Origin of the sequence: Bacillus sp. LM 4-2, from assembly GCF_000978495.1 — a bacterium.
In the GTDB taxonomy this organism is placed as follows: Bacteria; Bacillota; Bacilli; order Bacillales; family Bacillaceae; genus Bacillus; species Bacillus subtilis.
In genome coordinates this window covers 1-115,343 of the sequence record NZ_CP011101.1, presented here as the reverse complement: position 1 = coordinate 115,343, position 115,343 = coordinate 1, and the positions used below count along the sequence as shown (strand labels likewise).

At 44.4% G+C, this 115,343-nt stretch carries 96 protein-coding genes, 16 tRNA genes, 12 rRNA genes, 1 other RNA gene and 2 other annotated features (1 of these 127 running past the window's edge); of the genes, 6 read left to right on the top strand and 119 right to left on the bottom strand.

Translation table 11 applies throughout. The features are described 5' to 3' along the window. From rlmB to metG, 76 genes are all read right to left on the bottom strand, one after another. Positions 1-550, bottom strand: partial view of a 23S rRNA (guanosine(2251)-2'-O)-methyltransferase RlmB gene (gene rlmB, locus bslm_RS00625; RefSeq protein WP_046380729.1) — the 5' portion only. It extends 200 nt beyond the left edge of the window; the window shows 550 of its 750 coding nt (coding positions 1-550); it begins with the start codon at positions 548-550; its stop codon lies beyond the left edge, outside the window. Further along, positions 534-965 (bottom strand): mini-ribonuclease 3, encoded by a 432-nt coding sequence (locus bslm_RS00620; RefSeq protein WP_004399685.1) that lies wholly within the window; start codon positions 963-965, stop codon positions 534-536. The genes rlmB and bslm_RS00620 overlap by 17 nt, the downstream gene beginning before the upstream one ends. 3 nt (positions 966-968) lie before the next feature. After that, positions 969-2,369, bottom strand: coding sequence for a cysteine--tRNA ligase (gene cysS / locus bslm_RS00615; protein ID WP_004399682.1), 1,401 nt, complete (start codon positions 2,367-2,369; stop codon positions 969-971). After that, positions 2,366-3,019, bottom strand: coding sequence for a serine O-acetyltransferase (gene cysE / locus bslm_RS00610; protein WP_003225749.1), 654 nt, complete (start codon positions 3,017-3,019; stop codon positions 2,366-2,368). The genes cysS and cysE overlap by 4 nt, the downstream gene beginning before the upstream one ends. A gap of 68 nt (positions 3,020-3,087) precedes the next feature. Then, positions 3,088-3,318 (bottom strand) — a binding site (T-box leader). A 2-nt stretch (positions 3,319-3,320) separates the two neighbouring features. Continuing rightward, positions 3,321-4,772: a glutamate--tRNA ligase gene (gltX, locus tag bslm_RS00600; RefSeq protein ID WP_014478617.1), complete on the bottom strand. Its 1,452-nt coding sequence runs from the start codon at positions 4,770-4,772 to the stop codon at positions 3,321-3,323. A 90-nt stretch (positions 4,773-4,862) separates the two neighbouring features. Next, on the bottom strand, positions 4,863-5,339 hold the full coding sequence (gene ispF / locus bslm_RS00595; protein WP_014475594.1) for a 2-C-methyl-D-erythritol 2,4-cyclodiphosphate synthase: 477 nt from the start codon (positions 5,337-5,339) through the stop codon (positions 4,863-4,865). Continuing rightward, positions 5,332-6,030, bottom strand: a complete 699-nt coding sequence (ispD, locus tag bslm_RS00590; RefSeq protein ID WP_003235019.1) for a 2-C-methyl-D-erythritol 4-phosphate cytidylyltransferase — start codon at positions 6,028-6,030, stop codon at positions 5,332-5,334. The genes ispF and ispD overlap by 8 nt, the downstream gene beginning before the upstream one ends. 14 nt (positions 6,031-6,044) lie before the next feature. Next, positions 6,045-7,145 (bottom strand): PIN/TRAM domain-containing protein, encoded by a 1,101-nt coding sequence (locus bslm_RS00585; RefSeq protein WP_003235014.1) that lies wholly within the window; start codon positions 7,143-7,145, stop codon positions 6,045-6,047. A 116-nt stretch (positions 7,146-7,261) separates the two neighbouring features. After that, positions 7,262-8,344, bottom strand: a complete 1,083-nt coding sequence (gene disA, locus bslm_RS00580) for a DNA integrity scanning diadenylate cyclase DisA (RefSeq protein WP_003225736.1) — start codon at positions 8,342-8,344, stop codon at positions 7,262-7,264. 3 nt (positions 8,345-8,347) lie between these two features. Next, positions 8,348-9,724 carry a DNA repair protein RadA gene (gene radA, locus bslm_RS00575; RefSeq protein ID WP_004399687.1) on the bottom strand — a complete coding sequence of 459 codons (1,377 nt, stop codon included), beginning with the start codon at positions 9,722-9,724 and terminating at the stop codon, positions 8,348-8,350. A 91-nt stretch (positions 9,725-9,815) separates the two neighbouring features. Continuing rightward, on the bottom strand, positions 9,816-12,248 hold the full coding sequence (gene clpC, locus bslm_RS00570; protein ID WP_046380728.1) for an ATP-dependent protease ATP-binding subunit ClpC: 2,433 nt from the start codon (positions 12,246-12,248) through the stop codon (positions 9,816-9,818). Next, positions 12,245-13,336 (bottom strand): protein-arginine kinase McsB, encoded by a 1,092-nt coding sequence (locus bslm_RS00565; RefSeq protein WP_003235007.1) that lies wholly within the window; start codon positions 13,334-13,336, stop codon positions 12,245-12,247. The genes clpC and bslm_RS00565 overlap by 4 nt, the downstream gene beginning before the upstream one ends. Next, positions 13,336-13,893, bottom strand: coding sequence for a protein-arginine kinase activator protein McsA (gene mcsA, locus bslm_RS00560; protein WP_015252993.1), 558 nt, complete (start codon positions 13,891-13,893; stop codon positions 13,336-13,338). Before mcsA ends, bslm_RS00565 begins: the two co-directional genes overlap by 1 nt. A 13-nt stretch (positions 13,894-13,906) precedes the next feature. Further along, complete coding sequence (ctsR, locus tag bslm_RS00555; protein WP_003225724.1) at positions 13,907-14,371, bottom strand: transcriptional regulator CtsR; 465 nt, start codon at positions 14,369-14,371, stop codon at positions 13,907-13,909. A gap of 240 nt (positions 14,372-14,611) precedes the next feature. After that, positions 14,612-14,727 (bottom strand): 5S ribosomal RNA (gene rrf, locus bslm_RS00550). A gap of 55 nt (positions 14,728-14,782) precedes the next feature. Further along, positions 14,783-17,710: ribosomal RNA gene (locus bslm_RS00545) — 23S ribosomal RNA — on the bottom strand. Between the two features lie 170 nt (positions 17,711-17,880). Next, positions 17,881-19,430, bottom strand: a 16S ribosomal RNA gene (locus tag bslm_RS00540). 172 nt (positions 19,431-19,602) lie between these two features. Further along, positions 19,603-19,678 (bottom strand) — tRNA-Ala (locus bslm_RS00535). A gap of 8 nt (positions 19,679-19,686) precedes the next feature. Continuing rightward, positions 19,687-19,763, bottom strand: a tRNA-Pro gene (locus bslm_RS00530). Between the two features lie 27 nt (positions 19,764-19,790). Continuing rightward, positions 19,791-19,867: transfer RNA gene (locus bslm_RS00525), tRNA-Arg, on the bottom strand. A gap of 9 nt (positions 19,868-19,876) precedes the next feature. Beyond that, positions 19,877-19,962, bottom strand: a tRNA-Leu gene (locus tag bslm_RS00520). Positions 19,963-19,976: 14 nt separating this feature from the next. Next, positions 19,977-20,051 (bottom strand) — tRNA-Gly (locus bslm_RS00515). 40 nt (positions 20,052-20,091) lie between these two features. Then, positions 20,092-20,174: transfer RNA gene (locus bslm_RS00510), tRNA-Leu, on the bottom strand. A 6-nt stretch (positions 20,175-20,180) separates the two neighbouring features. Next, positions 20,181-20,256, bottom strand: a tRNA-Lys gene (locus bslm_RS00505). Positions 20,257-20,292: 36 nt separating this feature from the next. Further along, positions 20,293-20,368, bottom strand: a tRNA-Thr gene (locus bslm_RS00500). A 4-nt stretch (positions 20,369-20,372) separates the two neighbouring features. Next, positions 20,373-20,448 (bottom strand) — tRNA-Val (locus bslm_RS00495). A 22-nt stretch (positions 20,449-20,470) separates the two neighbouring features. After that, positions 20,471-20,586, bottom strand: a 5S ribosomal RNA gene (rrf, locus tag bslm_RS00490). Positions 20,587-20,641: 55 nt separating this feature from the next. Further along, a 23S ribosomal RNA gene (locus bslm_RS00485) occupies positions 20,642-23,569 on the bottom strand. 170 nt (positions 23,570-23,739) lie between these two features. Then, positions 23,740-25,289 (bottom strand): 16S ribosomal RNA (locus tag bslm_RS00480). The 16S, 23S and 5S rRNA genes sit together here with 9 tRNA genes alongside, the layout of an rRNA operon. 311 nt (positions 25,290-25,600) lie before the next feature. Then, the gene (gene lysS, locus bslm_RS00475) at positions 25,601-27,100 is read right to left on the bottom strand and encodes a lysine--tRNA ligase (RefSeq protein WP_003226674.1); all 1,500 of its coding nucleotides are present in this window, start codon (positions 27,098-27,100) and stop codon (positions 25,601-25,603) included. Between the two features lie 91 nt (positions 27,101-27,191). Further along, positions 27,192-28,193, bottom strand: a complete 1,002-nt coding sequence (dusB, locus tag bslm_RS00470; RefSeq protein ID WP_014475588.1) for a tRNA dihydrouridine synthase DusB — start codon at positions 28,191-28,193, stop codon at positions 27,192-27,194. A 23-nt stretch (positions 28,194-28,216) separates the two neighbouring features. After that, positions 28,217-28,426: a helix-turn-helix domain-containing protein gene (locus bslm_RS00465; protein ID WP_003226678.1), complete on the bottom strand. Its 210-nt coding sequence runs from the start codon at positions 28,424-28,426 to the stop codon at positions 28,217-28,219. Next, entirely contained in the window at positions 28,378-28,881 is a 504-nt protein-coding gene (gene folK, locus bslm_RS00460) for a 2-amino-4-hydroxy-6-hydroxymethyldihydropteridine diphosphokinase (RefSeq protein ID WP_003226679.1), read from the bottom strand. Before folK ends, bslm_RS00465 begins: the two co-directional genes overlap by 49 nt. Beyond that, positions 28,878-29,240: a dihydroneopterin aldolase gene (folB, locus tag bslm_RS00455; protein ID WP_014478613.1), complete on the bottom strand. Its 363-nt coding sequence runs from the start codon at positions 29,238-29,240 to the stop codon at positions 28,878-28,880. Before folB ends, folK begins: the two co-directional genes overlap by 4 nt. After that, on the bottom strand, positions 29,233-30,090 hold the full coding sequence (gene folP / locus bslm_RS00450; protein ID WP_003242672.1) for a dihydropteroate synthase: 858 nt from the start codon (positions 30,088-30,090) through the stop codon (positions 29,233-29,235). The genes folB and folP overlap by 8 nt, the downstream gene beginning before the upstream one ends. Further along, on the bottom strand, positions 30,072-30,953 hold the full coding sequence (pabC, locus tag bslm_RS00445) for an aminodeoxychorismate lyase (protein WP_003244544.1): 882 nt from the start codon (positions 30,951-30,953) through the stop codon (positions 30,072-30,074). The genes folP and pabC overlap by 19 nt, the downstream gene beginning before the upstream one ends. Continuing rightward, positions 30,953-31,537: an aminodeoxychorismate/anthranilate synthase component II gene (pabA, locus tag bslm_RS00440; RefSeq protein ID WP_014475585.1), complete on the bottom strand. Its 585-nt coding sequence runs from the start codon at positions 31,535-31,537 to the stop codon at positions 30,953-30,955. Before pabA ends, pabC begins: the two co-directional genes overlap by 1 nt. Before the next feature lie 13 nt (positions 31,538-31,550). Next, complete coding sequence (locus tag bslm_RS00435; RefSeq protein WP_041334206.1) at positions 31,551-32,963, bottom strand: anthranilate synthase component I family protein; 1,413 nt, start codon at positions 32,961-32,963, stop codon at positions 31,551-31,553. A 166-nt stretch (positions 32,964-33,129) separates the two neighbouring features. Then, positions 33,130-34,056, bottom strand: coding sequence for a cysteine synthase A (cysK, locus tag bslm_RS00430; RefSeq protein ID WP_003226691.1), 927 nt, complete (start codon positions 34,054-34,056; stop codon positions 33,130-33,132). Positions 34,057-34,131: 75 nt separating this feature from the next. Then, positions 34,132-35,025, bottom strand: coding sequence for a peptidyl-prolyl cis-trans isomerase (locus bslm_RS00425; RefSeq protein ID WP_003226693.1), 894 nt, complete (start codon positions 35,023-35,025; stop codon positions 34,132-34,134). A gap of 46 nt (positions 35,026-35,071) precedes the next feature. Next, positions 35,072-35,947 (bottom strand): redox-regulated molecular chaperone HslO, encoded by an 876-nt coding sequence (gene hslO / locus bslm_RS00420; protein ID WP_003226695.1) that lies wholly within the window; start codon positions 35,945-35,947, stop codon positions 35,072-35,074. 11 nt (positions 35,948-35,958) lie between these two features. After that, positions 35,959-36,735 carry a type III pantothenate kinase gene (locus bslm_RS00415; RefSeq protein ID WP_010886388.1) on the bottom strand — a complete coding sequence of 259 codons (777 nt, stop codon included), beginning with the start codon at positions 36,733-36,735 and terminating at the stop codon, positions 35,959-35,961. Between the two features lie 194 nt (positions 36,736-36,929). Continuing rightward, on the bottom strand, positions 36,930-38,843 hold the full coding sequence (ftsH, locus tag bslm_RS00410; protein WP_003243881.1) for an ATP-dependent zinc metalloprotease FtsH: 1,914 nt from the start codon (positions 38,841-38,843) through the stop codon (positions 36,930-36,932). A 97-nt stretch (positions 38,844-38,940) separates the two neighbouring features. After that, complete coding sequence (gene hpt / locus bslm_RS00405) at positions 38,941-39,483, bottom strand: hypoxanthine phosphoribosyltransferase (RefSeq protein ID WP_003226700.1); 543 nt, start codon at positions 39,481-39,483, stop codon at positions 38,941-38,943. After that, complete coding sequence (gene tilS / locus bslm_RS00400; protein ID WP_046380727.1) at positions 39,480-40,898, bottom strand: tRNA lysidine(34) synthetase TilS; 1,419 nt, start codon at positions 40,896-40,898, stop codon at positions 39,480-39,482. Before tilS ends, hpt begins: the two co-directional genes overlap by 4 nt. Before the next feature lie 103 nt (positions 40,899-41,001). Continuing rightward, entirely contained in the window at positions 41,002-42,018 is a 1,017-nt protein-coding gene (prkT, locus tag bslm_RS00395) for a serine/threonine protein kinase PrkT (protein WP_043858452.1), read from the bottom strand. Continuing rightward, positions 41,984-42,721, bottom strand: coding sequence for a vWA domain-containing protein (locus tag bslm_RS00390; RefSeq protein WP_003243782.1), 738 nt, complete (start codon positions 42,719-42,721; stop codon positions 41,984-41,986). Before bslm_RS00390 ends, prkT begins: the two co-directional genes overlap by 35 nt. Before the next feature lie 84 nt (positions 42,722-42,805). After that, positions 42,806-45,289, bottom strand: coding sequence for a stage II sporulation protein E (gene spoIIE / locus bslm_RS00385; protein ID WP_046380726.1), 2,484 nt, complete (start codon positions 45,287-45,289; stop codon positions 42,806-42,808). A gap of 199 nt (positions 45,290-45,488) precedes the next feature. Further along, positions 45,489-45,560 (bottom strand) — tRNA-Glu (locus bslm_RS00380). Positions 45,561-45,569: 9 nt separating this feature from the next. Then, a tRNA-Met gene (locus tag bslm_RS00375) sits at positions 45,570-45,646 on the bottom strand. 168 nt (positions 45,647-45,814) lie between these two features. Then, positions 45,815-46,201: a S1 domain-containing RNA-binding protein gene (locus bslm_RS00370; RefSeq protein WP_003218379.1), complete on the bottom strand. Its 387-nt coding sequence runs from the start codon at positions 46,199-46,201 to the stop codon at positions 45,815-45,817. A gap of 80 nt (positions 46,202-46,281) precedes the next feature. Then, positions 46,282-46,659 carry a cell division protein DivIC gene (gene divIC / locus bslm_RS00365; RefSeq protein ID WP_003243211.1) on the bottom strand — a complete coding sequence of 126 codons (378 nt, stop codon included), beginning with the start codon at positions 46,657-46,659 and terminating at the stop codon, positions 46,282-46,284. A 17-nt stretch (positions 46,660-46,676) separates the two neighbouring features. Beyond that, positions 46,677-47,312, bottom strand: a complete 636-nt coding sequence (gene yabQ, locus bslm_RS00360; RefSeq protein ID WP_014478604.1) for a spore cortex biosynthesis protein YabQ — start codon at positions 47,310-47,312, stop codon at positions 46,677-46,679. Continuing rightward, positions 47,309-47,611, bottom strand: a complete 303-nt coding sequence (gene yabP, locus bslm_RS00355; RefSeq protein ID WP_003226714.1) for a sporulation protein YabP — start codon at positions 47,609-47,611, stop codon at positions 47,309-47,311. Before yabP ends, yabQ begins: the two co-directional genes overlap by 4 nt. A gap of 78 nt (positions 47,612-47,689) precedes the next feature. Beyond that, entirely contained in the window at positions 47,690-47,950 is a 261-nt protein-coding gene (locus bslm_RS00350; RefSeq protein ID WP_003226716.1) for an RNA-binding S4 domain-containing protein, read from the bottom strand. A gap of 2 nt (positions 47,951-47,952) precedes the next feature. Continuing rightward, positions 47,953-49,422, bottom strand: a complete 1,470-nt coding sequence (gene mazG, locus bslm_RS00345) for a bifunctional methyltransferase/pyrophosphohydrolase YabN (RefSeq protein ID WP_017696371.1) — start codon at positions 49,420-49,422, stop codon at positions 47,953-47,955. Beyond that, positions 49,412-51,010: a putative polysaccharide biosynthesis protein gene (locus tag bslm_RS00340; RefSeq protein ID WP_046380725.1), complete on the bottom strand. Its 1,599-nt coding sequence runs from the start codon at positions 51,008-51,010 to the stop codon at positions 49,412-49,414. The genes mazG and bslm_RS00340 overlap by 11 nt, the downstream gene beginning before the upstream one ends. Before the next feature lie 181 nt (positions 51,011-51,191). Further along, a complete protein-coding gene (spoVT, locus tag bslm_RS00335; protein WP_003218365.1) occupies positions 51,192-51,728 on the bottom strand; it encodes a stage V sporulation protein T in 537 nt (178 codons plus the stop codon). A gap of 135 nt (positions 51,729-51,863) precedes the next feature. Beyond that, positions 51,864-55,397 carry a transcription-repair coupling factor gene (gene mfd, locus bslm_RS00330; protein WP_046380724.1) on the bottom strand — a complete coding sequence of 1,178 codons (3,534 nt, stop codon included), beginning with the start codon at positions 55,395-55,397 and terminating at the stop codon, positions 51,864-51,866. Positions 55,398-55,466: 69 nt separating this feature from the next. Then, positions 55,467-55,697: an anti-sigma-F factor Fin gene (gene fin / locus bslm_RS00325; RefSeq protein WP_003243417.1), complete on the bottom strand. Its 231-nt coding sequence runs from the start codon at positions 55,695-55,697 to the stop codon at positions 55,467-55,469. Between the two features lie 59 nt (positions 55,698-55,756). Beyond that, positions 55,757-56,323 carry an aminoacyl-tRNA hydrolase gene (gene pth / locus bslm_RS00320; RefSeq protein WP_046380723.1) on the bottom strand — a complete coding sequence of 189 codons (567 nt, stop codon included), beginning with the start codon at positions 56,321-56,323 and terminating at the stop codon, positions 55,757-55,759. A 106-nt stretch (positions 56,324-56,429) separates the two neighbouring features. Then, the gene (locus bslm_RS00315; protein WP_003243443.1) at positions 56,430-57,044 is read right to left on the bottom strand and encodes a 50S ribosomal protein L25/general stress protein Ctc; all 615 of its coding nucleotides are present in this window, start codon (positions 57,042-57,044) and stop codon (positions 56,430-56,432) included. 84 nt (positions 57,045-57,128) lie between these two features. After that, positions 57,129-58,082: a ribose-phosphate diphosphokinase gene (locus bslm_RS00310; RefSeq protein WP_003218353.1), complete on the bottom strand. Its 954-nt coding sequence runs from the start codon at positions 58,080-58,082 to the stop codon at positions 57,129-57,131. 22 nt (positions 58,083-58,104) lie between these two features. After that, positions 58,105-59,475: a bifunctional UDP-N-acetylglucosamine diphosphorylase/glucosamine-1-phosphate N-acetyltransferase GlmU gene (gene glmU / locus bslm_RS00305; RefSeq protein WP_046380722.1), complete on the bottom strand. Its 1,371-nt coding sequence runs from the start codon at positions 59,473-59,475 to the stop codon at positions 58,105-58,107. A gap of 192 nt (positions 59,476-59,667) precedes the next feature. Beyond that, complete coding sequence (spoVG, locus tag bslm_RS00300; protein ID WP_003218346.1) at positions 59,668-59,961, bottom strand: septation regulator SpoVG; 294 nt, start codon at positions 59,959-59,961, stop codon at positions 59,668-59,670. Between the two features lie 194 nt (positions 59,962-60,155). Continuing rightward, positions 60,156-60,533 carry a 2-iminobutanoate/2-iminopropanoate deaminase gene (gene ridA, locus bslm_RS00295; RefSeq protein WP_046380721.1) on the bottom strand — a complete coding sequence of 126 codons (378 nt, stop codon included), beginning with the start codon at positions 60,531-60,533 and terminating at the stop codon, positions 60,156-60,158. Then, on the bottom strand, positions 60,530-61,387 hold the full coding sequence (gene purR / locus bslm_RS00290) for a pur operon repressor (RefSeq protein WP_003218342.1): 858 nt from the start codon (positions 61,385-61,387) through the stop codon (positions 60,530-60,532). Before purR ends, ridA begins: the two co-directional genes overlap by 4 nt. Positions 61,388-61,442: 55 nt before the next feature. Next, positions 61,443-62,312, bottom strand: coding sequence for a 4-(cytidine 5'-diphospho)-2-C-methyl-D-erythritol kinase (ispE, locus tag bslm_RS00285; protein ID WP_003226742.1), 870 nt, complete (start codon positions 62,310-62,312; stop codon positions 61,443-61,445). A gap of 147 nt (positions 62,313-62,459) precedes the next feature. Then, positions 62,460-62,645 carry a small, acid-soluble spore protein, alpha/beta type gene (locus tag bslm_RS00280; protein WP_046380720.1) on the bottom strand — a complete coding sequence of 62 codons (186 nt, stop codon included), beginning with the start codon at positions 62,643-62,645 and terminating at the stop codon, positions 62,460-62,462. A gap of 159 nt (positions 62,646-62,804) precedes the next feature. After that, the gene (gene veg, locus bslm_RS00275) at positions 62,805-63,065 is read right to left on the bottom strand and encodes a biofilm formation stimulator Veg (protein ID WP_003218330.1); all 261 of its coding nucleotides are present in this window, start codon (positions 63,063-63,065) and stop codon (positions 62,805-62,807) included. A 210-nt stretch (positions 63,066-63,275) separates the two neighbouring features. Beyond that, positions 63,276-64,148: a sporulation-specific protease PrtG gene (gene prtG / locus bslm_RS00270; protein WP_014475574.1), complete on the bottom strand. Its 873-nt coding sequence runs from the start codon at positions 64,146-64,148 to the stop codon at positions 63,276-63,278. Between the two features lie 161 nt (positions 64,149-64,309). Beyond that, entirely contained in the window at positions 64,310-65,188 is an 879-nt protein-coding gene (gene rsmA / locus bslm_RS00265) for a 16S rRNA (adenine(1518)-N(6)/adenine(1519)-N(6))-dimethyltransferase RsmA (protein WP_015715101.1), read from the bottom strand. Further along, positions 65,181-65,741: a ribonuclease M5 gene (rnmV, locus tag bslm_RS00260; protein WP_015253010.1), complete on the bottom strand. Its 561-nt coding sequence runs from the start codon at positions 65,739-65,741 to the stop codon at positions 65,181-65,183. Before rnmV ends, rsmA begins: the two co-directional genes overlap by 8 nt. Before the next feature lie 144 nt (positions 65,742-65,885). Next, positions 65,886-67,199: a ubiquitin-like domain-containing protein gene (locus tag bslm_RS00255; protein ID WP_046380719.1), complete on the bottom strand. Its 1,314-nt coding sequence runs from the start codon at positions 67,197-67,199 to the stop codon at positions 65,886-65,888. Positions 67,200-67,354: 155 nt separating this feature from the next. After that, positions 67,355-68,122 carry a TatD family hydrolase gene (locus bslm_RS00250; RefSeq protein ID WP_014475570.1) on the bottom strand — a complete coding sequence of 256 codons (768 nt, stop codon included), beginning with the start codon at positions 68,120-68,122 and terminating at the stop codon, positions 67,355-67,357. Between the two features lie 79 nt (positions 68,123-68,201). Beyond that, positions 68,202-70,196: a methionine--tRNA ligase gene (gene metG, locus bslm_RS00245; RefSeq protein ID WP_046380718.1), complete on the bottom strand. Its 1,995-nt coding sequence runs from the start codon at positions 70,194-70,196 to the stop codon at positions 68,202-68,204. 494 nt (positions 70,197-70,690) lie between these two features. On the opposite strand from metG, the gene abrB reads away from it, so the two are divergent. Beyond that, on the top strand, positions 70,691-70,981 hold the full coding sequence (abrB, locus tag bslm_RS00240) for a transition state genes transcriptional regulator AbrB (protein WP_003226760.1): 291 nt from the start codon (positions 70,691-70,693) through the stop codon (positions 70,979-70,981). A gap of 48 nt (positions 70,982-71,029) precedes the next feature. Here the strand turns inward: abrB and rsmI are convergent, their stop codons facing one another. The 25 genes from rsmI to tadA form a co-directional block, all read right to left on the bottom strand. After that, a complete protein-coding gene (gene rsmI, locus bslm_RS00235; protein WP_046380717.1) occupies positions 71,030-71,908 on the bottom strand; it encodes a 16S rRNA (cytidine(1402)-2'-O)-methyltransferase in 879 nt (292 codons plus the stop codon). After that, a complete protein-coding gene (locus tag bslm_RS00230; RefSeq protein ID WP_046380716.1) occupies positions 71,883-72,182 on the bottom strand; it encodes a GIY-YIG nuclease family protein in 300 nt (99 codons plus the stop codon). Before bslm_RS00230 ends, rsmI begins: the two co-directional genes overlap by 26 nt. After that, complete coding sequence (locus bslm_RS00225) at positions 72,169-72,912, bottom strand: tRNA1(Val) (adenine(37)-N6)-methyltransferase (RefSeq protein WP_003244526.1); 744 nt, start codon at positions 72,910-72,912, stop codon at positions 72,169-72,171. The genes bslm_RS00230 and bslm_RS00225 overlap by 14 nt, the downstream gene beginning before the upstream one ends. Positions 72,913-72,970: 58 nt before the next feature. Beyond that, on the bottom strand, positions 72,971-73,330 hold the full coding sequence (gene yabA / locus bslm_RS00220; RefSeq protein WP_003218308.1) for a replication initiation-control protein YabA: 360 nt from the start codon (positions 73,328-73,330) through the stop codon (positions 72,971-72,973). 14 nt (positions 73,331-73,344) lie between these two features. Continuing rightward, the gene (gene ricT / locus bslm_RS00215; RefSeq protein ID WP_003226767.1) at positions 73,345-74,172 is read right to left on the bottom strand and encodes a competence/sporulation regulator complex protein RicT; all 828 of its coding nucleotides are present in this window, start codon (positions 74,170-74,172) and stop codon (positions 73,345-73,347) included. A gap of 2 nt (positions 74,173-74,174) precedes the next feature. Then, positions 74,175-75,164: a DNA polymerase III subunit delta' gene (gene holB, locus bslm_RS00210; RefSeq protein WP_003226770.1), complete on the bottom strand. Its 990-nt coding sequence runs from the start codon at positions 75,162-75,164 to the stop codon at positions 74,175-74,177. Positions 75,165-75,175: 11 nt separating this feature from the next. Next, positions 75,176-75,616 (bottom strand): YaaR family protein, encoded by a 441-nt coding sequence (locus tag bslm_RS00205; RefSeq protein WP_009966249.1) that lies wholly within the window; start codon positions 75,614-75,616, stop codon positions 75,176-75,178. A gap of 12 nt (positions 75,617-75,628) precedes the next feature. Next, positions 75,629-75,958, bottom strand: coding sequence for a cyclic di-AMP receptor DarA (gene darA, locus bslm_RS00200; RefSeq protein WP_003242755.1), 330 nt, complete (start codon positions 75,956-75,958; stop codon positions 75,629-75,631). A gap of 73 nt (positions 75,959-76,031) precedes the next feature. Then, a complete protein-coding gene (tmk, locus tag bslm_RS00195) occupies positions 76,032-76,670 on the bottom strand; it encodes a dTMP kinase (RefSeq protein ID WP_046380715.1) in 639 nt (212 codons plus the stop codon). Beyond that, a complete protein-coding gene (locus bslm_RS00190) occupies positions 76,667-78,109 on the bottom strand; it encodes an aminotransferase class I/II-fold pyridoxal phosphate-dependent enzyme (protein WP_046380714.1) in 1,443 nt (480 codons plus the stop codon). Before bslm_RS00190 ends, tmk begins: the two co-directional genes overlap by 4 nt. A gap of 81 nt (positions 78,110-78,190) precedes the next feature. Further along, positions 78,191-79,351 (bottom strand): toxic anion resistance protein, encoded by a 1,161-nt coding sequence (locus bslm_RS00185; protein WP_046380713.1) that lies wholly within the window; start codon positions 79,349-79,351, stop codon positions 78,191-78,193. An 18-nt stretch (positions 79,352-79,369) separates the two neighbouring features. Next, entirely contained in the window at positions 79,370-79,984 is a 615-nt protein-coding gene (locus bslm_RS00180; RefSeq protein ID WP_046380712.1) for a 5-bromo-4-chloroindolyl phosphate hydrolysis family protein, read from the bottom strand. Between the two features lie 119 nt (positions 79,985-80,103). After that, positions 80,104-80,298 (bottom strand): anti-sigma-G factor, encoded by a 195-nt coding sequence (csfB, locus tag bslm_RS00175; protein WP_046380711.1) that lies wholly within the window; start codon positions 80,296-80,298, stop codon positions 80,104-80,106. Between the two features lie 178 nt (positions 80,299-80,476). After that, positions 80,477-80,592: ribosomal RNA gene (rrf, locus tag bslm_RS00170) — 5S ribosomal RNA — on the bottom strand. A gap of 55 nt (positions 80,593-80,647) precedes the next feature. Then, positions 80,648-83,575, bottom strand: a 23S ribosomal RNA gene (locus bslm_RS00165). 81 nt (positions 83,576-83,656) lie between these two features. Beyond that, positions 83,657-83,732, bottom strand: a tRNA-Ala gene (locus tag bslm_RS00160). Between the two features lie 11 nt (positions 83,733-83,743). Further along, positions 83,744-83,820: transfer RNA gene (locus bslm_RS00155), tRNA-Ile, on the bottom strand. A 102-nt stretch (positions 83,821-83,922) separates the two neighbouring features. Beyond that, a 16S ribosomal RNA gene (locus tag bslm_RS00150) occupies positions 83,923-85,472 on the bottom strand. A gap of 245 nt (positions 85,473-85,717) precedes the next feature. Further along, a complete protein-coding gene (gene bofA, locus bslm_RS00145) occupies positions 85,718-85,981 on the bottom strand; it encodes a sigma-K factor-processing regulator BofA (RefSeq protein WP_003225421.1) in 264 nt (87 codons plus the stop codon). Positions 85,982-86,047: 66 nt separating this feature from the next. After that, a complete protein-coding gene (locus bslm_RS00140) occupies positions 86,048-86,272 on the bottom strand; it encodes a YaaL family protein (protein WP_003242387.1) in 225 nt (74 codons plus the stop codon). 17 nt (positions 86,273-86,289) lie between these two features. Beyond that, on the bottom strand, positions 86,290-86,886 hold the full coding sequence (gene recR / locus bslm_RS00135) for a recombination protein RecR (protein ID WP_003225425.1): 597 nt from the start codon (positions 86,884-86,886) through the stop codon (positions 86,290-86,292). Between the two features lie 14 nt (positions 86,887-86,900). Further along, entirely contained in the window at positions 86,901-87,224 is a 324-nt protein-coding gene (locus bslm_RS00130) for a YbaB/EbfC family nucleoid-associated protein (protein ID WP_003225427.1), read from the bottom strand. A gap of 23 nt (positions 87,225-87,247) precedes the next feature. Next, positions 87,248-88,939 carry a DNA polymerase III subunit gamma/tau gene (dnaX, locus tag bslm_RS00125; protein ID WP_015253021.1) on the bottom strand — a complete coding sequence of 564 codons (1,692 nt, stop codon included), beginning with the start codon at positions 88,937-88,939 and terminating at the stop codon, positions 87,248-87,250. Positions 88,940-89,068: 129 nt separating this feature from the next. After that, positions 89,069-89,333, bottom strand: an RNA gene (ffs, locus tag bslm_RS20265) — signal recognition particle sRNA large type. Between the two features lie 82 nt (positions 89,334-89,415). Then, positions 89,416-89,901: a tRNA adenosine(34) deaminase TadA gene (gene tadA / locus bslm_RS00120; RefSeq protein WP_003247140.1), complete on the bottom strand. Its 486-nt coding sequence runs from the start codon at positions 89,899-89,901 to the stop codon at positions 89,416-89,418. 85 nt (positions 89,902-89,986) lie between these two features. Between tadA and bslm_RS00115 the strand changes: the two genes are divergently transcribed. From bslm_RS00115 to dck, 4 genes are all read left to right on the top strand, one after another. Continuing rightward, entirely contained in the window at positions 89,987-90,532 is a 546-nt protein-coding gene (locus tag bslm_RS00115) for a cysteine hydrolase family protein (protein ID WP_003247139.1), read from the top strand. Between the two features lie 69 nt (positions 90,533-90,601). After that, complete coding sequence (locus bslm_RS00110; RefSeq protein WP_003247133.1) at positions 90,602-91,885, top strand: glycoside hydrolase family 18 protein; 1,284 nt, start codon at positions 90,602-90,604, stop codon at positions 91,883-91,885. Between the two features lie 98 nt (positions 91,886-91,983). Beyond that, a complete protein-coding gene (dgk, locus tag bslm_RS00105) occupies positions 91,984-92,607 on the top strand; it encodes a deoxyguanosine kinase (RefSeq protein ID WP_003247138.1) in 624 nt (207 codons plus the stop codon). Next, positions 92,604-93,257, top strand: a complete 654-nt coding sequence (gene dck, locus bslm_RS00100) for a deoxyadenosine/deoxycytidine kinase (RefSeq protein ID WP_003226792.1) — start codon at positions 92,604-92,606, stop codon at positions 93,255-93,257. Before dgk ends, dck begins: the two co-directional genes overlap by 4 nt. Positions 93,258-93,368: 111 nt before the next feature. Here the strand turns inward: dck and bslm_RS00095 are convergent. From bslm_RS00095 to guaB, 6 genes are all read right to left on the bottom strand, one after another. Further along, positions 93,369-93,461 (bottom strand) — tRNA-Ser (locus bslm_RS00095). Between the two features lie 134 nt (positions 93,462-93,595). Next, positions 93,596-94,873 carry a serine--tRNA ligase gene (gene serS, locus bslm_RS00090; protein WP_003247131.1) on the bottom strand — a complete coding sequence of 426 codons (1,278 nt, stop codon included), beginning with the start codon at positions 94,871-94,873 and terminating at the stop codon, positions 93,596-93,598. A 56-nt stretch (positions 94,874-94,929) separates the two neighbouring features. Continuing rightward, positions 94,930-95,142 (bottom strand) — a binding site (T-box leader). 52 nt (positions 95,143-95,194) lie between these two features. Further along, complete coding sequence (pdxT, locus tag bslm_RS00085; RefSeq protein ID WP_029726364.1) at positions 95,195-95,785, bottom strand: pyridoxal 5'-phosphate synthase glutaminase subunit PdxT; 591 nt, start codon at positions 95,783-95,785, stop codon at positions 95,195-95,197. A 21-nt stretch (positions 95,786-95,806) separates the two neighbouring features. Then, positions 95,807-96,691, bottom strand: coding sequence for a pyridoxal 5'-phosphate synthase lyase subunit PdxS (pdxS, locus tag bslm_RS00080; RefSeq protein WP_003247145.1), 885 nt, complete (start codon positions 96,689-96,691; stop codon positions 95,807-95,809). A 196-nt stretch (positions 96,692-96,887) separates the two neighbouring features. After that, positions 96,888-98,219 (bottom strand): D-alanyl-D-alanine carboxypeptidase, encoded by a 1,332-nt coding sequence (gene dacA, locus bslm_RS00075; protein ID WP_032676922.1) that lies wholly within the window; start codon positions 98,217-98,219, stop codon positions 96,888-96,890. Between the two features lie 152 nt (positions 98,220-98,371). Continuing rightward, positions 98,372-99,838, bottom strand: coding sequence for an IMP dehydrogenase (gene guaB / locus bslm_RS00070; RefSeq protein ID WP_003226803.1), 1,467 nt, complete (start codon positions 99,836-99,838; stop codon positions 98,372-98,374). A 120-nt stretch (positions 99,839-99,958) separates the two neighbouring features. Here guaB and bslm_RS00065 point away from each other — a divergent pair, with 120 nt between their 5' ends. Continuing rightward, a complete protein-coding gene (locus bslm_RS00065; protein WP_029317163.1) occupies positions 99,959-100,906 on the top strand; it encodes a YaaC family protein in 948 nt (315 codons plus the stop codon). A 39-nt stretch (positions 100,907-100,945) separates the two neighbouring features. Here bslm_RS00065 and rrf (bslm_RS00060) read toward each other — a convergent pair. The 12 genes from rrf (bslm_RS00060) to dnaA form a co-directional block, all read right to left on the bottom strand. Next, positions 100,946-101,061: ribosomal RNA gene (gene rrf / locus bslm_RS00060) — 5S ribosomal RNA — on the bottom strand. Positions 101,062-101,116: 55 nt separating this feature from the next. Continuing rightward, positions 101,117-104,044, bottom strand: a 23S ribosomal RNA gene (locus bslm_RS00055). Positions 104,045-104,125: 81 nt separating this feature from the next. Continuing rightward, a tRNA-Ala gene (locus bslm_RS00050) sits at positions 104,126-104,201 on the bottom strand. A gap of 11 nt (positions 104,202-104,212) precedes the next feature. Then, positions 104,213-104,289, bottom strand: a tRNA-Ile gene (locus bslm_RS00045). A 102-nt stretch (positions 104,290-104,391) separates the two neighbouring features. Further along, positions 104,392-105,941, bottom strand: a 16S ribosomal RNA gene (locus bslm_RS00040). 352 nt (positions 105,942-106,293) lie between these two features. Beyond that, positions 106,294-108,759, bottom strand: coding sequence for a DNA topoisomerase (ATP-hydrolyzing) subunit A (gyrA, locus tag bslm_RS00035; protein WP_014475555.1), 2,466 nt, complete (start codon positions 108,757-108,759; stop codon positions 106,294-106,296). 210 nt (positions 108,760-108,969) lie between these two features. Next, positions 108,970-110,886, bottom strand: a complete 1,917-nt coding sequence (gene gyrB / locus bslm_RS00030; RefSeq protein WP_003226808.1) for a DNA topoisomerase (ATP-hydrolyzing) subunit B — start codon at positions 110,884-110,886, stop codon at positions 108,970-108,972. A 54-nt stretch (positions 110,887-110,940) separates the two neighbouring features. Next, positions 110,941-111,186: an extracellular matrix regulator RemB gene (remB, locus tag bslm_RS00025; RefSeq protein WP_003219266.1), complete on the bottom strand. Its 246-nt coding sequence runs from the start codon at positions 111,184-111,186 to the stop codon at positions 110,941-110,943. A gap of 17 nt (positions 111,187-111,203) precedes the next feature. Further along, complete coding sequence (gene recF / locus bslm_RS00020) at positions 111,204-112,316, bottom strand: DNA replication/repair protein RecF (protein WP_003243515.1); 1,113 nt, start codon at positions 112,314-112,316, stop codon at positions 111,204-111,206. A 15-nt stretch (positions 112,317-112,331) separates the two neighbouring features. Continuing rightward, positions 112,332-112,547: a ribosome maturation protein RlbA gene (rlbA, locus tag bslm_RS00015; RefSeq protein WP_003226810.1), complete on the bottom strand. Its 216-nt coding sequence runs from the start codon at positions 112,545-112,547 to the stop codon at positions 112,332-112,334. 130 nt (positions 112,548-112,677) lie between these two features. Then, entirely contained in the window at positions 112,678-113,814 is a 1,137-nt protein-coding gene (gene dnaN, locus bslm_RS00010) for a DNA polymerase III subunit beta (protein ID WP_003242509.1), read from the bottom strand. A 188-nt stretch (positions 113,815-114,002) separates the two neighbouring features. Then, a complete protein-coding gene (gene dnaA, locus bslm_RS00005; RefSeq protein ID WP_046380710.1) occupies positions 114,003-115,343 on the bottom strand; it encodes a chromosomal replication initiator protein DnaA in 1,341 nt (446 codons plus the stop codon).

Here is a 115,343-nt window from a genome sequence, read left to right as displayed (position 1 = left end):
AATCCTCACGCGCGGACGCATCCGTTCCGACAACCCAGATTCCCCGCTCTTTCATCTCTTCTAACGTCCGTGCCAAATTGGTGACTCTTGCTACAGGAATGTGCTCAATTGCTCCTGTTGAAGCTTTTGCCACTGTTGTTGTCAGCCCGACAGCTCTCCGTTTTGGAATGACGATGCCATGAGCGCCGACCGCATCTGCTGTCCTCATAATGGAACCAAGATTATGAGGGTCTTCAAGCTCGTCCAGAATGAGGAAGAAAGGCTGTTCATTTTTTTCTTCGGCTGCTTTATATAAATCGTCCAGTTCTGCATATTCATACGCTGCAACCTGTGCCACTACGCCCTGATGCTGTCCTGTCACCATTTGATCGAGTTTTTTTCTCGGGACGTATTGAATCGTGATTCCCTGCTTTTTGGCAAGCTCAATCACTTGCTGTGCTTGTCCCTTTACGGTGTTTTCCGCCATCCACAGCTTATACAGCTTCCGATCAGATTTTAACGTCTCGATCACTGCATTTTTCCCTATGACGTAATCATGTTGCTGACTCATTTGTTTTCCTCCCTGACGTCCCGAATTGTATAGCTTCGGCTACGAGCTGACTAAGTCGTTCCTCTTTTTTCTCTAGAAAAAGGTAGCCCAGAAGCGCTTCAAATGCTGTACTGTAGCGGTACGTCTGAACATCTGTATTTTTAGGTGTTGTCCCTGACTTGGCATTTCTGCCTCTTTTCAGCACCGCTTCCTCTTCTTCCGTAAAAAATGATTGATTCTGCAGAAAAAATAGGATCTCAGCCTGTGACTTTGCTGAAACAATCCGGCTTGATTTCTTATGAAGATCATTTGGTTTGGTAAAGCCCTGCTTAAGCAGGTGATGCCTGACATACACTTCAAAAATGGCATCACCTATATAAGCAAGCGCAAGACCGTTAAGCTGCTTAGAATCTTTTATCGTATCAAATTCAAGCATCTGTTATTCTCCCCGTTTCCAGCGAGTGCCTTGAGCCGTATCTTCAAGAATGATATTCATGCTTTTCAGCTGGTCGCGGATCTGGTCTGACAATGCAAAATCGCGATTCCGGCGCGCTTCATTTCGCTTTTCGATTAAGTCTTCAATCTCTTGATCGAGAAGTTCCTGCTCACCCAACGAAAAACCGAGGACAGAAACAATGCGGTCAAACATCTCAATAAACGCCGTAATCACATGATCAGCCGTATGATCTTTCTGAAGATAATAATTGGCGTGTTTCGCTAAGTCAAACAAGACTGAAATGGCATTCGCCGTATTAAAATCATCGTCCATCTCTTCTTCGAATGCTTTGCGGTGTTCTTCAACCTTTTCAAGCCATTGATCGTCATCTTCGGTTAAATTCGTACTGCTGTTCAGACGGTGCTGAAGATTGCTGTACGCTGTTTTTAAACGGCTGAACGCGCTTTTCGTATTCTCCAGAAGCTCTTCTGAATAGTTAATCGGATGGCGATAATGAACAGATAGCATAAAGAATCTCAAAAGCTGCGGATCATGCTGTTTAATGATGTCATGCACAAGCACAAAGTTGCCTAGTGATTTTGACATTTTTTCATTATCAATATTGATATAACCATTATGAAGCCAGTACTTCGCAAACGTTTTGCCTGTCAGCGCCTCAGATTGCGCAATTTCGTTTTCATGGTGAGGGAATGTTAAATCCTGTCCGCCCGCATGGATATCAATCTGGTCACCGAGATACTTTTTCACCATTGCTGAGCATTCAATGTGCCAGCCCGGACGCCCTTTCCCCCAAGGGCTATCCCAAGAGATTTCTCCTTCTTTTGCCGCTTTCCACAGTGCGAAATCAAGAGCATCTTCTTTTTTCTCGCCGACCCGGATGCGTGCACCTGATCTTAGTTCATCGATTGATTGCTGAGAAAGCTTTCCGTACCCTTCAAATGCTCTGGTTTTGAAATATACGTCACCTTCTGATTCATATGCGTAGCCCTTTTTCACGAGCTGATCTACGAATTCGATAATGGCATCCATGTTCTCCATTACTCGCGGATGAAGGTCGGCTTTTCGGCAGCCGAGCGCACCTACGTCTTCAAAGTATGCTTTAATAAAACGCTCTGAAATGGTGGGTACATCCTCACCGAGTTCATTTGCCGCTTTAATTAATTTATCGTCTACGTCTGTGAAGTTAGAGACATACTGCACATCATAGCCTTTATACTCTAAATAGTTTCGAACCGTATCGTAAACGATTGCCGGACGCGCGTTCCCGATATGAATGTAATTGTAAACCGTGGGTCCGCATACATACATTTTCACTTTTCCCTCTTCAAGAGGAACGAATGTTTCCTTCTGTCTAGTCAATGTATTATAAAGTGTGATTGTCATTTTTGATTGATCCTTTCTTTTCTGTCTTCAAGTTCTGCCTTCAGCTCTAAAATCTGCTGTTCCAAAGACTTAAAGCGGTCAGCAACTGGATCGGGCAAATCCTGATGGTTTAAATCGCGTCTTACTTTCTTGCCATTTTGTACAACGACCCGTCCAGGGATACCGACAACTGTTGAAAAATCAGGAACATCATGCAGCACTACTGAACCAGCGCCAATCTTTGAGCCTTCACCGACCGTAATAGAACCGAGCACTTTAGCACCTGTGGCTATCAATGCGTCATCTTTAATCGTTGGGTGCCTTTTTCCCTTTTCTTTTCCCGTTCCCCCGAGGGTAACCCCCTGAAAAACGGTTACGTTATTGCCGATTTCACATGTCTCCCCAATGACAACCCCCATGCCGTGGTCTATGAAAAATCTTCTCCCGATTGTAGCGCCGGGGTGGATTTCTATCCCGGTAAAAAATCGGCTTACTTGAGATATAAGGCGTGCAAGGAAATAAAATTTTCGTTTATATAAAGCATGTGCAATCCGATGCGCCCATATAGCATGTAAACCGGAATAAGTTAAAATCACTTCAAAATAGCTTCTTGCTGCGGGATCTTGATCGAACACAGTATCAATGTCTTCTTTGAGCATTCTAAAAAACACATGCTTCCCCCCGTTTCTCTATCTGATTTCCTCTACCCAATAAAAAAAGCGTCTCTGCATGTAAACATGACAGAGACGCTTTAACCGCGCGGTTCCACTCTGTTTGAAAAGCAGACTTCTGCTCTCCCAACTTCAGCCTGTAACGGCGGCGGCCGCCTTTGAATACTGATTTCAAAAAACGTTCTTCAAAGGTCTTAAGGGCGCACTTCTAAAACCCGGCTCATGGATCTCTCTCAGCCAATGAAGATCCTTTCTGTAATGGCCTAAAGCTTTATACTCTTCCCTGTCAACAATCATTTATTTAGATATTTTTTAAACGCTGAATTGCAGTCTCTTTACCGATCAATTCAATTGATTGCGGCAGTTCCGGACCGTGAGTTTGCCCTGTTACAGCAACACGAATCGGCATAAACAGTTTTTTCCCTTTATGGCCAGTTTCTTTCTGCACTGCTTTGATCGATGCTTTGATGTTATCCGGAGTGAACTCCTCAAGCTCTTCAAGCTTCGCTGCGAATGTACTGAGCACTTCAGGAACCTGTTCTTCTTCCAGAACAGCTTTCGCTTCTTGATTATACTCGATCTCATCCGTAAAGAACAAATCAGTCAGCTCAACAATTTCCGCACCGTAGCTTAATTGCTCATGATACAGGGAAATCAGTTTACGAACCCATTCTTGTTCTTCAGCAGAAAGCTCAGTGCCAACTTTGCCGGCTTTTTGCAAATGCGGAAGCGTCAATTCAACAACCTGATCAAGATCCAGCTTCTTCACATATTGGTTGTTAACCCATTTTAGCTTATGCATATCAAACAAAGCTGGTGATTTAGATAAACGATTTACATCAAAAATTTCAATAAACTGCTCTTTTGTGAAAAGCTCTTCTTCTCCAACCGGTGACCAGCCTAACAGGCCGATAAAGTTGAACAGTGCTTCTGGCAGGTAGCCAAGCTCTTTGTACTGCTCGATGAATTGAATAATGGATTCATCACGTTTACTGAGCTTTTTACGGCTTTCGTTTACGATCAGCGTCATGTGTCCGAACTGAGGAATATCCCATCCGAATGCTTGATAAATCATAATCTGTTTCGGTGTGTTAGAAATATGATCCTCACCGCGCAGCACGTGTGTCATTTTCATTAAGTAGTCATCAATCGCTACCGCGAAGTTGTAAGTCGGCGTTCCGTCCTTTTTCACAATAACAAAGTCGCCGATGCCATCTGATTCAAAAGAAATTTCGCCTTTTACGATATCATTGAAGGCGATGATTTTTCCTTCCGGCACGCGGAAACGAATACTTGGTTTTCTGCCTTCAGCGATAAATTTCTCCTGTTCTTCCTGAGTCAGGTCTCTGTGTTTTCCGGAATAACGAGGCATTTCTCCGCGGGCAATCTGTTCTTCACGCTCTTTTTCAAGCTCTTCTTCCGTACAGTAACATTTATAAGCAAGCCCTTTTTCAAGAAGCTCTTCATAGTACACTTTATAGATATCGTTACGCTCTGACTGACGGTATGGGCCGTACTCTCCTCCGACATCCACACTCTCATCCCAGTCAATACCTAGCCACTTCAGATAATTCAGCTGGCTTTGTTCTCCGCCCTCAATATTGCGCTTTTTATCAGTATCCTCAACTCGAATGATAAACTTACCGCCTTGATTGCGGGCAAATAAATAATTAAAAAGCGCCGTTCTGGCATTTCCAATATGCAAATGTCCGGTTGGACTCGGTGCATAACGGACGCGTACTTCGTTTCCCATTTTCAAATACTTCCTTTCATGTCATGTATGGCCTCAGGCAAAAATGTATGAATCTATTCTACCACCAAATAGACCCGGCATCAAAACAAGTTAGCCTTTTTGTATCAGTACTGTCGCCTGAGCCGCTATTCCTTCCGCCCGGCCTGTAAATCCAAGCTTTTCTGTCGTTGTTGCTTTTACATTTACTTGAGAAACTTCTGCCTCAAGGCCTTCAGCAATTCTTTTTCTCATATCTTCTATGTACGGCAGCATCTTCGGCTTTTGCGCTATGATGGTGCAATCAATGTTCCCAAGGACATACCCCTTCTGTTTCACGATTCCCCAGACATGCTGAAGTAATTTGAAAGAATCTGCGTCCTTGAACTCGGGATCTGTGTCAGGAAAATGCTTGCCGATGTCTCCTTCACCCACAGCTCCCAGGCAGGCGTCAGCGACGGTATGCAGCAAAACGTCTGCATCAGAATGGCCAAGCAGCCCTTTTTCGTACGGGATTTCAATTCCGCCAATAATGAGAGGACGCCCCTCAACTAATTGATGCACATCAAATCCTTGTCCAATTCTAAACATGTTTATTCCCACTTTCTGATTCCATGATAGCTTCAGCTGACGTCAAATCGTCTGGCGTCGTCAGCTTAATATTTGTATAGCTGCCTTCTACAACACGGACCGAACCGCCCTCCATCTGTTCAACGAGGCTGGCGTCATCCGTCCCTAAAAATCCCTTGCGCTCGGCCTCAGCGTGAGCCTTCATCAATAAAGAAAGACGAAAAGCTTGTGGCGTTTGGACAGCCCACAAGCTTGAACGTTCAATCGTCTCACTGACTTGTAAATCTTGAACGCGTTTAATCGTATCTTTTACCGGAACAGCAAGGATGGCCGCTCCTGTCTGTTCCGCCTCTGCGATCAGTTCGTCAATTTGTTCATGTTTTATAAATGGGCGGGCACCGTCATGTACAAGGACAATCTTTTCCTGCTTTACGGCTTTCAGCCCCTTATACACACTGTGCTGACGCTCATCTCCGCCTGCAACAAGCTCAATTGAAGTTTGAAACGGGTAATCGGACAGCAATTGCTGAAAGTGCTCCCGCTCCTGCTCGTTAATCACCAAAATGATTTTATCGCACTGCCGGTGACTGTCAAACACTCTTAACGTGTGTATGATCACCGGGTCTCCCTTCAGCTCAATGAACAGTTTATTTCTCCCTGCCTTCATCCGCTTTCCCTGTCCGGCTGCAGGAATCACCACATCATAACTCATTGTTTTTTCTCCCTTTACAGCGCCTTCTCCAACAGCTTAGGCTTCGCAAAAATCATTCGTCCCGCTGCTGTCTGCAGCACACTTGTGACGAGTACATCAATATGCTTGCCGATATAATTCCGTCCTTCTTCAACGACAATCATCGTACCGTCATCCAAGTAGGCAACTCCCTGATTATGCTCTTTCCCGTCCTTAATGACCTGAACATTCATTTCCTCGCCAGGAAGCACAACAGGCTTGACCGCATTGGCAAGGTCATTAATGTTTAATACTGCTACCTTCTGAAGCTCGCACACTTTATTTAAATTAAAATCATTCGTCACAACGACCCCGGATGTCAGCTTAGCAAGTTTGACGAGCTTGCTGTCAACCTCCTGAATATCTTCAAAGTCGCCTTCGTAAATTTCAACTTCAATGTCTAATTCTTTCTGAATGCGGTTCAGGATATCAAGACCGCGGCGTCCTCTGTTTCGTTTTAAAACATCTGAAGAGTCTGCAATATGCTGCAATTCCTCAAGGACAAACTGCGGAATCACGATAACTCCCTCTAAAAAACCAGTCTGACAAATATCTGCTATTCTCCCATCAATAATAACACTAGTGTCCAAAATTTTCAGCTTCTTGTCTTGAACCTCATGTTCTTCATCAGCTGTTCCTTTTTTCTTTTGCATTCTGGCGGAAATGGAAAACAGGCTGATCAATTCATCCTTTTTCTTAAAGCCCACCTGGAAGCCGAGATAACCGAGGAAGAAAGCCAAAAATACAGGAATTATTGTGCTGAATATGCGGTAAGGTATATTGTCTAAAGGAATAACATTTACGATAAGATAAGCAATTATAAGTCCAAAAACTAAGCCAAGACTTCCAAATAACAAATCTGGAACCGGCGCTTTTAACAATGAATCCTCTATCCACTTCACCCAGTTCACAACGTATTCTGTACCCCATATACTGATGAGAAAAAAGATAATTGCTCCTATTGCCGCAGACGTATATGCGTTTGTTATTAAAGGTATGTCCTGTATATTTAACAGTACAAACAATTCAGGTATCAAAAATATACCAACAACGCCGCCAAAAATAATGAAGAACGCCTGAACTATTCGTTTTAACATACCCCCACCTCCTTTTTTAACATTTTTAATTTCACAAAGTCTTATGCATCCTACGAATATCAGAATAAACAAAAACCAACATTAATATACCCGTATTCATAAGGTTTTAACCGAAATCACAGTTGTCTGTCTAAATAATGCTTCTCTTGCAGGCGTTTTAATCCTTTTTTGATTTTTTGGGCTCGTACTTCACCGATTCCCTCTACTTCATCTAATTCTTCTGCACTCGCCTCAATAATCCTTGGTAGGACTCCAAATGCTTCTACAACATTTTCAACAATCGGCATCGGAAGACGCGGTATCTTATTTAACAGCCTGTATCCTCTCGGCAATACATAATCATCAAGATTAGTAGAAGCAGGGTAACCGAGAAGCTTATACACAATGGAATCATCCAGCAGATCATAACTGGACATATCCTGCAGCTCCTTCAAGAGAACAAACGGATCTTTAATCTTTTCTTTTACATAGTCCTTAATAAATAAAGCGGCCTCTTCTTCCATATCCGTAATCAATTCAATGACTTGCAGTTTGATCAGATGCCCTTCTGTCCCCAGCTCTTTGATATACATATTAATTTCGTTTTTGATTCTCAGTACCATTTCATAACGATGCATGACAGACAAGACATCACTGAAGGTAACAAGTTCCTCAAACTCTAACGCGTTCAGTGCATTAATCGTTTTATCGAGGATTGTCTTATATTTTTCAAGTGTTTGAATGGCTTGGTTCGCCTTGGTTAAAATAAATCCTATGTCTTTTAGTGTATACTTCATGTTTTCCTGATATAACGTTATGACATTTCTTCTTTCAGAAATGGCGATTACAAGACAGCCAGTTTGCTTAGCTACTCTTTCGGCAGTTCTGTGCCGCATTCCTGTTTCTGATGAAGAAATTGTGGCATCCGGCATCAGCTGAGTATTCGCGTAGAGGATCTTTTGACCCGAATCACTTAAAATGATCGCTCCATCCATTTTAGCCAACTCATATAAATGCGCCGGAGAAAAAGCCGTGTTTATGTGAAAGCCGCCGTCCACCACTTCTTTTACTTTATCATTATATCCAACAACAATCAGACCGCCTGTATTTGCTCTCAAGACGTTTTCCATCCCCGCTCTGAGCGGTGTACCCGGAGCAACAAACTGCAATATAGATGACAGGTCTAACTCGTGTTTCGCCCCTTTTTTCTCTTTTTCCATCTATTATCCTCCTAATGAAGTACGAAGCGCTTCTGCAACATTTGCTACTCCGATAACCTCAATCCCTTTTGGTTTTGTCCATCCATCCAGATTTGCCGCGGGTATGATCATGCGTTTAAAACCAAGCTTTGCCGCTTCTTTCACACGCTGTTCAATTCTTGAAACCCGCCGGACTTCTCCGGTTAATCCCACTTCTCCAATAAAACAATCTGCAGGATTTGGAGGTGTGTCTCTAAAGCTTGATGCAATACTAATCACAATCGCAAGATCAATTGCCGGTTCATCAAGCTTAACGCCGCCAGCCACTTTCAAATAAGCATCCTGATTTTGCAGCAGCAGTCCAACTCTTTTTTCTAACACAGCCATTAACAGAGAAACCCTGTTATGGTCTATTCCCGTTGCCATACGCCTTGGGTTGCCAAAGCTTGTTGGCGAGATGAGCGCCTGAATTTCAACGAGAATCGGTCTAGTGCCCTCCATAGAGGCAGTGATACTCGAACCTGCGGAACCAGCAGAGCGTTCTTCTAAGAAAATTTCCGAAGGATTCAAAACCTCAGTGAGCCCCTCTTCCCGCATTTCGAAAATGCCCATTTCGTTTGTAGATCCGAAACGGTTTTTTACAGCCCGCAAAATACGGAAAGTATGGTGGCGTTCTCCTTCAAAATATAAAACAGTGTCAACCATATGCTCCAACAGTCTCGGACCTGCAATAGACCCTTCTTTCGTCACGTGCCCTACGATAAAAATCGGAATACCTTTTGTTTTTGCAATTTTCATCAGCTCAGCGGTACATTCTCTGACCTGTGACACACTGCCTGGAGCAGATGTAATATCGCTTTGGTAAACCGTTTGAATAGAGTCAACAACGACAAACGATGGATTCATCTCTTGTATAGCAGACGAAATATACTCCATATCGGTTTCAGATAAAACATGCAGTGACGGATTATTAATGCCGAGACGGTCTGCTCGCAGCTTCGTTTGCTTTACAGATTCTTCTCCCGAAATATACAGGACACTGTTTGATGAGCCTGATAATTGAGCGGAAACCTGCAGTAATAGCGTTGACTTTCCGATACCAGGATCACCGCCAATTAAAACGAGGGAGCCTTTAACGACACCTCCGCCGAGTACTCTGTTAAACTCGCCAAGCTGGGTTTTGACGCGGGGTTCTTCTGATGTTTCGATTGATGTAATAGGTGAAGGTTTCTGTACAGTTTGAACAGAATGAGAAAAAGCCGCTCTCCGATTGGCCGGTGCTTTTTTAATCATTTCTTCCACCATTGTATTCCAAGCACCGCAGCCCGGACATTTCCCCATCCATTTTGGAGACTCGTAGCCGCAGGATTGGCAGATGAATTTCGATTTTGTTTTTGCCATATATAGTGTAAGACCTCTCCCTTGTTCTATTTCTTGATATGAAAGTGAGGCATACACTTACATGCTGTATGCCTCATTTCCGTCTTCTATATTAATTCGATTTAGCAGTCGTTTTTACGACAAATTCGCCATCTTCTACATCAAGAACAATATGCTGTCCTTTATGAATATTTCCTCTGAGGAGTTCTTCAGATAAACGATCCTCGACATGTTTTTGGATCGCTCTTCTTAACGGACGGGCACCGTATTCCAGGTCAACGCCCTCTTCCGCGACTTTCGCTTTTGCAGCATCTGTCAATTCGATAGAAAGATCTTGTTCTTTCAGGCGTTTCGTTAATTGATCAGACATTAATGACACAATTTCAGTAAGATGTTTTTTCTCAAGTGAATGGAAGACAATGATTTCATCGATACGGTTGATGAACTCAGGTCTGAACGCTCGTTTTAATTCACCCATCACTTTATCTTTCATGTCTTTATGATTTTGAGTTTCATCCTGAACGTTAAAGCCGACATATTTATTGCGTTTCAGCTCACTTGCTCCGACGTTTGATGTCATGATCAGAATGGTATTGCGGAAATCGACTGTGCGTCCTTTAGAATCAGTCAATCGTCCGTCTTCAAGAACTTGCAGAAGGATATTGAAGACATCAGGGTGCGCTTTCTCGATCTCATCAAGAAGCACGACAGAGTAAGGTTTTCTTCTGACTTTCTCTGTCAATTGACCGCCTTCATCATATCCCACATATCCCGGAGGTGAACCAACAAGTCTTGAAGTTGAGTGTTTTTCCATGTATTCAGACATATCAATTCTGATCATGGATTCTTCATCACCAAAAATGGATTCAGCGAGTGCTCGTGCAAGCTCTGTTTTACCTACACCTGTAGGGCCTAAGAAAATGAATGAGCCGATTGGGCGTTTAGGATCTTTCAATCCTGCTCTCGCACGTCTGACGGCTTTTGCAACAGCTACAACTGCTTCATCCTGGCCGATGACGCGGGAATGAAGAATGTTTTCCATATTGAGAAGCTTATCAGTTTCAGTTTGGGCGATTTTAGATACAGGCACACCGGTCCAGCTGGATACAACCATCGCAATATCATCCACAGTAACCTCTGAGTTTTCCTGCCCTTGCTTCTCTTTCCATGATTTCTTCGTATCCTCTACTTGCTCGCGCAGGCGTTGTTCAGTATCACGCAAGGAAGCAGCTTTTTCAAACTCTTGGCTTTGCACTGCCGCATCCTTCTCTTTACGAACCTCATCAAGCTTCTGCTCAAGCTCTTTTAAGTTAGGAGGCGTTGTAAATGAGCGCAGTCTCACCTTTGAACCTGCTTCATCGATCAAGTCAATTGCTTTATCCGGAAGGAAGCGGTCAGAAATATATCTGTCAGAAAGCTTAACCGCAGCTTCAATGGCATCATCAGTGATAGAAACGCGGTGGTGGGCTTCGTATCTGTCACGCAGACCTTGTAAAATTTGAATACTTTCATCTACAGATGGCTGATCAACCTGAATCGGCTGAAAACGGCGTTCCAGTGCTGCATCTTTTTCAATATATTTACGGTACTCATCAAGAGTCGTTGCACCAATACATTGGAGTTCGCCACGAGCAAGTGAAGGTTTTAAAATATTAGATGCATCAATAGCACCTTCTGCTCCGCCTGCCCCGATTAATGTATGGAGCTCATCGATGAATAGAATGATATTTCCTGCCTGGCGAATTTCATCCATGACCTTCTTCAGGCGATCCTCAAATTCTCCGCGGTATTTTGTGCCGGCAACAACTGTTCCCATGTCTAATGTCATCACACGTTTATCACGCAAAATTTCGGGTACTTCATTATTGATAATTTGCTGTGCCAAACCTTCTGCGATAGCCGTTTTACCTACACCTGGTTCCCCAATGAGAACAGGGTTGTTTTTCGTTCTGCGGCTTAACACTTCAATGACACGCTGGATCTCCTTGCTTCTGCCGATTACAGGGTCAAGGCTGTCTTCCTTCGCAATAGCAGTTAAGTCTCTTGCCAAGCTGTCAAGCGTAGGCGTATTCGCATTGCTGTTTGTTCCTGCCGCTGATGATCCTGTTTCATTACTTCCTAGAAGCTGGAGCACCTGCTGTCTTGCTTTATTTAAGCTGACACCGAGATTATTCAGAACTCTCGCAGCAACACCTTCTCCTTCACGAATCAGACCAAGAAGAATATGTTCTGTTCCCACATAAGAATGACCGAGTTTTCTTGCCTCATCCATTGAAAGCTCAATGACTTTTTTAGCTCTAGGAGTATAATGAATCGTTTGAGACATTTCCTGCCCGCGCCCAATCAAACTTTCTACTTCTTTCTGAATTTTATCTGAACCGAGTCCAAGCGCTTGAAGAGCTTTAGCAGCAATGCCCTCTCCTTCTCTTACCAGTCCTAATAAAATATGCTCAGTGCCAATGTTATTATGACCTAACCGAAGTGCTTCTTCCTGTGCTAGCGCCAGTACTTTTTGAGCTCGTTCTGTAAATCTTCCAAACATCATATCGATTCATCCTCCTGTCTTTTCCCATTCATTTCTAAGTGAAGCCGTTCTCTGATGAGAGCCGCTCTTCGAATGTCCCTTTCGTTCGGACGCAAAGCGCCTCCCGAGTATTGCTGTAAAAACCCTGGCTGCGTCAAAATCATAAGTTCGTTAAGTATGTTGCTTGAAAGTCCTTTTATAATGCCTAGGTCTATGCCTAACCGAACATCTGAAAGGCACTTTGCAGTTTCTTTCGATTCTATCATCCGGCAATTAGACAAGACCCCATAAGACCGATATACCCGATCCTCAAGTTCAATTTTAGAAGTTTGATAAATCGCTTCTCGGGCAGATCGTTCTTGTTCAATCAACTGAGCAGCAACACTGTTAAGATCCTCTACAATATCCTGCTCTGACTTACCAAGCGTGATCTGATTTGAAATTTGAAAGATATTCCCTACTGCTTCGCTGCCTTCCCCATAAATTCCTCTAACAACTAAGCCTAATTGATTAATTGCCGGTATAATTCGATTTATTTGCCTAGTTAAAACCAGTGCCGGCAGATGCATCATGACCGAAGCCCTTAAACCTGTACCTACGTTTGTAGGACAGCTGGTTAAGTATCCTCTTTGCTCATTGAATGCATAATCAACTTTTTCTTCAATCCAGTCGTCGACCTGGTTTGCGGCTTTCATTGCTTCTAAAAGCTGAAATCCAGGGAAAAGACACTGAATTCTAATATGGTCCTCTTCATTTAACATGACACTTACTTCCTCATTTTCAGAAAGCAAACAGCCGCCAAAAGGAGACTCTGTCAGATTCGGACTGATTAGATGTTTTTCAACAAGTACACGCTTCTCTAAAGGCTGTGCATCATTCATTCTAATCAAAACAAATTTGCCGATTCCGGGAATTTCTTGCTCTGAAAACTGATCTTCAAATTGCTGTATGATGGATGAGGCTTCTTCATTGGAATACCGCGTAGGGAACCGAATATGCTCAAAGTTCCTTGCTAAACGTATGCGGCTGCTGAGTACAATGTCACTTTCAGGTCCTTTCTGCTTCATCCAACTGCTTAGTGCGTCCTGAATAAAATGCTTTAGCGACATTACTCCTGTTCCTCCTCACTATCTGTACTTTTGAGTGATTGTTCTAATGAACGAATTTGATCTCTTACATGAGCTGCATTTTCAAATTCTTCTTGATGGATTAAGGATTCTAATTCCTTTTTTAGCATATCAATCTGCCGTCTGACATGAAGATTGCCGCCTATTCGTTTCGGTATCTTACCTGCATGCACAGTGTTTCCGCTGTGCACTTTACGTAGGATTGGTGTAATGTTGCTATGAAATGTTTTGTAACATTCAGAACATCCAAAACGGCCAATTTTTCTGAATTGCTGAAAAGTCATTCCGCATTTCGGACAAGCAGATATTTGCTCCGAGTGACTGAACATTTGAGTTCCTGCATTTTGAAATGAAGAATCCATGTTCAGTAGACCCGAAAGTAAATTATGAATAGAGAAACCCTGATTTGCACTTATACCATATGAATCACTATTTTCTTTGGCACATTGTTCACAAATATGAACTTCTATTTTTTCTCCGTTAACAACCTTTGTAAAGTGAAAAGTGGCTGGTCTCTCGTGGCACTCTTGACAAATCAATCTTTTCACCCGCTTATTTTAATTTTAAAGAAGTCAGCATTGCCTTCATCATTCTCGCTCTTAATTCATCACGTTCAGGTAAGTCAATGTGTAAAACTGAGCGGTCCATTACGCTGACCATCATTTTTGCTTCTCTTTCTGAAATTACCTTGTCTTCTAATAGCCTTAAAATAATGTCATCAGAGGCTGCTTGAGACAAATGGGTATTAATTTGAGAAATAATATTATTGATCAGGACAACTTCATTGTTCATTTTAATTTTAATGATTCTGATGTAACCGCCGCCCCCGCGTTTGCTCTCAACAATATATCCTCTTTCGCTTGTAAATCTGGTGTTGATGACATAATTTATTTGGGAAGGAACGCATTGAAATTTATCTGCAATTTCACTTCGTTTAATCTCTAAAATTTCCTTGCCATTTTGATCTAACACTCGTTTTAAATATTGTTCAATGATGTCAGAAATATTATGTCCCACTCAACCCCCTCCTTTACTGACTTTGACTATATTTGACTATAATCTTACTATAAGCCGTTTCTCGAGAATTTTCAACTTTCTCGCTCTATCCTTTATTATTTCCATTTTCTCGGTCCACAAAACCTGATTGCTGATTTAAAATTCGGTATAAAGTTATTATATTATACAGTTAAGTGGAATTTTATGATACCAATAAACCAAAATACAAAAAACCCAGCTCAATGAGCTGGGTTTAAACTTGCTTGGCGGCGTCCTACTCTCACAGGGGGAAACCCCCGACTACCATCGGCGCTGAAGAGCTTAACTTCCGTGTTCGGTATGGGAACGGGTGTGACCTCTTCGCTATCGCCACCAAACAAATTGAGAGTGTTCTCTCAAAACTAGATAACAGGTGTGACATCATTCAAAAATATGGTTAAGTCCTCGATCGATTAGTATCTGTCAGCTCCATGTGTCGCCACACTTCCACCTCAGACCTATCAACCTGATCATCTTTCAGGGATCTTACTTCCTTGCGGAATGGGAAATCTCATCTTGAGGGGGGCTTCATGCTTAGATGCTTTCAGCACTTATCCCGTCCGCACATAGCTACCCAGCGATGCCCTTGGCAGAACAACTGGTACACCAGCGGTGCGTCCATCCCGGTCCTCTCGTACTAAGGACAGCTCCTCTCAAATTTCCTGCGCCCGCGACGGATAGGGACCGAACTGTCTCACGACGTTCTGAACCCAGCTCGCGTACCGCTTTAATGGGCGAACAGCCCAACCCTTGGGACCGACTACAGCCCCAGGATGCGATGAGCCGACATCGAGGTGCCAAACCTCCCCGTCGATGTGGACTCTTGGGGGAGATAAGCCTGTTATCCCCGGGGTAGCTTTTATCCGTTGAGCGATGGCCCTTCCATGCGGAACCACCGGATCACTAAGCCCGACTTTCGTCCCTGCTCGACTTGTAGGTCTCGCAGTCAAGCTCCCTTGTGCCTTTACACTCTGCGAATGATTTCCAACCATTCTGAGGGAACCTTTGGGCGCCTCCGTTACCTTTTAGGAGGCGACCGCCCCAGTCAAACTGCCCACCTGACACTGTCTCCCCGCCCGATAAGGGCGGCGGGTTAGAAGGTCAATACAGCCAGGGTAGTATCCCACCGATGCCTCCACCGAAGCTGGCGCTCCGGTTTCCAAGGCTCCTACCTATCCTGTACAAGCTGTACCAACATTCAATATCAGGATGCAGTAAAGCTCCACGGGGTCTTTCCGTCCTGTCGCGGGTAACCTGCATCTTCACAGGTACTATAATTTCACCGAGTCTCTCGTTGAGACAGTGCCCAGATCGTTGCGCCTTTCGTGCGGGTCGGAACTTACCCGACAAGGAATTTCGCTACCTTAGGACCGTTATAGTTACGGCCGCCGTTTACTGGGGCTTCAATTCGCACCTTCGCTTACGCTAAGCGCTCCTCTTAACCTTCCAGCACCGGGCAGGCGTCAGCCCCTATACTTCGCCTTACGGCTTCGCAGAGACCTGTGTTTTTGCTAAACAGTCGCCTGGGCCTATTCACTGCGGCTCTCTCGGGCTTGCACCCTAACAGAGCACCCCTTCTCCCGAAGTTACGGGGTCATTTTGCCGAGTTCCTTAACGAGAGTTCTCTCGATCACCTTAGGATTCTCTCCTCGCCTACCTGTGTCGGTTTGCGGTACGGGCACCTCTCACCTCGCTAGAGGCTTTTCTTGGCAGTGTGGAATCAGGAACTTCGCTACTATATTTCGCTCGCCATCACAGCTCAGCCTTATGGGAAACGGATTTGCCTATTTCCCAGCCTAACTGCTTGGACGCGGATATCCAATACCGCGCTTACCCTATCCTCCTGCGTCCCCCCATTGCTCAAATGGTGAGGAGGTGGTACAGGAATATCAACCTGTTGTCCATCGCCTACGCCTTTCGGCCTCGGCTTAGGTCCCGACTAACCCTGAGCGGACGAGCCTTCCTCAGGAAACCTTAGGCATTCGGTGGAGGGGATTCTCACCCCTCTTTCGCTACTCATACCGGCATTCTCACTTCTAAGCGCTCCACCAGTCCTTTCGGTCTGGCTTCACAGCCCTTAGAACGCTCTCCTACCACTGTTCGAAGAACAGTCCGCAGCTTCGGTGATACGTTTAGCCCCGGTACATTTTCGGCGCAGAGTCACTCGACCAGTGAGCTATTACGCACTCTTTAAATGGTGGCTGCTTCTAAGCCAACATCCTGGTTGTCTAAGCAACTCCACATCCTTTTCCACTTAACGTATACTTTGGGACCTTAGCTGGCGGTCTGGGCTGTTTCCCTTTCGACTACGGATCTTATCACTCGCAGTCTGACTCCCAAGGATAAGTCATTGGCATTCGGAGTTTGACTGAATTCGGTAACCCGGTAGGGGCCCCTAGTCCAATCAGTGCTCTACCTCCAAGACTCTTACCTTGAGGCTAGCCCTAAAGCTATTTCGGAGAGAACCAGCTATCTCCAGGTTCGATTGGCATTTCACCCCTACCCACACCTCATCCCCGCACTTTTCAACGTGCGTGGGTTCGGGCCTCCATTCAGTGTTACCTGAACTTCACCCTGGACATGGGTAGATCACCTGGTTTCGGGTCTACGACCACGTACTCATGCGCCCTATTCAGACTCGCTTTCGCTGCGGCTCCGCATCTTCTGCTTAACCTTGCACGGGATCGTAACTCGCCGGTTCATTCTACAAAAGGCACGCCATCACCCGTTAACGGGCTCTGACTACTTGTAGGCACACGGTTTCAGGATCTCTTTCACTCCCCTTCCGGGGTGCTTTTCACCTTTCCCTCACGGTACTGGTTCACTATCGGTCACTAGGGAGTATTTAGCCTTGGGAGATGGTCCTCCCGGATTCCGACGGAATTTCACGTGTTCCGCCGTACTCAGGATCCACTCAGGAGAGAACGAAGTTTTGACTACAGGGCTGTTACCTCCTATGGCGGGCCTTTCCAGACCTCTTCATCTACCTCGTTCCTTTGTAACTCCGTACAGAGTGTCCTACAACCCCAAGAGGCAAGCCTCTTGGTTTGGGCTAATCCCGTTTCGCTCGCCGCTACTCAGGGAATCGCATTTGCTTTCTCTTCCTCCGGGTACTTAGATGTTTCAGTTCCCCGGGTCTGCCTTCTCATATCCTATGAATTCAGATATGGATACCACTCCATTACGAGTGGTGGGTTTCCCCATTCGGAAATCTCCGGATCAAAGCTTGCTTACAGCTCCCCGAAGCATATCGGTGTTCGTCCCGTCCTTCATCGGCTCCTAGTGCCAAGGCATCCACCGTGCGCCCTTTCTAACTTAACCGTTAAAAAGAATCACTATGTGATATCTTGTATTACTAATTGAATGTGATGTCTACTGTTATCTAGTTTTCAAAGAACACGTTTCGAAGGAATGATCCTTCAAAACTAAACAAGACAGGGAACGTTCTGTTTATAAGACCCAAGGTCTTATATTCCGTATAATATCCTTAGAAAGGAGGTGATCCAGCCGCACCTTCCGATACGGCTACCTTGTTACGACTTCACCCCAATCATCTGTCCCACCTTCGGCGGCTGGCTCCTAAAAGGTTACCTCACCGACTTCGGGTGTTACAAACTCTCGTGGTGTGACGGGCGGTGTGTACAAGGCCCGGGAACGTATTCACCGCGGCATGCTGATCCGCGATTACTAGCGATTCCAGCTTCACGCAGTCGAGTTGCAGACTGCGATCCGAACTGAGAACAGATTTGTGGGATTGGCTTAACCTCGCGGTTTCGCTGCCCTTTGTTCTGTCCATTGTAGCACGTGTGTAGCCCAGGTCATAAGGGGCATGATGATTTGACGTCATCCCCACCTTCCTCCGGTTTGTCACCGGCAGTCACCTTAGAGTGCCCAACTGAATGCTGGCAACTAAGATCAAGGGTTGCGCTCGTTGCGGGACTTAACCCAACATCTCACGACACGAGCTGACGACAACCATGCACCACCTGTCACTCTGCCCCCGAAGGGGACGTCCTATCTCTAGGATTGTCAGAGGATGTCAAGACCTGGTAAGGTTCTTCGCGTTGCTTCGAATTAAACCACATGCTCCACCGCTTGTGCGGGCCCCCGTCAATTCCTTTGAGTTTCAGTCTTGCGACCGTACTCCCCAGGCGGAGTGCTTAATGCGTTAGCTGCAGCACTAAGGGGCGGAAACCCCCTAACACTTAGCACTCATCGTTTACGGCGTGGACTACCAGGGTATCTAATCCTGTTCGCTCCCCACGCTTTCGCTCCTCAGCGTCAGTTACAGACCAGAGAGTCGCCTTCGCCACTGGTGTTCCTCCACATCTCTACGCATTTCACCGCTACACGTGGAATTCCACTCTCCTCTTCTGCACTCAAGTTCCCCAGTTTCCAATGACCCTCCCCGGTTGAGCCGGGGGCTTTCACATCAGACTTAAGAAACCGCCTGCGAGCCCTTTACGCCCAATAATTCCGGACAACGCTTGCCACCTACGTATTACCGCGGCTGCTGGCACGTAGTTAGCCGTGGCTTTCTGGTTAGGTACCGTCAAGGTACCGCCCTATTCGAACGGTACTTGTTCTTCCCTAACAACAGAGCTTTACGATCCGAAAACCTTCATCACTCACGCGGCGTTGCTCCGTCAGACTTTCGTCCATTGCGGAAGATTCCCTACTGCTGCCTCCCGTAGGAGTCTGGGCCGTGTCTCAGTCCCAGTGTGGCCGATCACCCTCTCAGGTCGGCTACGCATCGTTGCCTTGGTGAGCCGTTACCTCACCAACTAGCTAATGCGCCGCGGGTCCATCTGTAAGTGGTAGCCGAAGCCACCTTTTATGTTTGAACCATGCGGTTCAAACAACCATCCGGTATTAGCCCCGGTTTCCCGGAGTTATCCCAGTCTTACAGGCAGGTTACCCACGTGTTACTCACCCGTCCGCCGCTAACATCAGGGAGCAAGCTCCCATCTGTCCGCTCGACTTGCATGTATTAGGCACGCCGCCAGCGTTCGTCCTGAGCCAGGATCAAACTCTCCGATAAAGTAGTTTGACTGACTACGCACATCGCTGTGCGATTTTTAAAAACTGAATTAACAGGTACGTTTTGTCTTGTTTAGTTTTCAAAGATCATTTTGTTTGTCCGCTTTGTTAAAGCAACTTTATTAGTATACAACGTCACTTCTTCAAAGTCAACAACTTTTTTAAAAAACTTTTGGTGGAGCCTAGCGGGATCGAACCGCTGACCTCCTGCGTGCAAAGCAGGCGCTCTCCCAGCTGAGCTAAGGCCCCATAAAAAATGGTCGGGAAGACAGGATTCGAACCTGCGACCCCATGGTCCCAAACCATGTGCTCTACCAAGCTGAGCTACTTCCCGATTCCCTATCTATTCTATTAAAAGATATGGCGCGCCCGAGAGGAGTCGAACCCCTAACCTTTTGATCCGTAGTCAAACGCTCTATCCAATTGAGCTACGGGCGCAAAACATAATGCCGAGGGCCGGACTTGAACCGGCACGGTAGTCACCTACCGCAGGATTTTAAGTCCTGTGTGTCTGCCAATTCCACCACCCCGGCGTGGATGGTATAGTTGGAGCGGAAGACGGGATTCGAACCCGCGACCCCCACCTTGGCAAGGTGGTGTTCTACCACTGAACTACTTCCGCAGACAGGATGTCCAGTTTTTCTAACTGTTATCCTATATAATGCGGGTGAAGGGACTTGAACCCCCACGTCATAAAGACACTAGATCCTAAGTCTAGCGCGTCTGCCAATTCCGCCACACCCGCGTAAAATGGTGAGCCATGAAGGACTCGAACCTTCGACCCTCTGATTAAAAGTCAGATGCTCTACCAACTGAGCTAATGGCTCTTCTACAAGAGACTTGAGTATTATATCATATAAAAGTGGTGCCGGCAAGAGGACTTGAACCCCCAACCTACTGATTACAAGTCAGTTGCTCTACCAATTGAGCTACACCGGCATAATGGTGGAGGATGACGGGCTCGAACCGCCGACCCTCTGCTTGTAAGGCAGATGCTCTCCCAGCTGAGCTAATCCTCCATAATTGCACTAACGTGCAATTGCTTGGCGGCGTCCTACTCTCACAGGGGGAAACCCCCGACTACCATCGGCGCTGAAGAGCTTAACTTCCGTGTTCGGTATGGGAACGGGTGTGACCTCTTCGCTATCGCCACCAAACAAATTGAGAGTGTTCTCTCAAAACTAGATAACAGGTGTGACATCATTCAAAAATATGGTTAAGTCCTCGATCGATTAGTATCTGTCAGCTCCATGTGTCGCCACACTTCCACCTCAGACCTATCAACCTGATCATCTTTCAGGGATCTTACTTCCTTGCGGAATGGGAAATCTCATCTTGAGGGGGGCTTCATGCTTAGATGCTTTCAGCACTTATCCCGTCCGCACATAGCTACCCAGCGATGCCCTTGGCAGAACAACTGGTACACCAGCGGTGCGTCCATCCCGGTCCTCTCGTACTAAGGACAGCTCCTCTCAAATTTCCTGCGCCCGCGACGGATAGGGACCGAACTGTCTCACGACGTTCTGAACCCAGCTCGCGTACCGCTTTAATGGGCGAACAGCCCAACCCTTGGGACCGACTACAGCCCCAGGATGCGATGAGCCGACATCGAGGTGCCAAACCTCCCCGTCGATGTGGACTCTTGGGGGAGATAAGCCTGTTATCCCCGGGGTAGCTTTTATCCGTTGAGCGATGGCCCTTCCATGCGGAACCACCGGATCACTAAGCCCGACTTTCGTCCCTGCTCGACTTGTAGGTCTCGCAGTCAAGCTCCCTTGTGCCTTTACACTCTGCGAATGATTTCCAACCATTCTGAGGGAACCTTTGGGCGCCTCCGTTACCTTTTAGGAGGCGACCGCCCCAGTCAAACTGCCCACCTGACACTGTCTCCCCGCCCGATAAGGGCGGCGGGTTAGAAGGTCAATACAGCCAGGGTAGTATCCCACCGATGCCTCCACCGAAGCTGGCGCTCCGGTTTCCAAGGCTCCTACCTATCCTGTACAAGCTGTACCAACATTCAATATCAGGATGCAGTAAAGCTCCACGGGGTCTTTCCGTCCTGTCGCGGGTAACCTGCATCTTCACAGGTACTATAATTTCACCGAGTCTCTCGTTGAGACAGTGCCCAGATCGTTGCGCCTTTCGTGCGGGTCGGAACTTACCCGACAAGGAATTTCGCTACCTTAGGACCGTTATAGTTACGGCCGCCGTTTACTGGGGCTTCAATTCGCACCTTCGCTTACGCTAAGCGCTCCTCTTAACCTTCCAGCACCGGGCAGGCGTCAGCCCCTATACTTCGCCTTACGGCTTCGCAGAGACCTGTGTTTTTGCTAAACAGTCGCCTGGGCCTATTCACTGCGGCTCTCTCGGGCTTGCACCCTAACAGAGCACCCCTTCTCCCGAAGTTACGGGGTCATTTTGCCGAGTTCCTTAACGAGAGTTCTCTCGATCACCTTAGGATTCTCTCCTCGCCTACCTGTGTCGGTTTGCGGTACGGGCACCTCTCACCTCGCTAGAGGCTTTTCTTGGCAGTGTGGAATCAGGAACTTCGCTACTATATTTCGCTCGCCATCACAGCTCAGCCTTATGGGAAACGGATTTGCCTATTTCCCAGCCTAACTGCTTGGACGCGGATATCCAATACCGCGCTTACCCTATCCTCCTGCGTCCCCCCATTGCTCAAATGGTGAGGAGGTGGTACAGGAATATCAACCTGTTGTCCATCGCCTACGCCTTTCGGCCTCGGCTTAGGTCCCGACTAACCCTGAGCGGACGAGCCTTCCTCAGGAAACCTTAGGCATTCGGTGGAGGGGATTCTCACCCCTCTTTCGCTACTCATACCGGCATTCTCACTTCTAAGCGCTCCACCAGTCCTTTCGGTCTGGCTTCACAGCCCTTAGAACGCTCTCCTACCACTGTTCGAAGAACAGTCCGCAGCTTCGGTGATACGTTTAGCCCCGGTACATTTTCGGCGCAGAGTCACTCGACCAGTGAGCTATTACGCACTCTTTAAATGGTGGCTGCTTCTAAGCCAACATCCTGGTTGTCTAAGCAACTCCACATCCTTTTCCACTTAACGTATACTTTGGGACCTTAGCTGGCGGTCTGGGCTGTTTCCCTTTCGACTACGGATCTTATCACTCGCAGTCTGACTCCCAAGGATAAGTCATTGGCATTCGGAGTTTGACTGAATTCGGTAACCCGGTAGGGGCCCCTAGTCCAATCAGTGCTCTACCTCCAAGACTCTTACCTTGAGGCTAGCCCTAAAGCTATTTCGGAGAGAACCAGCTATCTCCAGGTTCGATTGGCATTTCACCCCTACCCACACCTCATCCCCGCACTTTTCAACGTGCGTGGGTTCGGGCCTCCATTCAGTGTTACCTGAACTTCACCCTGGACATGGGTAGATCACCTGGTTTCGGGTCTACGACCACGTACTCATGCGCCCTATTCAGACTCGCTTTCGCTGCGGCTCCGCATCTTCTGCTTAACCTTGCACGGGATCGTAACTCGCCGGTTCATTCTACAAAAGGCACGCCATCACCCGTTAACGGGCTCTGACTACTTGTAGGCACACGGTTTCAGGATCTCTTTCACTCCCCTTCCGGGGTGCTTTTCACCTTTCCCTCACGGTACTGGTTCACTATCGGTCACTAGGGAGTATTTAGCCTTGGGAGATGGTCCTCCCGGATTCCGACGGAATTTCACGTGTTCCGCCGTACTCAGGATCCACTCAGGAGAGAACGAAGTTTTGACTACAGGGCTGTTACCTCCTATGGCGGGCCTTTCCAGACCTCTTCATCTACCTCGTTCCTTTGTAACTCCGTACAGAGTGTCCTACAACCCCAAGAGGCAAGCCTCTTGGTTTGGGCTAATCCCGTTTCGCTCGCCGCTACTCAGGGAATCGCATTTGCTTTCTCTTCCTCCGGGTACTTAGATGTTTCAGTTCCCCGGGTCTGCCTTCTCATATCCTATGAATTCAGATATGGATACCACTCCATTACGAGTGGTGGGTTTCCCCATTCGGAAATCTCCGGATCAAAGCTTGCTTACAGCTCCCCGAAGCATATCGGTGTTCGTCCCGTCCTTCATCGGCTCCTAGTGCCAAGGCATCCACCGTGCGCCCTTTCTAACTTAACCGTTAAAAAGAATCACTATGTGATATCTTGTATTACTAATTGAATGTGATGTCTACTGTTATCTAGTTTTCAAAGAACACGTTTCGAAGGAATGATCCTTCAAAACTAAACAAGACAGGGAACGTTCTGTTTATAAGACCCAAGGTCTTATATTCCGTATAATATCCTTAGAAAGGAGGTGATCCAGCCGCACCTTCCGATACGGCTACCTTGTTACGACTTCACCCCAATCATCTGTCCCACCTTCGGCGGCTGGCTCCTAAAAGGTTACCTCACCGACTTCGGGTGTTACAAACTCTCGTGGTGTGACGGGCGGTGTGTACAAGGCCCGGGAACGTATTCACCGCGGCATGCTGATCCGCGATTACTAGCGATTCCAGCTTCACGCAGTCGAGTTGCAGACTGCGATCCGAACTGAGAACAGATTTGTGGGATTGGCTTAACCTCGCGGTTTCGCTGCCCTTTGTTCTGTCCATTGTAGCACGTGTGTAGCCCAGGTCATAAGGGGCATGATGATTTGACGTCATCCCCACCTTCCTCCGGTTTGTCACCGGCAGTCACCTTAGAGTGCCCAACTGAATGCTGGCAACTAAGATCAAGGGTTGCGCTCGTTGCGGGACTTAACCCAACATCTCACGACACGAGCTGACGACAACCATGCACCACCTGTCACTCTGCCCCCGAAGGGGACGTCCTATCTCTAGGATTGTCAGAGGATGTCAAGACCTGGTAAGGTTCTTCGCGTTGCTTCGAATTAAACCACATGCTCCACCGCTTGTGCGGGCCCCCGTCAATTCCTTTGAGTTTCAGTCTTGCGACCGTACTCCCCAGGCGGAGTGCTTAATGCGTTAGCTGCAGCACTAAGGGGCGGAAACCCCCTAACACTTAGCACTCATCGTTTACGGCGTGGACTACCAGGGTATCTAATCCTGTTCGCTCCCCACGCTTTCGCTCCTCAGCGTCAGTTACAGACCAGAGAGTCGCCTTCGCCACTGGTGTTCCTCCACATCTCTACGCATTTCACCGCTACACGTGGAATTCCACTCTCCTCTTCTGCACTCAAGTTCCCCAGTTTCCAATGACCCTCCCCGGTTGAGCCGGGGGCTTTCACATCAGACTTAAGAAACCGCCTGCGAGCCCTTTACGCCCAATAATTCCGGACAACGCTTGCCACCTACGTATTACCGCGGCTGCTGGCACGTAGTTAGCCGTGGCTTTCTGGTTAGGTACCGTCAAGGTACCGCCCTATTCGAACGGTACTTGTTCTTCCCTAACAACAGAGCTTTACGATCCGAAAACCTTCATCACTCACGCGGCGTTGCTCCGTCAGACTTTCGTCCATTGCGGAAGATTCCCTACTGCTGCCTCCCGTAGGAGTCTGGGCCGTGTCTCAGTCCCAGTGTGGCCGATCACCCTCTCAGGTCGGCTACGCATCGTTGCCTTGGTGAGCCGTTACCTCACCAACTAGCTAATGCGCCGCGGGTCCATCTGTAAGTGGTAGCCGAAGCCACCTTTTATGTTTGAACCATGCGGTTCAAACAACCATCCGGTATTAGCCCCGGTTTCCCGGAGTTATCCCAGTCTTACAGGCAGGTTACCCACGTGTTACTCACCCGTCCGCCGCTAACATCAGGGAGCAAGCTCCCATCTGTCCGCTCGACTTGCATGTATTAGGCACGCCGCCAGCGTTCGTCCTGAGCCAGGATCAAACTCTCCGATAAAGTAGTTTGACTGACTACGCACATCGCTGTGCGATTTATAAAAAAATGAATTAACAGGTACGTTTTGTCTTGTTTAGTTTTCAAAGATCATTTTGTTCACTTCGTTCAAGCGACTTTATTATTATAACTCGTTGACTCAGTGAAGTCAATAACTTTTTTTGAAGTTCTTTTTTTCGTTATCGCCTTGTTTAGCGGCAACGAATAATAATATACCACCTAGTAAATAATAGTGCAATAGTTTTTTTGAAGAAATACTAAGGAATTTAAAAAGAGCGGCATCCTTTCCCTATGGAGGATACCGCTCTTCTTTATTAGCGTTGTCTCATTTGCGGGAATAACAGCACATCGCGAATAGAAGGGGCATTCGTCAGCAGCATAACCAGACGGTCGATACCGATGCCTAAACCTCCTGTTGGCGGCATACCGTATTCCAGAGCTTCAACAAAGTCTTCATCCATTAGATGAGCTTCATCATTACCGGCTTCACGCTCTTTTAATTGCGCTTCAAAGCGTTCTCTTTGATCAATAGGATCATTCAGCTCTGTAAACGCGTTGGCATGTTCACGGCCAACGATAAACAGCTCAAAACGGTCTGTAAAACGCGGGTCCTCAGGGTTTTTCTTAGCAAGAGGAGAAATTTCTACAGGATGCCCGTAAATAAACGTTGGCTGAATAAGCGTTTCTTCAATTTTTTGTTCGAAGAATTCGTTGATGATATGGCCTACTGTCATAGAGTCTTTAATTTCTACTCCATGTTCTTTTGCATATTCACGCGCCTGTTCAACAGTAACCTCTTCCCAGAAATCAACGCCGGTCGCTTCTTTGACTGCGTCAACCATATGGATTCTTTTCCACTCCGGTTTAAGGTCGATTTGCTCTTCCCCGTATTGAATCGTAGTTGTGCCAAGCACTTCTTGGGCGATATGAGCGACAAGGTTTTCAGTTAAGCTCATGATATCTTTATAGTCCGCATATGCTTCATATAACTCAATCATTGTAAATTCAGGGTTATGGCGTGTAGAGACACCTTCGTTACGGAAAACACGGCCGATTTCATATACTTTTTCTAAACCGCCGACAATTAGACGTTTTAGGTGCAGTTCGATAGCAATACGCATATAGAGTGGAATGTCTAACGCGTTGTGGTGAGTGATAAACGGACGTGCAGAAGCTCCCCCAGGAATGCTGTGCATTGTAGGTGTTTCTACTTCTAAGTATCCATGATCATCAAGGTATCTTCTCATAGCTTGAATGATCTTGCTTCGTGTAATAAACGTATGTTTGCTGTCTGGGTTTACGATAAGATCCAGGTAGCGCTGACGGTAGCGCTGCTCAACGTCTTTTAAACCATGGTATTTGTCAGGAAGCGGACGAAGCGCTTTTGTCAGCAATTCAAAGGAAGTTGCTTTAACAGACAATTCGCCTACATTTGTTTTGAAGACTTTTCCGGTTACGCCGATAAGATCACCGAGGTCAGAAGACTTGAAGATTTCATATTGGTCGTCACCGACACTGTCTTTTCTTACGTAGATTTGGATTTGGCCTTCTAAATCCTGAAGATGGGCAAAGCCGGCTTTTCCTTTGCCGCGTTTTGTCATCATGCGGCCTGCGATTGTAACTTCAATCGCTTTTTCTTCCAACTCTTCTTTGGTTAGATCTTGATATGCCGAAATAACTTCTTGAGACTGATGAGTTCTTTCAAAACGTGCGCCGAATGGATCGATGCCGTTATCTCTCAGCTGATTCATTTTATCGCGTCTGACTTGCAGCTGATCATTCAATTCTTCATGGTTATGCTCTTCTTGACTCATTGTTATCACTCCATTACAGATATTGTTTCATGAAAAAAGCAGAAAAACTGCCAGCGTAAAACTAGCAGTGAGCAGCAAATAGAGGTGAGTATTATCCTACTTTTGCATTTTGAAGCTCTTTTGCCTCAACTTCAACCGTAAATGCATCTAAAAGCTGTACAAACTCTTCTCTCGTCTCGCAATGATTGATTTCATTACGAACGTTCGCATTGCCTTTCACGCCTTTCAGATACCATGCAGCGTGCTTTCTCATTTCTCTTACCGCTACGTTTTCACCTTTTAAGTCAATCAGGCGGTCAAGATGCAGTTTGCATACGGCCATTTTTTCGCGTACTTGCGGCTCTTCTTTTAATTCACCTGTTTCAAGATACTGAACCGTACGGTAAATCATCCACGGGTTGCCCAATGCAGCGCGTCCGATCATGACCCCGTCTACTCCTGTCTCATCGAGCATACGCTTAGCATCCTGCGGTGTCTTAACATCGCCGTTTCCGATAACCGGAATCGATACTGATTGTTTTACTTCTTTGATGATATCCCAGTTTGCCGTTCCTTCGTACATCTGCACTCTCGTACGGCCGTGAAGCGCAACTGCTTTACCACCCGCACGTTCTACAGCCTGTGCATTTTTCACTGCGAAAATGTGGTCTTCATCCCAGCCCATTCTCATTTTCACTGTAACTGGTTTATTAACAGCATCCACTACTGCAGAAACCATTTCGTAAATCTTATCAGGATCGAGAAGCCATTTGGCTCCCGCATCGCATTTTGTAATCTTCGGCACGGGACATCCCATGTTAATGTCAATGATATCAGCAGTTGTGTTTTGGTCTACAAACTTCGCCGCTTCCACAAGGGTTTCCTTTTTTCCTCCGAAAATTTGAAGGCTGAGTGGTTTCTCACGTTCATCGATATAAAGCATACCCATTGTTCTTGCATTGTTGTAAAGGATCGCTTTGTCACTGACCATTTCAGCGCATACCAATCCGGCTCCGAATTCCTTTACAGTCAATCTGAACGCAGAGTTGCAGACACCAGCCATAGGTGCGAGCACAACCCGGTTTTTCAATTGAATATCTCCGATTTTGAACAATTTTTCTCCTCCTTTCATTTGTTCTATTTTTCTGGCGGCGCCAATTCGTCCGCACTTATATTTAAAACATCTGCTGCATCTTGAATGATGGCAGCTGACGGCAATCGGTTTCCGCGTTCAATTTCGCCGAGAATAGAAACTGATATACCTAATGCTTTTGCAAATCCTTCTTGAGTATAACCTTTCAGCTTTCTGAATGCACGAATTCGTCTACCCCAGATTTCTGCTTCCATACTCTTACACCTTCTTGGTCTGTTTCGGCGCTTGTAGCCTCTTTTTCAACCTGCTGGCAAATTTCCGCAAGCGGCGCAAGGACAAACAAACGCTCATACATTCTCGGATGCGGAACAATTAGTTGCTCTGTTTCAATATTTTCACGATTAAATAACAAAATGTCAAGGTCTGCCGTCCGCGGCCCCCATCTTACTTCCCTTGTTCTGCCTAATTCATTTTCTATCTGCTGCGTCAGTTCAAGGAGTTCAAAAGGGTTCAATGATGTCTTGATTTCAACAGCCATATTCAAAAATTGAGCTTGATCTTCGTATCCGACCGGGTCAGTTTCGTAAATAGACGACACTTTAGTGACTGTCACCGCAGCATGCTGATGCAGTGAAGCCACTGCTTGCCTTAAATACGTTTCTCTATCTCCAATATTAGATCCAAGTGCAATATAAGCTATGTTGTTCATGACTTTTTTCTCGTAATTTCAATTGCTACTGATTTATAGTGTCCGGGAATTGGCGGGTCTGGCTTAATCACTTTCACCGTACATTGCTGAACAGGCTGAAATTTTTCGAGAACAGTGCCAGCAATACGTTCCGCCAGCGTTTCTACCAATTTTACAGGCTCCCCTTCCACGATATCTTTACATACGTGATAGAGCTCAGCATAGTTGATCGTTTGCTCAAGGTCGTCTGTTTGTCCGGCTTTGCTTAAATCCAGCTCAGCGGTTAAATCGACTTTAAACCGCTGGCCAAGTTTGTTTTCTTCTTTGAACACACCGTGATATCCGTAAAACTCCATACCTTCTACATAAACTTTATCCATGGTGCACCCCTCCCTTATTCAGCATCGCGTCCATCATTTTCGCCATTCTGGCAATTTGCTTTACATCATGGACCCTGACAATGTCACAGCCTTTTTGAATGCCGAGACACACAGTCGCGCCTGTGCCCTCAGCCCGCTCCTCAGGCGGAAGATCCAGAACACGTCCGATGAATCTTTTTCGGGAGGTTGCCAGAAGAACCGGATACCCCAGCCCGCTGAAAATCTCTAGTTTGTTCATTACTGCCAAGTTATCGTGATAGGTTTTCGCGAAACCGATACCGGGATCAAGAATAATGTTCTTCTCGTCTACTCCGGCCTCAACAGCAATTTTTACACTCTCCATTAAGTCCGACAGCATATCCGGCAATAAGTCATTGTAGTTTCTTTCAGGGCGGTTATGCATGAGTACAATTGGAACATTATGTTCAGCTGCAACGGAAGCCATCTTCGGATCATGTTTGGCTCCCCAAATATCATTGATAATGGATGCACCGGCTTTCACTGCTTCATCTGCGACAGAAGCCTTGTACGTGTCTACAGAAATAGGAACACCAAGCTCTTTCGTAATCCGCTCAATCACCGGAATGACTCTGGACATCTCCTCATCCTCAGATACGCACTCAGCGCCAGGCCTTGTCGATTCCCCTCCAATATCAATGATATGGGCACCATCATCGATCATCTCTTTCGCGTGCAGCAGCGCCTTGTCCAAGCTGTCATATTTTCCGCCGTCCGAGAAAGAGTCAGGCGTTACGTTTAAAATTCCCATCACCAGCGTCTTCTCTTTATATGATAAAGCGCTGGGCTTAGTGTGGATTACTTGTGTTTGATCTATTGTGTGCTGCGCCATGCTCTTCCTCCCTTTTCATGAATCATGTTCTTTATTTCTTTTTTGTATAACAATTGAAGAGCGGAGGTTGCTTCTCCGCTTTGGCTTCCATAGTTTACTTCTTCTATTTTAGTAAACGGGATGATTTCAAGAACCGAGTTCGTCATCCACGCTTCGTCAGCTGTCAAGAGAGCTTCTAGCTCATATCGGCCCGTTTTGAGCTCCAGGCCGATATCCTTTGCATTTTCTATGATAAAACGTCTCGTGACGCCGTCCAGAATACCAGTATCAAGCGATGGCGTATAGATACAACGACCTTTTCTCCAAAAGACATTAGATATGATACCCTCTGCAACAGCTCCATCCTCCGTTAAGAAAATTCCCTCGACACGCGGATCATTTCCAATTTCCCGTTTCGCATACATATTATTTAGATAATGATGAGATTTTAACCGGAACGATCCCTCAGGAGTGTTTCTCCGTATCGATAAAACCTTCCCTTCTTTTTGCAAAGGAAGGCTTTCTGGTTTCAGCTGATTCACAAAGCATAAAACGGTCGGCTTATCGTACGTCTGGGCGACAAAGCCTTTATCGCTGATCCCCGCTGATATGTTCAGTCTGACGCGGGCATTGCCATCCTTGATGTCATTTAGCTTAAGCAGCTTGTCCAGCATCTCAAGGATCTCATGCTTTGAAACAGTATATTCGATTTGCAGATCCTTAAGCGCGCGTTCAAGCCTTTCTATATGCCAATCAAGCAAAAACGGGCAGCCTTCGTAGAGCCTGAAGGTTTCGAAAACACCGATCCCATATAAAAACCCATGGTCAAAAGGAGAAAGAACTGCATCTTTCTCCTCCATATACCGGCCGTTCACATATATCATCACGCAATAACTTCCTTGCGATATGTTTCAATAAAATTTCTGAGCATTTCTTTCCCAAAGGAGGTCATAATAGACTCTGGGTGAAATTGCACGCCCTCTATCGGGAGGTCATTGTGGCGAATAGCCATGATTTCTCCTTCTTTCGTTTGTGCTGTTACTGTAAAACAGCTTGGCAGCGTCTCAGGTTTTACGATCAGCGAGTGGTATCGCGTCGCAACAAGGGGGTTTTTCAACCCTTCAAAAATGGTTTTGCCGTCATGCTCGATATCCGAGGTTTTCCCGTGCATAAGCCGTTCTGCCCTAACAACATCACCACCGAACACTTGCGCGATGGACTGATGTCCGAGACATACACCGAAAATAGGAATTTTCCCTGCGAAATGTTTAATTGCTTCGAGGCTGATTCCCGCCTCATCAGGGCTACACGGTCCGGGAGATATCATCAGAAAGTCCGGAGACAGTTCTTCAATTTCTTCGATTGTGATGCTGTCATTGCGTTTCACAACCAGCTCTTCCCCAAGCTCGCCCAAATACTGTACCAAGTTGTACGTGAATGAATCGTAGTTATCAATCATTAAAATCATTTCTCCGCTCACCTCATCTAATTTTTGTCTCTTCTTTGCTCAGCTCTAATGCTCTTTGCATCGCAAAAGCTTTTTTGAATGATTCCTTGTATTCGTGCTTCGGAACAGAATCAATCACAACTCCTGCGCCGGACTGCATAAATGCCTGCCCTCCGGTTGCATAAATGGTTCGAATGACGATATTAAACTGCAGATCGTGATTATATCCAAACCATCCTATAGATCCAGTATAAAGCCCTCGGCGTGTCGGCTCAAGTTCTTCTATAATTTCCATCGTTCTTACTTTCGGTGCACCAGTAATGGTTCCTCCGGGAAACACAGCATGAATAATATCTACAGCATCATACCCATCCTGCAGTTCACCTTGGACATTAGACACAATGTGCATCACATGCGAGTATTTTTCAATTGCCATGAATTCATTTACGCGCACAGACCCGTAACGTGATACTCTTCCCAGATCATTTCGCTCAAGATCAACCAGCATGACATGTTCCGCGCGTTCTTTTTCATTGTGTATCAATTCGTTTGCAAGCGCCTCGTCTTCTTCATTTGTTTTCCCTCTGGAACGGGTGCCCGCAATCGGTCTTGTCTCTAATAGCTTGCCCTTTTTGCTGACAAGCAGTTCAGGCGATCCGCAAATGATTTGGAAATCAGGTGTTTCTAAATACGCCATATAAGGAGAAGGATTTACTTCTCTCAAGGTTTTGTAAATTTGATATGGGTGGGCAGACAGTGACTGTGACTGCCTTATTGATAGATTGACTTGAAACACATCTCCGCTGGCAATGTATTGTTTGATTTTCTCTACAGCTTGTGAGAACCCATCCTCGGTAAATGGCGCCGCGAAAGAACCATCTGTTTCAGGGTTCATCTCTCGCGAAGAGACAGCGGGAAGCTCAGTCAGCCACATCTGCTCTAACTCAGATAGCTTCACATCCGCTGTTTCCTGATCAGAACCATTAACATGAGTAATCAGCCATAGAGACTCTTCTTGATGGTCATAAACTGCTATATCATCAAAAACAAGAAAATAAATATCTGGTGTTTCTAGATCATCTAATGAGAGCATTTTAAAATTTTCAATGTACCGTGCGTAATCATAGCTGAGAAACCCGATTGCCCCGCCTTGAAAGTCAGGGAACTCATGATTCGTTTCTGTTTCCAGCGTTTTAAACCAGCTGTGGAAGGCCCGTAATGGATCACCTTCTTTAAACAGCATCTCATCACCATGCTTAATTGTAGTTATTCCGTCTTTTCCTTTCACAGTCGCAATTGGATCAAGACCGGCTATACTATATCTGCCGCCTCTTGCACTTTCGAGAAGTACATGATGTTTTCGGGATTGCGCAAGTTTCTCAAATTGTTGTAAGAATGAGTCTTTTTGAAAAGGTACTTTTTTGCCTGCCGGTCTGCGTTGTGCCATTTGTATCATTCCTCTATTTTCTTTTTTACTTGTTTTTAATTGTAAAGCAATGTTGTTAGTGAAAAAAGTGAATTTCTCTTCCAAAAATAACATTCGTCGCAGACATGGCATATTTGATGCACGAAATATAAAAAAACTCCCGGCGGACCGGGAGTTTTGGCTTTTTTTAATCGAATTGATACAGCGGCGTGCTTAGATAACGTTCGCCGTTACTTGGAATGATGGCCAATACTTTTTTGCCTTTTCCGAGTTTTTTTGCTACTTGAAGAGCAGCATAAATTGCCGCACCTGATGAGATGCCTCCGAGAATTCCTTCTTCACGTGCAGCTCTGCGGGCATATTCGAATGCTTCTTCATTCTTCACAGGGAAGATTTCATCATATACTTCAGTGTTTAAGATGTCCGGCACGAATCCAGCTCCGATTCCCTGAATTTTGTGGGGGCCTGGTTTTCCTCCTGAAAGCACTGGGGAATCTGACGGTTCAACAGCGTAAATCTTGATGGAAGGGTATGCTTCCTTCAGCACTTCACCCGCTCCCGTAATCGTTCCGCCCGTTCCGATTCCGGCTACAAATGCATCAATCTGGTCATCACCGAATTGCTCAACGATTTCTTTACCAGTTGTTTGGCGGTGAATTTCTGGGTTAGAAGGGTTGTTAAACTGCTGCGGCACAAAGTATCCGTGCTTTTCAGCAAGCTCTTCAGCTTTCTTAATGGCACCTTTCATGCCTTCCGCACCAGGAGTCAGCACAAGTTCAGCACCGTATGCGCGAAGAAGGTTGCGGCGCTCCATGCTCATTGTATCAGGCATAACCAAAATGGCTTTTAATCCTTTAGCAGCAGCAACCATTGCAAGCCCGATTCCAGTATTTCCGCTTGTCGGTTCAATGATTGTATCACCGGCTTTTAATTTTCCTTCTTTTTCAGCCGCTTCAATCATGGCTAAACCGATACGGTCTTTTACACTGCTTCCAGGGTTCATGTATTCAAGTTTTAGATATACATCCGCACTGTTTTCATCTGCAAGGCGATTTAATTTAACGATTGGCGTATTCCCAATTAATTCAGTAATGGAGTTTGCTACACGTACCATTCTCGACACCTCAATTTCCGACTATTTGTATTGGTATTATGTATATAATCTATCAATTTCAAAATTTTTTGTCAATCACTTAGTACTTTTTTCCCCATAAAACCAAGATACATCGGCTTCTTTCCAAAGTGTCTTAACTGTCGCTTTATCGCCTAGCTGATCCATTGCGATTTGCCGTCTGATCTGGTCCTTTACTTCATCAAATGAGAACGTTCTTGCCTTTAGTTTTTCTTTCAGCTGGATAATGGCATATCCGTTGCTGACCTTTATTGGTTCCTGAGACCATTCATCCTCTTTGAGTGTTTTCGCCTCTTCAATGTATGCTGATGGAATGTTGTCTGATGCCTCTGTGACAAAACCTAAATCTCCGCCGTATGGTGATGTATATCTGTCAGTGGATCTTTCGGCAGCGACAGCTTCAAAGCTTGATCCGCCTTTCAGTTCTTTCAGGACTTCTCTCGCTTCTTCTTCATCTTTTACAACAATGTGCCGAATTCGATACGAATCATCAAACTGATATAGTTCCTTATTTTTATGATAGAATGATTCCAATTCTTTGTTTGAGATATCGATATCCCTTGTTAACAATTCCTCAAGGAGGATATTATAACGAATTTGGTCTTTCCACTCTTTCTCCGTCGTATGTTCATCTTCGTAAAAGGAATTATTGACCGCTTTAATCAGCAAAAACTCACGATCAACTTCGCTTTTGGATATTTTAAGGTTGTTCTTTTTAGCCAGCTGCTCAACAACTCGGACATTGATCATATCTTCAAGCGTTGACTTACCATACTGATCTTCCATTTCTTTCAGCCATTCTTCTCTTGTCACACTCTTGCCCCCGATAGTCGCAATAGACTCACCGGATGACGATGCGCCGGCTTGGGATTTCGTCAGCGTATATGCAACAGCAATACAGCAAACCAACAGCGCCCCTAAAATAATGGTCCAGATTGTTCTTGATTTCAAACCTGCTTTCAGCCCCTTTTCTCAAATTAAAAACCCGCTAAAGAGCTTAGCGGGTAGTTTGGTCACGAAGCCCTTCCAGCTCTTCTTTTGTAAATAAGTACTTTTCATTACAAAAATGGCATACTGCTTCGGCTTGTCCATCTTCTTCTATCATATCTTGAATTTCTTTTTTGCCTAGTCCTAAAATGGCTGTTTCGAACCGTTCTTTTGAACAAGGGCAATGGAATCTGACAGGCATCGTTTCCAAAATCTCAGGTTTCTCGCCTAGGACTTCTTCTAAAATTTCTTCTGGTGTCAGCCCTTTTTGGATGAGCTTAGAAATCGGCTCTACTTGAGATAGACGCTGTTCAATTTTTGTGATTGTTTCATCATCTGTTCCCGGCATCAGCTGAATAATAAAGCCCCCTGCCGCAAGAATGGTATTGTCAGGATTTACGAGCACACCTACGCCCACTGATGAAGGAACCTGCTCAGATGAAACAAGATAGTAAGTGAAATCATCGCCTAATTCTCCTGAAACGATTTCTACTTGTCCTGTGAAGAACTCGCGCAAACCTAAATCTTTTACGACACTTAACGTTCCGTTTGTTCCAACCGCACGTCTGACATCAAGCTTGCCTTGTTCATTTAAATCAAAATGAACTTGCGGGTTAGAGACATAGGCTCTGACTTCTCCTTTGGCATTGGCATCAGCTACAATAGCTCCGATCGGACCTCCGCCCTCGATTTTCACGGTCAGCTTATCATCGCCCTTCAGCATAGCGCCGAGCATAAGTGAAGCTGTCATTGTACGGCCTAGTGCAGCGGATGCTGTCGGCCACGTACCATGGCGTCTCTGCCCCTCATTTACCATATCAGTCGTTCTCGCTGCATAAGCCCGAACTTTTCCGTCATACGCAAGTGCTTTTACTAAATAATCCATTACTAAACCTCCTATACACTTCCTACGCGGTTTCTTTCATAAATCAATTCCAGCCCTTTTAGGGTTAAGAATGGATCAACGATGTCTATACAATCTGATTCGTTCGCAATGAGCGGCGCCAGGCCTCCTGTCGCAATGACCTTTGGTTCCTGTTTTGCCTGCCATTTCATTCGCTTAACGATTCCTTCCACTTGGCCGACATAGCCAAATAAAATTCCAGATTGCATCGCGCTAACAGTGTTTTTTCCGATAATATTGTCGGGCCGGGTGATTTCGATACGAGGAAGCTTTGCTGCACGCGAGTAAAGCGCCTCTGTCGAAATTGTAATCCCAGGGGCAATCGCCCCGCCCATGTATTGTTTGTTTTCATCAATATAGCAGTACGTTGTGGCGGTTCCGAAATCGACAACAATTAATGGATTGCCGTATAAGTGTATCGCAGCGACAGCATTTACGATTCTGTCTGCCCCCACTTCTTTCGGATTGTCATATTTTATATTTAAACCGGTTTTCATACCTGGACCAACAATTTGAGGCTCGATATGAAAGTATTTTGTGCACATTCTTTCTAACGCAAACATGATTGGCGGCACTACTGACGAAATAATAATGCCATCTATCTGTTCAAACATAAGCCCGGAGTGATCAAATAAGGAGCGCAAAATCATCCCAAACTCATCTTCTGTTTTATGCCTGCTTGTTTCTATACGCCAGTGATATTCTAATTTTCCATCATGATATACACCAAGTACAGTATTGGTGTTCCCCACATCGATAACCAGTAACAACCTCTATCACCACTTTTGAATAGTTTCTCTACTTTACTTTTTACAAACATTCTACAATACCATACACGATCAGCGGCTCATTTGTAAACAAATCGATACCAGAATTGGATGATTGCAAAAGCCGCACCTGAGCCCATAATTTACATAAAAAAACTGCCAGCGTCAGCCGGCAGTTTTTTTAGAAAGAAAGCGAATTACTCTTTCGTATCGTCTTTCTTTTCTTCTGTTTTTGTCAGAATGTTTACTTTCACATCATCGTTCTTTTCATCATCTGAGAAATTACGCTCAGGTAATGTTCCATGATCGATAAGGTGTTTGATTTGTTCAGCGTCAAGCGTTTCAACTTTCAGAAGCGTTTGGGCAATCAATTCAAGCTTGTCACGATTTTCAGTCAGGATTTGTTTCGCACGCTCATAACATTCTTTGATGATGCGCTGAATTTCCTGATCAATTTCGTAAGCGATTTGATCACTGTAGTTCTGTTCGTTGTTGAAATCACGGCCTAAGAATACCTGACCGCCCTGAGACTGTCCAAATTGCAACGGTCCCAGTTTTTCTGACATACCGAATTCTGTAACCATTCGTCTTGCAATATTCGTCGCACGCTGGAAGTCATTGTGCGCCCCTGTGCTGACTTCACCGAAGATAATCTCTTCAGCAACACGTCCGCCCAAGAGGCCGACAATTTTATCAAGCAGCTCCGGCTTTGTTTGGAAATAACGGTCTTCTCTTGGCAGCATAACAGCATAACCGCCAGCCTGGCCCCGAGGAACAATCGTTACTTTATGAACCATATCTGCCTCATCTAAAACGAGACCGATAACGGTGTGTCCGCCTTCGTGATAAGCCACGATATTGCGTTCTTTCTTGGAGATAACGCGGCTCTTCTTAGCGGGTCCGGCAATTACACGGTCCGTCGCTTCGTCAATATCACGCGCATCGATTTTTTTCTTGTTTTGACGAGCCGCTACAAGCGCAGCTTCATTCAAGAGGTTTTCTAAGTCAGCGCCTGAGAAGCCTGGTGTTCTCATGGCAATTGATTTTAGGTTAACCGTTTCATCCAGCGGTTTGTTTCTCGCATGGACTTTCAATACAGCTTCACGGCCAATGACATCTGGACGGTCCACTGTAATTTGACGGTCAAAACGTCCCGGACGAAGTAAGGCTGGGTCCAAGATGTCCGCACGGTTCGTCGCAGCAATGATGATAATTCCTTCATTAGCGCTGAATCCGTCCATTTCAACAAGCAATTGGTTTAGCGTCTGTTCACGTTCATCGTGTCCACCGCCGAGACCAGCGCCACGCTGGCGTCCGACTGCGTCAATTTCATCAATGAAGATCAAACAAGGCGCATTCTTTTTCGCATTTTCAAACAAGTCACGCACACGGGAAGCACCGACCCCTACAAACATTTCAACGAAATCAGATCCGCTGATGCTGAAGAAAGGTACGCCGGCTTCTCCTGCACAAGCCTTGGCAAGCAATGTTTTACCGGTACCCGGAGGTCCGACTAAAAGCACGCCTTTCGGTATTCTGGCGCCGAGCTCGGCAAACTTGCGGGGATCTTTCAGAAACTCAACAACTTCAACAAGTTCTTGCTTTTCTTCGTCAGCCCCTGCAACGTCTTTAAATTTGACGCGTTTCTTTTCCTCTGTATACAGCTTCGCTTTACTCTTGCCAAAGTTCATGACACGGCTGCCGCCGCCTTGAGCCTGATTGAGCAGGAAGAAAAACAGAATAAAGATAATGACAAATGGGATGATGGTCGTCAGGAACGTCACCCATCCGCTTGTTTCTTGCGCGGGCTCAACCTTTACGTCTGTCTTTTTCAAAGCGTTAAATATCTGGTCTGCTCCCTTTCCTTCAGGAACATGAGTCAAAAAGTATTGATCTTTGTCGTAGTTTTTCAGCTGCCCTTTTACCTCATAAACACCTCTGACAGGCTGAACCGATACGCTATCAACTTTCCCGTCATCCAGGTTTTTGATGAACGTACTGTACGACATATTTTCTGTTTTCGGATTTGAGGTCTGGAAGTAGCTCACAACCCCGATTACTACTAATAAAATAAGTAAATAAAAAATGGTATTACGGAAGACCCGATTCATTCCTTACCTCCTCCCACAGTAAGCACAACTATGTTCAATAGTACCATAGAAAATCATTCCAATACAAACAATAACCATCTCGGAAGCAGGCTGCCGATCAGCTTTCATAAACTGCCGGTTTTAACACTCCGATATAAGGCAGATTGCGATAGCGCTCAGCATAATCAAGTCCGTAACCCACTACAAACGCGTCAGGAACTTCAAAACCGACAAAGTCTGCTTTGATGTCCGCTTTTCTTCCGCTCGGTTTATCCAAAAGGGTAACAATCTTAATTGATTTTGCTTTACGGTATCGGAAGAGCTCTACGAGATAACTTAAGGTTAACCCACTGTCGATGATATCTTCAATAATTAAGATGTCCCGGCCCTCTACAGATGTATCCAAATCTTTAATGATTTTTACTTCTCCAGAAGAAACCGTAGAATTTCCGTAGCTTGATACATCCATGAAATCCATTTCCAAATATGTATCAATATGCTTGATAAGATCCGCCATAAAAGGAAGTGCTCCTTTTAACACACCGATTGCCAACGGAAATGTATCTTGATACTCGCTCGTTAATTCTGCACCTAACTCTTTTACTTTCTTTTGTATCTCTTCCTCTGAGATCAGTACTTTCTCGATATCATGTTTCATCATGATTTTGCTTGCCCCCTACACTTTTCATGCTGTCTATATTGTAATACAATGCGGTCGCTGTTTGGAATCACAAGATCTTCAAAAATTGATTTTTTCAAGCCAGGTATCCAGATAATTTCACCGCTTGCGTCCGTCACAATCGGCCAGTTGTCTCTTTCTTGGAGAGGCAATTTCTTATCAATAAATATATCCTTTACCTTTTTTGAGCCGTTCATCCCTTTTAGTTTGATCCGGTCTCCAGCTTTTCTCGTCCGGATTGTTAAGGGAAATCGCACCTTTTTTTCACTTGTGATAAAAACAGCATTCCCATGTTCTTCAGGCGAGTCCGCATAATGCCTTGCCTCTATCAGATATCCATTAGGGAGCACTGCCGTTTCATCAGCAGCTCCGCTAATTTGGTATTCAAAGGGAACATTTTTGCACTGCCATTGTTCAAATGTAAACAAACATGTCTGATATGATTTGACCACCTTCAGCCCTTTCGGAAAGTCCAGTACTCCTGAAGGACTGCCATTTTCCGCCCAATCGAGAAACTGCTGAATGTGATGGGCTGAAAAGGATGATGGAACGTTTTCATAAAGATAGTTTAATATTAGTTGAACTCCTCTTCTTTGTAAAGGCATCGGGAGGGCAAGCAATTGAGAGGAATTGATTTCAACTGATGTATTAGACTGGCTTGTGATTACTTTATTCATTTCATCTTTCGTTAATGACTGTAAGAATTGCTCATCTTCCGTCAGTGCTTCACTCACTTTCTGAAACCTTTTATGCACATCCGGAGATTCCTGCTTCAAAAACGGGAGCACTGTTTTTCTGAATCTGTTTCTTGTGTAGTCATCTTTGGCGTTGCTTTCATCCGTCCGGTAGCTCAAGCCGTTTTCACGGCAATAGTGAAGGATCTCTTCCTTTGTAATGGTTAAGAACGGCCTGATGATCCGCCCCGTCCCAAAACGTCTAACCAGCTGCATTCCCGCAAGTCCCGTTCCAAGCGTACCCTTAGCCAGTTTCATAAGCATTGTTTCAACCTGGTCATCACCATGATGCGCAAGAGCCAGATAGTCCGCTTGGTGCTTCGACATGATTTCCTCAAAAAACTGGTAGCGGCAATCGCGTGCTGCAGCCTGCTTATTGAGTCCTTTTTCCTGTGCATATGCGGTTACATTGATTTGAGCCGTTTCGCACACGAGCTGTTCAGCTTTACAATAAGCTTGGACAAAACGCATGTCCTCCTCGGATTCCGCACCTCTGAACCGATGGTCAACGTGAGCTGCAATAACATTCGCTGAACGGCCGCATAACGTATGCAACGCGTGAAGAAGAGCCATTGAGTCCGGACCGCCGGAAACGCCTACAATGATTGTCGCCCCTTTTAACGTAAGATTGTGTTTGTTTAAAAAATCTTTGACACTTTTCACAATGTCCTCCTCACAATGAGCAGGTATTTTAAAGATATTCATATCCTAACACTTTCAACCCCTCCAAGCAAAGAAGAAGCATAGGCTCTGCAGTTTGCGCCATTCAGATTAAGAAAAAGATAATATAGGCGAAATAAAGCGCTAAAACACTGATCACGATCAGCGTTGTTTCAAATAACCCCCCCGACTTAGCCGGTTTCTGTTTTGGGGTATATCGCGTCTTCGTTATTTTTCCTTGGCGCGGTTTTTGCTGTCTTTGTCGTGTGGCAGGCTGCGGTGATGCTTTTATAGGCTGTTTTCTTTGTGCTGCTTTTTGCCCCGCGTCCAGCATATCCTTTTTCATTTCATCTGCGGATTGATAATCTCCGTTCAAGGCTGAAAAAAGCACTTTTTTATACTTTTGAAGCAGCGGGTTTCCTTCGATGAGAGACCTAAGCTGTTCTTTGGGCTGGCTCGTTTTCTTAAATTCTTTTTTATGCACACTGTTGATCATAATCATGGCAACTGCGAACAGATCATAGGATGGCTCTGCCTTCCTTGTTCCATACCCCCAATAGCCTCTGTCATAAAACTCCGTATACTCTTTTATCGCCCGGCCTTCCTTTGTCGTGCCGCCCACATCAATGCAGCGGATCCTTGCGGGCGGACCAGTTACGATCAGATTATCAGGTTTAAGATCGCCGAATATCCATCCTTGCTGGTGAAGCACCGATAAGCTGGATAACAGCTGAATCATTAATACAGGTATCCACTCTGCTCCTTTATCACTGACATACTTCAAAAGCAGCGGCCCTTTTATGTATTCCATTGCATAAAATGAAACTTTCGTATTGGTACCGGGAATATAAGCATCATCCGTATCAAAAAAAGAAGGCCCCATCGTAACGGACTGGGCCTTTGAGAAAGATTTCAAGACATTCACTTCAGAAGTAATAGACAGGCTGTCATCACTCACCTTTAAGGCAACATGTCCATCTGATGCTTCTGCCAAATACACAATTCCATTGGCCCCTTTACCAAGCTGTTTACGCAATGTATAAGTGTTTCCATTCCACTTGCCTTTGATTGTCGTACCCGGCTTGAGGCTACATGCCAAACTCGTCAAAGCGTCGTTCATCATCTGCCAGCATGCCCCTTCTTGAGCGTATTTTTTCAAACTGCAGTGTCGCTTCACGAATCGCCGGACCTGTCGGCGTGATGCCGCCTGTCGAAAGCTTTGCAAAGAGTGTGGAAAGAGATTGCAGCTTCGGTGTCCAGTTCAGCACAAGCTCGACCTCTTGTTTTTTCCCGGGAAATATACACATCGCAAATTCGTTATTCCCGATTCGGGAATTGAGGCTTACAGACAAATCAATCAGCGCCTCTTTTACTGTTGGAAGCTTTGGCGCCATACTTGCACTTGTATCAACAAGAACCAAAACCTGAAGATGCACCGTTTCTCCAAGCTCGTCTACCACTTCCATGACTTCGCCGCGTTTTTCTGGAGAAAGCTCTTCCATTTCCACATTCTTTCCGAGAATCTGTTTCAGTTCTTGATTGACTACACCTTGTAAGGTTTGCGTCATCGCTTTCTTTGTTACCATTTGAACAGTTTGTGAAAGCTGAGATGCATAAACGACTTGGTGCACGCCTCCTCCGGCAAGTGCAATCCCTTCGACTTCCTTCATTGCCTCAGGGTCAATTTGATTTTCTTCCATTATACCAATGACATTTACCGTAATCCCCTGCTCTTTAGCAAAAGCAGCCATTGCAAGCGGGTCTTCCCCATGGTTTGAGCAGCCATCCGTTATCAGCAAAATTTGATTTAAATGTCCGTTGTTCACATTCATTCCTCCTGGAGAATACGAGGATTCTCAGATTCATATATTCCCATCTTCGCCAGAAGAAATTTGATTTATACGGAAGCGTTATGAAATTTCTTGTTTGTTTTGAAAGATTGCCGGAACAGGAATGGATGCCCACTTCGGTGTATTGTGATCAATCCGGACAACAACAACAGTCATATCGTCCTCAATTTGGCCGGATCTTGTGCGGATGACTTCTTCCATAAGCAAATCGGCAATCTCCTGCGGGTCATTTGTTTTCAACCCTTTCATTTTACGTTTCATCCATAAGTCGTGATTTTCCACATGCTTAGGCCCCTCAAAAATGCCATCACTCATCATAATTAAGAGGTCACCCGCTTTCAGCTGTTCACTCACAACCTCCACATCGAATTCATTAATAATACCGATTGGCAGATTGCTCGCTTGAACTTTCATGACCTGGTCACCCCGTTTGATAAAGCTAGGCGTCGATCCAACCTTCAAAAATTTACAGCTGGCATCTTGAAGATCGATAATAGACAGGTCAAGCGTGGAATATATTTCGTCAGTTGTCCTTAGAGACAGTATGCTGTTGATCGTTTTAATTGCTATTTTTTCATCAATTCCCGATTCAAGGATTTTTTCAAGAAGCTTGATCGTTTCATTGCTTTCAAAGTGCGCTCTTGCGCCATTGCCCATTCCGTCACTGATTGCTGCAGCATATTTTCTGGCTCCAAGCTCCATCATGCTGTAGCTGTCGCCGGAGACAAGGCCGCCGCCCTTCGCAGCGTGAGCAGCTCCCGTGGACACCCTGTATGATTTTGTTGATCCAAAGGCGACATGGCTGTATCCATTCGGATGCGGAGAGTGCTGTTCGGCTTTCACAAGAATTTGTTCCTCCAGAATGTCAGAAAGCATAGGAGCAATGATTTTTTCACTTTCTCCATGTCCGCTGAACGGAATGGTCATTTCAATATCGATATTTCCTTGTTCAAGACTATAGATCTCGACATGCTGAATCTCAATTCCGAAATGCTGAAGCGCTTCTATGATTTGCTCTTCCTGCAGAAAGTGCTGTTCTCGCTCTCTTTTTATTTCCCGAGAAAAGTCGGCCATAACCTCAGAAACGCCTAAAAGCTGTTCAGCAACAAGGCGCCTGCTGTCTTGGACTTTTTTCTTGAGTGTCAAATGGGCATGATGATGTGCGAGCTCATCCTCAATCAGCTCTTCAACCTGCTTGGATTTAGAACAATACTGTTGAAACTCTTTTTTCAGCCTTCGGTTTGATGCATATTCTTTTTCCTCTGTTTCAAGCATAACTTGTTTCATTAAGTCATATGTTTTATCAAAGTTCTGTACCCAGCACCTGTTTTTCTTGTAGCACGTCTGGCAGGAATGCTCCGTGATTTTGCTTAAGAACAGATCAACTTCGCTGTCATCTGTCTGTTCGTCTGATGCTTGATAAAAGGTTGCAAAGCTTTCAGACAGCGCGTGAAATACATTGGAGAATTGGTCTACCTTCTGAGCAGTGACATCACGGATTTTTCTAGCGTATTGCTGTTGCTCTTGAAGATGCTCGACAGTTCCCGGAATATATCTCGCCACTTTCCTCGTAATAGATTGAGGTGTGAGCAAAAACAGGCCGACTGCGATTAATGACTCATAGAGCGTTGTCATCAGACCGGCAGAGCCTTCACCATATAAAGATATAAGAAGTGATCCAACGATCAAACCAATTGCTGCACCCGCTTTTTTCCCTTCCTTCAGCAAACCGCCCAATAAACCGGAAAAAGCAAGCAGACTCATTTGATATAGGTTTCCGATATTCGCCAAGCCAAGAATCAGGCCGGTCACAACCCCAACCGTACAGCCGATGCTTGCTCCGCCAATAAAGGAAAAACTCAACACAACATAACGAGCCAATATATGTTCTGCCTGCATCCCTTGGTAGGACAAGCCGGCCAGCCCCGTTAAAACAGAGGCAATAAGAATCATAAAGCAAATGATTTCCTCTATTTTTAATGATTGTTTCACTTTTTTCACAGTAAAAATCGGAAGGCTCTGAAGGAAAATCAGTGTTAAGATAAACGATAGTCCAGCCTCAACGATAGCCATTACATAATCATAGGTTGTAAATACGCCATTTTGGGCATAAACAAACCCGGCTCTTGCTGCAGCCATCGAGAAGAACACGACAATCGGGAGTGCTTTTACACGATCGTCGGTAATGAAGGCAGCCACTTTAGAAAATACGAAGAATGCCAGCAATGCCGCCAGTATGAGCAATGAGTGCTTTGGAGATATGGTCAGCGCACCTGCAAGCACAGCCAAAACCGCATAAAACGCTTTGTCTCTTCTGATAAGAAGCATCGCTCCAAAGAAAGGAAGTACGAAAGGAAGCACCTCGGATAATATGAAAGCCCGTCCAAGCAAAAATCCGATGACAACATAAATGAATCCTTTATAGAAAAACAGTGAATGCAAATGATGAGTCACCAGCTTCGTGCCCCTGTTAAAAAACGATTGGAGTTTTTCCAAAGCTTGTCCCGCCATTGGCCCGTTCACTCTTCTTTCTGCTTTTTCCATTCCTCTCATCTCCCACCTGTTATATTCGTTGCCTGTCATTATAGCGAAAGCACAGATAGGATTTTGTCAAAAGAAGGTAACAATACCAAAGAAATCTTCGACGGTTTCTGCCTTGATATTCGTTTATCAAAAGAATTTCTGGAATGTTGTCTAAAAATGAAAAAAATCGGCTTCTGCAAGAGAAACCGATTTTTTAGGATGACCCGTACGGGATTCGAACCCGTGTTACCGCCGTGAAAGGGCGGTGTCTTAACCGCTTGACCAACGGGCCAAACAAATATGGTAGCGGCGGAGGGGATCGAACCCCCGACCTCACGGGTATGAACCGTACGCTCTAGCCAGCTGAGCTACACCGCCATATTGTTTTGTGCTTCTAAGCACAAGTTATATAATACAAAGGTTTGTCTCTTTCGTCAACAGAAACTTTAATGTTGTAATTTTCTGACTCTTAAAGAGGATGAGGATAATAAAAAAGCATCCGTCGGGATGAACGGATGCTTCATTTATTTTATAGAAAGCAGCAAGTTATCCTCTTCTTGCTCCGCGCCCTCCACGTTTTGATTCCGTATTGCGTTTTAAAGATGACAAGCGATCTTCGCTGTCTTTTAAAAACTTATTCATTTTCTGTTCAAAAGATTCTTTCGGACGGAAATCATTTCTAGGTCTGGCTTGCGGACGGTCTTTAGCTTTTTTAATAGATAAACCAATTTTCCCGTCTTTTTCAACGTTGATGACTTTCACTTCAACTTGGTCGCCGACTTTTAAGTGGTCGTTAATGTCTTTGACATAATTATCAGCTACCTCACTAATGTGAACGAGACCGGTTGAGCCTCCAGGCAATTCAACAAATGCTCCAAAATTTGTAATACCTGTAATTTTCCCTTGCAACTTGCTGCCAACTTCAATCGACATAAAAAAAGTGCTCCTCCTTAGGCTTATAAAAAGATCGTTTGCTTAATTATACCTAAATAAAAATTTAAGTGTCAACAAGGCTACTTGCTCTTCTTCTCCACATTGAAGATAATTTCTCCGTCTCCAGACATGAATAAGTCCCTTCTGGCAAGCTCTGTGACGTAATCCTCATCCTTCAATTTGGATATTTCTTCTTTTAAATCCGTTTGTTTTGTCTTTAAACTTTTCAGTTCTTTTTCAAGCTGTTCTTTCTTTTCTTCTTTTGCACTAAGGGAAGATGTTTGGGACCATACAGAGCTTGCCAGCACAATTGCCGTCAGGAATACTAGGGCGCCGAATACAGTTAACCGTCTGTACAGCCCTTTGCGTCTTCGTTTCTTCAGCTGATTTTGCCGTTCTACTTGTTCTTTATAGTCGTTTTGTATTTCAGTTATCGTTCGTTCCCTGGAAAAATTCAAACCAGACGGTCCTCCTTTCATTTCTTCAAAAACCGTGTAATGGTCGTTCTTATGGTTATCAATAGTTTCTTCTTCTTTTTGAGAAATCCTGCACCTTTTTCAAAATAACGTCTAAAAGTTAGACGCATTTTCACAGGAAGAAGTTTCAAACATTGTTTCGCGATAAAACGGATCGGAAAACACAGAACCATGACTATTTTATATAGACACAGCAGGAGAAAACCTATCAGGCTGTATGTTTTCTTGAATAAAAATGCCGCCAGCCAGATGATCGCTCCGCATGTCCACACAATAGGACGAAATAACACGTGCTGAATGAGTTTTTTGAAGAATTGATAAACAGAAACAACAAGGTAAATGACGAATTTCAGTATTTTTATATAGATTCGTTTGCAAAGGCTCTGATACGTCGCAACGCCCAGCAGAACCGCTAAAAAGATGTAAATCCTGAATTCTCCCTCATTTACATGAAGCAAGACATAAAAGAAAAGCAGCCCTTGCACAATCCAGAAAAGAATATCATGAATAAATAATAGCCATCTGGCTGTTTTGGCACGAATGACAAAGAGCCGGTATGTATCAAGCGAAGCACCAAGCCAGAGACCCATACCGGACATCGCCAGCATTGTATAGAATTGTGTCGTCAGCGTCATTTAAACAACTTGCTAAAAAACCCTTTAGCTTTATCCCCTTGTTGTTCGTCTAAGTACACTAAATCAAATACCCTGCCTTTAATCGAAACAATCCCTTTTTCCACATCAAGATTTTTCATTTGCAGGTTTTGGCCTCTGACGGAGAGCATTCCCATCACCGTTTCCAGCAGGAATTCTTCGTTATCAAAACTCTCCACATGCTTAACCCCAGAAATATCTAAATGCTTCCGGCCTTTCATTGTCACATCATGCTGTTCCGGAACAGACGAAGAACCTTTTTGATCATAATATGAATTCATCTATTCAGCCCCCATATCCTCGATACTTTTAGCATTATTACTGCATTGTATGAGGTAGGGGATTTTTTTAGAACAAGCCTATTCGCCGAGTTTTTCTTCTTTTAGAATCGTGTACATGTTTGCAGCTTCTTCTTTTTTCGTCGTGTCTTTCAATTCATTAACTTGAACCGTTACAAGCTTTTGGCCGAAGCGGACCGTTAGTTCATCTCCCGGTTTTACGTCAGAGCTAGCTTTAGCTTGGTTTCCGTTAATAGAGATTCGTCCTTGGTCAGCTACTTCCTTCGCTAGTGTACGCCGTTTGATCAGCCGTGATACTTTCAAAAATTTATCTAATCTCATATCTATGATCTCCTCTCAGTTTCTTTTGCTTCATTCCACAGTTTGTCCATGTCCTCAAGGGACATATCAGCCAACTCGACTCCCTCTTCCTTCGCTGTTTCCTCAATGTACGAGAACCGTCTCCGGAATTTGTCATTAGTCATGGTCAGCGCTTCCTCTGGCTCTATTTTGTAGAAGCGGGCTACATTCACCAGCGCGAACAAAATGTCGCCAAACTCAGCTTTAAGATTGTGTTCGTGAGGAGCTTCAGAAACCTCAGAAGAAAATTCCTTCATTTCCTCACTTACCTTTTCCCAAATATCGCTGACGTCTTCCCAGTCAAAACCGACCTTCGCTGCTTTTTTCTGCAATTTAGCTGCTTTCGAAAGAGCTGGAAGGGTTTTCGGTACGCTGTCTAGTAATGATGATTCAGATGTATTTTTTTCGGCCTTTTTTATATCTTCCCAATTGGCTAAAACATCGTTTTCATCCTGAACCTTAACATCTTTAAACACATGGGGATGTCTTCGGACCATTTTTTCACTGATTCCTTTTATGACATCATCAATTGTGAAATAACCTTCATCTTCACCAATTTGCGCGTGAAGCAAGACCTGAAGCAAAACGTCGCCAAGCTCTTCGATCATATGGTCTGTGTCTTCTTCGTCAATAGCTTCGAGAAGCTCATAACATTCTTCAATCATGTACTGCTTTAATGACTGATGCGTCTGCTTTTTATCCCACGGACATCCATTAGGTCCGCGAAGCTCTCTGATGATGCTTCGGAACGTGGAGAATTCGTGATAAAGCAGCTTCTCTTCTTTAATCGGCGGAATATACACACTTGTTAAGTTGTTCAAGGCGACATTGCGGTCCAGCTCAAATAATGGCACTGTCCTGATCTCCTCGCCACGGCTGCCTGCTGCAGTCACAATGACGACCTCATAATCATCAGGCAGCTTCTCCATCAATGTCAGCTTGACTTCAGAAGCCGTCATTTGGTCGTAAACCTGACATATGATCAGATGATGTCTGAGCTCAAGCTCATCCGCGGACAATGTGCCGGCATCCACAAATTGAAAACCTTCAATCGGGTCAATTTGCAAGGCATTGAATGTGGCATCAAGGAAACTTTGTCCCCCCGCGACTTTCACTTGAACGTTTTCCTTTTCCTGCCGCTCCGTCAGCAGCTGAACTGTTTTTTCTGCGACAAACGGATGTCCCGGCACAGCATAAACCACGTCCTCACGCCGCGCCGCTTCAAAGAGGGTATCCGCAATTTCTTCATATACCGCCTCGAACTGATCATGTTTCTCATATATATCATCAAAGAAACGGATGTTCTTCGTTTCTTTTTCAAGCTCCTCAATTAAAGGATGATCCTTGGTTCTGACATACAGCGTATCTGCCTTCGTCAGCAGCTTGTGTATACCAATTGTCAATTGGTCCATGTCTCCGGCACCAAGTCCGACGACTGTAATTTTACCCGCCATTTTGTTCTCTCCTTCTCATGAATTTGCTTAACTTGCTGCCGAATGGCACACTGTTCAGCTCTTCATCTGTAAATATTCCCAATCTCATCATACAATAAATAAACACCGCGCCACCAATGGCAACAGCAGAAAGACTCTCAATCACAGCCGCTCCTCTTCCTGTAGCAGGAAACAAAAAAGTCCAGAAACGGATATACGCAAGCAATCCAGCTGACATCAAAAGAGCAGATCCAATAATCGGAATCAAAACGCCTCTAAGCTTATCGAGCCATTCCTTTTGCCGAAGCTGATACAAGTTAAGGCCGGCGACAGCCGCAAAGGAAGCCGCTGTCGCAAGCGATGCGCCTTCAATCCCATAGCGCGGAACCAAAAGTGTGTTTAACACCCATTTCACCGCAACACCCGCGCCCACCGCTATCGCAGGAAAAACTGTGTACCCCGCTCCCTGTAAGACTGCCGCTGCCGTTACCGCCAAGGATGCAAACAAAATGGAGCAGCTAAATACTTGTAACGCACCTGTCCCTTCTCCATTTTGAAACAGCATGATATTAACCGGCTTAAGAATGCAAATCAACCCAGCCGATGCGCCTGTACCGAGCACAAGGCATAGTTTCAAAGATGACGTGATTTTTTCTTTCATGATCTTCAGCTCTTTGTTTTTTACAGCCATAGAAATATACGGAACGAGTGACGTCGCAATGCTTACGGCAAAAACTGAACCGAGCTGCAACAAGGGTTGTCCCCGATCATAGATCCCCTTTAGGCGTTTTGCTTCTTCGCTTGCCTCACCACCCGAAAGTAATGCATATAAATTCAAAGCATCAACAAGCTGGATAAACAAAAGCAGCAAACTGCTTACACAAATTGTAACCGAATATAAAAGCAGTTTTTTCGTCAATTCTTTTGTTGTGATGACATTTTCTTTTTGCCTATCCGTTTGGTTGTCTCTTTTCGTTTTGAACCAAAAAAACCCCAGTATTATCAATGCAACCAAACTTCCGGCAAGAGAGCCTGAAGCGGCTGCCGCTCCCGCAGTATAAAGCGAGGCTCCCTTTTTCACGAGCCAAAATGATAAACCCAAGAGCACCGCAACACGCAGAAACTGCTCTGTCATCTGTGATAAGGCTGAAGGGAGCATTTCGTGCCGCCCCTGAAAACCGCCTCTAAGCAATGCGACAAATGGGAACAGCAGAAACGCGTACGCGGCCACTTGAATTAACACGGCTAGATGCGAATCCCCCATAAAGAGTGCAATAGGAACAGCACCCAGATATAAACAAAGAAATAATAAAATACCGATTAAAGACAAAAATAACGCTGATATTTTTAATATGGTGTGATGATTTTTTTCACTATAATCATTCATCAGCTTTGAAATAATGACTGGAAATCCTGATGTGGACAGCATGACCGCAATACCAAGAAAGGGGTATACCTGCTGATATATATAAAATCCAACATCGCCGACAATGTTTTGAAACGGGACTCTGTAAACAGCGCTTAAAATTTTTGTGATGACGCCTGCCAGAATTAAAACAAAAGCCCCCTGCCAAATCCAATGCCGTTTAACGCCTATTGAATCGTCCATCCAAAAGCTCCTTCCCAACGTCAGGGGCAATACGGTTCACGTATTACCGCGGCACAAATAAAAACGAGGTTATTATACCACATCCCAACCCTTGGATTCCTTTTTCGGCACGCATGAAAAAGAACAGCGTCCCAAGGAGAGCTGTTCTTTACATACCTATTTTCGAAGAAAGGAATAAGACCTACTGTTCCATTTGACGAGCCAAAAATCCAGCTGCTGTTTCAACGGCTTTATGCTCTACTTCGCCCATTGTCTGGTCTTTTGAAAAGATCACCACAGCACCTATCGGATCACCGTTCGCCACAATTGGGCCGACAGTATAAGAATTCATGTCCTCATCAATTCCATTCACAAGCTGTACTGATTTCGCATCACTCTCAAGCACGGAGCTGCGCTGATCCATTGTTCTTTCCAGCATTTCACTGATTGACTTGTTTAAGTAATCTTTTTTGGAGCTGCCGGACACGGCAATATATACATCACGATCACAAATCAGCACTGAATGGCCGAGGCTGTCGTAAAGCGCGTCTGCATACTCCTTTGCAAAGTCTCCAAGCTCACTGATCGGAGAGTACTTTTTCAAAATCACTTCTCCGTCACGATCTACAAAAATCTCAAGCGGATCGCCTTCCCTGATTCTCAGAGTTCTTCGAATTTCTTTAGGAATCACGACCCGACCTAAGTCATCAATACGACGTACGATACCGGTTGCTTTCATCTCTGGTGCCTCTCTTTCATTTGATGGTATATACATGTGGGAAAGACCTAAAGCAGTTACTTTATGTACCTTCCGCCTCGCTTGAAATTAGTATCCGTCACATCAAATGTAATATACACCAGAGAGTAACAAAATTTACGTTGATGAAATGGTTTGCTTTTTCACATCTTTTAAGCCCTTCAGCATGCCCAGCACGGTGTCGAGCCATTCATCGGCACTACGGCCTTTCGTCTGTATGGAGATTTTGAGTTTTTTCCCTTCCATTCCCAGTCCGATTTGTCTGCCATATTTATTGCCAAGCTCAAACAGCTTCTGTCCGTCAATTTCAGCACTTGCTTCTTCAGAAATCGTCAATCTGACAGCATCTTTATCCTGCTTAATCAGCTCGACACGTTCCTGTCTCGCATAGACTTTCATTTCTGCAACAGTAAACAAGTATTCGACTTCTTTTGGATAGTTTCCAAAGCGGTCGATCATTTCATCTTGAAGCTCATTCTTCTCTTCGATTGTCGCCACAGACCTGAAGCGTTTATACATATCAATTTTCTGTTTGCCGTCTTGAATATAAGTTTCCGGAATATACGCATCAAGCTCGACATCAATTTCTGTTTCAAACTGCTCTGTCTTCGCTGTGTCTCCTTTACGCTCCTCAATGGCCTCCTTCAGCATTTGTGAATAGAGGTCAAATCCGACCGAATCGATGAAGCCATGCTGCTGGGCACCAAGAAGGTTCCCAGCTCCGCGAATCGTTAAGTCACGCATTGCGATTTTAAAACCGGAACCTAACTCTGTGAATTCTTTAATAGCCTGCAGCCTTTTTTCAGCCACTTCTGTCAGCACTTTATCCCGGCGATACGTGAAGTACGCATACGCCACACGGTTAGAACGGCCGACACGCCCCCGCAGCTGGTAAAGCTGAGAAAGTCCCATCTTGTCGGCGTCAAATACGATCAGCGTATTGACGTTCGGGATGTCCACGCCAGTTTCGATAATGGTTGTGCTGACAAGAACGTCTGATTCTCCTTCAAGGAAACTTAGCATAACGGTTTCTAATTCATTTTCTGTCATTTTCCCATGCGCATATGCTACCTTCGCGTCAGGGACTAGCATTGAAATTTCATCCGCTTTCCGCTCAATGTCCTCTACCCGGTTGTACAAGAAATAGACTTGGCCCCCGCGTGCAAGCTCACGTTCAATTGCCTCTCTGACAAGAGCTCCGTTGTATTCCACAACATACGTCTGTACAGGGAACCGATTTTCCGGCGGAGTCTCGATGACTGAAAGGTCCCTTACGCCAAGCATAGACATATGCAGCGTACGCGGAATCGGCGTTGCTGTTAACGTTAATACATCAACATTGGCTTTTATTTGCTTGATCTTTTCTTTATGGGTTACACCGAAACGCTGCTCTTCATCAATGATGAGGAGCCCTAAATCTTTATACACGACATCCTTTGATAGCAGCCGATGCGTCCCGATGACGATATCAACCGTTCCGTTTTTCAGCCCTTTGATTGTTTCGTTTGCTTCTTTTCTCGTTCTGAACCTGCTGAGAAGGCCGATATTAATCGGATAGTCCTGGAAGCGCTCTTTTATGGTTTCATAGTGCTGCTGTGCCAAAATTGTTGTCGGAACGAGCAGAGCTACCTGCTTTCCGTCACCGATCGCCTTAAACGCGGCACGTATGGCAACCTCTGTTTTACCGTAGCCCACATCTCCGCACAGCAAGCGGTCCATCGGACGTTCTCTTTCCATGTCTTTTTTGATTTCGTGAATCGAACGGAGCTGATCATCAGTCTCTTGATAAGGGAAAGCCGATTCGAATTCACGCTGCATCTCATGGTCAGGAGAAAACGCATAGCCCTTGCTCGCTTCTCTTTCGGCATACAGCTTAATTAAGTCGTCAGCAATATCCTGAACGGATGTCTCTACTTTTTTCTTGACCCGCTTCCATTCACTTCCGCCTAATTTATACAGCTTTGGCTCTTTTCCTTCGGAGCCGACATATTTTTGGACCTGATCAATTTGTTCTACAGGAACGTAAAGCTTGTCACTGCCCTGATAATGTATATTTAAATAGTCTTTATGAATGCCGTTGATTTCAAGAGTTTCAATCCCCAGGTATTTTCCGATCCCGTGATTAATATGAACGACATAATCTCCAATTTGAAGCTCAGAATAGCTTTTGATGCGCTCTGCATTGGTAAGCTTCTGTTTTCGCGGCTTCTTCTTTACACGGTTTTTGAACAGTTCTTCTTCCGTGATAACGGCAAGCTTCATTAACGGCAGCTCAAATCCCGATTGGAGCTCGCCTTCCATGATATAGACCTGTCCCTGAACAAGCGCTTTTTTGCTGTCTGTCATGGCAGCCTCGATATCATAATCAGCCAAAACAGATGACAATTTCTGTGTACGTTCCTTGTTTGCTCCTAAGAACACAACAGTGAAATTTGATTTTTTAAAACGCTCCATTTCGCCCGCAAGCACGTTCATTTGGCCATGGAAACTCTGCATTTGCCGGCCTGACACATTGACGATATTTTGCGGGCTCGTATGGTGTACATGCCGCAAAAATAAAGAGTAGTACAGCAGAGGCCGTTTTTGCTCAGCCACTATTTTTTGGAAGCTGAATGACAAACGAATGTCATGCAAAATCTTCCCTTCCTCAAGAAGATTTGTGATAAACTCCGCTTCTTCTTTTTGAAGCTGTTCTTCCATCTCATGAATCCGACTGACTTCATCCAAAATCAGAAGTGTATTATCAGGTGTATAATCTAGTAAACTAGCAGGCTTTTCATAGAAATATGAGAGATACTTCACGAGCTCCTGATCTGTCTGGCCTTCAGACAAGCGTTCTTTATCGTGAGAAATATTCGCATGAAGTATTTCTTTTTGTTTGTCAGCCTTTAATTTTTTCAAGCTCGCGGCAAGACCACTATCGATTTTCTCCATCGCCCGCGCTTTTTCTTCCGGTCTGATAATTAATTCCTTCGCGGGACCGATATTGATCGAGGTAAGGGTCTCAATTGACCGCTGATCATCTGAATTAAAGCTGCGGATTGAATCCACCTCGGTGTCAAAAAGTTCAATTCTCACCGGATTCTCTGAAGTCAACGGATAAATGTCAATGATTCCCCCGCGAATACTGAATTCCCCGGGCGCAGAAACCATATCAGACCGCTCATACCCTACCTCTATCAGCCGTGAGGCAAGCTGGTCAGGTTCGATATCATGGCCTACTTGAATGAGCATCTGGCTGCTTTTCCACACCTCAACAGGCGGCAGCATTCTTCTGATCGCAGCTACCGGAGCAACGACAATTGGCGCTTCTCCATTCGTTAGTCTATTAATGACATCTAATCGCTGCGCCCGCAATTCAGGGCTTGCAACTGCGATTTCTGATGAAATGAGTTCATTGACGGGGTACAAAAGGACAGACCGATCCTCTAGAAGTGAAGTCAGATCATCTGTTACTTTCTGGGCTTGATATAAGTTATGGGTGATTAGAAAGATAGGCTTATTCGTTTCATTAGCCAGAGCAGAAGTAAAAACAGAACGCGCGGAACCCGACAGACCCGCGAGCAGCTGTTCCTTCAGGCCCTCGTGTAAACCGTTGATGATGGATTTAAAGTCATCGCTTTCTTTTATAAAGGTTTGAATGTTGTCCATATGGCCCCTCCTCTCTGTTTCCTGCGAGAACAGAAAAACGCTTTGGTCTAGTGTCTACACCAAAGCTTTTTATTGAATAAATGTGTGATATTCGTGGTAATGCGGATTTCGGTCAAGCGCCTCTTGGCAGTCTTCACATATCGTCAAAACATGGACATCTCCATTTTCTTTATAAGAAATCATATCGTTTCTTTCCTCATTTGTTAAGTGCTGAAATCCAAGTGAGTCTGTCGATACCATTGAAGATTCGAGACTGCCTACTTTCACTCCGCAATGACGACAATAATAATGCAAAGCCATACAAGGGACCTCCTGATGAAAAAGTCATTTTGGTGTAGTATGGACTTTGTTGTTACATTTTATACCTTTGCGTTAAATTCGTTCATGACTTCTAAAAACGGTTTACTCAAAGAAACCTCACAAGCCTTCACAGATTTATCAACCGCTTCTTCGATCTCAGGTGCCTCCTCCTTGGTAAAGGAGCCCAACACATAATCAACGACCTTCATGCCGTTTACAGGCCGGCCGATTCCGATGCGGATACGGTCAAACTCGGATGTACCAAGATGCTGGATCAGTGATTTGATGCCATTGTGCCCTCCGGCGCTTCCTTTCGTTCTTAAACGGATCTTGCCAGTCGGAAGGTCAAGGTCGTCGTAAATGACTGTCAAATCTTCGTTATCGACATCATAGTAGTCCATTAAAGGCCGCAAACATTCTCCTGATAAATTCATATATGTAAGCGGTTTAACAAGTAGAACCTTTTTGCCGGAAACAAATCCGGTTCCGTATAATCCGTTAAATTTATTTTGATTCAGCTCTATATTCCATTCCTTTGCAAGCTGATCTATCACCATAAATCCGACATTATGCCGTGTATTTTCATAGTTCTTCCCCGGGTTTCCGAGACCGGCAATCACAAGCATGGCGAATCCTCCCTTAGTCACATAACTCCCGTCTTCATAAACGGGCTATAATTCTTCTCATTCTAGCACAAAAGACGTAACCGCGGGAGGGTTACGCCTTAAGCTATTATTGTTCGTTTTCACCTTCTGGCTGAGCATCGGCAGATTCCTCTTCATCGACCTCAGCTGCTTCCTGCTGCTGCGGAGGAAGGATTGAAGCCACAACCTCATCTGACTCATGATTAAAGGAGTAGTCACCGCCAGCAGGCAAATCTGCAATCGTCAGTACTTCATTTACATCGAGGCTTGAAATATCAGCCTCAATCGTTTGCGGAATGGCTTTTGGCTTGGCCTTTACAGTAAGTGCATATAACGGCTGCTGCAGTACGCCTCCGTTTTTCACTCCAATGGCTTCTCCGGTCAGATGAATCGGAACTTCCACTTCAATGTCCTCACTCATATTAACTACTTGAAAATCAGCATGAGTGATTTCATTTTTCAGCGGGTCCGTCTGCAGGTCTGTTACCATGACGGAGTGTTTTTCTCCGCTGACCTCAAGCGTAATGACTGCATTTTTGCCTTCGTCCCTCAGCGTTTTGATGAGCTCCACACTGTCTAATGACACAGGTTTGTTGCCCGTATCCTTCCCATATATGATACCTGGAACATGTCCTGAAGTACGGATATTCCGAAGAGACGAACGAGTAAAGTCCGTTCTTTCTTTTGCCGTTAAAGTTGCCATATTCAGCACCATCCTCTTGTCGTTTTAGTTGTCCTATTACAAACAATACCCATAACGATAAGGATTTAAACCTCGAAAAATGGTTTAGCTGAACAGATAGCTGACTGATTGCTGCTCATGAACGCGAATAATCGCTTCGGCCAGAAGCGGTCCGACTGAAAGCTGCTTAAAGCGTTCAATTTTCTTTTCTTCGGGAAGCTTGATGCTGTTTGTCACAACAAGCTCTTTAATTGTTGAATTATTAATCCGTTCTACCGCAGGGCCTGATAGTACAGGGTGTGTACAGCATGCATATACTTCTTTCGCTCCGTTTTCAACGAGCGCATTAGCAGCAAGTGTAATCGTACCTGCAGTATCAATAATGTCATCGATGAGGATAGCAGTCTTCCCTTCGATGTTACCTACAATATTCATGACTTCCGCCACGTTTGGACGCGGACGGCGTTTATCGATAATCGCAATTGGCGCTTTTAGTCGGTCAGCCAGTTTGCGGGCACGTGTCACACCGCCATGGTCTGGTGAAACAATGACGATATCTTCAAGATTTTTGCCTTCAAAATATTCTCCTAAAATCGGAACACCCATTAAGTGGTCAATCGGTATATCAAAGAATCCTTGAATTTGCGGCGCATGCAGGTCAAGTGCAATCACACGAGTCGCACCGGCTGTTTCAAGCAGGTTAGCGAAAAGTTTAGCTGTGATTGGCTCACGGGATCTTGCTTTTCTGTCTTGACGCGCATAACCGTAATAAGGAATAACAATGTTAATCGTTTTTGCAGAAGCGCGTTTTAACGCATCTACCATAATCAGCAGTTCCATAATATGCTCGTTAACGGGGTCACTTGTAGACTGGATGATGTAACAATCACATCCGCGAATACTTTCTTCGATATTAATTTGGACTTCCCCGTCACTAAATCTTGTGACAGAACATTTCCCTAATTGAACTCCAACTATATCTGCGATTTCTTTTGCAAGCTCTGGATTCGAATTCAAAGAAAAAATCTTTAAATTCTTATCTCCGTATTGATTAGACATGGATAAACCTCCGAATTTAGGATTATTTTTTATGAATATTTTTCACATAATCGTCTTTATTTACTTGTCTCGCTCTGGCAATAGCAAGTGCTTTTCCAGGTACATCTTCCGTAACAGTTGAACCTGCCGCCACATAAGCGCCTTCTCCGACTGTGACAGGGGCTACCAAGTTGGAATTGCAGCCGATAAACGCGCCATCTTCAATTTTTGTCAAATACTTATTCTTTCCATCATAATTGACAGTAACTGAACCGCAGCCCAGGTTTACATCAGTGCCTACCTCAGCATCGCCGACATAGCTTAGATGAGATGCCTTGCTTCGGTCTCCGAATTGAGTCTTTTTAATTTCTACAAAATTCCCGATCTTCACTTCATTCCCGATGACAGAATCAGGTCTGATGTGAGCAAAAGGTCCTATGTTTACATCATTCCCCACTTTACTGTGATTGACTACCGATTGTTTAATAACCGTACGGCTGCCAATGGCACTATTCATAATCTCCGTATGAGGGCCAATAATCGTATCTTCTCCGATTTGCACCTCACCTTTAATCACAGTTCCAGGGTAAATCACAGTATCGCTTCCGATAACAGCGTCAGGAGAAATATACGTATTCATCGGGTCGATCAACGTCACGCCATTTTGCATATGCCGTTTATTAATGCGCTCTTTCATAAATTGTTCTGCCTGAGAAAGAGCAACTCTATCATTAACTCCGAGCGTTTCTTGGAAATTACCAGTCTGGTAAGCGGCAACAGTTTCGCCTTCATTTTTAAGAATCTCTATGACATCCGGCAAATAATACTCGCCTTGGGCATTATCATTAGACACCTGATCAATAGCCCGAAATAGCGCTTCATTGTCAAAACAATACGTACCGGTGTTGATCTCAGTTACAAGACGTTCTTCTTCAGAGGCGTCCTTATGCTCAACGATTTTTTGAACCGCTCCGTTTTCGCTGCGAATAATGCGGCCGTATCCGGTTGGATCTTCTGCAACCGCAGTTAAAATCGTAGCTTTCGCTTCTCTTTGTGTATGTTCTTTCAGCATCTGTTCCATCGTCTCTGCTGTCAAAAGCGGCGTATCTCCGCAAATGACAATTGTGACGCCTTTTTCGTCAGCAAGAAATGGCTGTGCCTGTTTTACAGCATGAGCAGTGCCAAGCTGTTCTGCTTGAAGCGCGTACTCGCTTTTATCACCAAGCTGCTTTTTCACTTCTTCCGCACCATGTCCGACAATCGTGACAAGCTTTGATAAAGATAATTTTAAGGCTTCGTCCACGACGTGCTCTACCATAGGCTTACCGCAAACTGGATGAAGGACTTTATAAAGCTTCGATTTCATTCTCGTTCCTTGTCCAGCCGCTAAAACAACTGCAAACCGCTTATCCATTTATTGGCCTCCAATATCCCTTTTATCCATAGAAAAATATATCCTAAATATCTTCTGATTTCAAGGAGACTTCATGAAGTGCAAGAATTTTCTATTGAGTGCAACTAAGTTTGAAAAATCAGAATTAAAAAAGGACCGCCGGCAAAAGGCTTATGTCAGCCCTTTCAGCAGTCCTTGCTTTTTGGTTATTTTTTAAGAAGCTCCAGCTTCTTCGAATTCTAATGCTTCAGTGTCACCCAGACGATGATACTCATTTAACACGGCATCTTGAATCTTTCCTCGCGTGCTTGAATTAATAGGATGAGCAATATCGCGGAACTCTCCATCAGGGGTGCGTTTACTCGGCATCGCAACGAAAAGACCATTGTTTCCATCAATCACACGAATATCATGTACAACAAATTCGTGATCCAGCGTGATGGATGCAATCGCTCTCATGCGACCATCGGTATTCACGCGGCGTAATCTTACGTCAGTAACTTCCACAGTAGTTCACCACCTTTTCCCTATATAAAAGCATTAGTGTATCAATTCCACGATTTTTTCTGAAATCCTGCTCGTTTTTAAAATATTTTTTGAAAAAATAGGATATAGTTACACAATTAGGTCATAAAGCTTTCATTTCGGGCATAAGGTAAATAAAAAAGTGATCCCGGGCTCTCCCAGAATCACTTTTCTTATTATTTCACCAGTGCAATAACTTCAATCTCGACTAACGCATCCTTCGGGAGTCTCGCGACTTCAACACAAGATCTCGCCGGTTTGTGAGTGTCAAAGTATTGTCCGTACACTTCGTTTACTTCCGCAAACTGTTCCATATCCGCGATAAATACAGTTGCTTTTACAACTGTTTCAAAAGAAGCACCCGCTTCTTCCAGAACCGCCTTTAAATTGCTGAATACTTGATGAGTCTGCTCCTTAATATCGCCGTTCACCATTTCCCCTGAAGGAGTCAAAGGGATTTGGCCTGAGCTGTAAAACATATTGTTGACGATAATCCCTTGTGAATAAAGCCCGATTGCCGCTGGGGCATGTTTTGTGTGGACTGCTTTTGTCATGATTCTGTCTCTCCATTCTTTAAAAGATTGTCTTTAAAAAAACGCAGAAAATTGCCATTCTGAATTTCAATGGACTTCTCTTTCATGTTGATGGTTGAAAGAGTAAGAAGTGACATATATTCATCAACAAGACGTTCATCTACTCCTTCGGCTTCAACTAAGACGCCGATTCCCGCCACATTTGCGTTAAACTCATCCAACAGGTTGATCATACCATTAATGGTGCCGCCTGCTTTCATAAAGTCATCAATAATGAGTACGTTTGAACCCGTTTTCATGCTTCTTTTCGCAAGTGACATTGTTTGAATGCGGTTTGAGGAGCCTGAAACGTAATTAATGCTGACTGTGGAGCCCTCTGTTACCTTATTGTCTTTACGAACGATCACAACAGGCACATTCAAATAGCTTGCAGCTGCGTACGCAAGAGGGATGCCTTTCGTGGCAACGGTCATGACAACATCAATTTCGCGCTCTGCAAACACGGAAGCAAACAGCTTCCCTACCTTGGAGAGTACAGATGGCTTTCCTAAGATATCCGTTAAATATACATAACCGCCCGGAAGGATACGCTCAGGATTTGCCAGCGACTGTCCAAGTGTCTGCACAAACTCTTCAGCTTCAGCCTGCTTCATTTTCGGAATATATTTAACGCCTCCGGCAGCTCCGGGAACAGTAAGCAAAGTACCAATCCCCTGCTGTTCAAAGGTTTGTTTTATAATTGTTAAATCTTCACTGATCGATGATTTTGCAGATTCATACCGCTCAGAGAAAAAGGTTAGCGGTATTAACTCGTGCGGATGGGTTAACAAATAATTTGTTAAGTCCACCAATCTGCCGCTGCGACGAAACTTCATGAACTTACCCCCAAAATCCGAATATTTTAAGATCAATATAACTTAACATACGGATTTAATCAAGAGCATTCTGTTCGCCAATCATTCTCACCGCATAAACTTGATCGCAGAAGCCTCTTAACCCGTTATAAATTCTCTGCACCTTCGACTCATACTGAACCAGTCCAAATACTGTCGGGCCGCTCCCGCTCATTAACACGGCATCTGCACCAAAGCGTTTCATCTGGTTTTTGATCATCGCAACTTCAGGATGCATATCGAGTGTAACAGATTCAAGCACATTGCCTAACCGGCTGCACATCTTCTGAAAACTCTTCTCTTCTATCGCCTCGATCATGCCTTGTACATCGGGATGCTCTATACCATCCAGTTTCAGCGCTCTGTACACTTCAGCAGTTGAAACACCGATTGTCGGCTTCGCTAAAATGACCCAGCAGTGCGGAGGCGTGCTGATATGTTTAATTTTCTCGCCGCGCCCTGTTGCTAATGCAGTTCCGCCATAGACACAAAATGAAACGTCAGAGCCAATTTCCGCTCCAAGCTCAGCAAGCGTTTCCGCGGACAGATTTAAATTCCACAGTCTGTTCAGCCCTCTGAGTGTCGCCGCCGCATCACTGCTTCCGCCGGCAAGACCGGCAGCCACCGGAATTACCTTCGTAATCATGATGGAAACTCCCTTTTTCACGTTGTATCTGTCCTTGATCAGCTTGGCAGCCTGATAAGCTAAGTTTCTTTGGTCATCAGGCACAAATCGGTTGTGGGAGGAAACCCTCACTTCATCCTCTGCAAGCTCCGTCAATTCAATTCGATCAGCTAAATCAATTGTCGTCATGATCATTTCGACTTCATGATAGCCATCCGGGCGTTTTCGGGTGACGTCAAGTGACAGATTGATCTTAGCTGGCGCTTTTTCTAAAATACGCATAGCTTTCACCTACTTCTCCATCTAAACATAAGTATGAACATTGTATCACATTTGAAGTACAGGATGAACATATCCATATTCAGCCCATTATGTATTTAAATCCAAAATAAAAAAACCAGGGAACAGCACGTCCCCCGGGTCACATCCTTATCGGTTATTCTGATTCTGAGCCATTTGCTGTTCGGCGATTTCTATAGCGCGCTTTACCATGTTACCGGCATCGCGAGCCCGAATTTCGCCCCAGCCGCCATTTTTTACTGTGTCATAAAAACCAAGGTCTTTAGCCAGCTCATATTTAAACTCACCTGACATAACTCCACGACGTCTGCCCAAACGAAACAACCCCTTTTTTAGAAGTGATAGCCATTCGTGCACGTCACGATAATATGTGACTGTTTTATCTTTTGTTAAATCAGATGGAACTTTCGTTAAAATTATTGGAAACCAAAAAAGGGCAAAACAAAAAGCAGTAAACAAAAGGTTCACTGCCCGTTAAAATGCCACTGAGCTTGCGGCGTCATCATTAAATGTCAGCTCAACAGTCTCAGTCAAAATATCAGCATAACTGTATGAAACTCTTTCAAACGAGTTCTCGTCTTGATCTAGTTGTATCACAAAAACAGAAGGGTACGTCTCAGCTAAAATGCCCGAACGCTCAATCGTTTTTCGGCGGCCACCGTTTGCTTTTAACGTCAGCCTTTTACCTAAATTCCCATCAAGCGATCTTTTAATATCGGACAACGTCTTCGCCATTGCATCCACCTCACTACATTTATTGTACAACACGAGCCCATTTTTGTCAAATAAAATTTAAATTATATCAACGTTAATAAGACGTTGTCAATAAAATTATTTTGACAAAATTCTATGATTCCTCAATTATGTTCCGCAAGTTTCGGTAAATTATGTATCATTATGTAAAATAAAAAACCCGCATAGCTCTCCTATGCAGGTTTTCAACTGTTAATTGGACTTATAAGGCATACCAATTCTCAGAACTCCTCTTGTTTCAATACCTCCAAGCCCTTTCTCTCTTGTCAGCGTATTACGGAGCACTTCCCATACATTAATCCGTTCCATAAACGGCGTAAAGCTGATCTTCGCGACGATATATACCGGATCAAGCGCATGAATATTGACTCTTGACGGTGAACTCGCAAAATTCGCACCCGCTCTGATGAGTGATTCAAAATGGGATTGGCAGGCCCCCGCAAAAATAACAAGCTGATCTAAGTGAGGGATCTTTTTTCGGGCTGTTTGAACAGTTTCAACAAAGTGCTTAGAATGTCTGTACGCATTCAAATCATCAATGCCGCCCTTTTGCTTCGAATACGCATCATGCCCTGTGATCACCAGGATATCAGGTCGATATTTGTCGAGCAATTCTTCAATAGAAGCAGACATTTTCTTTTCATGGCAATGGATGCCATAGACCGGCACTCCAATTTTTTTATAGACATTCAGGCATTTTTTCAGATATGCTTCGTCACCATCCAGATGAAGCACTTTGCCCGGCATATGGAAATAATGCTCCTGATGCTGATATTGGCTTGTCGCATAGTACTCCTGTTTTTCTCTGAGCAGTTTATAATCCTGGCGGAGCAATTCGAGCGACTCATTCATTCTGCTCTCATCTTTCTTTTTCCGCATCATCTGCTCATCTTTTTTCACTGCCACCAGATCAGAAAAATCCGAATCAGCAATCAGCCTGACTTCATCTCCATGCAAAATGGCAATTGAATTTCCTTTGCTTGTTTGCTCTATTCCTATAATTCGAAACAAAACATCCATCTGATAGGATTTTCTGGCTACCATATCCCCTATTTGAAATTGCACATTCCTCACTCCACACATAGACTAAGCCTCATCATGAAAGAAAGAGCCTTGAGAAAGCGCCTTTTTTCGCTGAGTCCAAGTTTTTTCTTATCATTGAATGAAAGGTCCTTCTCTAGCCTATGTAGCGGCAGTCCATGTGGTGCGCAAAACAAAAAGCCCTTTTAGAAAAGGGCTTTATACAATCCGTTAGACAGCGCTGCGAACTCCTCAATAGACAGGGATTCACCTCGGCGCTTACCGTCAATATTTGTTTCTTCAAGCACTTGCTCGATTGTTGATTTTTGCGCTTTTCCTTCAGGCAGATTGTTAACTAAGTTATTGAGCAGCGTTTTACGACGCTGTGCAAAGCTTGCCTTGATGAGCTGAAAGAAAAAGGATTCGTTTTCCACGTCCACTGCCGGGCCGTCTCGGAGAACCAGACGGATGACTGCGGAATCGACATTAGGCTGAGGAACAAATACGGTTTTCGGAACGATCATCACCGTTTTGGCTTCTGTATAAAACTGCACCGCGATTGAAAGCGAGCCGTACTCCTTAGATGAAGGATCAGCCGCCATGCGCTCAGCCACTTCTTTTTGCAGCATGACCACAATTCCTTTCAGCGGAAGATGTTCTTCAAGCAGTTTCATGATAATCGGTGTTGTTACGTAATAAGGAAGGTTGGCAACTACCATAATCTCATCACAATCTTGAAATTGTTCTTCAATGACCGATTTGACATCAGCCTTTAACACGTCCTGATGAATGACAGTGACATTGTCGTAAGGTGACAGTGTATCCTTCAGAATCGGCAATAATCGCTGGTCAATCTCAAATGCCACGACCTTTTTCGCCCGCTTGGCAAGCTGTTCGGTTAAAGCCCCGATTCCCGGGCCGATTTCAATGACACCTGTTTTCTCAGTCACTTCCGCATGATCAACAATTCTGTTTAAAATGTTCGTATCAATTAAGAAATTCTGTCCTAAGCTCTTTTTAAAAGAAAAACCGTATTTCTTCAGTATCTCTTTCGTTCTAATCGGTGTCGCAATATCTTTATTCATTCTGTTCCTCCCGCATAACGGTATCGAGCGCACTCATAAAATCACTTTTTTTAATTTGAAACATTTGCAGCCGTTTTTGAAGCTGTTTGCCATTTGTATAGCCGATTTTCAACAGATCACCCAGTCGTTCCCGGCGGCGTTTGGCCGCAGGCCCGCCTATTAGTCCGGCATGAATCAAATCCTCAGCTGAAATGTCACTCGGCTGCGCTTCCATCTCCTCATGCACATTTTCTAAACATGCCCTAATGCTTTCAACCGATGCATGCTCCACACCAATCCCCCGCTTGTTTTTAGGTTTGGCAAGATGCTTTGGCAAAAATGCATGCTTACAGCCGGGTACAGCCTCTGAAATGGTTTTGCGAATCTTCTCTCCCGGAAAGTCCGGATCCGTTAAAATAATGACGCCTCTGGTCTTCTGGGCCAAACGGATTTGGTCAATCACATGATCATCGATGGCTGAACCATTTGTTTCAATTGTGTCTGCATCAACAGCCAATTTGATGCGGGCCGTATCATCACGCCCCTCGACCACAATGATCTCTTTAATTTTCATTATTTCCTCCAAGACAAAATAAAAACTTTTGTATATTCATGAAACTTTTTCTTATGTCGAGCGTCTAATAAGCAGAAAATGCACTTTGTCTATTATAACGAAAAAAACAGAGGGCGCAAAACCCTCTGAATACATAAGTATATACTAATTTAAGATTTTAATTTTGACTGTTTTATTTCCCCATCGGTACGCCGATGATTTCTCTGGGAAAAAGACGTCTATCTTGTTCCCTTTAATCGCTGAACCGGTATCTGCAGCAATAGCATATCCATAGCCTTCCACGTGGACTTTGGAGCCTAGCGGAATGACATTTGGATCCACAGCGATGACTTTGGCATTCGGATTATTTTTTAAATTGACGCCTGTCGCTGTATGTCCTGAACAACCGCTGCAGCTTGCCGTATAAGCCGTAGATGATACAGTCATGACTTTGCCTGTTGATTCATTGCTGCGGGACACAACTGTTTTTGAATCACCTGAAGCACTGACCGTTTCAACTTTTGGACTGCTTTGCTTTGTGCCGACAGCAATCACTTTATCTTTGCTTTGTTCAGCTGTTTCTTCTTTTACAAGCTCTCTGGACACTTCTTTACCGTTTTCTTTAACGACTTCGAAATGTTTTTTTAGCTTGCCTTCTTTTCCTTTTTGGACGACCTTTTCTTTCCCTTTTTCAAGAGAAGCGTCTTCTTGCTTTTTCACATCGTACGCAATCTTCTCTTCAACTACATCGGTGACCTTTTCGATACGAGTAATTGTAATATCAGCCTTTCCTTTCGTCAGCTTTGCATCTAACGCAGGCTTGATTTTATCTTCGTCTTTTATGTTCATCTTTTGCTGTTTTAAAAAGTCAGCGACCGTAGTCGAAGTCGTCCAGATCTTCTTTTGTTTCCCTGCATCATTCACAGTAACCTGAAATGCGGGCTCTATGTTAATCTTCATGTCTTTCGAAATATCTGTATCTATTGCGGGATCAATTTGATCTTGTTCTTTCACATCAACATCTTGTTCGTCCAGTAATGCACCGACCGTTTTTGCTGTTGACCATAACGTCTTTTCTTCCCCGTTTATTGTAAGCTTCACAGGTTTTGCAGCCTCATACACAACGTCCATGTCTGCTGTTATCTTTGTCTGTTTAGCAGGTGTGATCTTGTCTTCGTCTCTTGTCTTTATATCAAGCGTCTCCAAAAGATCACCGACTGTATTTGCATGTGTGCGTATATGTTTCTTTTTGCCATTGATAGAAACTGAGACTGATTGTTTCGTCAGCTCATGAGCCGCGTACGCAGTCCCGCTTCCTGCCAAAAGCAAACAAGCAGCAACCAGAATGACTTTGCTTTTGCTAAGCTTTACGGAAAACAGCTTTTTCATTTTTTGTGTGATGAAAAACGCCTCCTTCTCCTCGGAGAGATTATATAGAGTATCTAAAAGGCTGTCAACCCTCCCTTCTCTTTCTCCCAAAAGCTCAGTGTCCTCTTCATTATCCTGAAATACACTGAGAAACGGAAGAAAGACTTGTCGACAAACCTATCCTATGAGGAGAAGAAAGCATGTAGAACTTTTATAGAAAAACGCTGTAAGGGACAAGCTCTTACAAAACCCGCTAGCGTTTTTTGTCAGTTTATACGGAAAAGTCTTTTCGCATTTTCAGTCGTGATGGAAGCAATCTCTTCAAAGGTCATTTCTTTTAATTCGGCGATTTGTTCTGCCACATATTTCACATAGCTTGGCTCATTTCTTTTCCCGCGGAAAGGGTGCGGTGTGAGAAACGGGCAGTCCGTTTCAATCAGCAGCCGGTCATTGGGAATTTCCTTCACTACTTCCTTCGGTTTCTTCGCATTTTTAAATGTCACCGGTCCCCCAAATGATAAATAAAAATTCATTTTCATGCATTCTCTTGCCACTTCCGCACTTCCTGTAAAGCAGTGCATGATTCCGCCCACAGCTTCTGCGCCTTCCTCTTTTAAAATGGTCACGACATCCTCCGTTGCATCACGGTTATGAATGATAATAGGCAAATTGACCTCTTTCGCTAAGGCGATTTGTTTTCTAAACACCTCTTTTTGAATATCTTTAGGTGATTTATCCCAATGATAATCCAGTCCCATTTCCCCTATCGCTACCACTTTCTCATGAGCAGAAAGCTCTTTAATCCACGCTAAGTCTTCCTCTGTCATGTCAATAGCGTCAACAGGGTGCCAGCCAATGGCTGCATAAATAAAATCATATTCCTCAATCATTTCCATCGCACGGGTAATCGTCGGACGGTCAAAACCAACTACGACAATTCGTTCAACTTTTTCAGCTTTTGCCCGTTCAATAACCTCTTCAAGATCAGTATCATATTGTTCTGCATTTAAATGCGCGTGTGTGTCAAACAACATAAGTGAAAAACTCCTTTCTTGTCGAAACACAAAAGGTGTTCGACGAATTGTTACACGTGAAACACCTTTTGTTTTATCATTATTTAATTCTTGTGCCTTTTGGTAACGACTGATCGATAGACACGACCTTTAAAACGCCGTCTGCTTCTCCTGCAAGGATCATACCTTGAGAAAGCTCTCCTCTGAGTTTAACCGGTTTTAGATTTGTTACACAAACGAGTTTTTTTCCAACAAGCTCTTCAGGCGTATAATGCTTCGCAATGCCGGATACCACTTGGCGCTTTTCAAAACCAAGATCAAGCTGCAGCTTCAATAAACGGTCTGCTTTTTTCACTGGCTCTGCCTCAATGACCTCAGCTACGCGAAGCTCTACATCCATAAATTGATCAATCGTAATTTCAGGTAAACGATCGACCTCTTGAGGCTCTTCTTCTTTTGTTTCTTCTTTCGCTGGTGCTGAACCTTGCATTTTCCCTTTGATGTAAGCAATTTCTTCTTCTGCCTCTAAACGAGGGAACAATGGCTCGCCTTTTTGTACTTTTGTATCTTTCAGCTGGCCGAAAGTTGTAATGCTGTCCCAAGCTTTTAAAGATTCATCAGTAATGCCCAGCTGCTCGAACATTTTTTCAGGTGTTTTTGTTAAGAATGGCTGAAGCAGTACCGCTGAAATACGCAATGATTCAGCGAGATGATACATAACTGATCGCAATTCTTCTTCTTTTGCCGGATCTTTCGCAAGCACCCATGGAGCTGTCTCGTCAATGTATTTGTTTGTGCGGCTGATGAGCTGCCATAAAGTCGAAAGTGCTACCGAGAACTCCATATTTTCCATTGCTTTCTCATAAGCTTTCACTGTTTCTTCAGCAACAGAAGTGAGCGTTTGGTCAAATTCCGTAACAGCACCTTTGTAAGAACCAATTTGTCCGTCAAAATACTTATTGATCATCGCAACAGTACGATTCAATAGATTTCCTAAATCATTCGCTAAATCATAGTTGATTCGCTCAACAAATCCTTCCGGCGTGAAAACACCGTCTGATCCGAACGGCACTTCGCGAAGCAAGTAATAGCGAAGTTCGTCTAAACCATAGCGTTCAATTAATGTAACCGGATCTACAACGTTTCCTTTTGATTTCGACATTTTTCCGTCTTTCATCAAAAACCATCCATGCGCGAATACTTGCTTTGGCAGCGGAAGATCCAGCGCCATCAGCATAATTGGCCAGTAAATAGTATGGAATCGTACAATCTCCTTACCGACTAAATGAACATCGGCAGGCCAATATTTTTGATAAAGCTCATCATTTTCTGTATCATAACCGAGTGCCGTTAAATAGTTAAATAGTGCGTCAATCCAAACATATACAACATGCTTTGGATTTTCCGGCACCTTCACGCCCCAATCAAAAGTGGTACGTGATACTGCCAAATCCTCAAGTCCAGGTTTGATAAAGTTATTAATCATTTCGTTTTTGCGTGATTCTGGCTGAATGAATGTCGGGTTTTCTTCATAGTATTTCAGAAGTCGATCCGCGTATTTCCCCATGCGGAAGAAATAAGATTCCTCTTTGATCAATTCAACTGGGTGACCGCTGTCAGGGCTTTTTCCGCCGATGACCTCTCCCTTTTCATTCCGCTCAATATCAACGAGCTGAGTTTCCGTGTAGAACGTTTCATCAGGGATGCTGTACCAGCCTTCATACTCATCAAGATAGATGTCCCCGTTATCAAGAAGCTTTTGAAACACTTTTTCAATGACAACTTTATGCCGTTTTTCTGTTGTGCGGATAAAGTCGTCGTTTGAGATTTCAAGCTGCTTCCACAGTTTTTGAATATCTGCCGCTGCACGATCCACATACTCCTGAGGTGTAATGTTTTCCTGTTCAGCTTTTTGCTGGATCTTTTGTCCATGCTCGTCCGTTCCCGTTAAATAGCGAACATCGAACCCTTTTAATCTTTTGTAACGTGCCATTGCATCTCCCGCGACTGTCGTATATGCATGGCCGATATGTAATTTTCCGCTCGGATAATAAATCGGTGTTGTAATGTAAAATGTATTGTTTTCTTGCGGCATCTTGAAACCTCCTAATCAGAATGTCAAAAAGCTCCCGCCCAAAGGACGAGAGCGGCGATAAGTGCAAATCATATATGAATATTATTTATATTTATCCTTTATCTATGATACCATCTTAGCCTTTAAGATCAAGAATATATACATACGCCCTGAAAAAGAATAATTAAAATTAAAAATCTTTAATGAAAATAAAAAAAGTCTGTTCGTGTCGAATTTTGTCGTATATAATCAAATGAAATAAAAAACTTTGGTTCGAAAGTCTTGATTTAAAAGGATTTTTAGTAGGATAATAGCTTTATTAAATATTTATAAAATGCTGTTATTTCGGTAGTTTCTAAGACATTACTGACTATAAGAACTAATTCTTACAATCAATAGTAAACAAAATGATTGACGATTATTGGAAACCTTGTTATGCTATGAAGGTAAGGATTTTGTCGAATAATGACGAAGAAAAATATAATTTAAACAAATAAGTATCTCTTGGGAGGAGAATGTTTATGAAATCTACTGGTATTGTACGTAAAGTTGATGAATTAGGACGTGTAGTTATTCCTATCGAACTGCGTCGTACTCTTGGAATCGCAGAAAAAGATGCTCTTGAAATCTATGTTGATGATGAAAAAATCATCCTTAAAAAATATAAACCAAACATGACTTGCCAAGTAACTGGTGAAGTTTCTGATGATAACCTTAAACTTGCAGGCGGTAAATTGGTTCTTAGTAAAGAAGGCGCTGAGCAAATCATCAGCGAAATCCAAAACCAGCTTCAAAACCTTAAATAATCATTTCTTGTACAAAAAACGTTCTTGTTATGACACAAGAACGTTTTTTTATTGCTTAATATGGTAAGCATCGTACACTTCACGCTTTGGTACATTGCGATCGACTGCTGCTTTTTTAATGGCTTCTTTAGAAGTAGCGCCTTTCGAGATGTAATGCTCGACATGTTCTTTCGCAGTGAGGGTTTCCCACCATTGTTCTTCCTCATCTATCTCTTCATTATTACTTCCTTCTACAACAAGACAAAACTCGCCGCGTATCTGATCCTCGTTTGCCCATCCAATGACCTCGGATATCGTTCCTCGGATAAACTCTTCATATTTCTTAGTGAGTTCACGCGTTACAGCAATTTCCCGATCTCCTAATATCTCTGCCATCGCTGACAAGGTTTCCTTCAATCTGTGAGGCGCTTCATAAAAAATGATCGTTTCCCGCCGTTTTTTAAGGGCTTCAAGCTCCTTCTTCTTTTCTTTTTTCTGTCTGTTGAGAAAACCGTAAAAGAAAAAAGGCTGCGGTACAATACCTGAAGCAATAAGAGCTGTTAATGCGGCATTTGCTCCCGGCAACGGAACAACATAACCGCCTATATCCGTAAAATCCTTTACAATTTCCGCTCCGGGATCAGAAATCGTCGGCAGACCGGCATCACTGACAAGAGCAATGTTTTTTCCCGACTTCAGCCATTCAATAATTTTGTGCCCACTGCTTTCTTTATTGTGTTCGTGATAGCTGACGAGCGGTGTTTCAATTTCATATACATGACAAAGCTTTTTCGTTTGCCTCGTATCTTCCGCAGCAATCGCATCCACCGATTTCAGCGTGTCGATCGCCCGGAATGTCATATCCTCTAGATTTCCGATTGGGGTTGGGACCAAGTAAAGAATCCCCATGTCCGACTTTCCATTAAAGCTCATTTGGCGCCTTAACATATACAGCCTCCTTGCCTTTCCGCTTTTCTTCTATATAAAGCTCTTTTTTCTTCCGAGTTAGTTTTTTGAAATAATATTCCGCCTGCATAGCTTCCCGCTTTGTTGAAAAGCTCTCGGCAAAAATTAATTCAACCGGACGTCTTACTTTTGTGTACTTTGCGCCCTTTCCATCATTGTGCGTTTTCACTCGTTTATGCAGATCGTTGGTATATCCGGCATACCAGCTATTGTCCTTACATTTCACGACGTAGAAGAAATGGTTATTTGTCTCCATATAAAATGGTCCTGATTTCTTTTGTATATTCATTTTGTTCATCATAAACGAATAAGGGAGGAAGAATTTTCAAATCCGGACGCCCGCCTTTAATACCTTCAACCAAAATGGTATTGGCTTCTTTCCCTTGCTTCGGATAGACAAATTGTACACGTTTTGGCTCGATTTGATAAGCCTTCATCAGTTCAAAAATCTCCAGAAGCCTTCCCGGCCGGTGAACAAGAGCTGCTTTTCCCCCTTGCTTGAGCAGCTTGCTGCTGACTGAAATGACATCCTCCAATGTGCAGTGGATTTCATGTCTTGCGATTCGGAGATGCTCGTTCATGTTTTGTTCAGTTTGTTTCGGCGTTTTAAAATACGGCGGATTGCAGGTGACAACATCATATCGATTATGTCCAAGTTTCTCCGGCATGTTTTTCAGGTCATCATGTATGATCTGGATCTGATCATCCAGCTTATTATACTCCACGCTGCGAACAGCCATATCATGCAGCCTTTCTTGTATTTCGACTCCCAGAATGTCTGCTTTTGATCTTGTACTGAGCAGCAGCGGCACAATACCATTGCCGGTGCATAAATCAACGATTTTCCCTTTTTGAATCGGAACGTATGCAAATTTGGACAGAAGCACAGCGTCCAACGAAAAAGCAAACACTGTTGGGCTTTGTATGATTTTCATGTCCTCTGCCAGCAAATAATCTAATCTTTCATCATCATGTAATGAAACCATCTTCTTATCCTTTCAGTACCTTTGAAAAAGGCTCCCGTCTTATGCGGAAGCCTTTTCCCTATTTTTTATTTAAGAATGACAGACAGAAAAGACAATCCTCTTTTCGAACACTTCCATAGTGGACATTGCAGATATGAAATCCTTCTTGATACAGACGTGCCAGATTATCATATCCTTCCCCTATATCAGTTTGCTCTGTCTTCTGTGTTTTTGATTCTTTTTTATCAGCTTTGAACTTTTCAATCTGCTGCGTCGTATCGTCCAGCCGTTTGCGCAAATGCTTGTTTTCAAGCTGTAAATGATGATTTTCCTCAATCATCTCACCGATATGCTGCTTCAAATCCCCCAGCTGCCGGTACAGTGAACCAATTTGTTCTTCTAAGTTAATGACTGTATCAAATAACTCTTTTTTATCCAAGGTTCCACACCTCGTTAATCTGTGGTTTGTGCGGATACGACGCCCTCTTCCAAGAGCTCTTCCCAAGTATATTCTATCACTTTTTCACGGTTTATCAGTTCCACCTGAAGCACCCGTTCCAGAATATTTAGTCCGACGACCTTCGCGGGACCGTTTGCTGTCGTAATCATTTCTCCTATATCCGGAAGCTGTTCTTTTGCCGTCTCATACTCATCGTTCTCATATTTTAGACAGCACATCAATCGTCCGCAAAGGCCCGAAATCTTCGTAGGATTTAAAGACAAGTTCTGATCCTTGGCCATTTTAATGGAAACGGGTTCAAAATCTCCAAGAAACGTTGAACAGCAAAGCATTCTTCCGCAAGGACCGATTCCTCCGAGCATTTTTGCCTCATCCCTCACTCCGATTTGGCGCAGCTCAATTCTTGTCTTAAAGATAGAAGCCAAATCCTTTACAAGCTCTCTAAAGTCGACTCGGCCGTCAGCAGTGAAGTAAAAAATGACTTTATTGCGATCAAACGTGAATTCAACATCGACCAGCTTCATATCCAAGCCATGCTCAATCACTTTCTTTTGGCAGATATCAAATGCTGATAGTGCTTCCTGTTTATTTTCTTCTACAATGAGAAGATCGCGCTCGTCAGCTACACGTATCACTTTTCGAAGGGGAAGCACCACATCATGCTCATCCACCTGTTTATTTGCAATTACGACCTGGCCGTACTCAACGCCTCTGACAGTTTCTACAATTACGCAGCTGTCATGTTCTATATGAAATCCATTCGGATCAAAATAATATATTTTACCCGCTTTCTTAAAGCGGACACCAATTACATTGTACAAGCTTATCCCTCCTGCAACATTAACACCAAGTGCTCCATTAATCCTTGTACATTCACATTGGAATGAAGCCGTTTCTTTGCTTCTAAAACAGCAAGTATCTGATTCGTAACGCTTTGTTGTGTTGATTGTAGCGCATGCTGTTTTATTGATTGGAATAAGTCTTGATAAATCAATTTATCTTCATTTCCTATTTGGATGGACAACACATCACGATATATCAATAAGAGCATATCAAGACCCATTTCTTGATGGGTTTTTTCTTTGAAAAAGGGCATCCATTGATCTTGAATAAAGAAAAAAGCATGTCCTTTCCGCTGGTGTAGGACTTCATACAATTTTATCACTTTCGCTCTAGACTCTGCAAACTCATCATTTCGACTTAATTCGACTGCTTCTGCTACATTATTAGTCATGTTGGCCAGAAGCCTTGCCATATGAGGCGAGACGTCCTGTTCGATCAGTCTGTCTTCAATTGCTTTCGGCTGCAAAGGCTGAAAAGGAAGGGTTTGGCATCTTGAAATGATGGTATCCAATAACCTTTGGGGCTGCTCAGTGATGAGGACGGCCATTGTGTCTTTGTTCGGTTCTTCTAAAAATTTCAGCAGGCTGTTCGCCGCATTTGCTGTCATTTGATCTGCGTGCGAAATAATATACAGCTTTTTATGCGATTCAAGTCCTGTCTTAGAAAACTCTTCTTGGAGCGCTTGAATTTGCGCCTTTTTGATTGATAAGCCATCAGGCTGAACAAGATGGAGATCAGGATGGTTCCCTGACTCTATCCGTTTACAGTTTCGGCAGCTCTCGCAAGGCTCCGCGCCATCCTCCAGACAAAAGAAGCTTTTTGCAAGAAGCAGCGCGGCATCAAGCTTGCCTGTTCCTTTTTTCCCCTCAAACAAATAAGCGTGTGATAGTCTGTCCTTCTCAATACTATTATATAAAAGCTTCATCACTCTGGGCTGAAGCTCGTTCATTTCCTTCCAGGATATTGCCATTGTATCACTCTCTATGTGTAAAGGTTAATTAATAAACCTTTTATTTCGCCAATACGCTCCAGCAAATCAATTGCCGGTTTTTCCTGATCCATCATCTCTTCCGTAAGCTGTATCAATTTGTCATCTATTTCTTTCACAAGTCCCAGCGTTCTGCTGTTCCCATAAAGGTCAAAGCTTTTCGATGTTTCATGTGAAAGGCCGCTGTCCACAGCTTCTTTGACAAAACGTTTCACAAGTCCTTTAAATCTCGCTAAGTCTTTAAAATTCCGAGATTTCGTTAGCCTTTTTCCGAATGCTTCTATATCAGATAACAGCCTGGTAAGCTGATCAAGCTTCATTTTGCTGCTTTGGTTTTCCATTGATGTTTTAAACGATGCCGTGATCTCAGATGTTTTCACAGAGGGAATCTGCTTATTATCTATAAATGTACGTATATCTTTATTAATTTTCACAGTTTCAGATCCTTAAAATTGATGAAATTCATCGACTGGAAGGACAAATACTGTCGCTCCGCCAACTTCAACTTCGACTGGATAAGGGACATAGGAATCAGCATTTCCGCCCATTGGAGATACAGGGGCAATCATCTGATCACGTTTCTGCCCGTTTTCTTTAATGAGACTCAACGCTTTATTGACGCGTATATCCTCGACACCGATCATAAACGTTGTATTGCCTGATTTAAGAAATCCTCCTGTCGTCGCAAGCTTTGTGACTCTGAAGTTGTGATCCGTTAAGGTTTTCAAAAGTCTGTTGCTGTCCTGATCTTGTACAACTGCCACTATCAATTTCATCTGTGAAGGCCTCCTTTAGATTGGAAACAACGTGATCTCGTTTACATTATTATATCAACTATTGGGAAACAGGTCACAATTGAATTTTTTTCAACGCTTCATCGATCACCTTTAGAACATCCTGAACGACGAGGTCTTTGGATTGCCCGGCATCAACTGAATGATATCTTTCCGGAAATCGCTTCATCAGCTCTTGATAACCTTCTTGTACTTTTGTATGAAAGTCCAGTTTTTCTAAATCGAGCCTGTTTTTCTCCCGTGAGCCGTTTGCGTAAATACGCTTCAGTCCTTCTTCCGGATCAATTGAAAAATAAACCGTTACATGGGGCATCATATCTCCAATGGCAAATTCATTAATCGACAGAACCTCATCAATTCCAAGCCCTCTTGCATATCCTTGATAGGCAAGAGAACTGTCTATGAATCTGTCGCAAAGAACGATAAGCCCCTGTTCTAAAGCAGGTTTTACTTTTTCAACTAAATGCTGGCGTCTTGCAGCCGCATATAAGAGAGCTTCTGTTTTTGGGTCCATTAATGTATTGTTCTCATTCAGAATAACCTCTCGAATTTGTTCTGCAATATCTATTCCGCCTGGCTCTCGAGTTGCCATAACCTGAAGGCCTTCTGCTGTCAGTATGTTTTTGATCTCCTGCAGAACAGTCGTTTTCCCTGCACCTTCAGGACCTTCGAATGTAATAAATAAACCGCTCATGATTTCTCCTCTTCTATATAAACAAGTAGTTGTTTCTCTTTGATTTTCATATTCCCTTGAACATGCGTTTTCATGCTGATCAAGCGGCTGAGCTTTTGCACACTTTCTTTTGTTATTCTTTCTCCCGCCATAATCATCGGGATACCCGGAGGATAAGGGATGATATCTTCTGCATTCAGCCGGCCAGCTGCTTCCTCAAAGCTCACATATTCTTTCTTAAACGAATGTAAGACCTTTTTTGGATAAGGCAAGACAGTAACAGGCTGCACACCCCATTCTGCAGAAACAAACGCCTGATCCGGAGGCGTTTTCTCAATCTCTTCATCAATGCTTCTAATGGTTTCAGCATTTATTCTCCGTTTTCCTCCCAATGGGAGAACGAGCAGAACTTGATTTTCATCAGCAAGCTCAGTGAATATGTTGGCACGCTCTAATATGCTTTGCAGCGTATAGCCAGAATGCCCGCGTTTTGAACGAATTGTGAGCTTTAGCGGATCCGTGATGATCAGTGGATTAGCAGGGTTAACAGCTTCTGCATTTGTAAGTGAATCAAACGTTTGTTTAAGTGTTTCTATCCGCTGCAGAATGTCAGAAAGCTTTTGTTCTTCTATAATATGCTGTACATAAGCGCGGGCAATATCTAACGAAGCCATAATCGGATAAGACGGGCTGCTGCTTTGTAATCGGTTTAAATACTCTGCCACCCGATCCCTGTTAATCCTGCAGCTGCTGTTGAGATGCAAATAAGAACCCATCGTCATGGCAGGCAACGTTTTGTGGGCCGACTGAACAACAATATCTGCCCCCATTTTTAAAGCTGAGACCGGAAAAGGCTCACCTAAAATAAAATGTGCGCCATGCGCTTCATCGACCAAAACAGGAATCCCGTAATGATGGGCTTCAGTAATGATCTCAGTCAAATCAGCACTATGTCCGTAATATGTCGGATTGGTCAGTACCAAGCCTTTCGCATCTGGATATGCTGCCAGGGCCTCTTTAATTGTTCCAAGCGGGACATGCGTAGGCACATGCATCGCTGAATCAACGTCAGGTGCAAGATAAACCGGCTCAGCACCGGCCAAATCAACAGCATGAAATACAGATTTATGACAGTTTCTTTGAACCAGAATTGTATCACCAGGTTCACAAACAGATAAAATCATCGCTAAGTTTCCGACAGTCGTACCATTTACCAGAAAAAAACTTTCCGCCGATCCATATAATTGACTGGCAAGCTCCTGAGCTTCCTTAATCACCCCAGAAGGATGATGGAGATCATCCAGTCCTGCCAGTTCAGTTACATCAATGGTGAGAAGCGGATCGAATATTGACTTAGCGTCATCAAAAAAGACATCTCCATTGTGATGTCCCGGAACATGAAATGAATGAGGATTTCTTCTCGCATGTTGAATTAATGCTTTATATAAAGGTGTGTTCATGAAAACAATCCTTTGAATGTGTCTTCTTACACCTTATTATATCGTGCCTCTGAGAGAACTTAAAGCCAGACTTACTGGTAACTATCTTTCCTTTATTGTAAGCAGCTTTTGCTTCAGGTCGCCTTCCATCATCATGAGCTCTTCTTCTGCCTGACGGCGTTTGATTCGTCCTTCTTCTTGTATAGTCAGTGTTTCTTCAAGCGTGTTTATTAAGCTTTCCTGCACCTTCTTCAAGGTATCTATATCAACAAGGCCTCTTTCATTTGCCCGTGCAGTTTCAATTGTATTGGTTTTTAAAAGCTCCGCATTTTTCAGCAAAAGCTCATTGGTTGTATCAGATACTTTCTGTTGTGCATCCGCTGCATTGCGCTGCCTTAAAAGCGTCAGCGCAATGGCAACTTGATTTTTCCATAACGGAATCGCTGTCACAATGGATGACTGGATCTTTTCTGCTAACGCTTGGTTTGTGTTTTGAATCAGCCTGATTTGCGGTGCACTTTGGATTGTAATTTGCCTGCTCAGCAGCAAATCATGCACCCTTTTATCTAACCGGTCAGCAAATTGAATTAAATCATTCACCTCTTGAACGGCCATTTGGTTATGATCACTCGATTCAGCCTGTTGCTTCAGTTCAAGAATCGTTTTTGTTTTTAATTCCTCCAGCTTCAGTTCTCCTGCAGCAATATAAACATTCAGCGCGGCAAAATATTCTTTATTTTTTTCATATAACTGCTCTAACAGCTTGTTGTCACTGATTAAAGCATTTTTAGAGTGCTCCAGCTTCAAGCTGATTCTGTCTATCTGCACACTGGTCTTTTGGTATTTAGACAGCACCTCTTGAAGAGAACTTGATACTCTTCCAAACATGCGTGCCAAAAAACCCTTTTTCTTAGATTGGAGATCATCAGGATTTACTTGCTCCAGCTTTTTCATCAGCTCTCCAAGTATTTCGCCAATCTCCCCGACATCCTTCTTTTGAACATGATTAATCATATCATGAGAAAAGTTCAGCAGTTTAGATTGAGCTTGTGAACCGTATAAGACAATACTTTGCATATTTTTATGATCAATCTGTCCAGCAAGCTGAATTGCTTTTTCCTTGTTTTCCTCAGGAAGAACATCAACAAGCCGTACTTGCTCTTTCTCTGCTTTTACAGCCTCCGAACCTGGTATCTCTATGTTACCACCAAAAGGATCTGCCAATAATTCATCTATATGAAGGTCGCTTTGGTCTCGGTTCATCGCTCTTACCCTCTTCCCTTATTTCTTTAATGAATGTTTTGCTGCGTCTAATTCAAAGTGCAACTCGTCAATGTCATCACCCATTACTTGAGTTAAATCTTCCTCTAAACGCTTGGTCAATTCAGTAAGAGTGATGCGTGTCTCACTTAACGACATCGACAGTTCTTTGCTTTTTTTTGGGTGAGATGATAGAAAAGCATACTTCTCTGTCAATTCAACAACCGAATCGAGAGTTTGATAAAAAAATCGTTCTGCCTGATAAAACCGCTTTGGCTCTTTTTTGGTGAGGAGATAAATCCTTCTCACAATCCTTAGCATTTCTGCATTTTGCTTAAACATTTGAATGCTTTTAGCCTGAAACAAGGCTTTCCTAAGACGGATCATTTTCTGCCTTGCTTCCTCTAAGTTTTTCTTAATGTAAGCATACTCTCTTCCTGTCAATTCATGCTTTTTAAGAAATAACCGTCTTGCATTCCAGATGCCAGCTATATATACGGCTGCTCCAGAAGCAAGCCCATAAACAATAGATAAAAAAAGCGACTGGTTTAAACCGAAAAAGCTCAATATTCCAATGAAAACAAAAGTCGCACTGCTAGTTAAACTCCACATCAAAAAGTGAAAAAATCTCTGCATGAGATAATCGACTCCTGTGTCTATACTCAGTTTTAATATTATTATCTACTACGTTCAATCCTTAAACAAGTTTCATCTTCTTTTTATTATTAAGGGTACAAAAAAAGACCTTTTCAGGTCTATGAATATAATGGCGGTGTATGAATGCTCTTTAGTTTTTTTACGTAAAACGCATAGTCAGGATCAGAAGTTGATGTAGAAATTACTTTTCTCTCACAATCTAAGCATATGAATTTCGTATAAAGATAAATGCCTCTATTCTTCTCTTGATCACAAATCACACATGTATGATTAAGTTTAACTGTTTCGTCCATCTTCTCCACCTCCGTACAGTTAGCCTCCCCTTAAAACGGATATTGTATACACTATTTAGACCTTTTTGAAACTTTAAATCAGTATATGGGCTATATAAGCCCTCGGTGTTTGTATTTGTTTGATTTTCTCGATCTTGAGTAAACAAAAAACCCAGCTCAATGAGCTGGGTTTAAGCTTGCTTGGCGGCGTCCTACTCTCACAGGGGGAAACCCCCGACTACCATCGGCGCTGAAGAGCTTAACTTCCGTGTTCGGTATGGGAACGGGTGTGACCTCTTCGCTATCGCCACCAAACAAATTGAGAGTGTTCTCTCAAAACTAGATAACAGATGTAACATCATTCAAAAATATGGTTAAGTCCTCGATCGATTAGTATCTGTCAGCTCCATGTGTCGCCACACTTCCACCTCAGACCTATCAACCTGATCATCTTTCAGGGATCTTACTTCCTTGCGGAATGGGAAATCTCATCTTGAGGGGGGCTTCATGCTTAGATGCTTTCAGCACTTATCCCGTCCGCACATAGCTACCCAGCGATGCCCTTGGCAGAACAACTGGTACACCAGCGGTGCGTCCATCCCGGTCCTCTCGTACTAAGGACAGCTCCTCTCAAATTTCCTGCGCCCGCGACGGATAGGGACCGAACTGTCTCACGACGTTCTGAACCCAGCTCGCGTACCGCTTTAATGGGCGAACAGCCCAACCCTTGGGACCGACTACAGCCCCAGGATGCGATGAGCCGACATCGAGGTGCCAAACCTCCCCGTCGATGTGGACTCTTGGGGGAGATAAGCCTGTTATCCCCGGGGTAGCTTTTATCCGTTGAGCGATGGCCCTTCCATGCGGAACCACCGGATCACTAAGCCCGACTTTCGTCCCTGCTCGACTTGTAGGTCTCGCAGTCAAGCTCCCTTGTGCCTTTACACTCTGCGAATGATTTCCAACCATTCTGAGGGAACCTTTGGGCGCCTCCGTTACCTTTTAGGAGGCGACCGCCCCAGTCAAACTGCCCACCTGACACTGTCTCCCCGCCCGATAAGGGCGGCGGGTTAGAAGGTCAATACAGCCAGGGTAGTATCCCACCGATGCCTCCACCGAAGCTGGCGCTCCGGTTTCCAAGGCTCCTACCTATCCTGTACAAGCTGTACCAACATTCAATATCAGGCTGCAGTAAAGCTCCACGGGGTCTTTCCGTCCTGTCGCGGGTAACCTGCATCTTCACAGGTACTATAATTTCACCGAGTCTCTCGTTGAGACAGTGCCCAGATCGTTGCGCCTTTCGTGCGGGTCGGAACTTACCCGACAAGGAATTTCGCTACCTTAGGACCGTTATAGTTACGGCCGCCGTTTACTGGGGCTTCAATTCGCACCTTCGCTTACGCTAAGCGCTCCTCTTAACCTTCCAGCACCGGGCAGGCGTCAGCCCCTATACTTCGCCTTACGGCTTCGCAGAGACCTGTGTTTTTGCTAAACAGTCGCCTGGGCCTATTCACTGCGGCTCTCTCGGGCTTGCACCCTAACAGAGCACCCCTTCTCCCGAAGTTACGGGGTCATTTTGCCGAGTTCCTTAACGAGAGTTCTCTCGATCACCTTAGGATTCTCTCCTCGCCTACCTGTGTCGGTTTGCGGTACGGGCACCTCTCACCTCGCTAGAGGCTTTTCTTGGCAGTGTGGAATCAGGAACTTCGCTACTATATTTCGCTCGCCATCACAGCTCAGCCTTGTGGGAAACGGATTTGCCTATTTCCCAGCCTAACTGCTTGGACGCGGATATCCAATACCGCGCTTACCCTATCCTCCTGCGTCCCCCCATTGCTCAAATGGTGAGGAGGTGGTACAGGAATATCAACCTGTTGTCCATCGCCTACGCCTTTCGGCCTCGGCTTAGGTCCCGACTAACCCTGAGCGGACGAGCCTTCCTCAGGAAACCTTAGGCATTCGGTGGAGGGGATTCTCACCCCTCTTTCGCTACTCATACCGGCATTCTCACTTCTAAGCGCTCCACCAGTCCTTCCGGTCTGGCTTCACAGCCCTTAGAACGCTCTCCTACCACTGTTCGAAGAACAGTCCGCAGCTTCGGTGATACGTTTAGCCCCGGTACATTTTCGGCGCAGAGTCACTCGACCAGTGAGCTATTACGCACTCTTTAAATGATGGCTGCTTCTAAGCCAACATCCTGGTTGTCTAAGCAACTCCACATCCTTTTCCACTTAACGTATACTTTGGGACCTTAGCTGGCGGTCTGGGCTGTTTCCCTTTCGACTACGGATCTTATCACTCGCAGTCTGACTCCCAAGGATAAGTCATTGGCATTCGGAGTTTGACTGAATTCGGTAACCCGGTAGGGGCCCCTAGTCCAATCAGTGCTCTACCTCCAAGACTCTTACCTTGAGGCTAGCCCTAAAGCTATTTCGGAGAGAACCAGCTATCTCCAGGTTCGATTGGCATTTCACCCCTACCCACACCTCATCCCCGCACTTTTCAACGTGCGTGGGTTCGGGCCTCCATTCAGTGTTACCTGAACTTCACCCTGGACATGGGTAGATCACCTGGTTTCGGGTCTACGACCACGTACTCATGCGCCCTATTCAGACTCGCTTTCGCTGCGGCTCCGCATCTTCTGCTTAACCTTGCACGGGATCGTAACTCGCCGGTTCATTCTACAAAAGGCACGCCATCACCCGTTAACGGGCTCTGACTACTTGTAGGCACACGGTTTCAGGATCTCTTTCACTCCCCTTCCGGGGTGCTTTTCACCTTTCCCTCACGGTACTGGTTCACTATCGGTCACTAGGGAGTATTTAGCCTTGGGAGATGGTCCTCCCGGATTCCGACGGAATTTCACGTGTTCCGCCGTACTCAGGATCCACTCAGGAGAGAACGAAGTTTTGACTACAGGGCTGTTACCTCCTATGGCGGGCCTTTCCAGACCTCTTCATCTACCTCGTTCCTTTGTAACTCCGTACAGAGTGTCCTACAACCCCAAGAGGCAAGCCTCTTGGTTTGGGCTAATCCCGTTTCGCTCGCCGCTACTCAGGGAATCGCATTTGCTTTCTCTTCCTCCGGGTACTTAGATGTTTCAGTTCCCCGGGTCTGCCTTCTCATATCCTATGAATTCAGATATGGATACCACTCCATTACGAGTGGTGGGTTTCCCCATTCGGAAATCTCCGGATCAAAGCTTGCTTACAGCTCCCCGAAGCATATCGGTGTTCGTCCCGTCCTTCATCGGCTCCTAGTGCCAAGGCATCCACCGTGCGCCCTTTCTAACTTAACCGTTAAAAAGAATCACTATGTGATATCTTGTATTACTAATTGAATGTGATGTCTACTGTTATCTAGTTTTCAAAGAACACGTTGGTGGAGCCTAGCGGGATCGAACCGCTGACCTCCTGCGTGCAAAGCAGGCGCTCTCCCAGCTGAGCTAAGGCCCCGTTATATAAGATGGTGGGCCTGAGTGGACTCGAACCACCGACCTCACGCTTATCAGGCGTGCGCTCTAACCAGCTGAGCTACAGGCCCATCTTAACTTATTCAAGGAACAAAGTTCCTTCAAAACTAAACAAGACAGGGAACGTTCTGTTTATAAGACCCAAGGTCTTATATTCCGTATAATATCCTTAGAAAGGAGGTGATCCAGCCGCACCTTCCGATACGGCTACCTTGTTACGACTTCACCCCAATCATCTGTCCCACCTTCGGCGGCTGGCTCCTAAAAGGTTACCTCACCGACTTCGGGTGTTACAAACTCTCGTGGTGTGACGGGCGGTGTGTACAAGGCCCGGGAACGTATTCACCGCGGCATGCTGATCCGCGATTACTAGCGATTCCAGCTTCACGCAGTCGAGTTGCAGACTGCGATCCGAACTGAGAACAGATTTGTGGGATTGGCTTAACCTCGCGGTTTCGCTGCCCTTTGTTCTGTCCATTGTAGCACGTGTGTAGCCCAGGTCATAAGGGGCATGATGATTTGACGTCATCCCCACCTTCCTCCGGTTTGTCACCGGCAGTCACCTTAGAGTGCCCAACTGAATGCTGGCAACTAAGATCAAGGGTTGCGCTCGTTGCGGGACTTAACCCAACATCTCACGACACGAGCTGACGACAACCATGCACCACCTGTCACTCTGCCCCCGAAGGGGACGTCCTATCTCTAGGATTGTCAGAGGATGTCAAGACCTGGTAAGGTTCTTCGCGTTGCTTCGAATTAAACCACATGCTCCACCGCTTGTGCGGGCCCCCGTCAATTCCTTTGAGTTTCAGTCTTGCGACCGTACTCCCCAGGCGGAGTGCTTAATGCGTTAGCTGCAGCACTAAGGGGCGGAAACCCCCTAACACTTAGCACTCATCGTTTACGGCGTGGACTACCAGGGTATCTAATCCTGTTCGCTCCCCACGCTTTCGCTCCTCAGCGTCAGTTACAGACCAGAGAGTCGCCTTCGCCACTGGTGTTCCTCCACATCTCTACGCATTTCACCGCTACACGTGGAATTCCACTCTCCTCTTCTGCACTCAAGTTCCCCAGTTTCCAATGACCCTCCCCGGTTGAGCCGGGGGCTTTCACATCAGACTTAAGAAACCGCCTGCGAGCCCTTTACGCCCAATAATTCCGGACAACGCTTGCCACCTACGTATTACCGCGGCTGCTGGCACGTAGTTAGCCGTGGCTTTCTGGTTAGGTACCGTCAAGGTACCGCCCTATTCGAACGGTACTTGTTCTTCCCTAACAACAGAGCTTTACGATCCGAAAACCTTCATCACTCACGCGGCGTTGCTCCGTCAGACTTTCGTCCATTGCGGAAGATTCCCTACTGCTGCCTCCCGTAGGAGTCTGGGCCGTGTCTCAGTCCCAGTGTGGCCGATCACCCTCTCAGGTCGGCTACGCATCGTTGCCTTGGTGAGCCGTTACCTCACCAACTAGCTAATGCGCCGCGGGTCCATCTGTAAGTGGTAGCCGAAGCCACCTTTTATGTTTGAACCATGCGGTTCAAACAACCATCCGGTATTAGCCCCGGTTTCCCGGAGTTATCCCAGTCTTACAGGCAGGTTACCCACGTGTTACTCACCCGTCCGCCGCTAACATCAGGGAGCAAGCTCCCATCTGTCCGCTCGACTTGCATGTATTAGGCACGCCGCCAGCGTTCGTCCTGAGCCAGGATCAAACTCTCCGATAAAGTAGTTTGACTGACTACGCACATCGCTGTGCGATTTTTAAAAACTGAATTAACAGGTACGTTTTGTCTTGTTTAGTTTTCAAAGAACTTTGTTTACCGCTCGTTTAAGCGACTTTATTATCATAACATTTACCGTCGCTACTGTCAACAACTTTTTAACATTTTCTTTTCAAAAAAGCTGTTCGTCATCAGCGACGTATACTAGAATAACACCTTCGGTTGTCTAAGTCAATACATAATATCAATTAAATGATAAATTGCTTAATAACGACTAACGCAGCTATTCCGGGTATCCCTAAAATTCCGCTGATAGCTGTTGTAACCAGATTAATCGGCACATGAATGCCAAGACTGCCGCCAAACATATTTACACAAACCAGCAGCAAAGCACCTGCCACAAATTTAACAGCTGTGATGCCAATCCACTTTAAAGGCTTCGCAGCTGAACCTGATAAAAAAAGAAGAATAACCAGTCCTAAAATAATCCCAATAATAAAAATAGGCTCCATGAATCTTCTCATCTCCTTCGCTTGTTCTAGTACAAGCTTATGAGAAGATCCAGGAGTTTAGACCACTTACTTCCACCGGCTGATTTTTAAATTTCGCTGCTTCGCTTCCCTTAAGTAAAAAAAATACTTCGCTTCAGCTACTTTCAGTTCGTATAACACTTCAGCAGACGGTTCTAAGCTTTTTTCGACCAGCTTTTTTTGCCTGTTCCACTCTTCCTTTTGCTTAAAAAGCTGCTCGGTTAGTTTTTCATCAAACTCTCTTCTTAATGTTTTCTTGCGAAGAAAACCCATGGATCGCTTTTTCCTCCTTACAATTCACGTCTTCCTTCAAGTGCTTTAGAAAGAGTGACCTCGTCAGCATATTCCAAGTCACCGCCGACGGGCAGTCCGTGGGCAATACGGGAGAGCTTAATACCAGACGGCTTGAGGAGCCTTGATATATACATCGCCGTTGCTTCCCCTTCTATATTAGGGTTTGTCGCGAGGATCACTTCTGTCACTTGATCATCCTGTAATCGTTTTAACAATTCTGGTATTTTAATATCCTCCGGTCCAATGCCGTCCATTGGAGAAATAGCGCCGTGAAGAACGTGATACTGTCCGTTGTATTCCTTCATTTTCTCCATAGCGATAACATCCTTAGGGTCTTGCACAACACAGATAACAGACTTATCCCTGCGCGTATCTTCACATATATAGCAAGGGTCCTGATCTGTAATATGCCCGCAAACTGAACAATATGTCAGGTTGCGTTTCGCATTTACTAATGCTTTCGCAAAATCTAATACTACATCTTCTTTCATACCTAGAACAAAAAAAGCCAGACGAACCGCTGTTTTCGGTCCGATCCCTGGCAATTTCATAAAGCTGTCAATCAGCTTTGATATTGGTTCAGGATATTGCATGTTCTTTTATCCCCCTAGAATAAACCTGGCATGTTCATTCCCTTTGTAAATTGACCCATTGTTTCGTTTGTGATTTCGTCAACTTTTTTCAAAGCTTCATTCGTTGCAGCAAGCACTAAATCTTGAAGCATATCAATATCTTCAGGATCAACGACTTCTTCTTTGATGATAACATCCAGGATTTCTTTTTGGCCGTTTGCTTTTACTGTTACCATACCGCCGCCTGCAGTTCCTTCAACAACCTTTTCTGCAAGCTCTTCTTGAGCCTTCGCCATGTCCTTTTGCATTTTTTGCATTTGTTTCATCATTTTTTGCATATTACCCATTCCGCCACGCATAGCATTCACTCTCTTTCATTTTGTTAGTCTTTTATTTCAATTAAATCCGCTCCAACAAGCTTTTTCGCTTCGGCAATAAGCGGGTCTTCTTCAGCCGGTACATTTGATCCTTCATTTTCCTGCTGATGATCTTCTAAAAATTCTTCTCTTATTTTACCCCATTGTGCTTCTGGAACGCCAATCAAATCCATTCTTTTTCCGAGCATCGATTCTAAAATCTGTTCAAGATTAGTCCGGACTCCGTTGTTATCCTCAGCGACCATTTTACAATGAATTTCATATTTGAATTTCAGAACAAATGCCGCCGATCCGGCAGCCACAGGTTCACTGTCATTCAGCAAAGCGGCATGTGATACTTTGTTTTGCTGTTTGAGATGAGCAAGAAGCTTGCCCCAACTGTTTCTGAGCAGATCAAGATCCGGTCTTGTGGCTTCCTTCAAAATCTCATGAATTCTGCCTACTGGCGCTTTGTAATTGGATTTCCCGCCCTTTGGCACACGCGGCGCTTCTTTTTTAGGGCTTTCCGCAGCTGCTTTTATGCCCGTTGTTTTGAGCCGCTCTACTTCCTGTTCGAGCTGCTGGATTTTTTTCATCAGCATATCCACTTCCGGGAGATCAGCAGCAGATTGATGTGAGGTTTGGCAAATCTTCACAACGGCCACTTCGAAAAAGATACGCGGATGATTTGTCCATTTCATTTCCTGATGGCTCTTGTTCAGAATATCAATCATTTCATATAGGGCCTGAGCCGGAATTTGTTCACTTAGTTCCCGGAACGTTTCATCGACTTTTACTTTCTCAAGCACTCCCTCTAAGCCAGGGGCTGTTTTGTACAGCAGCATGTCCCTGAAATAGAAAATCATATCTTCTATCAGCTTAGCTGGATCTTTTCCTTGCTGAAGCAATTCATTTAATGTTTCCAGTGCGTCAGAAACGTTTTTATCATGCAGGGATTGTGCAAGCTTCCCGATATATAATTGAGAAACAGCACCCGTAATTAAAAGCGCATCTTCGACTTTCAGGATATCGCCGCTGAATGATATGGCCTGATCAAGAAGGCTCAGGGCATCCCTCATCCCTCCGTCTGCAGCACTCGCGATGATATCCAGCGATCCTTCCTCCACTTGCAGCTGTTCAGCATCAACAATTTTATTCATGCGCCCTACAATCGCTTGGGAGGTAATTCGTTTAAAGTCAAAACGCTGACATCTAGAGATAATGGTTAAAGGAATTTTGTGCGGTTCAGTTGTTGCTAATATGAAGATACAATGCTCAGGCGGCTCTTCTAATGTTTTTAGTAATGCATTAAAAGCGCCGATAGAAAGCATATGCACCTCATCTATGATATATACCTTATATGTGACGGCCGATGGGGCAAACTTCACTTTATCGCGAATGTCACGAATCTCATCAACACCGTTATTAGAAGCGGCGTCAATTTCTATGACATCGGATATTGACCCGTTTGTTATCCCTTTACAGGCCGCACATTCGTTGCATGGCTCATCAACAGGAGCATGTTCACAGTTGACAGCCTTAGCAAATATTTTGGCTGCACTGGTTTTTCCGGTTCCTCTTGGCCCGGAAAACAGATAGGCGTGAGAAAACTTTTTTTGCAAAAGGGCATTTTGCAGCGTTTTTGTAATGTGTTCTTGTCCGACCACATCTTCAAAGCGCTGAGGCCTGAATACTCGATATAAAGCTTGGTAACTCACGGGTTTGCCCTCCTCCGTTATTCATCATTCCCATTATACATGAACCTTGTTTCGATTCCAAAAGCTCTTTTTACATAACAAAAAACTCACCTAATATTAGGTGAGTCTGAAAATTTGATGATTGATTTACCGTGCACCTTCTGTCGATTCGCTACCCTAAGCGTTACTTAAGCAGTTAGCTCGGCCCAGGCAACCCTGCGGCACATGAGAGGTTTCACTTAATGCTGCTTCCTTCCGGACCTGACATGGTTCATGAATTCCCATTGCGCAGGACCCAAACGTCAACACCACTTACTTAAGGCAGGCCTTAAAGTAAACGAACCTCGAGAAGGGATTCGGCCCTGCTAGAGCGGATTGCAGGTACAGGGCACCGCTACCTCCCCGCTTAGCACGGCAAAATAAATATCAAATTTTAAGTTGCATCTATTACGATGCACACTTAAGTATATCTGTTTCCCCTAAAAATTGCAACCGTACTATTCAGACAAGTTTTTCCTGGCAGCTTTCTTCTTTTTTCTTAGTTCTCTGAAAAACGCACTGAGCATTCCGCCGCATTCTTCCTCAAGTACACCGCTCACCACTTCAGCCTGATGATTAAAGCGTTCCTCCTGGAGAAGGTTCATTAGCGTGCCTGAACAGCCGCCTTTCGGATCAAATGCGCCAAAAACCACTTTTTCCACTCGAGAAAGTACGACTGCACCAGCACACATTGGACAAGGCTCAAGCGTCACATAAAGAGTCGCACCTTCCAGCCGCCATGTTCCGAGTGCCTTACACGCTTCATCAATTACAAGCATTTCTGCATGGGCAATAGATCGCTGTTCAGTCTCTCTTAAATTATGCGCACGCGCTATAATTTCACCATTAATGACAAGCACCGCACCTATTGGCACTTCACCTTTCTCTTCAGCCTTTTTCGCTTCTTTAATTGCTTCTTTCATATAAAGTTCATCTTGTGTCATAAGGATAAGCTCTCTTTTCAAAGTTTTTTCATTGCCTAAAAAGGCTACATATTAACTATAACTGAAACGGAAAGGAGACTGTCGATTGTCCAAAGCAGATAAAGCCCTTCTCATTGTAGACATGATCAATAATTTTGAATTCGATATGGGGGAAACCCTCGCTAAAAAAACAGAAAAAATCGTTCCTCATATTTTATCATTAAAGGAGCACGCGAGACAAAATGAATGGCCGATTATTTACATCAATGATCATTATGGACTTTGGCAAGCTGACATTAAAAACATACAGCAAGAATGCACAAATGAAAGAAGCAAGGATATCATCACAAAGATAGCTCCGGTAGATGCTGATTATTTTTTAATCAAACCGAAACATTCCGCTTTCTACGAAACAGCACTTCACACCCTTCTTACTGAGTTGCAGGTGAGACATATTATCATAACAGGTATAGCCGGCAATATATGCGTGCTGTTTACCGCTAATGACGCTTATATGAGGGAATACAGCATCACGATTCCTAAGGACTGTATCGCGTCAAACAGTGACGAAGATAACGAATTCGCCTTAACCATGATGGAGAATGTTCTTTTCGCAGAAATTACGACGGAAGAACAAATTATAGAAAAATAAACATGATCAGCGCTTTTCTTTCATACATTGATAGCGATATGAAAGGAGGCGTTTTTCATTCAAATTTATGTGGTAAAACAAGGCGACACTCTTTCTGCTATCGCTTCACAATACAGAACAACCACAAATGACATCACTGAAACGAATGAAATACCGAATCCCGACAGCCTTGTTGTCGGACAAACCATTGTCATTCCAATAGCTGGCCAGTTCTATGATGTGAAGCGAGGTGATACCCTGACATCCATCGCCCGGCAGTTCAATACAACAGCAGCCGAGCTCGCAAGGGTTAACCGCATCCAGTTAAATACCGTGCTTCAGATTGGTTTCCGTTTATACATCCCTCCAGCTCCTAAACGAGACATCGAATCAAATGCTTATTTGGAGCCCCGAGGAAATCAAGTCAGCGAAAATCTCCAGCAGGCGGCCAGAGAAGCGTCGCCCTACTTAACTTACCTTGGCGCATTCAGCTTCCAGGCACAGCGGAACGGAACCTTAGTCGCACCGCCTTTAACGAATTTAAGGAGCATTACAGAAAGTCAAAATACAACATTGATGATGATTATAACGAACCTAGAAAACCAGGCATTCAGCGATGAACTTGGCCGGATCCTTTTGAACGACGAAACTGTAAAAAGACGGCTTCTAAATGAAATAGTCGAGAATGCCAGAAGATATGGCTTCCGTGACATTCATTTCGACTTTGAATATTTGCGGCCCCAGGATAGAGAGGCCTATAATCAATTCCTCCGCGAAGCAAGGGATCTTTTCCATCGAGAGGGCTTAGAAATTTCTACGGCTCTTGCTCCTAAAACAAGTGCAACACAGCAGGGCAGGTGGTATGAAGCTCATGATTACAGGGCACATGGCGAAATTGTCGACTTTGTTGTTCTCATGACATATGAATGGGGCTATAGCGGCGGACCGCCTCAAGCGGTTTCTCCAATTGGACCTGTCCGTGATGTCATAGAATATGCTTTGACTGAAATGCCTGCGAACAAAATTGTCATGGGCCAGAATTTATATGGATATGACTGGACGCTGCCATATACAGCAGGGGGAACTCCAGCAAGAGCAGTAAGCCCTCAGCAAGCCATTGTCATAGCTGATCAGAACAATGCTTCCATTCAGTATGACCAAACCGCTCAAGCTCCTTTCTTCCGCTATACTGATGCAGAAAACAGAAGGCACGAGGTATGGTTCGAGGATGCCCGCTCGATTCAAGCAAAATTCAATCTGATTAAAGAGCTGAATTTAAGAGGCATCAGCTATTGGAAGCTGGGTCTTTCCTTTCCACAAAACTGGCTGCTGCTGTCTGATCAATTTAATGTTGTCAAAAAGACGTTTCGATAATTTGGAAACGTCTTTTTTTCATGGGGGCACCCAAGGGTTGTGATACAATATGAAGGTCGGTAACTGACGCACGTTTTTCAGATATAAGGAGGATTCCGATGAATACAGCCCCTTTTATTGCAATAGAAGGTCCTATCGGGGCAGGAAAAACAACTCTCGCAACGATGCTCTCACAAAAATTCGGATTCCCTATGATCAATGAGATTGTAGAGGATAACCCGTACCTTGATAAGTTTTATGACAATATAAAGGAATGGAGCTTCCAGCTCGAGATGTTTTTTCTTTGTCACAGATACAAACAGCTTGAAGACACCAGTGATCACTTTTTAAAAAAGGGACAGCCTGTAATAGCTGATTATCATATTTATAAAAATGTGATTTTTGCGGAACGAACCTTGTCTCCACATCAGCTGGAAAAATACAAAAAGATATATCACCTGCTAACGGATGATCTGCCAAAGCCGAATTTCATCATTTACATAAAGGCCAGTCTGCCTACATTGCTACACCGCATTGAAAAACGCGGGCGCCCCTTTGAGAAAAAAATTGAAACTAGCTATTTGGAGCAGCTGATTTCAGATTATGAAGTCGCCATCAAGCAGCTGCAGGAAGCAGACCCTGAACTTACAGTGTTAACCGTAGATGGTGATTCAAAGGATTTCGTTTTGAATAAGAGCGACTTTGAACGCATTGCCGCCCATGTAAAGGAGCTTATCGTATGAAGGAACATCATATCCCTAAGAATTCAATTATTACAGTAGCAGGAACAGTAGGTGTCGGAAAATCGACTTTAACAAAAACTTTAGCTAAACGGCTTGGATTTAAAACATCGTTGGAGGAAGTCGATCATAATCCATATTTGGAAAAGTTCTATCATGATTTTGAACGTTGGAGCTTTCACCTTCAAATTTACTTCTTAGCTGAACGCTTCAAAGAACAGAAAACAATTTTTGAAGCCGGCGGAGGTTTTGTACAGGATCGTTCGATTTATGAAGATACAGGAATTTTCGCAAAAATGCATGCTGATAAAGGGACAATGTCAAAGGTTGATTATAAGACTTACACAAGCCTTTTCGAAGCAATGGTAATGACACCGTATTTCCCACATCCAGATGTGTTGATCTATTTAGAAGGAGATCTGGAGAACATTTTAAACCGGATTGAACAACGCGGCCGTGAGATGGAGCTTCAGACAAGCCGGTCTTATTGGGAAGAAATGCATACACGCTACGAGAACTGGATAAGCGGTTTTAATGCCTGCCCTGTTTTAAAACTTCGCATTGAAGATTATGATCTTCTGAACGACGAAAACTCGATTGAAAATATTGTAGATCAAATTGCTTCAGTTATTCATGATAATCAAAAAAAGTGAATCTCAGTCGAGATTCACTTTTTCTTTAAAATAAAAAATCCGCCGCACCGAATGCAACGGACAAAACAATCTCCAATATATGCTTGTGTTTCATTAGAATTAAAATCAATATGGCGGAGGAAGAGGGATTCGAACCCCCGCGGGCTTTGACACCCCTGTCGGTTTTCAAGACCGATCCCTTCAGCCGGACTTGGGTATTCCTCCGTATCGACAAGACTTACTATATCACGTATGTTCTCGTGTGGTCAAGCATTTTTAAAAACTTTTTTTGTTTTTATGAAAATGCCGTGTTTACATAAGCAAAAAGGCGCACCTTGTCAGGCACGCCTTTCCATAATTTACGGTTTCATTACTTCTCTATTCCCCATATAAGGACGAAGCACTTTCGGAATCACAACGCTTCCGTCTTCCTGCTGATAATTTTCTAAGATAGCAGCAACTGTTCTTCCAACCGCCAGTCCTGAACCGTTCAGTGTGTGTACATGCTCAGGCTTGCCTTTCGCTTCACGTCTGAAACGAATATTCGCACGTCTCGCCTGGAACGCTTCGAAGTTGCTGCAAGAAGAGATTTCTCGATATGTGTCTTGGCTTGGAATCCAAACTTCGATATCGTATTTTTTCGCAGCCGTAAAGCCTAAGTCACCCGTACACATGCTCATGACACGGTATGGAAGCTCAAGCAGCTGAAGAACCCGTTCTGCTTGGTTTGTAAGTTTCTCTAATTCTTCATAAGAATCTTCAGGCTTCACAAACTTTACAAGCTCAACTTTATTAAATTGGTGCTGACGAATTAATCCGCGTGTGTCACGTCCTGCTGAACCAGCTTCAGAACGGAAGCAAGCACTGAATGCCGCATAGTTGATCGGCAGGCTGTCACCTGAAAGGATTTCATCGCGATGCATGTTTGTAATCGGCACTTCCGCCGTTGGAATTAAGAAATAATCTTCTTCTCTGATTTTAAATGCATCCTCTTCAAATTTAGGAAGCTGCCCCGTTCCCGTCATGCTTGCGCGGTTTACCATATATGGCGGGATCACTTCAGTGTAGTTATACTCATCCACATGCAGATCAAGCATAAAGTTATAAAGCGCACGCTCCAGACGAGCACCTAAGCCTTTATAGAACACGAAACGGCTTCCTGTTACTTTGGCAGCACGTTCAAAATCCAGAATACCCAGCTCATCCGCAATATCCCAGTGCGGCTTCGGCTCATAAGCAAATGAAGGCTTTTCACCCCATTTACGCACTTCTACGTTGTCGTCTTCTGTTTCACCGACAGGTACAGACTCATGCGGAATATTCGGGATTGAGAGAAGGATTGTATCAAGCTCAGCTTCCACTGTTCGCAATTCTTCATCAAGCTTTTTAATTTCCTCGCCGACTTCACGCATTTCTTTAATAATGTGATCCGCGTCTTTTTTCTCACGCTTCAGCACAGCAACCTGCTGAGAAACTTCATTTCGTTTTCCTTTTAACTCTTCAACCTTGCCGATAAGCTCTCTTCGTCTATCATCCAGCGCCTCAAACTTATCAAAATCAGTTAAGTCTTCGCCTTTGTGTACAAGCTTTGCTTTAATTTCTTGAAAATTTGCTCTCAGCATTTTCGTATCAAGCATGCGAAACACTCCTTTTTTTATTGATTTATCGAAAATAAAAAGAGCCCTCATCCCCATAAAGGGACGAGAGCTCTCGCGTTGCCACCCTGATTGAAAACAAATCAAAGACTCGTTTTCCACTTTCAAACATAACGGTTATCCCGTAAATGCCTACTTGCTTCAGCATTTCGCTCAAGGATGGATTCAGACAGCATCTTTCACCGATTCGCACCAACCATCGGCTCTCTTAGAAAGAGAGGCTCCCTACTAGTTCCTATCAACGCTTTTCGATCTTTATTTGTGCTTATAATGTACTATAAGTTTCCACAGCTTTCAACTGTTTTATACAAGTGCCTTTTGCTTGTATTCCTCAACCATTTCAACAAACAGCTTTGTCACTCGGTGATCTTCTGTCAGCTCCGGATGGAATGAGCAGCCAAGGAATTGCCCCTGTTTCGCGGCTACAATACGACCATTATGCTCCGATAGAACTTCAACATTTTCACCAGCTTCTAAAATATGCGGAGCACGGATGAATACCCCTGTAAAAGGCTCGTCCAAGCCTTTAATTGTTAAATCAGCTTCAAAGCTGTCAACCTGCCGGCCAAATGAATTACGTTCTACAACCACATTCAGAAGACCTAAATGAGGATTATCTGAACCGGCAATTTCTTTTGCTAATATAATTAATCCGGCACATGTTCCAAACATCGGTTTGCCCTGAGCAGCGAATTCACGAAGCGGCTCCATGAATTGATACGTATCGATCAAACGGCGCATCGTCGTGCTCTCACCGCCCGGCAAAATCAACCCGTCAACTTCGTTCAGCTGCTCCGGACGTTTTACGACAAGACCAGCCGCGCCGCATGCTTCAATCGCATGGATGTGCTCTCTAACTGCTCCTTGAAGTCCTAGTACACCTATTGTTAACATGTCAGCAGCGCTCCTATGTTCTTACCAGCCGCGTTCTTGCATACGCTGTTCTGGAAGTAAGTTTGAGATTTCAATCCCTTTCATTGCAGTACCAAGCTCTTTTGACAACTCAGCGATCAATTTGTAATCAGTAAAGTGAGTTGTTGCTTCCACAATTGCTTTCGCGAATTTAGCAGGGTTGTCTGATTTGAAAATACCAGAACCAACAAATACTCCGTCAGCACCAAGCTGCATCATGAGAGCAGCATCAGCTGGAGTTGCTACGCCGCCAGCGGCAAAGTTAACGACAGGAAGCTTGCCGTCTTTTTTAATTTGAAGAAGAAGCTCGTAAGGAGCACCTAGATTTTTCGCTTCTGTCATTAGTTCATCCTCACTCATCGCAACTACTTTGCGCACTTGAGCGTTAACTTTACGCATATGGCGAACAGCCTCAACAATATTACCTGTTCCAGGCTCACCTTTTGTGCGAAGCATAGAAGCACCTTCCGCAATACGGCGTGTTGCTTCACCAAGATCACGGCAGCCACAGACAAAAGGAACTGTGTATTCATTTTTATTTAAATGAAATTCTTCGTCAGCCGGCGTCAGAACTTCACTTTCATCAATATAGTCAACACCCATAGCTTCAAGCACACGCGCTTCAACAATATGTCCGATACGCGCTTTTGCCATTACCGGGATAGATACTGCATTCATTACTTCTTCCACGATTGTAGGGTCAGCCATACGGGCAACTCCTCCAGCCGCGCGAATATCTGCTGGCACACGTTCTAGCGCCATTACAGCGACAGCTCCAGCTTCTTCAGCGATTTTCGCTTGTTCCGCATTGATGACGTCCATGATGACGCCGCCTTTTTGCATTTCTGCCATTCCGCGTTTTACACGTTCAGTACCTGTTTGAGCCATTTCTTGGTCCCCCTAATCAAGGTATAGTTATATGATTTCTAATCCTTATTGTATCCTAGAAATCCAATAATTCATATGGATATATACTATTTTATTCGGTTTTTAGCGCTTTGAAAATCATTTTTTATTAAAAATTGGGTTTTTTCAGTATATTACGCGAAAGAGCCCTAACATCCATCAGAGCTCTTTCAATTGATTAAAACCAGCCGGTTACCGTATCAACAATGCTTCCCCAAATTCCGGCAAAAAATCCGCCGATACTGCGCATTGTCAAAACAAACCAGTTTGCTTTTTCTACATTTTCTTTTGTAACAAGGTCTACGCCAGCCAGATCGCTGTTAATGAATCCGTAATCCTTTTCATCACCTGTGTATTCCGCAGTCAGCTTCCCAACCTTGGTTCCTTTTTTCACAGGAGCAGTTAAGTTGTCTTTATTCAGTGTGACCTTCGCTTTGTAATTCTTTTCTTCACCATTTTTGACAGGAAGAGAGAACGCCTTGTTTGTCACAATGCCTACTTCTTTCTCTTTACCCTTATCAACTGAAATTGTTTTATGGCCTTTTACTTGATCGCCTTCAGCATAAATTTCTTTCATGGAGAAATTGTCGAAAGCATAATCAAACATTTTCTTCGTTTCATCGAAACGGCCTGTATGAAGGTTGCCCTTTGCGTTCAAAACAACAGTGATGACACGCATACCGTTGCGTTCAGCTGTTCCTGTAAAGCATGAACCCGCAGAGTCAGTAGAACCTGTTTTCAGTCCGTCTACAGTCGCTTTTTTATACTCGCTGACAAGCCCCTTCAGCATAAAATTCCAGTTCGGCATGTCCATTTCATCATCGGTGCCTTCTCTGAATTTCGTTTTGGCGATACTGGAAGTCTCCAGTATCTCAGGGTAATCAGTAATCAAGTGATCCGCAAGAATCGCCATATCCTTTGCAGAAACTTCACTTTCTTCATTTACGCTTGTCCCCTCAGGCTGATGCCCGTGAAGATCTTTGTTTTCAAGACCTGTTGCGTTAACAAATTTGTAATCTGTTAAGCCTAGTTCTTTTGCTTTTGCATTCATTTTTTCAACAAACTTAGTTTCAGAACCGGCAACGATTTCTGCAATCGCAATAGCAGCAGCATTTGCAGAATAAATTGCTGTAGCTTGATATAATTCTTTTACTGTGTATTTCCCGTCTTTCCGAAGAGGAACGTTTGATAAGCTGTTATCTTGGGAAATTTCATACACATAGTCATCAGGCGTATAGGTTTGGTCCCATTTCACTTTACCTTGATCAATTGCTTCCAATAACAGATACTCTGTCATCATTTTTGTCATACTCGCAATTGGCAGTCTCTTATCTGCATTTTTACTGTAAAGAATTTTACCTGAAGAAGCTTCGATCATAATAGCAGCAGATGCATTGATATCAATTGGATCGCTGGCTGCTTTTGCTTTTGACATTGGAGCCAGACACGTGACAGCTAGAGTTAACACAACCAATGACATCAGTAGCTGTTTACATTTCTTGATGTTCAATCGTACGACCTCCGTATTTCATTTTCTTCATCTATAATTAAGCCGTTAAGGACATTTTCAATGCACAACAGTATAAATTTTATCATAATCAGTATAAAAAAAATAGACAGAGTCAGAGACCCTGTCAAATGTTTTTAATTTGTAACAATTTATTATGAAATTGTATAGTTAGGTGATTCTTTTGTAATCTGTACGTCATGCGGATGGCTTTCGCGAAGTCCTGCGCCAGTCATGCGAATGAACTGAGCTTCTTCTCTTAGCGCACGCAGATCTTTGGACCCGCAATACCCCATACCAGAACGAAGGCCTCCGACTAGCTGATAAACGGTTTCTTCAACTGGTCCTTTGTAAGGTGTGCGTCCTTCAATTCCTTCAGGAACAAATTTTTTGTTTTCTTCTTGGAAGTAACGGTCTTTACTTCCTTTTTCCATTGCAGCAACTGATCCCATGCCGCGGTATACCTTAAATCTTCTGCCTTGGTAGATTTCAGTTTCACCAGGGCTTTCTGATGTGCCTGCAAGCAAGCTTCCGAGCATAACAGCATGTCCGCCGGCTGCCAATGCTTTAGTGATATCGCCAGAGAATTTAATCCCACCATCGGCTATGATTGTTTTGCCGTGTTTTCTTGCTTCAGTCGCACAATCATAAATTGCTGTAATTTGCGGAACACCGACGCCGGCTACAACACGTGTAGTACAAATTGAACCAGGTCCTATTCCAACTTTGACAACGTCTGCTCCAGCTTCGATAAGCGCTCTTGTCGCTTCAGCTGTTGCCACGTTTCCAGCAATAATGTTTAATTCGGGATACGTTTCACGGATTTTTGTGACTGTGTTTAAAACGCCTTGAGAGTGTCCGTGAGCTGTATCGATAACAATCACATCAACATTGGCTTCAACAAGCTTTTTGACGCGAGTCATTGTATCGCCAGTTACACCAACTGCCGCGCCAACGATCAGGCGGCCGTGAATGTCTTTAGATGAGTTCGGGAACTCAATGACTTTTTCAATGTCTTTAATTGTGATAAGACCTTTTAATTTATTCTGGTCATCTACGAGAGGAAGCTTTTCAATTTTATGTTTCTGCAAAATCTTTTCAGCTTCATCCAGAGTAGTTCCTACAGATGCAGTAACTAGCTCTTCTTTCGTCATGACGTCGCTGATTTTCATTGAGTAGTCAGAAATAAAACGAAGGTCACGGTTTGTAATAATTCCAACAAGCTTCTGGTCTTCTTCATTATTTACAATCGGAACACCGGAAATTCTGTATTTCCCCATCAAATGCTCCGCATCAAATACTTGGTGATCAGGAGTTAAAAAGAAGGGATTTGTGATAACGCCGCGCTCAGAACGCTTTACTTTATCAACTTGTTCAGCCTGCTGTTCAATGGACATATTTTTGTGAATAATGCCCAAGCCGCCCTGTCTTGCCATTGCAATTGCCATTGCTGATTCTGTTACAGTGTCCATACCTGCGCTGATGACAGGAATATTTAGCTTTAACGTTTTTGTAAGTTCTACAGATAAATCCACATCACGCGGAAGTACCTCAGACTTTGCTGGTACAAGCAGCACATCGTCGAACGTTAAGCCTTCTTTTGAAAATTTACTTTCCCACATTAGTAAATCCCCCTCTTTTCGGCAAAATATTATATGTAGATTATCAACTAGCCAAGAGCATGTCAAGGAAGCGGGAAAGAGTTGAAATATTTAGATAACGGAAAGGATTAAGAAATATACATGACATATCATGAGTGGAAAGACTTAGCGCTATTTTACTCCGTTGAATCAACCCAGAAATTTCTAGAAAAGGTTTATATCTTAAACGGTATTGACGATGCGAAAAAAAACTCTTTTAAAAACAGTGAACGGTTTATTTATTTCTTAAAGCATGCCGAATCGTTTTATAAACAAGCCGCATATTCTCCCTTAGAAATCAAACCGATTCTTTTATTTTATGGAATGGCACAGCTTATCAAAGCATGCTTAATTACACGTGATCCTCATTATCCAAGCCATACATCAGTACTGGCGCATGGCGTAACAACAAGAAAACGAAAGAAACAAAATTATTGTTTTAGCGACGATGAAGTGAAAATACAACGGAATGGCCTATGCGTACATTTTATGAAACATTTATTCGGACAATCGGATATAGTAGATGAACGGTATACCATGAAAAAATTATTAATGGCCATTCCAGAACTTAGCGATATTTTCTACTTTCAGCAGAAAGAACGATTTATGACAAAAGTTGAGAAGGATAAGAACGAAATTTTTGTACCGGAGGAAGTAGTAATCAATTACAAAATGTCTGATTCAAGGTTTGCTGAATACATGTCCCATCATTATCAATGGTCTTTTACAAAAAAAAATGAACACGGGCTGCTGTTCGAAATTTCACCACAAGACAAGGAGCCATGGACATCGACCAGCTTATTGTTTGACATGGAAAAGAACCAATATTATATCCCTTCTCAAAGGGAGCAATTTCTGAGGCTTCCCGAAATGACAATTCATTATTTGATTTTGTACAACGTTGGGATGATTGCAAGGTATGAAACAGAATGGTGGTATGAGTTATTAACACAGCATATAAGTGATGACTACGTGTTAATTCAGCAGTTTTTATTAGTATCAGAAAAGAAATTCCCTAAATACGCTTCACAGTTTCTTCTTCATTTTTAACAAACAAAAAACCCAGCTCAATGAGCTGGGTTTAAACTTGCTTGGCGGCGTCCTACTCTCACAGGGGGAAACCCCCGACTACCATCGGCGCTGAAGAGCTTAACTTCCGTGTTCGGTATGGGAACGGGTGTGACCTCTTCGCTATCGCCACCAAACAAATTGAGAGTGTTCTCTCAAAACTAGATAACAGGTGTGACATCATTCAAAAATATGGTTAAGTCCTCGATCGATTAGTATCTGTCAGCTCCATGTGTCGCCACACTTCCACCTCAGACCTATCAACCTGATCATCTTTCAGGGATCTTACTTCCTTGCGGAATGGGAAATCTCATCTTGAGGGGGGCTTCATGCTTAGATGCTTTCAGCACTTATCCCGTCCGCACATAGCTACCCAGCGATGCCCTTGGCAGAACAACTGGTACACCAGCGGTGCGTCCATCCCGGTCCTCTCGTACTAAGGACAGCTCCTCTCAAATTTCCTGCGCCCGCGACGGATAGGGACCGAACTGTCTCACGACGTTCTGAACCCAGCTCGCGTACCGCTTTAATGGGCGAACAGCCCAACCCTTGGGACCGACTACAGCCCCAGGATGCGATGAGCCGACATCGAGGTGCCAAACCTCCCCGTCGATGTGGACTCTTGGGGGAGATAAGCCTGTTATCCCCGGGGTAGCTTTTATCCGTTGAGCGATGGCCCTTCCATGCGGAACCACCGGATCACTAAGCCCGACTTTCGTCCCTGCTCGACTTGTAGGTCTCGCAGTCAAGCTCCCTTGTGCCTTTACACTCTGCGAATGATTTCCAACCATTCTGAGGGAACCTTTGGGCGCCTCCGTTACCTTTTAGGAGGCGACCGCCCCAGTCAAACTGCCCACCTGACACTGTCTCCCCGCCCGATAAGGGCGGCGGGTTAGAAGGTCAATACAGCCAGGGTAGTATCCCACCGATGCCTCCACCGAAGCTGGCGCTCCGGTTTCCAAGGCTCCTACCTATCCTGTACAAGCTGTACCAACATTCAATATCAGGCTGCAGTAAAGCTCCACGGGGTCTTTCCGTCCTGTCGCGGGTAACCTGCATCTTCACAGGTACTATAATTTCACCGAGTCTCTCGTTGAGACAGTGCCCAGATCGTTGCGCCTTTCGTGCGGGTCGGAACTTACCCGACAAGGAATTTCGCTACCTTAGGACCGTTATAGTTACGGCCGCCGTTTACTGGGGCTTCAATTCGCACCTTCGCTTACGCTAAGCGCTCCTCTTAACCTTCCAGCACCGGGCAGGCGTCAGCCCCTATACTTCGCCTTACGGCTTCGCAGAGACCTGTGTTTTTGCTAAACAGTCGCCTGGGCCTATTCACTGCGGCTCTCTCGGGCTTGCACCCTAACAGAGCACCCCTTCTCCCGAAGTTACGGGGTCATTTTGCCGAGTTCCTTAACGAGAGTTCTCTCGATCACCTTAGGATTCTCTCCTCGCCTACCTGTGTCGGTTTGCGGTACGGGCACCTCTCACCTCGCTAGAGGCTTTTCTTGGCAGTGTGGAATCAGGAACTTCGCTACTATATTTCGCTCGCCATCACAGCTCAGCCTTATGGGAAACGGATTTGCCTATTTCCCAGCCTAACTGCTTGGACGCGGATATCCAATACCGCGCTTACCCTATCCTCCTGCGTCCCCCCATTGCTCAAATGGTGAGGAGGTGGTACAGGAATATCAACCTGTTGTCCATCGCCTACGCCTTTCGGCCTCGGCTTAGGTCCCGACTAACCCTGAGCGGACGAGCCTTCCTCAGGAAACCTTAGGCATTCGGTGGAGGGGATTCTCACCCCTCTTTCGCTACTCATACCGGCATTCTCACTTCTAAGCGCTCCACCAGTCCTTTCGGTCTGGCTTCACAGCCCTTAGAACGCTCTCCTACCACTGTTCGAAGAACAGTCCGCAGCTTCGGTGATACGTTTAGCCCCGGTACATTTTCGGCGCAGAGTCACTCGACCAGTGAGCTATTACGCACTCTTTAAATGGTGGCTGCTTCTAAGCCAACATCCTGGTTGTCTAAGCAACTCCACATCCTTTTCCACTTAACGTATACTTTGGGACCTTAGCTGGCGGTCTGGGCTGTTTCCCTTTCGACTACGGATCTTATCACTCGCAGTCTGACTCCCAAGGATAAGTCATTGGCATTCGGAGTTTGACTGAATTCGGTAACCCGGTAGGGGCCCCTAGTCCAATCAGTGCTCTACCTCCAAGACTCTTACCTTGAGGCTAGCCCTAAAGCTATTTCGGAGAGAACCAGCTATCTCCAGGTTCGATTGGCATTTCACCCCTACCCACACCTCATCCCCGCACTTTTCAACGTGCGTGGGTTCGGGCCTCCATTCAGTGTTACCTGAACTTCACCCTGGACATGGGTAGATCACCTGGTTTCGGGTCTACGACCACGTACTCATGCGCCCTATTCAGACTCGCTTTCGCTGCGGCTCCGCATCTTCTGCTTAACCTTGCACGGGATCGTAACTCGCCGGTTCATTCTACAAAAGGCACGCCATCACCCGTTAACGGGCTCTGACTACTTGTAGGCACACGGTTTCAGGATCTCTTTCACTCCCCTTCCGGGGTGCTTTTCACCTTTCCCTCACGGTACTGGTTCACTATCGGTCACTAGGGAGTATTTAGCCTTGGGAGATGGTCCTCCCGGATTCCGACGGAATTTCACGTGTTCCGCCGTACTCAGGATCCACTCAGGAGAGAACGAAGTTTTGACTACAGGGCTGTTACCTCCTATGGCGGGCCTTTCCAGACCTCTTCATCTACCTCGTTCCTTTGTAACTCCGTACAGAGTGTCCTACAACCCCAAGAGGCAAGCCTCTTGGTTTGGGCTAATCCCGTTTCGCTCGCCGCTACTCAGGGAATCGCATTTGCTTTCTCTTCCTCCGGGTACTTAGATGTTTCAGTTCCCCGGGTCTGCCTTCTCATATCCTATGAATTCAGATATGGATACCACTCCATTACGAGTGGTGGGTTTCCCCATTCGGAAATCTCCGGATCAAAGCTTGCTTACAGCTCCCCGAAGCATATCGGTGTTCGTCCCGTCCTTCATCGGCTCCTAGTGCCAAGGCATCCACCGTGCGCCCTTTCTAACTTAACCGTTAAAAAGAATCACTATGTGATATCTTGTATTACTAATTGAATGTGATGTCTACTGTTATCTAGTTTTCAAAGAACACGTTGGTGGAGCCTAGCGGGATCGAACCGCTGACCTCCTGCGTGCAAAGCAGGCGCTCTCCCAGCTGAGCTAAGGCCCCGTTATATAAGATGGTGGGCCTGAGTGGACTCGAACCACCGACCTCACGCTTATCAGGCGTGCGCTCTAACCAGCTGAGCTACAGGCCCATCTTAACTTATTCAAGGAACAAAGTTCCTTCAAAACTAAACAAGACAGGGAACGTTCTGTTTATAAGACCCAAGGTCTTATATTCCGTATAATATCCTTAGAAAGGAGGTGATCCAGCCGCACCTTCCGATACGGCTACCTTGTTACGACTTCACCCCAATCATCTGTCCCACCTTCGGCGGCTGGCTCCTAAAAGGTTACCTCACCGACTTCGGGTGTTACAAACTCTCGTGGTGTGACGGGCGGTGTGTACAAGGCCCGGGAACGTATTCACCGCGGCATGCTGATCCGCGATTACTAGCGATTCCAGCTTCACGCAGTCGAGTTGCAGACTGCGATCCGAACTGAGAACAGATTTGTGGGATTGGCTTAACCTCGCGGTTTCGCTGCCCTTTGTTCTGTCCATTGTAGCACGTGTGTAGCCCAGGTCATAAGGGGCATGATGATTTGACGTCATCCCCACCTTCCTCCGGTTTGTCACCGGCAGTCACCTTAGAGTGCCCAACTGAATGCTGGCAACTAAGATCAAGGGTTGCGCTCGTTGCGGGACTTAACCCAACATCTCACGACACGAGCTGACGACAACCATGCACCACCTGTCACTCTGCCCCCGAAGGGGACGTCCTATCTCTAGGATTGTCAGAGGATGTCAAGACCTGGTAAGGTTCTTCGCGTTGCTTCGAATTAAACCACATGCTCCACCGCTTGTGCGGGCCCCCGTCAATTCCTTTGAGTTTCAGTCTTGCGACCGTACTCCCCAGGCGGAGTGCTTAATGCGTTAGCTGCAGCACTAAGGGGCGGAAACCCCCTAACACTTAGCACTCATCGTTTACGGCGTGGACTACCAGGGTATCTAATCCTGTTCGCTCCCCACGCTTTCGCTCCTCAGCGTCAGTTACAGACCAGAGAGTCGCCTTCGCCACTGGTGTTCCTCCACATCTCTACGCATTTCACCGCTACACGTGGAATTCCACTCTCCTCTTCTGCACTCAAGTTCCCCAGTTTCCAATGACCCTCCCCGGTTGAGCCGGGGGCTTTCACATCAGACTTAAGAAACCGCCTGCGAGCCCTTTACGCCCAATAATTCCGGACAACGCTTGCCACCTACGTATTACCGCGGCTGCTGGCACGTAGTTAGCCGTGGCTTTCTGGTTAGGTACCGTCAAGGTACCGCCCTATTCGAACGGTACTTGTTCTTCCCTAACAACAGAGCTTTACGATCCGAAAACCTTCATCACTCACGCGGCGTTGCTCCGTCAGACTTTCGTCCATTGCGGAAGATTCCCTACTGCTGCCTCCCGTAGGAGTCTGGGCCGTGTCTCAGTCCCAGTGTGGCCGATCACCCTCTCAGGTCGGCTACGCATCGTCGCCTTGGTGAGCCGTTACCTCACCAACTAGCTAATGCGCCGCGGGTCCATCTGTAAGTGGTAGCCGAAGCCACCTTTTATGTTTGAACCATGCGGTTCAAACAACCATCCGGTATTAGCCCCGGTTTCCCGGAGTTATCCCAGTCTTACAGGCAGGTTACCCACGTGTTACTCACCCGTCCGCCGCTAACATCAGGGAGCAAGCTCCCATCTGTCCGCTCGACTTGCATGTATTAGGCACGCCGCCAGCGTTCGTCCTGAGCCAGGATCAAACTCTCCGATAAATGGATCACAGGTTAAGTTCACCGCATCCTGCGGCGACACCTGTGTGACCTGCGTCGTGCAGGCCCTAGTTTGACTGACTACGCACATCGCTGTGCGATTTATAAAAATGAATTAACAGGTACGTTTTGTCTTGTTTAGTTTTCAAAGAACTTTGTGTGCTTCTCTCAAAGCGACTACTTAATAGTAACATTTTTAGTTAACTAGGTCAATACTTTTTTGAAAAAGTTTTTACTAGTCATAATGGTCATGCTTGTGTCTTTAAAAAGACAACAGAAATGATTATACCATAATTTTTATGACTGTAAAGGGTTATGACACAAAAAAGCGCAGCTATTTCAGCTGCGCTTTTTCTCACACTTCTTCTTGTTCTTCTTCATTCTCATCTTCTTCGTTTTTCTCTACTAAAGCTACTGTAGCAACATGCTCTTCTTCTGCCATTCTGATGAGACGCACACCTTGAGTGACACGTCCGGTGATGGAGATATCATTGATGTCCATTCTGATGAGTACGCCGCTAGCTGTAATAATCATTAGATCCTCTTCACCTTTAGTAGCTTTCACTGCTACTAGTTGACCGTTGTTCTCGGTGATTTTCGCTGTTTTGAGTCCTTTTCCGCCCCGGCTTTGGGTTCTGTACTCTTCAGCCGGAGTTCGTTTTCCGTACCCTTTTTCAGTTACGATAAGGACGTGTGATTCTTCCTCTAAAATTTCCATGCCGACAACAACGTCGTCATCCGTCAGGGTGATGCCTTTTACGCCCGCCGCAGTTCTTCCCATCTCCCGGACATCTGTTTCAGGGAAACGGATCAGTAAACCGTTTTTCGTTCCAATGATGATTTGTTTTGTGCCGTCAGTCAGACGTACACCCATCAGTTCATCATCTTCACGAAGACCCAGAGCGATTAGACCATTGTTGCGGATATTAGCGAATTGAGATAGCGATGTTCGTTTTGAAACCCCATGCTTTGTAGTGAAGAAAAGGTAAAGCTCCGCATTGAATTCCGTGACTGGAATAATCGCGTTGATCCACTCACCCTTTTCTACCTCCAGCAGGTTAATAATCGGGATTCCTTTTGCCGTTCTGCCGTATTCAGGGATTTCATACCCTTTTGCACGATACACTTTCCCCTTGTTCGAGAAGAAGAGAATCGTGTCATGAGTTGACGTAGAGATCAAATGTTCAACGAAATCATCTTCGTTTGTTCCCATACCTTGTACACCTTTTCCGCCCCGTTTTTGACTGCGGTAAGTTGATGCAGGAAGACGTTTGACGTATCCGTTGTGCGTCAGAGTAACTACGATATTTTCTCTCTCGATGAGATCTTCATCTTCAATTGTCTCCAGTCCGGAAGTGACGATCTCAGTACGTCTTTCATCGTTAAAACGCTCTTTGATTTCCGTGAGTTCTTCACGAATGATCTCAAGCACTTTATATTCATTTGCCAAGATGTCTTTTAGCTCTGCAATTAATTTAACAAGAGATTGGTATTCTTCTTCTATCTTTTCACGTTCCAGTCCCGTTAAACGCTGGAGCCTCATATCAAGGATCGCTTGTGCTTGCTTCTCTGTCAGTGAGAATTGTTCAATTAAACCTGTTCTCGCAATTTCAGCCGTTTGAGAATTACGGATAAGGGAGATAACTGCATCGAGATGATCCAGTGCAACTCTCAATCCTTCCAGGATATGAGCTCTCGCTTCCGCTTTACGCAATTCATAAGCAGTACGGCGTCTAATGACAACTTTTTGATGGTCGAGGTAATGCTCTAGGCATTGCTTAAGAGTTAAAACTTTCGGCTGGCCATCAACAAGTGCAAGCAGGTTGATGCCAAAAGATGTTTGTAGAGCAGTTTGTTTGTACAGATTGTTTAAGATGACATTTGCATTGGCGTCGCGTCTGATTTCAATGACAATTCTCATACCTGTACGATCTGACTCATCACGCAGATCTGTGATACCCTCTATCTTTTTGTCCCTTACGAGATCGGCAATTTTCTCAATTAATTTCGCCTTATTTACTTGGTAAGGTAACTCTGTAACGATAATTCTTTCTTTACCCGAAGATGTTTGTTCGATCTCAGCTTTTGCCCGGATCGTGATAGAGCCTCGGCCTGATTCGTATGCTTTCCGGATACCGCTGCGTCCCAAGATTTGACCCGCGGTCGGGAAATCAGGCCCTGGAATGACTTCCATAAGCTCTGGAATTGTAATGTCCGGATTCTCACTGACAGCAAGTACACCGTCAATGATTTCTCCCAGCTGGTGCGGAGGAATGTTTGTTGCCATACCTACCGCAATGCCGGCAGCACCGTTCACGAGCAGATTCGGGAACCTTGAAGGCATAACGACAGGTTCTCTTTCTGACCCGTCATAGTTATCCTGGTAATCGATTGTGTCTTTTGTGATGTCACGAAGAATCTCCATTGAGATTTTAGACATTCTTGCTTCTGTATAACGCATGGCCGCCGCTGAGTCTCCGTCAACAGAACCGAAGTTTCCGTGACCGTCAACGAGCATATAACGGTAGTTGAAATCCTGAGCCATTCTGACCATGGATTCATATACCGCTGAATCACCGTGCGGGTGGTATTTCCCGATAACTTCTCCAACGATACGCGCGGATTTTTTATAAGGCTTGTCACTTGTCATGCCTAAATCATTCATTGCATACAAAATCCGTCTATGAACCGGTTTTAAACCGTCTCGAACATCTGGAAGAGCACGGGACACGATAACGCTCATTGCATAATCCAAGAAGGACGTACGCATTTCCTGACTGATATTTATTTCACGAACTTGTGGTGTGTTTTGTTCACTCATTAAAAAACCTCCCTGAAGTATCACATGAAATATGTGGGAGTAGATTGTCCATTATGACCTTCAATACGATTTCACTATTCTCCATTATATCAATAAACTTATGATTATACACATTAAATTGCTAGAATATATAGGTATTGCAAGCATTGCTGCATCTGATCTTGTTCAGAAAAAAGCCTTATTTCTTATTGGAAATAAGGCTTTTTATGATTAGATGTCAAGATTTTTAACGTATCTCGCATTCGCTTCTATGAAGTTTCGGCGCGGTTCTACCTTGTCGCCCATAAGCATTTCAAAAGTCTCGTCCGCATCCATTGCATCTTCAAGAGTTACCTGAAGAAGTGTTCTGGAACTAGGATCCATGGTTGTCTCCCATAGCTGGGTGGCATTCATTTCACCAAGACCTTTGTAACGCTGCAGTCCAGGCTTAGGCGTTTGAGGAAGAGTTTTTAACAGCTCTTCAAGCTCCTTGTCATTGTACGCATATTCAACGCGTTTCCCCTGTTGAACCTTGTAGAGCGGCGGCTGCGCAATGTACACGTAGCCATTTTCGATAATTTGGCGCATATATCTGTAAAAGAACGTTAACAGAAGTGTTCTGATGTGCGCGCCGTCAACATCGGCATCTGTCATAATGACAACTTTGTGGTAACGGGCTTTCTCAAGGTTGAAGTCTTCCCCAATACCTGTGCCGAGCGCTGTGATCATAGAGCGAACTTCGTTGTTAGAAAGGATTTTATCCAGTCTGGCCTTTTCAACGTTTAGGATTTTACCTCTAAGCGGCAAAATGGCTTGGAAATGTCTGTCGCGTCCTTGTTTAGCAGATCCTCCGGCAGAGTCACCCTCTACGATATATAACTCGGAGATGCTCGGATCTTTTGAAGAGCAGTCCGCTAACTTACCGGGCAGGTTTGAAATTTCCAAAGCACTCTTACGACGTGTTAGTTCACGGGCTTTTTTCGCAGCCATTCTTGCTCTTGCCGCCATTAAGCCTTTATCGACAATTTTTTTGGCTGCATCTGGATTTTCCAGCATAAATGTTTCCATCGCCGTAGAAAATAACGTATCGGTGATCGTCCGTGCTTCTGAGTTGCCCAGCTTTGTTTTCGTTTGGCCCTCAAACTGCGGATCAGGGTGTTTGATTGAAATAATCGCTGTCAGCCCTTCCCTTACGTCATCTCCGCTTAGGTTTGGATCATTTTCTTTAATAAGCCCTTTTTTTCTGGCGTAATCGTTGATAACACGAGTCAGGCCCGTTTTGAAGCCAGCTTCATGGGTACCGCCTTCGTACGTGTTAATGTTGTTTGTAAACGAGTAAATGTTGCTTGTGTAGCTGTCATTGTATTGCAAAGCCACTTCAACCGTAATGCCGTCCTTTTCGCCTTCAATGTAAATCGGCTCTTCATGGACAACCTCTTTAGAGCGGTTTAAATACTCTACATAACTTTTAATTCCGCCTTCGTAATGGTATTCATTTTTGCGCTCTTGTCCTTCACGTTTATCCTCAATCGTGATGTTTACGCCCTTTGTTAAAAAGGCTAATTCACGTACGCGGTTGGCAAGCAGATCATAATCATACTCGGTTGTTTCTGAGAAAATTTCAGGGTCCGGGACAAAATGTGTCGTCGTTCCTGTATGATCCGTTTCGCCAATGATTTCAAGGTCTGTAACCGGAACTCCGCGTTTATAAGTTTGGCGGTGAATTTTACCGTCACGGTGAACCGTCACATCAAGCTCTGTTGATAGTGCGTTTACGACAGACGCACCTACACCGTGTAATCCTCCGGATACTTTATAGCCGCTTCCGTCAAATTTTCCTCCGGCATGAAGTACCGTCATAATGACTTCTACCGCAGGACGGCCCATTTTTTCATGAATACCGACTGGAATACCGCGGCCATTATCTACAACCGTGATACTGTTGTCTTTTTCGATTTGGATATTGATATCCGTACAATAACCGGCGAGGGCTTCGTCAATACTATTGTCGACAATTTCCCATACCAGGTGGTGAAGGCCTTTGCTGTTTGTCGAACCGATATACATCCCCGGTCTTTTACGAACAGCTTCCAATCCTTCTAGTACCTGTATCTGATTTTCATCATAACTGTTTTGCTGCTGTTCCATAGCCACGTCATTCACCTACACTTTTCTAAACGATATATTCGTGATAAAAAATTTCTAAGAATCTATTTCAAACATAAATTGCGCACGTTTTTTTAATGTGCTGGAAGATAAGGGAGAGTAATATATATTCTGAACCGTGACTACGATAGATTTGGGCGTGCCGTTTACGGAAGGCACCACCTTGTGTTTCTGTTTTTTCAGAAATTCTTCAACAATAGGCGACATGTTGGCTTTAAAGTCAAAAATGCCGACAATATCTCGTGTTGAAACCACAAAGTCATCACCTAAATGAATATACAATTGCTCACCTCATTTCTTCACTTCACTAACGCACCATTTTGCACACGGAACATTCCTGCTTGACGTAAGGTTTCGTGATCAATGCCATCAACGCTTGTCGTTGTGACAAACGTTTGTACACGGCCTTGGATCGTATGAAGCAAGTGTGACTGGCGATAATCATCCAGTTCACTCAGTACATCATCCAATAGTAAAATGGGATATTCTCCGATTTCTTCATGGATCAGGTCAATCTCCGCCAGCTTAAGGGACAACGCCGTCGTTCGCTGCTGTCCTTGAGAACCATACGTCTGCACATCGCGTCCGTTCACATAGAAAAGAACATCATCGCGATGAGGCCCTGACAGCGTCACACCACGCTCAATTTCTTTTTCTCTTAATTTAGAAAACGCTTCTTGATAGCTATCTCCTATTTTCGACAAATCTAGGGGATCTGATACATCAAGAGCTGTATGGTATTTCAGGGTCAGTTCTTCAAGCCCTCTTGAGATGCCTGCATGGATGGGCTGCGCCCATTTCTCGAGCTGTGCTGTAAACTGCAGGCGTTTTACGACGACTTTTGCTGCAACTTCTACAAGCTGATCGGTCAGAACATCGAGCATCGTCCGGTCAGTTTGTTTTCTTGTTTGCAGCTGTTTCAAAAAATGATTCCGCTGGGAAAGGATTTTCTGGTAAAGAGAAAGATCATGAAGGTAGACGGGAGAAACCTGTCCGATTTCCATGTCAAGAAACCGCCTTCTCACTTGAGGGCTTCCCTTTACAAGATTTAAATCTTCCGGCGCGAACATAATGGTGTTGAGGGCCCCGACATACTGGCTGAGCTTTTGCTGTTCAATATGATTGACCTTGCCCTTTTTACCCTTTTTGGAGATGACGAGCTGCATCGGGATTGCCCCGTTTTGCTTCATCACTCTTCCCTCTATTTTAGCATAGTCTTTGTCCCACCGTATAAGTTCTTTGTCATTTGATGTCCGGTGCGATTTCGCCATGGACAAGACATAGATCGCCTCCATGAGGTTTGTCTTCCCCTGGGCGTTTTCTCCGATGATCACATTTACTTTATTTTCAAATTGAAGTTCAGCATGGTCGTAGTTGCGGTAAGATGTCAGTTCTAAGTTCTGGATATACAATCAGTGTCACCCGCTTTAATTGACGACTTGAAATGAACCAAATCCTTCAATCTCTACCACATCTCCAACATACAGTTTTCTGCCCCGGCGGTTGTCCGGCTCATCGTTCACAAGCACTTCATGCTCGCTTAAAAACCACTTCGCCATACCGCCAGACTGAATCACATCGGCTAATTTTAAAAATTGTCCGAGTGTAATCATCTCTGTATCAATTGAAATCGGATTTGCCATTATATCGACCTCTTTCAAATATCACTAATATCTAATTGTACTAAAAAAAAACGAATTAGGGAAAGGGAAAACTTGTCGGAGCAGATACCGAATAGAAAAGCTGCCGACAAGTCGGCAGCAGTGTATCGGATTAATAGGTTCTGACAGGAAGGATAAGCTGTACAATCGTTTCATCATTCGGCGTGCGAATTAAGAAAGGTCTCATTGCGCCTGTAAAGCTTACGCGTATTTCTGCTCCTTCAAGCACCTTTAGTGCATCCAGCATATATTTTGGACTAAAAGAGATATTTAATTCCTCACCTTCAATTTGATCCGCAACAATTGCTTCCACAACTTTACCGATTTCCGGCGAGTTGGAGGAAATTTCAATGGATTCAGCCGGTTTTGCGGACAGTTTTACAACGTTGTTGCGTCCCTCTCTAGCTAAAAGAGATGCACGATCAATGGCCTGAAGGAATTCTTTTGTGTTCACAATGATTTCTGTTTTGCTGTCTTGCGGAATCAGGCTGGTTGTGTCTGGATAATTCCCGTCCAGAAGCCGTGAGAAGAATAAGACGTTTTTCGCTTTAAACAGAACTTGGGTTTCTGTGATGACGATATCTACAAGTTCCTGGTTGTCATCTAAAATCTTGCTGAGTTCAGTTAAACTTTTTCCTGGAATCACGACGTTATAAGATCTGTCTTCTGGAATATCAAGTTTTGCCTTTCTTAATGCAAGACGGTGGCTATCCGTTGCAGTGCATAATAATTCACTTTGCTCCACTTTCCAGTTTACACCTGTCAAGATAGGGCGTGTTTCTGAGGTGGACACTGCAAATACTGTTTGTCTGATTAGATTTTTTAACAAATCAGTTGGGATCTGAATCGCATGATGCTCTTCAATCTGCGGCAAGTGCGGATATTCATCAGCATCCAGTCCGTTTAGATTAAATTCAGCTTTACCAGAACGGATAATCGTCAAATACTGATTTTGGACTTCAATTTCTACAGTTGCCATCGGCAATTTTTTTACAATTTCACTAAAAAAGCGAGCCTGTAAAACGATGCTTCCGGGCTGTTCAATAGTGACAATTTCTTTATCTCCTTCTTCTTTTGGAATGAAGGATTCAATAGAAATATCTGAGTCACTCCCTGTAAAGGATACTCCATCATCTGATGCAACAATTTTAATACCAGTCAGAATGGGAATCGTGGTTCTGGATGAAACTGCTTTTAATACATCTTGGACACTTTCAACAAGACGATCTTTTTGAATCGTGAATTTCATTTTTATCCTCCTAACGGATAATGTATTAATATATATATTTATAAAAAATAGTAGAAGTAATAGTAGGGCCTGTGGATTTGTGGATAAGTTGTGAAAAAGACAGGAAACACAGCCTATCCACATGTGGACAGACTGTGTATGACTTCCGAAAAGTTATTCACACTTTCCCCGATTGATCCCCGGTCCTGCTATTTAAGCTGTTCTTTAATTTCTTTTACATGCTGCTGAAGCTGTTCATCATCTGCCAGCAGTTTTGAAATTTTTTCATGCGCATGAATAACGGTCGTATGATCACGTCCTCCAAACTCTTCACCGATTTTAGGAAGAGAGGAATCAGTCATTTCCCTTGATAAGTACATGGCGATTTGACGCGGAAAAGCTACTGACTTTGTCCGTTTTTTTGCTTTGAAATCCTCGAGTTTAATATTAAATTGCTGGCCTACTATCCTCTGAATTTCCTTTATCGTAATGACTTTCGGTTTTGAGGAAGGAATAATATCTTTCAACGCCTCAGCGGCTAGATCAGCATTAATATCTTTATTAATTAAAGATGAATAAGCGACAACTCTGATTAATGCTCCTTCGAGTTCCCGAATATTGCTGTCGATTTGATTCGCGATGTAAAGCATAACCTCGTTCGGAATATCGAGGCCTTCTGCTTTGGCTTTTTTTCTTAAAATCGCAATTCTCGTTTCTAGATCAGGCGGTGTGATATCTGTAATAAGTCCCCATTCAAAACGTGAGCGCAATCTGTCCTCAAGTGTCGGAATTTCCTTTGGCGGTCGATCACTTGAAATGACGATTTGTTTGCTTTCTTCGTGCAATGTGTTAAATGTATGGAAAAATTCTTCCTGGGTTTGTTCTTTCCCCGCTAAAAATTGAATATCATCTATCAAAAGCACATCAACATTTCGATAGCGATTGCGGAAGTCGACGGCTTTATTATCTCGGATAGAGTTGATGAATTCGTTTGTAAATTTCTCAGAAGACAGATAAACCACTTTGGCAGAAGGATTATGATCTATTACATAATGGCCGATCGCATGCATTAAGTGCGTTTTCCCTAAGCCGACGCCCCCATAGATAAATAAAGGGTTGTAAGCTTTCGCGGGTGCTTCCGCTACTGCGAGGGAAGCAGCGTGTGCAAATCGGTTTCCAGATCCGATGACAAAAGTATCAAAAGTATATTTTGGATTGAGCATATTTTGAGGAAAATCAGATGTATCTTCTTTGACCGCTTTTTTGACTTGCGGTTTCGGCATAAAGTCCTCAACATCTTGATTTTGAGGAATGACAAACTTAATGCTCAATTCTTCCCCGGTTAATTCATATATAGTATCTGCAATCAGATGCAAGTATCTGGACTCCAGCCAGTCTCTGGCAAATTCATTGGGAGCCGTGATTGTTAATGTATCGCCTTGCAGTGAGTGGGCTTTGGTTGACTTCATCCAAGTCTCAAAACTCGGTTTGCTCAACTTTTTTTCGATTTGAGCAAGGGCTTGGTTCCACAGGTCTAATATATTTTCCAT

What these genes read in the sequence shown, in the direction of transcription:
- glmU (WP_046380722.1), bottom strand. Translation starts at nt 59,475, where the DNA reads ATGGATAAGCGGTTTGCAGTTGTTTTAGCGGCTGGACAAGGAACGAGA.
- bslm_RS00230 (WP_046380716.1), bottom strand. Translation starts at nt 72,182, where the DNA reads ATGGAGACAAATAACCATTTCTTCTACGTCGTGAAATGTAAGGACAAT.
- dnaN (WP_003242509.1), bottom strand. Translation starts at nt 113,814, where the DNA reads ATGAAATTCACGATTCAAAAAGATCGTCTTGTTGAAAGTGTCCAAGAT.
- bslm_RS00370 (WP_003218379.1), bottom strand. Translation starts at nt 46,201, where the DNA reads ATGTCGATTGAAGTTGGCAGCAAGTTGCAAGGGAAAATTACAGGTATT.
- fin (WP_003243417.1), bottom strand. Translation starts at nt 55,697, where the DNA reads ATGGCTTTGCATTATTATTGTCGTCATTGCGGAGTGAAAGTAGGCAGT.
- metG (WP_046380718.1), bottom strand. Translation starts at nt 70,196, where the DNA reads ATGCCGCAAGAAAACAATACATTTTACATTACAACACCGATTTATTAT.
- bslm_RS00225 (WP_003244526.1), bottom strand. Translation starts at nt 72,912, where the DNA reads ATGGTTTCATTACATGATGATGAAAGATTAGATTATTTGCTGGCAGAG.
- radA (WP_004399687.1), bottom strand. Translation starts at nt 9,724, where the DNA reads ATGGCAAAAACAAAATCGAAATTCATCTGCCAATCCTGCGGCTACGAG.
- rsmI (WP_046380717.1), bottom strand. Translation starts at nt 71,908, where the DNA reads ATGTTAAGGCGCCAAATGAGCTTTAATGGAAAGTCGGACATGGGGATT.
- bslm_RS00185 (WP_046380713.1), bottom strand. Translation starts at nt 79,351, where the DNA reads ATGAACCGAGACCAAAGCGACCTTCATATAGATGAATTATTGGCAGAT.
- tmk (WP_046380715.1), bottom strand. Translation starts at nt 76,670, where the DNA reads ATGAGCGGTTTATTTATTACATTCGAAGGTCCTGAAGGTGCAGGGAAA.
- bofA (WP_003225421.1), bottom strand. Translation starts at nt 85,981, where the DNA reads ATGGAGCCTATTTTTATTATTGGGATTATTTTAGGACTGGTTATTCTT.
- rlbA (WP_003226810.1), bottom strand. Translation starts at nt 112,547, where the DNA reads ATGGCAAATCCGATTTCAATTGATACAGAGATGATTACACTCGGACAA.
- bslm_RS00250 (WP_014475570.1), bottom strand. Translation starts at nt 68,122, where the DNA reads ATGTTGTTTGACACACACGCGCATTTAAATGCAGAACAATATGATACT.
- cysK (WP_003226691.1), bottom strand. Translation starts at nt 34,056, where the DNA reads ATGGTACGTGTAGCAAACTCCATTACTGAATTAATTGGGAATACGCCA.
- veg (WP_003218330.1), bottom strand. Translation starts at nt 63,065, where the DNA reads ATGGCGAAGACGTTGTCCGATATTAAAAGATCGCTTGATGGGAATTTA.
- cysS (WP_004399682.1), bottom strand. Translation starts at nt 2,369, where the DNA reads ATGACAATCACACTTTATAATACATTGACTAGACAGAAGGAAACATTC.
- holB (WP_003226770.1), bottom strand. Translation starts at nt 75,164, where the DNA reads ATGGCAATATCCTGGAAGGAAATGAACGAGCTTCAGCCCAGAGTGATG.
- gyrB (WP_003226808.1), bottom strand. Translation starts at nt 110,886, where the DNA reads ATGGAACAGCAGCAAAACAGTTATGATGAAAATCAGATACAGGTACTA.
- bslm_RS00465 (WP_003226678.1), bottom strand. Translation starts at nt 28,426, where the DNA reads ATGGAAGCAGAAATCTGGGGTAGACGAATTCGTGCATTCAGAAAGCTG.
- spoVT (WP_003218365.1), bottom strand. Translation starts at nt 51,728, where the DNA reads ATGAAAGCAACCGGTATCGTACGTCGTATTGATGACTTAGGTCGGGTC.
- pabA (WP_014475585.1), bottom strand. Translation starts at nt 31,537, where the DNA reads ATGATTTTAATGATTGATAACTACGATTCATTCACGTACAACTTGGTA.
- lysS (WP_003226674.1), bottom strand. Translation starts at nt 27,100, where the DNA reads ATGAGTCAAGAAGAGCATAACCATGAAGAATTGAATGATCAGCTGCAA.
- rnmV (WP_015253010.1), bottom strand. Translation starts at nt 65,741, where the DNA reads ATGAAAATTAAAGAGATCATTGTGGTCGAGGGGCGTGATGATACGGCC.
- yabP (WP_003226714.1), bottom strand. Translation starts at nt 47,611, where the DNA reads ATGAATTCATATTATGATCAAAAAGGTTCTTCGTCTGTTCCGGAACAG.
- yabQ (WP_014478604.1), bottom strand. Translation starts at nt 47,312, where the DNA reads ATGACGCTGACGACACAATTCTATACAATGCTGGCGATGTCCGGTATG.
- rsmA (WP_015715101.1), bottom strand. Translation starts at nt 65,188, where the DNA reads ATGAATAAAGATATTGCGACACCGATTAGAACGAAAGAGATACTGAAG.
- bslm_RS00340 (WP_046380725.1), bottom strand. Translation starts at nt 51,010, where the DNA reads ATGGACGATTCAATAGGCGTTAAACGGCATTGGATTTGGCAGGGGGCT.
- csfB (WP_046380711.1), bottom strand. Translation starts at nt 80,298, where the DNA reads ATGGACGAAACAGTTAAACTTAATCATACATGTGTGATTTGTGATCAA.
- folK (WP_003226679.1), bottom strand. Translation starts at nt 28,881, where the DNA reads ATGAACAACATAGCTTATATTGCACTTGGATCTAATATTGGAGATAGA.
- bslm_RS00585 (WP_003235014.1), bottom strand. Translation starts at nt 7,145, where the DNA reads ATGTTAAAACGAATAGTTCAGGCGTTCTTCATTATTTTTGGCGGCGTT.
- prkT (WP_043858452.1), bottom strand. Translation starts at nt 42,018, where the DNA reads ATGATGAACGACGCTTTGACGAGTTTGGCATGTAGCCTCAAGCCGGGT.
- tadA (WP_003247140.1), bottom strand. Translation starts at nt 89,901, where the DNA reads ATGACACAAGATGAACTTTATATGAAAGAAGCAATTAAAGAAGCGAAA.
- abrB (WP_003226760.1), top strand. Translation starts at nt 70,691, where the DNA reads ATGTTTATGAAATCTACTGGTATTGTACGTAAAGTTGATGAATTAGGA.
- bslm_RS00190 (WP_046380714.1), bottom strand. Translation starts at nt 78,109, where the DNA reads ATGAACACACCTTTATATAAAGCATTAATTCAACATGCGAGAAGAAAT.
- mfd (WP_046380724.1), bottom strand. Translation starts at nt 55,397, where the DNA reads ATGGACAACATTCAAACCTTTATAAAAGAAAGCGATGACTTTAAATCC.
- bslm_RS00065 (WP_029317163.1), top strand. Translation starts at nt 99,959, where the DNA reads ATGACATATCATGAGTGGAAAGACTTAGCGCTATTTTACTCCGTTGAA.
- bslm_RS00140 (WP_003242387.1), bottom strand. Translation starts at nt 86,272, where the DNA reads ATGGGTTTTCTTCGCAAGAAAACATTAAGAAGAGAGTTTGATGAAAAA.
- dgk (WP_003247138.1), top strand. Translation starts at nt 91,984, where the DNA reads ATGAATACAGCCCCTTTTATTGCAATAGAAGGTCCTATCGGGGCAGGA.
- hpt (WP_003226700.1), bottom strand. Translation starts at nt 39,483, where the DNA reads ATGATGAAACATGATATCGAGAAAGTACTGATCTCAGAGGAAGAGATA.
- ispE (WP_003226742.1), bottom strand. Translation starts at nt 62,312, where the DNA reads ATGCGTATTTTAGAAAAAGCGCCAGCTAAGATCAATCTGTCACTTGAC.
- spoIIE (WP_046380726.1), bottom strand. Translation starts at nt 45,289, where the DNA reads ATGGAAAAAGCAGAAAGAAGAGTGAACGGGCCAATGGCGGGACAAGCT.
- guaB (WP_003226803.1), bottom strand. Translation starts at nt 99,838, where the DNA reads ATGTGGGAAAGTAAATTTTCAAAAGAAGGCTTAACGTTCGACGATGTG.
- gyrA (WP_014475555.1), bottom strand. Translation starts at nt 108,759, where the DNA reads ATGAGTGAACAAAACACACCACAAGTTCGTGAAATAAATATCAGTCAG.
- clpC (WP_046380728.1), bottom strand. Translation starts at nt 12,248, where the DNA reads ATGATGTTTGGAAGATTTACAGAACGAGCTCAAAAAGTACTGGCGCTA.
- folB (WP_014478613.1), bottom strand. Translation starts at nt 29,240, where the DNA reads ATGGATAAAGTTTATGTAGAAGGTATGGAGTTTTACGGATATCACGGT.
- ispD (WP_003235019.1), bottom strand. Translation starts at nt 6,030, where the DNA reads ATGAGTTATGATGTGGTGATTCCTGCAGCCGGACAGGGAAAGCGGATG.
- ispF (WP_014475594.1), bottom strand. Translation starts at nt 5,339, where the DNA reads ATGTTTAGAATTGGACAAGGATTTGATGTGCATCAATTAGTTGAGGGG.
- bslm_RS00350 (WP_003226716.1), bottom strand. Translation starts at nt 47,950, where the DNA reads ATGAGATTAGATAAATTTTTGAAAGTATCACGGCTGATCAAACGGCGT.
- mazG (WP_017696371.1), bottom strand. Translation starts at nt 49,422, where the DNA reads ATGGCGGGTAAAATTACAGTCGTCGGACTTGGTGCCGGAGACATGGAC.
- serS (WP_003247131.1), bottom strand. Translation starts at nt 94,873, where the DNA reads ATGCTTGATACGAAAATGCTGAGAGCAAATTTTCAAGAAATTAAAGCA.
- pdxT (WP_029726364.1), bottom strand. Translation starts at nt 95,785, where the DNA reads ATGTTAACAATAGGTGTACTAGGACTTCAAGGAGCAGTTAGAGAGCAC.
- bslm_RS00315 (WP_003243443.1), bottom strand. Translation starts at nt 57,044, where the DNA reads ATGGCAACTTTAACGGCAAAAGAAAGAACGGACTTTACTCGTTCGTCT.
- disA (WP_003225736.1), bottom strand. Translation starts at nt 8,344, where the DNA reads ATGGAAAAAGAGAAAAAAGGGGCGAAACACGAGTTAGACCTGTCATCT.
- dck (WP_003226792.1), top strand. Translation starts at nt 92,604, where the DNA reads ATGAAGGAACATCATATCCCTAAGAATTCAATTATTACAGTAGCAGGA.
- bslm_RS00310 (WP_003218353.1), bottom strand. Translation starts at nt 58,082, where the DNA reads ATGTCTAATCAATACGGAGATAAGAATTTAAAGATTTTTTCTTTGAAT.
- pabC (WP_003244544.1), bottom strand. Translation starts at nt 30,953, where the DNA reads ATGATATATGTGAACGGCCGGTATATGGAGGAGAAAGATGCAGTTCTT.
- dnaA (WP_046380710.1), bottom strand. Translation starts at nt 115,343, where the DNA reads ATGGAAAATATATTAGACCTGTGGAACCAAGCCCTTGCTCAAATCGAA.
- ridA (WP_046380721.1), bottom strand. Translation starts at nt 60,533, where the DNA reads ATGACAAAAGCAGTCCACACAAAACATGCCCCAGCGGCAATCGGGCTT.
- hslO (WP_003226695.1), bottom strand. Translation starts at nt 35,947, where the DNA reads ATGGATTATTTAGTAAAAGCACTTGCGTATGACGGAAAAGTTCGGGCT.
- purR (WP_003218342.1), bottom strand. Translation starts at nt 61,387, where the DNA reads ATGAAGTTTCGTCGCAGCGGCAGATTGGTGGACTTAACAAATTATTTG.
- ftsH (WP_003243881.1), bottom strand. Translation starts at nt 38,843, where the DNA reads ATGAATCGGGTCTTCCGTAATACCATTTTTTATTTACTTATTTTATTA.
- recR (WP_003225425.1), bottom strand. Translation starts at nt 86,886, where the DNA reads ATGCAATATCCTGAACCAATATCAAAGCTGATTGACAGCTTTATGAAA.
- bslm_RS00620 (WP_004399685.1), bottom strand. Translation starts at nt 965, where the DNA reads ATGCTTGAATTTGATACGATAAAAGATTCTAAGCAGCTTAACGGTCTT.
- darA (WP_003242755.1), bottom strand. Translation starts at nt 75,958, where the DNA reads ATGAAATTGATAGTGGCAGTTGTACAAGATCAGGACAGCAACAGACTT.
- gltX (WP_014478617.1), bottom strand. Translation starts at nt 4,772, where the DNA reads ATGGGAAACGAAGTACGCGTCCGTTATGCACCGAGTCCAACCGGACAT.
- pdxS (WP_003247145.1), bottom strand. Translation starts at nt 96,691, where the DNA reads ATGGCTCAAACAGGTACTGAACGTGTAAAACGCGGAATGGCAGAAATG.
- pth (WP_046380723.1), bottom strand. Translation starts at nt 56,323, where the DNA reads ATGCTTGTGATTGCCGGTCTCGGAAACCCGGGGAAGAACTATGAAAAT.
- bslm_RS00435 (WP_041334206.1), bottom strand. Translation starts at nt 32,963, where the DNA reads ATGGCACAACGCAGACCGGCAGGCAAAAAAGTACCTTTTCAAAAAGAC.
- bslm_RS00180 (WP_046380712.1), bottom strand. Translation starts at nt 79,984, where the DNA reads ATGCAGAGATTTTTTCACTTTTTGATGTGGAGTTTAACTAGCAGTGCG.
- folP (WP_003242672.1), bottom strand. Translation starts at nt 30,090, where the DNA reads ATGGCGCAGCACACAATAGATCAAACACAAGTAATCCACACTAAGCCC.
- bslm_RS00565 (WP_003235007.1), bottom strand. Translation starts at nt 13,336, where the DNA reads ATGTCGCTAAAGCATTTTATTCAGGACGCACTAAGCAGTTGGATGAAG.
- bslm_RS00130 (WP_003225427.1), bottom strand. Translation starts at nt 87,224, where the DNA reads ATGCGTGGCGGAATGGGTAATATGCAAAAAATGATGAAACAAATGCAA.